Annotated in this window: 95 protein-coding genes, 1 rRNA gene and 2 other annotated features (1 of these 98 cut by a window edge); of the genes, 39 read left to right on the top strand and 57 right to left on the bottom strand. The window is 44.8% G+C overall.

Features of this window, described 5'->3' with window-relative positions; genetic code table 11:
- The 4 genes from FKN08_RS14600 to rluD form a co-directional block, all read right to left on the bottom strand.
- Positions 1-614, bottom strand: a 16S ribosomal RNA gene (locus tag FKN08_RS14600); the annotation flags it as partial.
- Between the two features lie 507 nt (positions 615-1,121).
- A complete protein-coding gene (gene clpB / locus FKN08_RS14595) occupies positions 1,122-3,695 on the bottom strand; it encodes an ATP-dependent chaperone ClpB (protein ID WP_005397478.1) in 2,574 nt (857 codons plus the stop codon).
- A gap of 144 nt (positions 3,696-3,839) precedes the next feature.
- Positions 3,840-4,568: a peptidoglycan editing factor PgeF gene (pgeF, locus tag FKN08_RS14590; RefSeq protein ID WP_170892380.1), complete on the bottom strand. Its 729-nt coding sequence runs from the start codon at positions 4,566-4,568 to the stop codon at positions 3,840-3,842.
- A gap of 1 nt (position 4,569) precedes the next feature.
- Positions 4,570-5,547: a 23S rRNA pseudouridine(1911/1915/1917) synthase RluD gene (gene rluD, locus FKN08_RS14585; RefSeq protein WP_005385913.1), complete on the bottom strand. Its 978-nt coding sequence runs from the start codon at positions 5,545-5,547 to the stop codon at positions 4,570-4,572.
- 136 nt (positions 5,548-5,683) lie between these two features.
- Between rluD and FKN08_RS14580 the strand changes: the two genes are divergently transcribed.
- From FKN08_RS14580 to yjjX, 5 genes are all read left to right on the top strand, one after another.
- Positions 5,684-6,412, top strand: coding sequence for an outer membrane protein assembly factor BamD (locus FKN08_RS14580; protein WP_006743118.1), 729 nt, complete (start codon positions 5,684-5,686; stop codon positions 6,410-6,412).
- Positions 6,413-6,556: 144 nt separating this feature from the next.
- Positions 6,557-8,038 carry a lytic transglycosylase F gene (locus FKN08_RS14575; RefSeq protein WP_345739917.1) on the top strand — a complete coding sequence of 494 codons (1,482 nt, stop codon included), beginning with the start codon at positions 6,557-6,559 and terminating at the stop codon, positions 8,036-8,038.
- A gap of 325 nt (positions 8,039-8,363) precedes the next feature.
- Positions 8,364-8,690 carry a ribosome-associated translation inhibitor RaiA gene (raiA, locus tag FKN08_RS14570; RefSeq protein ID WP_005397484.1) on the top strand — a complete coding sequence of 109 codons (327 nt, stop codon included), beginning with the start codon at positions 8,364-8,366 and terminating at the stop codon, positions 8,688-8,690.
- Positions 8,691-8,798: 108 nt separating this feature from the next.
- Positions 8,799-8,920: a sequence feature (Phe leader region), on the top strand.
- A gap of 12 nt (positions 8,921-8,932) precedes the next feature.
- On the top strand, positions 8,933-10,111 hold the full coding sequence (pheA, locus tag FKN08_RS14565) for a prephenate dehydratase (protein WP_005397485.1): 1,179 nt from the start codon (positions 8,933-8,935) through the stop codon (positions 10,109-10,111).
- A 24-nt stretch (positions 10,112-10,135) separates the two neighbouring features.
- Complete coding sequence (gene yjjX, locus FKN08_RS14560; RefSeq protein ID WP_170892379.1) at positions 10,136-10,669, top strand: inosine/xanthosine triphosphatase; 534 nt, start codon at positions 10,136-10,138, stop codon at positions 10,667-10,669.
- A 110-nt stretch (positions 10,670-10,779) separates the two neighbouring features.
- Here yjjX and trpR read toward each other — a convergent pair whose 3' ends face one another.
- Entirely contained in the window at positions 10,780-11,088 is a 309-nt protein-coding gene (gene trpR / locus FKN08_RS14555) for a trp operon repressor (protein ID WP_012842123.1), read from the bottom strand.
- Positions 11,089-11,101: 13 nt separating this feature from the next.
- Positions 11,102-13,039 carry a murein transglycosylase gene (gene sltY, locus FKN08_RS14550; protein WP_170892378.1) on the bottom strand — a complete coding sequence of 646 codons (1,938 nt, stop codon included), beginning with the start codon at positions 13,037-13,039 and terminating at the stop codon, positions 11,102-11,104.
- 373 nt (positions 13,040-13,412) lie between these two features.
- On the opposite strand from sltY, the gene ettA reads away from it, so the two are divergent.
- The 3 genes from ettA to FKN08_RS14535 all read left to right on the top strand — a co-directional run bounded on the left by ettA (position 13,413) and on the right by FKN08_RS14535 (position 16,710).
- Entirely contained in the window at positions 13,413-15,080 is a 1,668-nt protein-coding gene (gene ettA, locus FKN08_RS14545; RefSeq protein WP_005381894.1) for an energy-dependent translational throttle protein EttA, read from the top strand.
- Between the two features lie 231 nt (positions 15,081-15,311).
- A complete protein-coding gene (locus FKN08_RS14540) occupies positions 15,312-15,680 on the top strand; it encodes a PilZ domain-containing protein (protein ID WP_150916465.1) in 369 nt (122 codons plus the stop codon).
- Positions 15,681-15,708: 28 nt separating this feature from the next.
- Entirely contained in the window at positions 15,709-16,710 is a 1,002-nt protein-coding gene (locus FKN08_RS14535; protein ID WP_005397491.1) for a M23 family metallopeptidase, read from the top strand.
- Between the two features lie 77 nt (positions 16,711-16,787).
- On the opposite strand, the gene tyrA is transcribed toward FKN08_RS14535, so the two are convergent.
- The 3 genes from tyrA to nagZ form a co-directional block, all read right to left on the bottom strand.
- Positions 16,788-17,915, bottom strand: coding sequence for a bifunctional chorismate mutase/prephenate dehydrogenase (tyrA, locus tag FKN08_RS14530; protein ID WP_065645177.1), 1,128 nt, complete (start codon positions 17,913-17,915; stop codon positions 16,788-16,790).
- A 21-nt stretch (positions 17,916-17,936) separates the two neighbouring features.
- A complete protein-coding gene (locus tag FKN08_RS14525; protein ID WP_005397501.1) occupies positions 17,937-19,013 on the bottom strand; it encodes a 3-deoxy-7-phosphoheptulonate synthase in 1,077 nt (358 codons plus the stop codon).
- A gap of 207 nt (positions 19,014-19,220) precedes the next feature.
- Positions 19,221-20,204, bottom strand: coding sequence for a beta-N-acetylhexosaminidase (gene nagZ / locus FKN08_RS14520; RefSeq protein WP_170892377.1), 984 nt, complete (start codon positions 20,202-20,204; stop codon positions 19,221-19,223).
- Positions 20,205-20,303: 99 nt separating this feature from the next.
- On the opposite strand from nagZ, the gene FKN08_RS14515 reads away from it, so the two are divergent.
- Both FKN08_RS14515 and murQ read left to right on the top strand, forming a co-directional pair.
- Complete coding sequence (locus FKN08_RS14515) at positions 20,304-21,416, top strand: anhydro-N-acetylmuramic acid kinase (RefSeq protein WP_170892376.1); 1,113 nt, start codon at positions 20,304-20,306, stop codon at positions 21,414-21,416.
- 20 nt (positions 21,417-21,436) lie between these two features.
- Positions 21,437-22,363 (top strand): N-acetylmuramic acid 6-phosphate etherase, encoded by a 927-nt coding sequence (gene murQ, locus FKN08_RS14510; protein WP_139060882.1) that lies wholly within the window; start codon positions 21,437-21,439, stop codon positions 22,361-22,363.
- A gap of 88 nt (positions 22,364-22,451) precedes the next feature.
- Here murQ and FKN08_RS14505 read toward each other — a convergent pair whose 3' ends face one another.
- Both FKN08_RS14505 and FKN08_RS14500 read right to left on the bottom strand, forming a co-directional pair.
- On the bottom strand, positions 22,452-22,781 hold the full coding sequence (locus FKN08_RS14505) for a hypothetical protein (RefSeq protein ID WP_005440588.1): 330 nt from the start codon (positions 22,779-22,781) through the stop codon (positions 22,452-22,454).
- Between the two features lie 110 nt (positions 22,782-22,891).
- The gene (locus tag FKN08_RS14500) at positions 22,892-23,233 is read right to left on the bottom strand and encodes a DUF2799 domain-containing protein (protein ID WP_139060881.1); all 342 of its coding nucleotides are present in this window, start codon (positions 23,231-23,233) and stop codon (positions 22,892-22,894) included.
- A gap of 280 nt (positions 23,234-23,513) precedes the next feature.
- Between FKN08_RS14500 and FKN08_RS14495 the strand changes: the two genes are divergently transcribed.
- The 4 genes from FKN08_RS14495 (at position 23,514) to FKN08_RS14480 (ending at position 28,167) form a co-directional block, all read left to right on the top strand.
- Positions 23,514-24,998 carry a carbon starvation protein A gene (locus FKN08_RS14495; protein ID WP_005381914.1) on the top strand — a complete coding sequence of 495 codons (1,485 nt, stop codon included), beginning with the start codon at positions 23,514-23,516 and terminating at the stop codon, positions 24,996-24,998.
- 193 nt (positions 24,999-25,191) lie between these two features.
- Positions 25,192-26,862 carry a sensor histidine kinase gene (locus tag FKN08_RS14490; protein WP_145533497.1) on the top strand — a complete coding sequence of 557 codons (1,671 nt, stop codon included), beginning with the start codon at positions 25,192-25,194 and terminating at the stop codon, positions 26,860-26,862.
- 31 nt (positions 26,863-26,893) lie between these two features.
- Positions 26,894-27,622 (top strand): two-component system response regulator BtsR, encoded by a 729-nt coding sequence (gene btsR / locus FKN08_RS14485; RefSeq protein WP_006743107.1) that lies wholly within the window; start codon positions 26,894-26,896, stop codon positions 27,620-27,622.
- A 71-nt stretch (positions 27,623-27,693) separates the two neighbouring features.
- Entirely contained in the window at positions 27,694-28,167 is a 474-nt protein-coding gene (locus FKN08_RS14480) for a low molecular weight phosphatase family protein (RefSeq protein WP_170892375.1), read from the top strand.
- Between the two features lie 46 nt (positions 28,168-28,213).
- On the opposite strand, the gene ispH is transcribed toward FKN08_RS14480, so the two are convergent.
- The 6 genes from ispH to murJ form a co-directional block, all read right to left on the bottom strand.
- Positions 28,214-29,179: a 4-hydroxy-3-methylbut-2-enyl diphosphate reductase gene (gene ispH, locus FKN08_RS14475; protein ID WP_167713382.1), complete on the bottom strand. Its 966-nt coding sequence runs from the start codon at positions 29,177-29,179 to the stop codon at positions 28,214-28,216.
- Positions 29,180-29,202: 23 nt separating this feature from the next.
- Complete coding sequence (gene fkpB, locus FKN08_RS14470) at positions 29,203-29,634, bottom strand: FKBP-type peptidyl-prolyl cis-trans isomerase (RefSeq protein ID WP_170892374.1); 432 nt, start codon at positions 29,632-29,634, stop codon at positions 29,203-29,205.
- A 156-nt stretch (positions 29,635-29,790) separates the two neighbouring features.
- Positions 29,791-30,300, bottom strand: a complete 510-nt coding sequence (gene lspA, locus FKN08_RS14465) for a signal peptidase II (RefSeq protein ID WP_005397302.1) — start codon at positions 30,298-30,300, stop codon at positions 29,791-29,793.
- A gap of 73 nt (positions 30,301-30,373) precedes the next feature.
- Complete coding sequence (gene ileS, locus FKN08_RS14460; protein WP_170892373.1) at positions 30,374-33,202, bottom strand: isoleucine--tRNA ligase; 2,829 nt, start codon at positions 33,200-33,202, stop codon at positions 30,374-30,376.
- Positions 33,203-33,266: 64 nt separating this feature from the next.
- The gene (gene ribF, locus FKN08_RS14455) at positions 33,267-34,202 is read right to left on the bottom strand and encodes a bifunctional riboflavin kinase/FAD synthetase (protein WP_006743103.1); all 936 of its coding nucleotides are present in this window, start codon (positions 34,200-34,202) and stop codon (positions 33,267-33,269) included.
- Positions 34,203-34,272: 70 nt separating this feature from the next.
- Entirely contained in the window at positions 34,273-35,835 is a 1,563-nt protein-coding gene (gene murJ / locus FKN08_RS14450; protein ID WP_074192056.1) for a murein biosynthesis integral membrane protein MurJ, read from the bottom strand.
- 305 nt (positions 35,836-36,140) lie between these two features.
- Here murJ and rpsT point away from each other — a divergent pair, with 305 nt between their 5' ends.
- On the top strand, positions 36,141-36,401 hold the full coding sequence (gene rpsT, locus FKN08_RS14445; protein ID WP_005381938.1) for a 30S ribosomal protein S20: 261 nt from the start codon (positions 36,141-36,143) through the stop codon (positions 36,399-36,401).
- 306 nt (positions 36,402-36,707) lie between these two features.
- Here rpsT and FKN08_RS14440 read toward each other — a convergent pair whose 3' ends face one another.
- Together FKN08_RS14440 and nhaR are read right to left on the bottom strand one after the other, a co-directional pair.
- Positions 36,708-37,010 carry a metalloregulator ArsR/SmtB family transcription factor gene (locus FKN08_RS14440; RefSeq protein ID WP_005397309.1) on the bottom strand — a complete coding sequence of 101 codons (303 nt, stop codon included), beginning with the start codon at positions 37,008-37,010 and terminating at the stop codon, positions 36,708-36,710.
- 289 nt (positions 37,011-37,299) lie between these two features.
- Positions 37,300-38,190: a transcriptional activator NhaR gene (nhaR, locus tag FKN08_RS14435; protein ID WP_005381942.1), complete on the bottom strand. Its 891-nt coding sequence runs from the start codon at positions 38,188-38,190 to the stop codon at positions 37,300-37,302.
- Between the two features lie 386 nt (positions 38,191-38,576).
- Here nhaR and FKN08_RS14430 point away from each other — a divergent pair, with 386 nt between their 5' ends.
- Both FKN08_RS14430 and FKN08_RS14425 read left to right on the top strand, forming a co-directional pair.
- Complete coding sequence (locus FKN08_RS14430) at positions 38,577-39,722, top strand: Na/Pi symporter (protein ID WP_031780616.1); 1,146 nt, start codon at positions 38,577-38,579, stop codon at positions 39,720-39,722.
- Positions 39,723-39,870: 148 nt separating this feature from the next.
- Entirely contained in the window at positions 39,871-41,013 is a 1,143-nt protein-coding gene (locus tag FKN08_RS14425; protein ID WP_109168802.1) for a flavohemoglobin expression-modulating QEGLA motif protein, read from the top strand.
- A 70-nt stretch (positions 41,014-41,083) separates the two neighbouring features.
- On the opposite strand, the gene FKN08_RS14420 is transcribed toward FKN08_RS14425, so the two are convergent.
- From FKN08_RS14420 to rppH, 5 genes are all read right to left on the bottom strand, one after another.
- Entirely contained in the window at positions 41,084-41,935 is an 852-nt protein-coding gene (locus tag FKN08_RS14420) for a thymidylate synthase (RefSeq protein WP_104969081.1), read from the bottom strand.
- 9 nt (positions 41,936-41,944) lie between these two features.
- Entirely contained in the window at positions 41,945-42,766 is an 822-nt protein-coding gene (gene lgt / locus FKN08_RS14415) for a prolipoprotein diacylglyceryl transferase (protein ID WP_005381948.1), read from the bottom strand.
- 88 nt (positions 42,767-42,854) lie between these two features.
- Entirely contained in the window at positions 42,855-43,646 is a 792-nt protein-coding gene (locus FKN08_RS14410) for a sulfite exporter TauE/SafE family protein (RefSeq protein ID WP_170892372.1), read from the bottom strand.
- A gap of 6 nt (positions 43,647-43,652) precedes the next feature.
- Positions 43,653-45,899 carry a phosphoenolpyruvate--protein phosphotransferase gene (gene ptsP / locus FKN08_RS14405; RefSeq protein ID WP_047009107.1) on the bottom strand — a complete coding sequence of 749 codons (2,247 nt, stop codon included), beginning with the start codon at positions 45,897-45,899 and terminating at the stop codon, positions 43,653-43,655.
- 2 nt (positions 45,900-45,901) lie between these two features.
- Complete coding sequence (gene rppH, locus FKN08_RS14400) at positions 45,902-46,423, bottom strand: RNA pyrophosphohydrolase (RefSeq protein WP_005381953.1); 522 nt, start codon at positions 46,421-46,423, stop codon at positions 45,902-45,904.
- Positions 46,424-47,042: 619 nt separating this feature from the next.
- Here rppH and mutH point away from each other — a divergent pair.
- The gene (mutH, locus tag FKN08_RS14395; RefSeq protein WP_152814512.1) at positions 47,043-47,723 is read left to right on the top strand and encodes a DNA mismatch repair endonuclease MutH; all 681 of its coding nucleotides are present in this window, start codon (positions 47,043-47,045) and stop codon (positions 47,721-47,723) included.
- A 15-nt stretch (positions 47,724-47,738) separates the two neighbouring features.
- Here the strand turns inward: mutH and FKN08_RS14390 are convergent, their stop codons facing one another.
- Positions 47,739-48,050: a DUF6482 family protein gene (locus FKN08_RS14390; RefSeq protein ID WP_005397320.1), complete on the bottom strand. Its 312-nt coding sequence runs from the start codon at positions 48,048-48,050 to the stop codon at positions 47,739-47,741.
- A gap of 154 nt (positions 48,051-48,204) precedes the next feature.
- Between FKN08_RS14390 and FKN08_RS14385 the strand changes: the two genes are divergently transcribed.
- The gene (locus FKN08_RS14385; protein ID WP_053808599.1) at positions 48,205-49,239 is read left to right on the top strand and encodes an NADP(H)-dependent aldo-keto reductase; all 1,035 of its coding nucleotides are present in this window, start codon (positions 48,205-48,207) and stop codon (positions 49,237-49,239) included.
- A 134-nt stretch (positions 49,240-49,373) separates the two neighbouring features.
- Here the strand turns inward: FKN08_RS14385 and FKN08_RS14380 are convergent, their stop codons facing one another.
- From FKN08_RS14380 to xerD, 7 genes are all read right to left on the bottom strand, one after another.
- Complete coding sequence (locus FKN08_RS14380; protein ID WP_005397324.1) at positions 49,374-49,625, bottom strand: hypothetical protein; 252 nt, start codon at positions 49,623-49,625, stop codon at positions 49,374-49,376.
- Between the two features lie 528 nt (positions 49,626-50,153).
- Positions 50,154-51,488, bottom strand: a complete 1,335-nt coding sequence (gene vpsR / locus FKN08_RS14375; protein WP_046873964.1) for a cyclic-di-GMP-binding transcriptional regulator VpsR — start codon at positions 51,486-51,488, stop codon at positions 50,154-50,156.
- A gap of 244 nt (positions 51,489-51,732) precedes the next feature.
- Complete coding sequence (gene lysS / locus FKN08_RS14370) at positions 51,733-53,250, bottom strand: lysine--tRNA ligase (protein WP_005397328.1); 1,518 nt, start codon at positions 53,248-53,250, stop codon at positions 51,733-51,735.
- Positions 53,251-53,284: 34 nt separating this feature from the next.
- A protein-coding gene (gene prfB, locus FKN08_RS14365) for a peptide chain release factor 2 (RefSeq protein ID WP_100068604.1) occupies positions 53,285-54,383 on the bottom strand; the annotation gives its coding sequence in 2 pieces (ribosomal slippage) (positions 53,285-54,307 and positions 54,309-54,383; 1,098 coding nt in all).
- A 173-nt stretch (positions 54,384-54,556) separates the two neighbouring features.
- Positions 54,557-56,296, bottom strand: a complete 1,740-nt coding sequence (gene recJ / locus FKN08_RS14360) for a single-stranded-DNA-specific exonuclease RecJ (RefSeq protein WP_006742673.1) — start codon at positions 56,294-56,296, stop codon at positions 54,557-54,559.
- A gap of 44 nt (positions 56,297-56,340) precedes the next feature.
- Positions 56,341-57,129, bottom strand: coding sequence for a bifunctional protein-disulfide isomerase/oxidoreductase DsbC (gene dsbC / locus FKN08_RS14355; protein WP_012842135.1), 789 nt, complete (start codon positions 57,127-57,129; stop codon positions 56,341-56,343).
- Between the two features lie 59 nt (positions 57,130-57,188).
- On the bottom strand, positions 57,189-58,106 hold the full coding sequence (gene xerD / locus FKN08_RS14350) for a site-specific tyrosine recombinase XerD (RefSeq protein ID WP_005397336.1): 918 nt from the start codon (positions 58,104-58,106) through the stop codon (positions 57,189-57,191).
- Between the two features lie 158 nt (positions 58,107-58,264).
- Here xerD and fldB point away from each other — a divergent pair, with 158 nt between their 5' ends.
- Positions 58,265-58,783, top strand: a complete 519-nt coding sequence (fldB, locus tag FKN08_RS14345) for a flavodoxin FldB (protein ID WP_005397338.1) — start codon at positions 58,265-58,267, stop codon at positions 58,781-58,783.
- A 78-nt stretch (positions 58,784-58,861) separates the two neighbouring features.
- Here fldB and brnQ read toward each other — a convergent pair whose 3' ends face one another.
- Positions 58,862-60,172: a branched-chain amino acid transport system II carrier protein gene (gene brnQ / locus FKN08_RS14340; protein WP_170892371.1), complete on the bottom strand. Its 1,311-nt coding sequence runs from the start codon at positions 60,170-60,172 to the stop codon at positions 58,862-58,864.
- Between the two features lie 330 nt (positions 60,173-60,502).
- Between brnQ and FKN08_RS14335 the strand changes: the two genes are divergently transcribed.
- Both FKN08_RS14335 and srmB read left to right on the top strand, forming a co-directional pair.
- Complete coding sequence (locus FKN08_RS14335; protein WP_170892370.1) at positions 60,503-61,222, top strand: tRNA1(Val) (adenine(37)-N6)-methyltransferase; 720 nt, start codon at positions 60,503-60,505, stop codon at positions 61,220-61,222.
- Between the two features lie 107 nt (positions 61,223-61,329).
- Entirely contained in the window at positions 61,330-62,553 is a 1,224-nt protein-coding gene (gene srmB / locus FKN08_RS14330; protein WP_005396291.1) for an ATP-dependent RNA helicase SrmB, read from the top strand.
- Between the two features lie 109 nt (positions 62,554-62,662).
- Here the strand turns inward: srmB and yaaA are convergent, their stop codons facing one another.
- The gene (gene yaaA / locus FKN08_RS14325; RefSeq protein WP_005396292.1) at positions 62,663-63,439 is read right to left on the bottom strand and encodes a peroxide stress protein YaaA; all 777 of its coding nucleotides are present in this window, start codon (positions 63,437-63,439) and stop codon (positions 62,663-62,665) included.
- Between the two features lie 111 nt (positions 63,440-63,550).
- A complete protein-coding gene (locus FKN08_RS14320; protein ID WP_005396293.1) occupies positions 63,551-64,984 on the bottom strand; it encodes a sodium:alanine symporter family protein in 1,434 nt (477 codons plus the stop codon).
- Between the two features lie 721 nt (positions 64,985-65,705).
- Here FKN08_RS14320 and FKN08_RS14315 point away from each other — a divergent pair.
- The gene (locus tag FKN08_RS14315; protein WP_005396294.1) at positions 65,706-65,891 is read left to right on the top strand and encodes a DUF3545 family protein; all 186 of its coding nucleotides are present in this window, start codon (positions 65,706-65,708) and stop codon (positions 65,889-65,891) included.
- 234 nt (positions 65,892-66,125) lie between these two features.
- Here FKN08_RS14315 and FKN08_RS14310 read toward each other — a convergent pair whose 3' ends face one another.
- The 3 genes from FKN08_RS14310 to nfo form a co-directional block, all read right to left on the bottom strand.
- Positions 66,126-66,677, bottom strand: a complete 552-nt coding sequence (locus FKN08_RS14310) for a hemerythrin domain-containing protein (protein ID WP_005396296.1) — start codon at positions 66,675-66,677, stop codon at positions 66,126-66,128.
- A 112-nt stretch (positions 66,678-66,789) separates the two neighbouring features.
- Positions 66,790-67,470 (bottom strand): uracil-DNA glycosylase, encoded by a 681-nt coding sequence (ung, locus tag FKN08_RS14305; protein WP_005396298.1) that lies wholly within the window; start codon positions 67,468-67,470, stop codon positions 66,790-66,792.
- Between the two features lie 283 nt (positions 67,471-67,753).
- Positions 67,754-68,641 (bottom strand): deoxyribonuclease IV, encoded by an 888-nt coding sequence (gene nfo, locus FKN08_RS14300; RefSeq protein ID WP_104969075.1) that lies wholly within the window; start codon positions 68,639-68,641, stop codon positions 67,754-67,756.
- Between the two features lie 326 nt (positions 68,642-68,967).
- On the opposite strand from nfo, the gene grcA reads away from it, so the two are divergent.
- A complete protein-coding gene (gene grcA, locus FKN08_RS14295; RefSeq protein ID WP_005381814.1) occupies positions 68,968-69,345 on the top strand; it encodes an autonomous glycyl radical cofactor GrcA in 378 nt (125 codons plus the stop codon).
- Positions 69,346-69,437: 92 nt separating this feature from the next.
- On the opposite strand, the gene FKN08_RS14290 is transcribed toward grcA, so the two are convergent.
- The 5 genes from FKN08_RS14290 to thrL all read right to left on the bottom strand — a co-directional run bounded on the left by FKN08_RS14290 (position 69,438) and on the right by thrL (position 75,112).
- On the bottom strand, positions 69,438-70,097 hold the full coding sequence (locus FKN08_RS14290) for an NAD(P)H-dependent oxidoreductase (RefSeq protein WP_046873970.1): 660 nt from the start codon (positions 70,095-70,097) through the stop codon (positions 69,438-69,440).
- A gap of 115 nt (positions 70,098-70,212) precedes the next feature.
- Complete coding sequence (gene thrC / locus FKN08_RS14285; protein WP_170892369.1) at positions 70,213-71,493, bottom strand: threonine synthase; 1,281 nt, start codon at positions 71,491-71,493, stop codon at positions 70,213-70,215.
- Positions 71,490-72,446 (bottom strand): homoserine kinase, encoded by a 957-nt coding sequence (thrB, locus tag FKN08_RS14280; protein ID WP_053808593.1) that lies wholly within the window; start codon positions 72,444-72,446, stop codon positions 71,490-71,492. The genes thrC and thrB overlap by 4 nt, the downstream gene beginning before the upstream one ends.
- A gap of 20 nt (positions 72,447-72,466) precedes the next feature.
- A complete protein-coding gene (thrA, locus tag FKN08_RS14275; protein ID WP_074192050.1) occupies positions 72,467-74,926 on the bottom strand; it encodes a bifunctional aspartate kinase/homoserine dehydrogenase I in 2,460 nt (819 codons plus the stop codon).
- A 53-nt stretch (positions 74,927-74,979) separates the two neighbouring features.
- Positions 74,980-75,099: a sequence feature (Thr leader region), on the bottom strand.
- Positions 75,035-75,112 (bottom strand): thr operon leader peptide, encoded by a 78-nt coding sequence (thrL, locus tag FKN08_RS14270; protein WP_074192076.1) that lies wholly within the window; start codon positions 75,110-75,112, stop codon positions 75,035-75,037. (Overlaps the previous feature by 65 nt.)
- Before the next feature lie 425 nt (positions 75,113-75,537).
- Between thrL and FKN08_RS14265 the strand changes: the two genes are divergently transcribed.
- Positions 75,538-76,008, top strand: coding sequence for a ribonuclease regulator (locus tag FKN08_RS14265; protein ID WP_065645163.1), 471 nt, complete (start codon positions 75,538-75,540; stop codon positions 76,006-76,008).
- Here FKN08_RS14265 and FKN08_RS14260 read toward each other — a convergent pair.
- Together FKN08_RS14260 and FKN08_RS14255 are read right to left on the bottom strand one after the other, a co-directional pair.
- Entirely contained in the window at positions 76,005-76,487 is a 483-nt protein-coding gene (locus FKN08_RS14260) for a putative 4-hydroxy-4-methyl-2-oxoglutarate aldolase (RefSeq protein WP_005396309.1), read from the bottom strand. The two genes, FKN08_RS14265 and FKN08_RS14260, sit on opposite strands and share 4 nt — an antisense overlap.
- Before the next feature lie 55 nt (positions 76,488-76,542).
- On the bottom strand, positions 76,543-76,950 hold the full coding sequence (locus tag FKN08_RS14255; RefSeq protein WP_031780532.1) for a DUF3293 domain-containing protein: 408 nt from the start codon (positions 76,948-76,950) through the stop codon (positions 76,543-76,545).
- Positions 76,951-77,311: 361 nt separating this feature from the next.
- On the opposite strand from FKN08_RS14255, the gene arcA reads away from it, so the two are divergent.
- Positions 77,312-78,028, top strand: coding sequence for a two-component system response regulator ArcA (arcA, locus tag FKN08_RS14250; RefSeq protein ID WP_005381824.1), 717 nt, complete (start codon positions 77,312-77,314; stop codon positions 78,026-78,028).
- Positions 78,029-78,111: 83 nt separating this feature from the next.
- Here arcA and FKN08_RS14245 read toward each other — a convergent pair whose 3' ends face one another.
- From FKN08_RS14245 to FKN08_RS14230, 4 genes are all read right to left on the bottom strand, one after another.
- A complete protein-coding gene (locus FKN08_RS14245; protein WP_170892368.1) occupies positions 78,112-78,561 on the bottom strand; it encodes a hypothetical protein in 450 nt (149 codons plus the stop codon).
- A 1-nt stretch (position 78,562) separates the two neighbouring features.
- Positions 78,563-80,917 carry an aerobic respiration two-component sensor histidine kinase ArcB gene (gene arcB, locus FKN08_RS14240; protein WP_005396314.1) on the bottom strand — a complete coding sequence of 785 codons (2,355 nt, stop codon included), beginning with the start codon at positions 80,915-80,917 and terminating at the stop codon, positions 78,563-78,565.
- 241 nt (positions 80,918-81,158) lie between these two features.
- The gene (locus tag FKN08_RS14235) at positions 81,159-82,907 is read right to left on the bottom strand and encodes a sensor domain-containing diguanylate cyclase (protein ID WP_170892367.1); all 1,749 of its coding nucleotides are present in this window, start codon (positions 82,905-82,907) and stop codon (positions 81,159-81,161) included.
- Positions 82,908-82,942: 35 nt separating this feature from the next.
- The gene (locus FKN08_RS14230; protein WP_006742689.1) at positions 82,943-83,902 is read right to left on the bottom strand and encodes a TIGR01212 family radical SAM protein; all 960 of its coding nucleotides are present in this window, start codon (positions 83,900-83,902) and stop codon (positions 82,943-82,945) included.
- 551 nt (positions 83,903-84,453) lie between these two features.
- Here FKN08_RS14230 and gltB (FKN08_RS14225) point away from each other — a divergent pair.
- From gltB (FKN08_RS14225) to FKN08_RS14180, 10 genes are all read left to right on the top strand, one after another.
- On the top strand, positions 84,454-89,004 hold the full coding sequence (gene gltB / locus FKN08_RS14225) for a glutamate synthase large subunit (RefSeq protein WP_170892366.1): 4,551 nt from the start codon (positions 84,454-84,456) through the stop codon (positions 89,002-89,004).
- Positions 89,004-90,473, top strand: coding sequence for a glutamate synthase subunit beta (locus FKN08_RS14220; protein WP_006742690.1), 1,470 nt, complete (start codon positions 89,004-89,006; stop codon positions 90,471-90,473). Before gltB (FKN08_RS14225) ends, FKN08_RS14220 begins: the two co-directional genes overlap by 1 nt.
- Before the next feature lie 451 nt (positions 90,474-90,924).
- Entirely contained in the window at positions 90,925-95,388 is a 4,464-nt protein-coding gene (gene gltB / locus FKN08_RS14215) for a glutamate synthase large subunit (protein WP_170892365.1), read from the top strand.
- Between the two features lie 20 nt (positions 95,389-95,408).
- Positions 95,409-96,821, top strand: coding sequence for an FAD-dependent oxidoreductase (locus FKN08_RS14210; protein WP_170892364.1), 1,413 nt, complete (start codon positions 95,409-95,411; stop codon positions 96,819-96,821).
- 91 nt (positions 96,822-96,912) lie between these two features.
- The gene (locus FKN08_RS14205) at positions 96,913-97,341 is read left to right on the top strand and encodes a DUF1499 domain-containing protein (RefSeq protein WP_041852996.1); all 429 of its coding nucleotides are present in this window, start codon (positions 96,913-96,915) and stop codon (positions 97,339-97,341) included.
- A 63-nt stretch (positions 97,342-97,404) separates the two neighbouring features.
- On the top strand, positions 97,405-98,100 hold the full coding sequence (gene mtnN / locus FKN08_RS14200; protein ID WP_005396324.1) for a 5'-methylthioadenosine/S-adenosylhomocysteine nucleosidase: 696 nt from the start codon (positions 97,405-97,407) through the stop codon (positions 98,098-98,100).
- A gap of 11 nt (positions 98,101-98,111) precedes the next feature.
- Positions 98,112-99,065 carry a cobalamin biosynthesis family protein gene (locus FKN08_RS14195; RefSeq protein WP_170892363.1) on the top strand — a complete coding sequence of 318 codons (954 nt, stop codon included), beginning with the start codon at positions 98,112-98,114 and terminating at the stop codon, positions 99,063-99,065.
- Positions 99,065-99,889: a vitamin B12 ABC transporter substrate-binding protein BtuF gene (btuF, locus tag FKN08_RS14190; protein ID WP_170892362.1), complete on the top strand. Its 825-nt coding sequence runs from the start codon at positions 99,065-99,067 to the stop codon at positions 99,887-99,889. Before FKN08_RS14195 ends, btuF begins: the two co-directional genes overlap by 1 nt.
- A gap of 69 nt (positions 99,890-99,958) precedes the next feature.
- The gene (locus FKN08_RS14185; RefSeq protein ID WP_005387377.1) at positions 99,959-100,579 is read left to right on the top strand and encodes a TRIC cation channel family protein; all 621 of its coding nucleotides are present in this window, start codon (positions 99,959-99,961) and stop codon (positions 100,577-100,579) included.
- 129 nt (positions 100,580-100,708) lie between these two features.
- Positions 100,709-101,593 (top strand): LysR family transcriptional regulator, encoded by an 885-nt coding sequence (locus tag FKN08_RS14180; protein WP_104969067.1) that lies wholly within the window; start codon positions 100,709-100,711, stop codon positions 101,591-101,593.
- Between the two features lie 32 nt (positions 101,594-101,625).
- Here the strand turns inward: FKN08_RS14180 and FKN08_RS14175 are convergent, their stop codons facing one another.
- The 3 genes from FKN08_RS14175 to FKN08_RS14165 form a co-directional block, all read right to left on the bottom strand.
- On the bottom strand, positions 101,626-102,045 hold the full coding sequence (locus FKN08_RS14175; protein ID WP_104969066.1) for a hypothetical protein: 420 nt from the start codon (positions 102,043-102,045) through the stop codon (positions 101,626-101,628).
- On the bottom strand, positions 102,042-102,596 hold the full coding sequence (locus tag FKN08_RS14170; RefSeq protein ID WP_170892361.1) for a hypothetical protein: 555 nt from the start codon (positions 102,594-102,596) through the stop codon (positions 102,042-102,044). Before FKN08_RS14170 ends, FKN08_RS14175 begins: the two co-directional genes overlap by 4 nt.
- Positions 102,597-102,732: 136 nt before the next feature.
- On the bottom strand, positions 102,733-103,512 hold the full coding sequence (locus FKN08_RS14165; RefSeq protein WP_170892360.1) for a TSUP family transporter: 780 nt from the start codon (positions 103,510-103,512) through the stop codon (positions 102,733-102,735).
- Positions 103,513-103,820: 308 nt separating this feature from the next.
- Between FKN08_RS14165 and FKN08_RS14160 the strand changes: the two genes are divergently transcribed.
- On the top strand, positions 103,821-104,690 hold the full coding sequence (locus FKN08_RS14160; protein WP_104974495.1) for a hypothetical protein: 870 nt from the start codon (positions 103,821-103,823) through the stop codon (positions 104,688-104,690).
- Positions 104,687-105,112, top strand: a complete 426-nt coding sequence (locus FKN08_RS14155; protein ID WP_145473186.1) for a hypothetical protein — start codon at positions 104,687-104,689, stop codon at positions 105,110-105,112. The genes FKN08_RS14160 and FKN08_RS14155 overlap by 4 nt, the downstream gene beginning before the upstream one ends.
- Positions 105,113-105,434: 322 nt before the next feature.
- Here the strand turns inward: FKN08_RS14155 and carB are convergent, their stop codons facing one another.
- Entirely contained in the window at positions 105,435-108,668 is a 3,234-nt protein-coding gene (gene carB / locus FKN08_RS14150; RefSeq protein ID WP_005381854.1) for a carbamoyl-phosphate synthase large subunit, read from the bottom strand.
- A gap of 16 nt (positions 108,669-108,684) precedes the next feature.
- The gene (gene carA / locus FKN08_RS14145; protein ID WP_046873990.1) at positions 108,685-109,824 is read right to left on the bottom strand and encodes a glutamine-hydrolyzing carbamoyl-phosphate synthase small subunit; all 1,140 of its coding nucleotides are present in this window, start codon (positions 109,822-109,824) and stop codon (positions 108,685-108,687) included.
- 245 nt (positions 109,825-110,069) lie between these two features.
- Between carA and FKN08_RS14140 the strand changes: the two genes are divergently transcribed.
- A complete protein-coding gene (locus tag FKN08_RS14140) occupies positions 110,070-110,297 on the top strand; it encodes a hypothetical protein (protein ID WP_170892359.1) in 228 nt (75 codons plus the stop codon).
- An 8-nt stretch (positions 110,298-110,305) separates the two neighbouring features.
- On the opposite strand, the gene dapB is transcribed toward FKN08_RS14140, so the two are convergent.
- From dapB to secA, 3 genes are all read right to left on the bottom strand, one after another.
- Entirely contained in the window at positions 110,306-111,115 is an 810-nt protein-coding gene (gene dapB, locus FKN08_RS14135; protein WP_006742699.1) for a 4-hydroxy-tetrahydrodipicolinate reductase, read from the bottom strand.
- A gap of 110 nt (positions 111,116-111,225) precedes the next feature.
- Complete coding sequence (gene mutT, locus FKN08_RS14130; RefSeq protein ID WP_005396433.1) at positions 111,226-111,624, bottom strand: 8-oxo-dGTP diphosphatase MutT; 399 nt, start codon at positions 111,622-111,624, stop codon at positions 111,226-111,228.
- Positions 111,625-111,790: 166 nt separating this feature from the next.
- A protein-coding gene (gene secA / locus FKN08_RS14125) for a preprotein translocase subunit SecA (RefSeq protein ID WP_005396435.1) crosses the window boundary here: on the bottom strand, positions 111,791-113,964 show its 3' portion. 556 nt of this gene lie beyond the right edge of the window; 2,174 of the gene's 2,730 nt are visible here — the last part of the coding sequence; the start codon falls outside the window, past its right edge — the gene reads right to left on this strand; its stop codon occupies positions 111,791-111,793.

Below are 113,964 nucleotides of genomic sequence, written 5' to 3'. Positions count from 1 at the left end.
CATCTGACTTAACAAACCACCTGCATGCGCTTTACGCCCAGTAATTCCGATTAACGCTCGCACCCTCCGTATTACCGCGGCTGCTGGCACGGAGTTAGCCGGTGCTTCTTCTGTCGCTAACGTCAAATGATAGTGCTATTAACACTACCACCTTCCTCACGACTGAAAGTGCTTTACAACCCGAAGGCCTTCTTCACACACGCGGCATGGCTGCATCAGGCTTGCGCCCATTGTGCAATATTCCCCACTGCTGCCTCCCGTAGGAGTCTGGACCGTGTCTCAGTTCCAGTGTGGCTGATCATCCTCTCAGACCAGCTAGGGATCGTCGCCTTGGTGAGCCCTTACCTCACCAACTAGCTAATCCCACCTAGGCATATCCTGACGCGAGAGGCCCGAAGGTCCCCCTCTTTGGCCCGTAGGCATCATGCGGTATTAGCCATCGTTTCCAATGGTTATCCCCCACATCAGGGCAATTTCCTAGGCATTACTCACCCGTCCGCCGCTCGACGCCGTTATCGTTCCCCGAAGGTTCAGATAACTCGTTTCCGCTCGACTTGCATGTGTTAGGCCTGCCGCCAGCGTTCAATCTGAGCCATGATCAAACTCTTCAATTTAAGATTTTGTTCGGCTCAATGAATACTGAACATTACATAAAGTAATGTTTGAATTGACTGTGCTGAATCCGAAGATTCAATGGTCACTTCGTTTCATTGAAACCTAATTTGAAGCCGAAGCTTCTAATTGGATTATCATCAACGAGTGCCCACACAGATTGATAGGTCTATATTTTTAAAGAGCACACTTTGAACTTCTCTTCAAAGTGGACGGCCATTTTAGCTAGATAACTTATCGTGTCAAACACTTTTTTAAGTTATTTATCTGCGAGTTAATTCTTAACTCACTGACCTTGTTGTCTAGGCTTCGCTTAACTTGCTTTCCCTTGACAACGGAGGCGCATTATAGGGCGTTCATTAAGGAACACAAGTGCATTTTTAAAAAAAACTCACCTTTTTAGTTCATTCGTATAGAAAACAGGCAAAAGGTTCTAAAACATTATAGAAAAGGGGCCAAATGGCCCCTTGAATGTGATTTTTATCTCATTTCTTATTGTATCTGTGCAATTACTGATGGGCACGAATTTGGTCATTAGTAACGATTAGCTGCACTTTCTTGTCTGGAACAATTTCACCAGAAAGAATCGATTTGGCTAATGGGTTCTCGACATTCTGTTGAATTGCGCGTTTTAAAGGACGCGCACCATATACAGGGTCGAAACCAACTTGAGCGATCAAATCGAGTGCTTTGTCAGAAACCTCTAGTTGATATCCTTTTTCTTCTAGTCGTTTCGCCAAACGTTCTAATTGAATAGAAGCGATGGACTTGATGTGTTCTTGACCAAGTGGATGGAACACCACTATTTCGTCAACACGGTTCAAGAACTCAGGACGGAAGTGTTTGCTAACCACATCCATTACTTCACTCTTGATACCTTGATAATCTAATGTTGCGAAATTCTCTTGGATACGAGATGAACCCAAGTTCGATGTCATGATCACAACCGTATTACGGAAGTCAACAGTACGACCTTGACCATCCGTTAAACGCCCGTCATCGAGAACTTGCAGCAGAATGTTAAATACATCCGGATGCGCTTTCTCTACTTCATCTAACAAAATTACCGAATACGGCTTGCGACGAACCGCTTCCGTTAAGTAACCACCCTCTTCATATCCGACATAGCCTGGAGGCGCACCCACCAATCTTGCCACTGAGTGTTTCTCCATGAACTCAGACATGTCGATACGGACCATCGCATCTTCGCTGTCGAACATAAAGCTCGCAAGTGTCTTACAAAGCTCTGTTTTACCTACACCTGTTGGACCTAAGAATAAGAAGGAGCCAATTGGTCGGTTTGGATCAGAAAGCCCAGCTCGACTACGACGAATGGCATTCGATACAACAGAGACCGCTTCGCTTTGCCCTACCACACGATTATGCAGTACGTCTTCCATACGAAGTAGTTTCTCTTTTTCCGCTTCTAGCATCTTGGATACCGGAATACCGGTTTGCTTAGAAAGTACTTCTGCAATCTCGTTGTCGGTTACTTTATTACGCAATAGTGTCATTTCCTGCATTTCCGCTTGGGTTGCAAGATCTAACTGCTTCTCAAGTTCAGGAATACGACCATATTGCAGTTCCGACATGCGGTTTAGATCACCAGCTCGGCGAGCAAACTCCATGTCCATACGAGCTTGTTCAAGCTCAGACTTAATATGTTGAGTGCCAGAAAGTGCGGCTTTTTCTGTATTCCAAACCTCTTCTAGTTCAGCGTACTCACGTTCTTTTTCATTGAGTTCTTCATTAAGCGCTTTCAAACGTTTTTCACTAGCTTCGTCGTGCTCGTTACTAAGCGCCTGTTGCTCAATCTTAAGTTGGATAATTTTACGTTCAAGCTTATCTAATGACTCTGGCTTAGAGTCAATTTGTAAACGAATGCTTGAAGCCGCTTCGTCGATTAAGTCGATCGCTTTATCTGGCAGTTGACGGTCAGAAACATAACGATGTGACAAACTCGCCGCTGCAACAATCGCTGGGTCAGTAATTTCAACGTGATGATGAAGCTCATAACGCTCCTTCAAGCCACGTAAAATAGCCACGGTATCCTCAACGGTCGGCTCATCCACCAGAACTTTTTGGAAACGACGTTCTAACGCCGCATCTTTTTCGATGTACTGACGATATTCATCCAGTGTTGTTGCGCCAACACAGTGCAGTTCACCACGGGCTAATGCAGGTTTGAGCATGTTCCCCGCATCCATTGAACCTTCACCTTTACCCGCACCAACCATAGTATGGAGCTCGTCGATAAACAGAATGACATTACCTTCTTCTTTAGCGAGTTCATTCAATACCGACTTCAAGCGCTCTTCAAATTCACCACGGTACTTAGCACCAGCAACCAGTGCACCCATATCTAATGACAGCACGCGGCGACCACGCAAACCTTCTGGCACTTCATTGTTGACAATGCGCTGAGCTAAGCCTTCAACAATTGCGGTCTTACCTACGCCAGGTTCACCGATGATCACAGGGTTGTTTTTAGTACGGCGCTGCAATACTTGGATGGTACGGCGAATTTCATCATCACGGCCGATAACCGGATCCAGTTTGCCCTGCTCTGCTCGTTCGGTAAGATCAATGGTGAACTTTTCCAATGCTTGGCGAAGCTCTTCTGCGTTCGGGTCATTAACCTTTTGACCACCTCTGATCTTTTCGATTGCTTGGCTAACTTTTTGCTCTGTTAAACCGATCTCTTTGAGTAATTGCCCCAATGGTCCGCGATCTTCTAAAGCAGCAAGCAGGAAGATTTCAGACGAGATATAGGAGTCTTGACGCTTTTGCGCCACTTTGTCACACAGGTTAAACAACGTGCCCATCGAGCTAGAGAGCTGCACGTCTCCACCGATGCCACTGACTTTTGGTAATCGATCTAGCATTTCACTCAATTTAGAGCGTAAATGCGTTACGTCCACATCCAGCATAGTAAGCAATGGACGAATTGGACTGCCATTTTGGTCAAGCAAAGCCACCATTAGGTGAACTGGCTCGATATATTGATGATCGCGCCCTAACGCTAGTGATTGAGCATCAGAGATAGCGATTTGAAACTTACTTGTGAATCGATCAAGACGCATATCTACCTTCCTAACCTCAACTAAAGGAAATTCTTTTGACAGTTAGAAAGATGGATACTCAGAGGAGGAATTTCAAGGGAGTGAATGAATAAAGATAGCTTTGCAAAAATAGCACTATGCATCTTGGCACTTTAGTGCTTATAACTAATCTTCAATCCAAATAAAGGTGGCTTGTCGACCAGTTTTACCATCACGGCGATACGAATAAAAAGAGGCTTTATCTTGGTAAGTACAAAGTCCAGAGTCAAACACTTGTGTCACACCAGCTCGATTTAGACGTTGCGTTGCCAGCTTTGACATATCAGCCAACCATTTACCTTTAGCCTCTCGTGGCATAAAAGCTTGATGTGCCAGAGAATCGACATCAACAAAAGCTTGCAGAACATCTTCACCGACTTCAAAAGCTTCAGGCCCAATAGCAGGCCCAAGCCACGCTATCACTTCACCTGAAAACAACGCTAATGCATTTTCGACAATACCATTTGCTAAGCCGCGCCAACCTGCATGAACGGCGGCTACCTGCGTGCCTTGTGTATTAGTCAATAATACAGGTAGACAATCGGCGGTCATCGCTGAACAAACAACATGGCTTGAAGAAGTAAATACACCGTCCGCATCAAGCACTTGTGTTGTTGGTTCATTTGCTTGAGCCACAACAGTCGAATGTGTTTGGTTTAACCAGATTGGCGCATTGGGTATGTTTGCCTGCTGCGCCAACCAAGCTCGGTTCTTCTCTACTAAAGACAAATCATCCCCAACGTGAGTACCTAAATTTAGCCCTTGATAAGGGCCTGTCGAAAAACCGCCTATACGTGTTGAGGCCAAAGCTTTGACATTTTTAGGCGCACGCCAATTCGGAATGATTGTCTTCATCTTAGAACTCTTCCGGTAAACCGTGCTCTTCCGTATCTTGACGAAGCGCTTCGGTCATCGCCACCATGTCATCAGGCACAGGGGCATGGAACTCAAGTACTTCTCCCGTAATTGGATGTTCAAAGCGTAGCATTACGGCGTGCAATGCTTGGCGATCGAAGCCACGGATCATTGCCGTTAGCTCTTCAGAAGCACCTGTCGGGATGCGAGCACGTCCACCATATGCAATATCACCGAGCAGCGGATGCTGAAGGTAAGACATGTGCACACGGATCTGGTGCGTACGACCCGTTTCAAGACGCAGACGGATACGCGTGTGTTCGCGGAAACGCTCAGCGACACGGTAGTGCGTTACCGCTGGTTTACCCATTGGTGCTACCGCCATAAGCGTACGCTTGGTAGAATGACGACCAATAGGTTGGTCCACTTTACCACCCGCTGTCATACGACCAATAGCGATTGCTTCGTACTCACGAGTAATATTACGTTTTTGCAGTGCGCGAACCAGGCGAGTTTGTGCTGGCACAGTTTTCGCCACCACCATCAGACCCGTTGTGTCTTTATCCAGACGGTGCACAATGCCCGCACGAGGCACTTCTGCGATATCAGGGTAATGATGCAACAACGCATTAAGCACTGTACCATCTGGCGTACCGGCACCTGGGTGAACCACAAAGTCACGAGGCTTATTGATAACGATAATATCGTCATCTTCAAAAACGATATCTAGCGGGATATCTTGCGCTTCCCAGCGTTCTTCATCTTCTAACTCGGCTTGCAATGTAATTTCCTCGCCACCCATTACTTTGGTGCGAGGTTTGGTGACAACTTCACCATTAACTTGAACTTTCCCATCAAGCAGCCACTCTTTCAGGCGCGAGCGAGAGAAGTCCGCGAATAATTCGGCGATAGCTTGGTCTAAACGTTGACCTAACTGGCTATCTTTTACGGTATTTGTTAATACAATCTGCTGAGCCATATCGAACTTTTTTAAAAACTGTGAGACTAATGCTCACGACTGTGAAAAAATAGACTATTACGTCATTGTATCTGTTACTGGAAAGAAAGTAACGGCAGCTTAAGAAATATTTAGATTCAAGGAACAGACTCCTGATATGAAACGTCAGACTTTAACAGGCCTTTTAGCGGTATCCCTTCTGTTTGGATGTGCAAGCAAAGAAGAAATCGTTCCTGATGTGCCGCCTTCGGAACTGTATGCAGACGCACAGATTTCTCTTCAAAGTGGTAATTGGCTTTCTGCAATTGAGAAACTGGAAGCATTAGACTCACGTTACCCATTCGGTGCCTACTCAGAACAGGTGCAGCTTGACCTAATCTATGCGTACTACAAAAACGACGACCTTGCTTTGGGCTTGGCAACCATTTCTCGCTTTATGCGTTTAAACCCAACCCATGAAAAAATGGACTGGGTACTGTACATGCGCGGCCTAAGCCATATGGCGCAAGATCGTAACTTTATGCATGATCTGTTCAGCGTAGATCGAAGCGATCGCGATCCTGAGCCAGTAAAAAAAGCGTTTGATGACTTCAAAAAACTGCTTCAACGCTACCCGAACAGTCCATACGCAGAAGACTCACAAAAACGCATGGTTGCGCTGAAAAATCGCCTAGCGAACTATGATTTAGCGACGGCTGACTTCTACCTCCGCCGTGAAGCCTGGGTAGCTGCAATTAATCGCAGTCAAGAGCTACAAAAAGCATTCCCAGACACCGAAGCGGCACGTAAGTCACTGACTATCCAGCTAGAGGCCTACAAACAACTTGGGTTGGAAGACGCCGTAGCAAGAACTGAAAAGCTTATCGAGCTCAACCCTGTGAAGTAACTGAGCCGCTTCAAACTAAACCGCCACCGTTTTTACCGTGGCGGTTTTTTATTACCCGCAATAGCGTGTTCTGCCCCTGCTTGATGATCTACGGGGCTCTACATATGCTTAAAGTTCCCCTCCCCTTTATAAAAGGATGTGAACGTGACGATACCTAAGCTATGCGCAGTTATGCTGCTCTTATTGTCTGCTTCCGTTTGCGCACTGCAAATATCACCACTCAAGCAACCTCCTTACACTGGGGACCTCGATGTTATTAAAGAGAAGAATGTTTTACGTGTCCTCGTTTCTGCTGATCTAGGCTTCTATTACATTGAGGGCGGTACACCAAAAGGAATAGGTGCAGAACTGCTGGCGCATTTCGAAAAAGACCTTCGTAAGCTCAAACCGAAACTTAACGTACAAATTATTCCTCTAGCCCGTGACCAACTTCTGCCAGCCTTAGAAAATGGCTCCGGTGATCTAGTCGTCGCCAATCTGACCATTACCAACACACGTAAACAGAAAGTCGATTTTAGTTCACCCATTCTTACTGGTATTGACGAGTGGATAGTCACGAACAAAAGCACACCAGCCATGACTAACATTGAGCAACTGAGCGGCAAAGAGGTTTGGGTACGTGCCAGTTCTAGCTACTTTGAGAGTATTCAAGTACTAAATAAGAAGCTAAATAAAAAAGGCTTACAACCCGTTGTCGTACATTTTATTGAAGAAACACTGCAAGACTACGAACTGGTGGGGATGCTCAATAACGGCTACGTCAAAGCCATTGTTCTCGATAGCCATAAAGCCAAACTTTGGCTTAAAGTGATGGATGATATTCGAGCTCACCCAGAAATCCCTATTCGTGAAAATGGTAAAATCGCTTGGGCAATGCGGGAAAACAGCCCAAGTTTGAAAGCCGTCGTGAACAAGTTTATTCAGAAATCTCGTTCTGGGACACTGCTCGGTAACGTCATTTACGGAAAATACATCGATAACACAGATTGGCTAAACAAAGCCCTTAACCCCAAGAAAATTGCTCAACTAGAAAAGCTTGCTACGTTGTTTTCACGCTATGGCGAGAAGTACGATATCGACTATCTACTGATCGCAGCCGTCGCTTATAAAGAGTCCGGCTTTAATAACGACCTCGTTGGAAGTAGAGGTGCAGTCGGCATAATGCAAGTTCTACCCAGCACGGCTCGAGACCCTAATATCAATATCAAAAACGTTCGGCAGCTAGAAAACAATATTCATGCTGGCGTGAAGTATTTAGCATTTTTGCGTAAACAGTACTTCAGTGATCCTGCTATTACGGCGGAAAATAAACTCTACTTTACCTTAGCGGCTTACAATGCTGGCCCCGGGAATGTAGAACGAATTCGTAAACGTGCAGCCCAGCAAGGCTACGATCCTAATATTTGGTTCAATAACGTGGAAGTCGTTATGCGGAAAAATTTAAGCTCAACGGTTGGGTACGTCACAAGCATTAATCGCTATTACGTTATATACAAACAGCTAGAAAGTTTGGACCAGGTCAAAAGTCTAGAGCGGGTATCACTGGCACCAAAGGATCCCTTCTTCATGATACCGCTACGAAAAGTCAGTCAAACGCCAGACACAAAAAAGCCGCTTGTACAATAAGCGGCTTTGTAAATAAATTCGTCTGAGAGACTCAGTGACTATCATCACACTTTACGTATAGTTAAATTTTAACCACCTCTAATATTAGGCCGTAAAACTTCCCTAAAAACGAAGACGTTTTCAGCTGAGTACTCTATCCAATCTACGGATTTACTAACCGATAACAAGCAATTTCACGATAAATCTCAGCAGATCTTGAGTGAGATCACATTCATTTTTCATCATAAAAACCCCGAACAAAATAATGATCTAAATCACATTTTTTTATGCTTAAAGCGGTAATCTGAACTCAACCCATGAGGGATGCAACAGAGGAAAAACACTTATGACAATGAATATCACTGGCAAAAACATCGAAATCACCTCTGCAATCCGAGCTCATATTGAGAGCAAGTTTAAAAAACTGGAGAAATGGCAAGTAGACCTAATTGGTTGCCAAGCAACTTTCAGTGAGGAACCAAACAAACAGAAGAAATTCGAAGCGGTTATTAAAGTTCCTAAAGGCCAGCTCATTGCCTCAGCAACTCACGAAGATCTTTACGCAGCTATCAACGAAGTGGAGCAAAAACTAGAACGACAATTGAACAAGCTGACCCACAAACCTGAAGCTCGACGTGCAAATAAGCCTGAGCTAGTGGAAGAAGAAGAGTAAACTGACCAGATTGAGGAAATAGCGCCGAAAGGCGCTATTTTTTTGCTTGACGCTCTCCCCTGCCTTGCTTATTGTGTTTAAACACTCATAAATTAAGCACTATTTATGCATTTAACCTCACTGTTTATTTTTGACTTCTTTTTCCTCCCATAGTCGGAGGGGCGAACTCGTTTGTGAAAGAAAAGTCAAAAACAAACAGAAAGCCTCCCAAATCGGGAGGCTTTTTTATAAGGAAAGAATTGATGACTGACCAACCTATTTCCCTCGAAGAAATTCGTTTGCGCTTGAATGAGCTGGATGACCAACTTCTCAGCTTATTGTCTGAGCGCCGTAAACTCAGCATTGAAGTAGCCAAAAGTAAAGTACAAACCTCAAAACCCGTTCGTGATGCCGTTCGAGAACAACAACTATTAGTTAAGCTGATTTCTAATGGCCGAGATAAATACGAACTCGACGCGCAGTACATCACTAAACTATTCCATACCATCATTGAAGACTCAGTGCTTCTTCAGCAAAGTTACCTGCAAAACCTCGTTAACCCGCAACAAAGTCGTAAGCCACTTGCTCGCGTCGCTTTCTTAGGAGCCAAAGGCTCTTACTCGCACTTGGCAAGCCGCGAATACTTCAGCCGTAAAAATACAGAACTTATCGAGCTCAACTGCGAACACTTCAAAGAAGTGACTCAAACAGTAGAATCGGGCCATGCTGATTATGGTGTTCTGCCTATCGAAAACACCAGTTCAGGCTCTATTAATGAAGTGTACGACCTACTACAACACACGACGCTGTACATCGTTGGAGAGCTAACTCAACCAATCGAGCACTGCTTGGTTGCGAAAAAAGACATTCGTCTGGAAAACATTAAAACGCTGTATTCACATCCTCAGCCACACCAACAGTGCAGTGAGTTTTTAAGCCGTATGAAAGGTGTAAAACTGGAGTCTTGCGCCAGCACGGCAGATGCAATGCAGAAAGTTCAAGAGATGGATCGTGATGATGTTGCTGCAATTGGTAATGCATCAAGCGGTAAGCTATACGGCTTGCAAGCAATTCAAGGCAACATCGCAAACCAAACTGAGAACCATACTCGTTTTATCGTGGTTGCTCGCAAACCAGTTGAGGTTTCAACTCAGATTCCAGCAAAAACCACCTTGATCATGTCGACCTCCCAAGAGGCTGGCTCATTGGTTGAAACACTATTAGTGCTGCAACGTTACGGCATCAATATGACCAAGCTAGAATCACGTCCAATTATGGGGAACCCATGGGAAGAAATGTTCTACGTAGACTTGGAATCTCATCTTGCTTCGACAGAAATGCAACAGGCACTAGAAGAGCTAACAAAAATAACTAAACACTTGAAAGTATTAGGCTGTTACCCTAGTGAGAACGTAAAGCCTACCCAAGTAAAATTGAGTTAATAGACACCAGTGAGTAAAAAGATCATGGCAACCCAAAAAGTCGTAATCGCATCGCTAAACCCAGCTAAAATTAATGCCGTTCAAAGTGCATTTAACAGTGCATTTCCGCACAAAGAGTTCAACTTCATCGGCGTCAGTGTACCTAGTGAAGTCGCAGATCAACCTATGACTGATGAAGAGACTCATCGCGGTGCACTAAACCGCGTTAAAAACACAAAAGTAGAGATGCCAAACGCGGATTACTATGTCGGACTTGAAGCGGGAATTGAAACAAACGTGACGTTTGCGTGGATGGTGATTGAGTCAAATACTCACCGTGGTGAATCTCGCTCTGCGAGCTTAATGCTGCCGCCTAAAGTATTGGACAAACTCAAGCATGCGAATGAGCTGGGAGATGTCATGGATGAGGTGTTTGGTACCGAGAACATCAAACAGAAAGGTGGTGCCATCAGCCTGCTCACCCAAAACCAGCTGACTCGAAGTTCGGTTTACCATCAAGCCTTGATTCTGGCTCTAATTCCATTCACAAACCCTGAGCACTTCCCTTCAAATTTATAACGCTCACCCCATTCGCTAGGTACGAAAAAGGGCGGATATTTCCGCCCTTTTTAACACGTTATCTTAACCACTTGTGATACCAATACCTAAAGGCGAATTGGAATCACTGACTACTTAGATACCGCAACTTGCTCTAACAAAACCTTGAGTTTGTCTTTCTCTTCATCAGATTTAGACTTTAACTCGTTAGAACCACGAGTAATAGTGGCAATACCCACGCCAAGCATCTGGCTGATCTGACGTTGAGATAATTCTCCTTTAAGAAGCTCGTTAATAATATTAACGCGTGATATTAATGATTCTCTCTCATCACGTGACATCAGCATGGTTAACAGCATGTCATCTTGCTCACTGTCCATACTAGTTCGAATTAGCTCAATAATCTGTTGCCAGTCTTTGTACTCGGGTTCGTGCGACATCAAGTTACCTCACTCAATACTTGGTATTGATCTCATGTTGATTCAAGAACGCGCCATCGATACCCAAAAGATCACGGTAATATGTTTCAAACATCAGGATGTTTTGTACATAACCGCGTGTCTCTCTAAATGGAATTGCCTCAATAAAGGCATAAGCATCCACTTTTCCTTGGGTACGCTCTCGCCACGTTTTTACTCTGTTAGGACCTGCATTATAAGCAGCAAGAGCAAAAATACGATTATTATCGTAATCCTCTAATAAGCCTTGCAAATAATGGCTACCAATTTCGATGTTTTTTCCCACATTGTAGAGATCCTGCGTACCTTGATAACTCAACTTATATTTACGTGCCGTGTACTTTGCTGTAGCGGGCATGATCTGCATAAGACCACGAGCACCAACTGGAGAACGGGCTTCGACATCCAACGCACTTTCCTGTCGAGCCAGGGACATCATCGTCACGGGATCTATGTTGTGTTTTTTTGCATAAAAGTTAAACCACCAGCGATGCGCAATCGGGAACCTCAGTTCGATATTATCCCACATCTGCGCTTGGATACTCGCGGTCACCGTTAGGTTATGCCAACGCTTAGAAGACGCATAAGCCGCCAACATCGCCTTTTCATCTTTCCCTACGCGGCGCAATAAATGTGCCCATTCACTTTTCGCTGCTGCGATTTTATCCGTCGCGATCAACTCTTCAATACGAACTAACGAGTCTTGGTAGGGTTGAACCACTCGCTTATCAAACTTAACCGTATGCGTAGGGTATTTGATTGATTGTCCAATCGCATTGGCGGCTGCCACACTATAGAAGTTTCGCTGCCCGACCAAAGTCGCTAAACGCTGTTTCCCTGCGATGTCATCACCTAACGCAATTTCACTTCGTCCAAGCCAGTATTGCCAGCGAAGCGACGCTTGCTCTTCTTTATTGAGAACGGCAATCCACTCTTGTACGCCCTTCCAATCCGCGTTCTGAATCGCTAAGCGAATGCGAGTTTCAATGAGCGGTAAGTACTGGCTGGTTTTCGTTTTATCATCGCGCCACTTAGCTAGTGACTCAGACTCAGTACGGGTCAATCGAAATGCGATATAGTCAGCCAGGGCTTGCGCCTTTTCTGGAGAAAACTTCTGCCCTTTAATGACGGCATCATACGCACTCTGCGCTTGACTGGTATTCATGCGAGCTAGCTTTTCCAGCGCATATTCGCTTTGCGCTCGATTAAAATCATTAGCCGGTTTTTTCTTCGCGAACTCCGCAACGCTTGAAGGGTTGTCAAACAACGCCTTCATTTCTTTCGCTTGTTGCCTTGCCTGCGAGGATTTAGGCAGTTTAAGTAAGTAACTCATCAAACTGCCATTACGAGCATCAAACGCCAGTAGCATACGCTGGAGAATTAATTCATCAGTACGTTCACCTGCCTTGTCCCATGCTGCGAATAATGGATCGCACTCATCGGCAATACTTCTGCCACGCAACCACATATGCTCAGCCCCTTTAAACGCGGCGACTGTCTTACCTTGCTCTAACTGAGCCACGTAGAAAATACATTGGTAACGCTCGCCACTTGGAATGACTTTTTGAAACTCAGTAATGGTTTTCCAATCTTTTTGCTTATAAAGATGGTTGAGGTATGGAGCGCGCACACGACGAGAAAAAGGAAACGACTCGTGCTCCGAAATAAATTCGTTCACCTGCTGTGGCGATTTTTCCGGTAACTGTCTAATAAACGTTCGGTAGTCCACATAAGGCGTCAGTGGATAGTCAGAAATTTTAGGACGGATCGAAAGGTATCCGTCGATGTCATTTTTATCTAATAAATCTTGAGCTTGCTCATAAACTTCACGCTGCTTTTCCAAGCTCAGCGCAGCATTAGCACTCAAACTCATCGCACACAGCGCGGCGGCGCAGCATACGTTTTTAGCCAATTCAGATACGTTGAATCTCATTTGTGTCATTTTCCCCAGACATATACTGCCCCAAAGCCTCGTTTTGTTAGCGTTCATGTGATGTTAAGGCAATTTTCACACATGCATCTATTTACACAGAATGCAGATGTCCATGTAAAGCAACTTAGTGTATTAAAAATTGTACTCGTGAAACTTTTAAGACGATGGAGACAAGGAGTTCCTAACTTGTGCAGAAAGCACTTCGTCATTTATAACGAATAACAAAAGTGTATACCCTAACTGTGTAAGTTTCCGGTCAGCTCAAAATAAGAAATCCACTCGAAAGGGAAATTCTTGCAATGCGGTAACAAAAACAAAGCACTTGGTATAAAATGATGGGTTTGAATGACAGTTAATTTAGGAACGATCGGCAATGGCTGAATACGTATATACCATGTCGCGGGTGAGCAAGATTGTGCCACCTAAGCGTCAAATTCTTAAAGACATCTCTCTGAGCTTCTTCCCTGGTGCGAAAATCGGTGTTTTAGGTCTGAACGGTGCAGGTAAATCCACACTGCTACGTATCATGGCAGGTATCGACACGGATATCGACGGTGAAGCACGTCCACAACCTGGTCTAAACGTAGGCTACCTACCTCAGGAGCCAGTATTAGACGAATCAAAAACCGTGCGTGAAGTTGTTGAAGAAGCGGTTGCTGACGTTGCTGACGCACTGAAACGTTTGGATGCGGTCTATGCGGCTTACGCAGAACCAGATGCAGACTTCGACGCACTTGCAAAAGAGCAAGGCGAACTTGAAGCTCTGATCCAAGCGAAAGATGGTCACAACCTAGAAAACGCACTTGAGCGAGCAGCAAACGCACTTCGTTTACCTGAATGGGACCAAAAAATTGCGCATCTATCAGGTGGTGAACGCCGCCGTGTCGCTATTTGTCGCCTGCTACTTTCTAAGCCAGACATGCTGCTGCTTGATGAGCCTACCAACCACCTAGATGCAGAATCTGTCGCTTGGCTAGAGCGCTTCTTAGTGGATTACACAGGTACTGTAGTCGCTATCACCCACGACCGTTACTTCCTGGATAACGCCGCGGGTTGGATCTTAGAGCTTGACCGTGGTGAAGGTATCCCATGGGAAGGTAACTACACCTCATGGTTGGAGCAAAAAGACGCTCGTCTACAACAAGAAGCATCTCAAGAAAGTGCTCGTCAAAAAACCATCGAGAAAGAACTTGAGTGGGTACGTAAAAACCCTAAAGGTCGTCAAGCGAAATCAAAAGCACGTATGGCACGCTTTGAAGAACTGCAAAGCTCTGATCACCAAAAACGTAACGAAACCAATGAACTGTTTATCCCGCCAGGTGAGCGTCTAGGTGATAAAGTTATTGAAGTGAAGAACCTAACGAAGTCATTTGACGGCCGTGTTCTAATTGATGACCTATCATTCAGCATCCCTAAAGGTGCGATTGTTGGTATCATCGGTGCGAACGGCGCAGGTAAATCGACCCTATTCAAGATGTTAAGTGGTACTGAACAACCAGATTCAGGCACAATTGAAATGGGTGATACAGTAAAACTAGCATCGGTCGATCAGTTCCGTGACAGCATGGACGATTCTAAAACCGTATTCCAAGAGATTTCTGAAGGCGCTGATATCATTAAGATCAACAACTTCGAAATCCCAGCTCGCGCATACTGTTCACGCTTTAACTTTAAAGGCAGCGACCAACAAAAAATCATTGGTGAGCTATCAGGTGGTGAGCGTAACCGTGTCCACCTTGCGAAACTGCTTAAAGCGGGCGGTAACGTGTTACTACTCGACGAACCGACCAACGACCTTGACGTGGAAACACTGCGTGCTCTAGAAGAAGCACTACTAGAGTTCCCTGGTTGTGCAATGGTTATCTCGCACGACCGTTGGTTCCTTGACCGTATCGCGACCCACATCATTGACTACCGTGACGAAGGCCAAGTTAACTTCTACGAAGGTAACTACACCGAGTACATGGACTGGTTGAAGAAAACGTTGGGCCCTGAAGCCGCAGAACCACACCGCATCAAATACAAGCGTATTGCGAAGTAATCGCAACCCGCAAAGTTTGATTGTAATTTGTACAAAGGCCGCTATCATAGCGGCCTTTGTTTTCTTTGTTATAAAAAAGAGCTCATTAGCCCGTCTCGTTCGTTAAGAACATGACATTGCACTTACGTCACTCTGTAGCGACCTCGACACTTTTCAAACAGCAATCGAACATTTTTTGTTCACATTGATATACTATTCAATTCTGTTTGAAGACATGACGAGAAAATGCACATGGCAGAGAGACGACGCTTTTCACGCATTCTCCATCAAGCGCCAGCGAAGGTAGAACAACGTGACTTGGCAATTGAAGCTAGGATTCAAGATCTTTCCTTACATGGTTTACTCATGAAAGTGGAAGAGACTGAGGCTTTGGATCCAGCCCTTCCAGCCCATGTGACTTTTTCATTTGATCAATCCGAACAAGTGATTACGTTAAAAGCGCAAATTGTGGATATTTCTAAGTGTGAGATTAGGTTAAAGATCATCAAGATAGACATCGAGAGCATTAGCCAACTAAAACGATTTATAGAATTGAATGTAGGCAATAACGACCTTCTGAACCGAGAGTTAGAACATCTCTCTGATTTAGGAGAAAAATAAATGAACGCCTATTTAAGTAACAATAACTATGTCTAAAAAAATCATCATGCAGATCCCGACGAAAGACGGCGATCAGCAGTTCTATTTGGGCCGCAGTTCGGTCCTAGCAGTATTTGCTTCGGTATTGGCATTACCCGCCGTCGTTGGTGGCGCGTGGTATCTCAATCAACAGCAGATACACAATAAAGACGAACTAACACAAACCATCGCCAAACTAGAAAGTGAAAAGGCCGAAATCACCGCTCTTTATGAAGAGCAGCTTGATACCAACCACTCGCTTTCTCAGTCATTGACCGATAAAAACAATCAAATTCAGCTATTAGGAAAACGGGTATTCGACGTCGAATCGGTTCTAGGTCTCGCTGACGAAGAGCTGATGATCGATGAAAACAACATGGCGTTAGAAGAGCGAATTGATGCAGCAGCTATCGATTCCGCGGTTCGAGCAACCATGTTTCGTTTGATTCCAAATGATAGCCCAGTGACATACCAACGTATTTCTTCTTCCTATGGCAGTCGCATTAATCCTATTTCAGGTAAACGACACGTTCATACTGGTATCGATCTTACCTGTAAACGAGGAGAAGAAATCCTCGCACCTGCAGACGGAGTGGTGGAAACCGTTCGCCCGAGTAATCGTGGCTATGGCAACTATGTCACTATTCGTCACTCATTTGGCTTTATGAGCTCCTTTGCTCACTTACAACGCTTTAAAGTGAAAAGCGGCCAATTTGTCAGTAAAGGCGATGTGATTGCTCAATGTGGTAGTTCAGGTAATTCCACTGGCCCGCACCTGCATTACGAGGTGCGCTTTCTCGGGCGAGCACTCAACCCTCAATACTTGATGGAGTGGACACCTGAAAACTTCAATTATGTATTTGAAAAAGAGAAAAAAGTGAAATGGGGCCCTTTAGTTCAATTGATTGATAATGTCGTGCGTCTGCAAGTCAATTTAACCAACTCCCCCTATCGCGACACCAGTATCAATACAGTATCAAGTGAAGATACCAGCAATACCGCGACTAACTGATTTATCTCTCGACACAAAAAAGAGCAGCGTAAGCTGCTCTTTTCGTTTCGGGCTCCACACGGATAGATAACCAGTTATTAACCGCGATGAATATTATCATTCGCCTGTTTGAGTAAGTTTTGGCTCTCATTCATAAATTGTTGTGAATAATCACCAAACCACTCACTCACCTGCTCAAAGCTTTCGACAAATTTGGCTTTATCTTTGCTATCCAAAATCGCAAGTGCTTCACCGAAGCGTTGGTGGAATCGCTTAATCATGTCGATGTTTTCTTGCGATGAGAGAATAATGTCACCGTAGAGGTTTGGATCCTGACCAAACAGACGCCCTACCATCGCCAACTCCAGGCGGTAGATTGGTGAGCTCAACTTTAACAGTTGCTCAATGTTCGGGTTCTCTTTGCTTAGATGCATGCCGTAAGCAAATGAGGTGAAGTGACGCAGCGCTTGGATTAACGTCATGCCATGATCGTGCTCTTGCGCATCAATCTGACACAAGCTCGCGCCCCAAATACCAAACTGTTGCAGCAACCATTGGTATTGATCATTTCCACGCCCATCACAGTACACAATCACCTGCTTGGCAAGGCTCGGCACATCTGGACCAAACATTGGGTGTAAACCAACCACCGGTCCTTGGTGCACATTCAACATTGCTTGCAGTGGCTTAGATTTTATAGAAGTCAGGTCACACAGAATACAGTCTTGTGGCAGATTACCTAGCTTTTCAATCACACCTTCTGTTAAGTGAATCGGCACAGTAACCACCACCAGGCCTGCATCTTTTAGGATGTCATCCGCACGCTCCCAGTCTTTGCTACCAAGCACTTTGACTTGATAACCAGATAGCTTGAACATACGTCCAAAAAGGCCGCCTAACTGGCCATTACCACCAATAATGACCACTGAGCGTAATTCAGGGTTCAAACACTTAAAACCGGAGTCTTTTTCACTGGCATAAGACTCACGCATGGTACGACGCAGAATATCTTCAATAAGCTGTGGAGGAATTCCCATTTTCTCAGCTTCTGCTCGGCGAGAAGCCAGCATCGCCGCTTCACGATCAGGGGCATAAATAGGCAAACCATGTTCGCTTTTAACTTCCCCAACTTTCTCTACGAGCGCCAAACGCTGGGCCAATAGCTCCAACATTTGCTTGTCGACTGCATCAATCTGATCGCGCAATGCGTTAAGTTCAACTGCCATTGATGTTCCTTAAATCCTGTATTAATTAGCCTTTAGACGATTTTCTAAGAAAGGCACTAGCTCTTCATGTGCATGACGTAATAGTGCCTCAGTTGAATCCCAATTGATACATGCGTCAGTGATAGATACACCGTATTTCATTTCTTCGAGAGCTAAGTCAGAAGATTGATTTCCTTCATTGATATGGCTTTCAATCATAAGGCCGATAATGGACTTATTACCTTCACGGATTTGGTGGATCACATCCTCCGCGACTAATGGCTGGCGACGGTAATCTTTACGTGAGTTGGCGTGACTACAGTCCACCATTAGTGATGCATCAAGGCCAGATTTCGCCATTTCTTGCTCACACTCAGTAACTGACACTGAGTCGTAGTTAGTTTGCTTGCCACCACGTAAGATCACGTGTCCATTGGCATTGCCCTGAGTGGTCAACAGTGCTACTTGTCCCTCACGGTTAATTCCCATAAAACGGTGGCTAGAAGACGCAGCTTGCATCGCATTGATTGCGGTTGCCAAACTACCATCCGTGCCATTTTTAAAACCAATTGGCATAGACAGGCCACTTGCCATTTCACGGTGAGTTTGTGATTCCGTAGTACGTGCGCCGATCGCAGCCCAACTAAAAGTATCCGCCAAGTATTGTGGGCTAATTGGGTCCAGAGCTTCAGTCGCGAGCGGGATTTCCATCTCTGCCAATTCCACTAGCAGTTCGCGTCCAACATGCAGACCATGTTCAATATCGAAGCTGCCATCGAGGTGCGGATCGTTAATCAGCCCTTTCCAGCCGACCGTGGTGCGTGGTTTTTCAAAGTAAACACGCATAACAATATACAGTTGGTCACTTAGTTGTTCAGAGAGCGCTTTAAGACGTTTTGCGTAATCCTTCGCCGCTTCCACGTCGTGGATAGAACATGGACCACATACAACCAGCAGGCGATGATCCTTTTTATGAATAATATTAGCGATAGTTTGGCGAGACTCTTGAATAAAGCGGCGCGCTTTTTCACTCAAAGGAAGCTTGGTTTTTAGCTCCTCTGGGGTAATAAGAACCTGCTCTTCGCTAATATTAATATTGCTCAACTCACTTTTCTGCATAACTCTAACCTGTATATTTATTTTTACACCCAACCAAATCCTTGGTGAGACAACTAAGCTTTAACGACAAGATAACAGGCTAAAAAAGAAAAACAAGCGTACACAATAAAAAACATTTGGTGTAAATTATTATTTACAGACAAATAAAAAGCCAAAGTATAATTAACTTTGGCTTCTAATCGGTGTTTTGAATCGTTTACAAGAGGTTTAGCTGGTCAAGCGTTTCATCGCTTCACTCGCCGCTTTCCACTCTTGAGATAACTTGAGATCGCTTAGAGAAAACGACTGTTTTTTCAGTAACGCATCCGCCAGTGGCACTGTTGATACTGGCAAGTTATCCAACACCTCAATGTGTGCTTCACGCTTATTACACATCAATAGCATATCGCAACCGGCTTTCAAGGCTTGAGCCCCACGCTCGGCAGGACTACCCATGATTGCAGCGCCTTCCATCGTCAGATCATCGGAGAAAACCAAGCCTTTAAAACCGAGTTGCTGTCGCAAAACTTGTCTCAACCAGTATTCTGAACCACTCGCTGGCTGAGAGTCGTAGTTCGGAAAAATCACGTGAGCAGGCATCATGGCATCTAAAATACCGACATCAATTTGCGCTTTAAAGATAGCCATGTCTTGTTCAAAAATGTCGCTGCGCTCGTCGTATGGCGTTTCTAAGTGTGAGTCAGCAATCACACCACCGTGACCCGGGAAGTGTTTGCCTGTTGTTGCCATTCCAACGCTCTTCATACCCTGCATGTAAGCGGTGCTAAATCGAAGAATGGTATCGGCATCTTCGCCAAATGCTCGGTTACCGATCGCTTTACATTGATGACCTTTATCGAGCACGGGTGCAAAGCTTAAATCAATGTCGTGTGCTATCAACTCCGCTGCCATTAGCCAACCGCCCATACATGCTAACTCTTCACCATTTTGATGTTTGGCGTATTCTTCGGCTGCAGGGATCAACGAGAAACCTTCACGGAAGCGTTGTACTCGCCCCCCTTCTTGATCCACACCGATCAAAATCGGGCGCTTGGCTGCCTTGCGGATTGATTGAGTAAGTGCTTGAAGCTGTTCACTATCATGATAGTTACGAGCAAACAGAATTAAGCCACCAACCGTAGGATGTTCCAGAATTTCTTTGTCTTCAGCGGTCAGTTCATAACCCGCGACGTCAACCCATAACGGTCCCATGTTTTCTCCTCAAAATCGGCTGAATATCTCGTATTCGATGAGGTTATTCGCTTCAGATTTGCTTTACAATAAGTGAATGAAGAATTGACGAGATCGGCTATGAAATTTAACGAACTGTACATTGGTGTGATGTCTGGAACGAGTATGGACGGCGTTGATACCGCTCTGGTTGAAATAAGTGATGAGCACGTTCGTCTGGTTGCGCACGACGATTACCCAATGCCCACAGCACTGAAAGAAATGCTGTTATCTGTTTGTACCGGTCAAGCCACAAATTTAAAAGCCATAGGTGAATTGGATCACCAACTTGGCCACCTCTTCGCTGACGCCGTTTTACAACTGCTCAATAAGTCTGGCTACGTCGCGGAACAAATTCGTGCGATTGGTAATCACGGTCAAACGGTATTCCACCAACCTACTGGAGAGTTACCCTTTACCACTCAGTTGGGTGATGCCAACATCATCGCAGTGAAAACAGGGATTGATACGGTTGCAGATTTTAGACGTAAAGATACGGCGCTAGGTGGTCAAGGTGCACCGCTGGTTCCCGCTTTTCATAAAAGTATCTTTGCCATGCAAGATTCCACCACCGTCGTGCTGAACATCGGTGGCATTGCCAACATCTCTGTACTGCATCCCGAGCAACCAGTCATTGGCTATGACACAGGTCCGGGCAACATGTTGATGGACGCGTGGTGTGCACTGCACACTGGGCAAAGCTTCGACAAAGATGCACAATTTGCACTGAAAGGAACGGTAAACGCTACTTTGTTGACTCAATTACTTAAAGAAGCTTACCTCGCCATGCCAGCACCTAAAAGTACCGGGCGAGAACTGTTCAATATTGACTGGCTGCATCAGCAACTGGCTCATTACAATTTACCAACCAAAGACGTACAGCGTACACTCTGCGAATATTCTGCGATTACCATTGCCAACGAAGTCGACAAGTTTTCTCATGGCATCACGCCTCAACTATTGGTCTGTGGCGGTGGAGCAAGAAACCCACTTTTGATGCAGCGACTGGCCAAGTTATTGCCACAATGGAGCGTTGCGACAACGGCAGAAAAAGGCGTTGATGGCGACTACATGGAAGCAATGGCGTTTGCTTGGCTTGCGCAGCGCCATATTCACGGCCTCCCTAGCAACTTACCGGAAGTTACGGGGGCAAGTCGTCTCGCTTCACTGGGTGTACTCTATTCAAAAAATTAATCACGAAGGCTTAAATTACTATGACAAATGACGCGCTTATTGCGGCTCTTTCTCACCTCGTCTCTGAAGGTCGAAATCCTGAAACAATGGATATCGATCTTCTTCCTTCATTCGATATTGTGCAGCGTTTAAACCAACAAGATAAACTCGTCCCAATTGCGGTCGAGAAAGTGCTACCAGAGATCGCTCAAGCCGTTGATAAGATCACGGAAGCATTTAAGGTCGGAGGTCGGTTGTTTTACATCGGTGCAGGCACCAGTGGTCGGCTCGGTGTCTTGGACGCTTCAGAATGCCCGCCGACTTTTGGCACGGATCCAGAGATGGTCGTTGGTATTATTGCGGGTGGAAAAGAGGCAATGTTCCGCGCGAAAGAAGGGGCAGAGGACGATCCTGAACTAGGCGAGCAAGATCTTAAAGAGAATGCGCTAACACAACGCGATGTCGTCGTTGGTATTGCGGCAAGTGGACGGACACCGTACGTGATTGGTGGCTTAGAGTATGCGAACGAACTTGGTGCCACCACTGTAGCACTATCTTGTAACCCTGACTCTCCGATTGCAGATATTGCCGATATTGCGATCAGCCCCGTTGTTGGACCTGAAGCGTTAACGGGATCCACTCGCTTAAAATCAGGGACGGCGCAGAAACTGGTGCTAAACATGCTAACAACCGCAAGCATGATCCGTTTGGGTAAGAGCTACCAAAACCTGATGGTTGATGTGAAAGCAACCAACAACAAGCTCGTTGCACGCGCGGCACGAATTGTGATGCAAGCGACCGATTGCAGCAAAGAACAAGCAACCGAAGTACTTAAGCAGACGGATTATGAGGTGAAGCTGGCGATCTTAATGATCCTGACCGATCTTGATATTGAATCTGCTCGTGCTCACCTGCACCACCAAGACGGCTTCTTACGCAAAGCAGTGGAAAACCACCAGCCGAAATAAATCTTGAGTCCGCCAGCTCAAATCTATCGATAGAAGACAAACAAAAAGGAGACCTCGTGGTCTCCTTTTTTGTTTTAGATATCAAGATTTAGTCTTCATACAACCATTCATCAAACTCTTGGTTAAGCTTGTCATTTGCTTTACGTTTGATGTGATCAGGATTCGTTATGTTCTTAACGTTCTCTACTTTATTGGTGTACTTGCGAGTGGTTTGGTTTACTTCTCGCTTCACTTGGTTCTCGACATAAGTACCGTCAGTGACTTCTTTAATATTACGCTTGGTATTGTTGATGGTATTGGTAATACGATGCTTATCGTGATCGTATTTACGCTTCATCTTAATCGACTCTTTCAACACGTTGGTCGCACCGACCGTTAAGGGCAACAATGCTAATGCGACCAAAAAATACTTCTTCATGTTTTCATTTCACTTCTGATTGAATCTCAAGCCATAAGTACAGCAAAGCAATAAAATTCAAATGTCAGAAGATCAACAAGCAAAACCACAGTCTTGATTATGAAACAGATCTAGTTGCTGTATTCATTCCAACCACGTTGCCATTCCATGCGGAATTTTTGCGCTTGCTCAGTACCTTCACAAACCCCTTCGTAATACTGACCAGATAACCCCATTTGATACGCAAAAGCAGGATTACAGTACTCACGTAAACCTTCTAAATAACCTTGGTCGTAGTCACTTTGCTTAACGCTACCCAACTCACGCAGCTCGCTCATCGTGCGTGATGTATGTCCGGCTACACCATCTTGATATCCGATCTGATGCCAATCTCCTGACTTGGCAAGATCTTCCGTCGTTGCAGCGCATCCTGTAAGTAAAGCCAGCGCCAAACCTAACGTTGCCTTTTTCATGGTTCTTCCTTAAGCAATTGTTTTCAAAAATAAGCTTACCACTAATTATTGGCGTTTGCCGCTTAGCTTGCAGATTAAACCACTGACGCCTCGAATCAGCCGCTCACTACTGCAATCAACCATTCGCCATTTTTAAAAACCGCTCAAGCAGTATATCGACCACTCAGTGCTCTATTCGACCACTCATCTACTAACCGAATGCATTTAACACAAGTGACGCATAACATGCATCCTGAGATTAAAAAATTACCCTACCCAACTAAGACCAAGGACAATTGCTATGATGTGGTTTCTAACCTGTGTCGCAGCCCTAATCGGCGGATACTTCATCTACGGCGCTTTCGTCGAGAAGATTTTCGGCATCAATGAAAAACGCCAAACGCCTGCTCACACCAAATCGGACGGTGTTGACTTCGTTCCAATGTCAACAAAGAAAGTTTATCTAGTTCAGCTACTTAACATCGCTGGTGTTGGTCCAATTTTCGGCCCAATCATGGGTGCACTATACGGTCCAGCGGCAATGCTTTGGATTGTTGTCGGTTGTATTTTTGCTGGCGCAGTACACGATTACTTCTCAGGCATGCTTTCAGTGCGTAACGGCGGCGCATCTGTACCTACTATCACAGGTCGCTACCTAGGTAATGGCGCAAAACACTTTATGAATATTTTTGCCATTGTCCTACTGCTTCTTGTTGGCGTAGTGTTCGTTTCTGCTCCTGCAGGCATGATTACTAACCTCATCAATGATCAAACAAGCTTGAGCGTAAGCATGACTACTATGGTTATCGCTATCTTCGCTTACTACATCATTGCGACGATTGTTCCTGTCGATAAAATCATTGGCCGCTTCTACCCACTGTTTGGCGCTCTACTTATCTTTATGTCTGTTGGTCTAATGACAGCCGTTGCGTTTTCTAGCGAACACACAGTAATGGGTGACTTCCAAGTTTCAGACATGTTCTCGAACCTTAACCCAAATGATATGCCACTATGGCCAGCACTGTTCATCACTATCGCATGTGGCGCGATCTCTGGCTTCCACGCGACTCAGTCTCCACTGATGGCGCGTTGTATGGAAAACGAGAAAAATGGTCGTTTCGTCTTCTACGGAGCAATGATTGGTGAAGGTGTTATCGCGCTAATCTGGTGTGCTATCGCTCTGTCTTTCTTCGGCTCTCTAGACGCACTATCAGAAGCTGTGAAAAACGGTGGTCCTGGTAACGTGGTATACAGCGCATCATTTGGTCTGCTTGGTGTGTTCGGTGGTATCCTTGCGTTCCTAGGTGTGGTTATCCTACCAATTACGTCTGGCGATACAGCATTCCGTTCAAGCCGTCTGATCCTTGCTGAATACTTCAACATGGAACAAAAGACGCTACGTAACCGTCTACTGATGGCACTTCCACTGTTCGTTATCGGTGGTATCTTAACTCAAGTAGACTTCGGCATTATCTGGCGCTACTTCGGTTTTGCTAACCAAACAACAGCAGTAATGATGCTTTGGACTGCGTCCGCTTACCTACTACGTCACAACAAGCTGCACTGGATTACCACTATCCCTGCTATCTTCATGACCACGGTATGTGTCACGTTCATCTTAAACAACAGCTCGCTAGGTTTTGGCCTGCCAATGCAACTATCAACTATCGTCGGTATTGTGTTTGCCCTAGCAGTGACTGGTTACGTTATCAAAACCTCTAAGGGTAAAGGTGAAACTGAACTGGCTGACGAAGAGAAACCACAAGCCGTATCAGAAACAGCGTAGTACTCGTCACATCCGAGTGACTAAGATAAGAGCCTGCCAATTGCAGGCTCTTTTTGTTTTATACCCAAGTCACTTTAAGATTCAGAACTCGGAGCGCAGCGCCATGTATTTAGGTGTCTTTATTTATCTGAGCCAAGCATCTTGAAGTGACTTAGGTATACAATAACAACATTGATTCTAGGTTAGGTTCACTATGGAACTGGTCGTTTCCCTTTTACAACAGATGTGTGTGTACTTAGTTTTGGCTTACATGCTAAGTAAAACGCCAATCATCTTGCCTTTGCTGAGTATTTCTTCGCGCTTAAGCCACCGCCTAATTTGTTACGTACTCTTCTCTGGCTTTTGTATTCTCGGCACCTATTTCGGTCTGCATATCAACGACGCTATTGCCAATACTCGTGCGATCGGCGCGGTCATGGGCGGGCTGTTTGGTGGACCTGTTGTAGGTTTCGCCGTCGGATTTACTGGTGGCATCCATCGATACTCTCTTGGTGGCTTTACTGACCTCGCCTGCGCAATTTCAACCACCGCCGAGGGTGTAATTGGTGGCTTGCTCCACGTTTACCTTATCAAGCGAAATAAAGGCGCATTGCTGTTTAATCCAAGCGTTGTATTCAGCGTCACGTTTGTTGCAGAAGTGGTGCAAATGATTTTGCTGCTCGCCGTCGCTAAACCCTTTGATCAAGCCTATGAGCTGGTGTCTGCCATTGCAGCACCGATGATCATCGCGAACTCATTTGGTGCGGCATTGTTCATGAGTATCCTGCAAGACAGAAAAGCGATCTTTGAAAAGTTTTCTGCGACGTTTTCGCGTCGAGCACTCACCATTGCTGATCGCTCAGTGGGAATTCTAAGCAACGGCTTCAACACCGAAAACGCAGAGAAAATCGCACGTATTATTTACGAAGAAACCAAAGTGGGCGCTGTCGCGATTACCGACCAAGAAAAAATCTTAGCGTTTGTGGGCATTGGCGATGATCACCATAAACCGAACACGCCGATTTCATCGCAAAGCACATTGGATTCCATGGAGAAAAACGACATCATTTATCTTGATGGCGCAGAGCGTCCATACCAATGTTCCATCGCAAAAGACTGCAAACTTGGCTCCGCGCTGATCATCCCACTACGTGCGGGAAAAGAGGTCATTGGTACCATTAAGCTGTATGAACCGAAGCGTAAATTGTTCTCCACGGCCAACATGTCAATGGCGGAAGGGATAGCTCAGCTTCTCTCTAGCCAAATCTTGTATGGCGACTACCAACAACAACAAGCCTTACTCGCTCAAGCAGAAATCAAACTGCTTCACGCTCAGGTGAATCCACACTTTTTGTTTAATGCACTCAATACCATTAGTGCGATTACTCGTCGTGATCCTGATAAAGCACGTGAGTTGATCCAAAATTTATCGCACTTTTTCCGTAGCAATTTAAAGCAAAACATTAATACCGTGACGCTAAAAGAAGAGCTAGCACATGTGAACTCTTACTTGAGCATCGAGAAAGCCCGCTTTACGGACCGCTTAGAGGTTGAAATCGATATTCAGCCTGAATTGCTGGACATCAAATTGCCAAGCTTTACACTCCAGCCTTTGGTTGAGAATGCCATTAAGCACGGCATTTCAAACATGCTTGAAGGTGGTAAAGTTCATATATACAGCGAAGCACACCCACAAGGTCATTTGATTACCGTCGAAGACAATGCAGGCAGTTTTGAACCGCCAAAAGAAAACCACTCCGGGCTAGGTTTAGAAATTGTCGACAAACGTCTCACTAATCAATTTGGGCGTGATGCATCGCTAAAAATTACGTGCGAGCCACATCTATTTACTAAAATGAGCTTTATCATTCCCTCAAAATCATAAAAGCACTCTGAAGCAATAAAGGTAATGTTGGATGTTAACCGCACTCGTCATTGATGATGAACAGTTTGCTCGTGAAGAGCTGACAGAGTTATTGGATGAAACAGGCCAAGTTGAAGTGGTGGGCAATGCCTCAAACGCGATCCTTGGTCTAAAAAAAATCAATGAGCTCAAACCTGATGTGGTGTTTCTCGATATCCAAATGCCTCAAGTCACTGGGATTGAACTACTTGGAATGCTTGATCCAGAAACCATGCCTTATGTGGTTTTTGTCACGGCTTACGACCAGTATGCAATTCAAGCATTTGAAGACAACGCCTTTGATTACTTGCTCAAACCTGTCGACCCATGCCGTTTAACCAAAACGGTCAAACGGCTAAATAAAGTCATTAGTCAATCCGCCCTAACTCAACAGCTGTCTGCTATTACGCCCGACACTTTAGATCAGATTCCGTGCATCGGGCACAACCGTATCGTTATCATGGCCACCGACACGGTAGAATGTGCATACAGTGACATCAGCGGCGTGCATGTACGCTCCACCAGCCAAGCCGCGAGCACTCAACTAACATTAAAAACGCTAGAAGAGAAAACCCCACTGGTACGCTGTCATCGCCAATACTTAGTCAGTATTAAGGCCATCAGCGAAATCAAATTACTCGAAAACGGATTAGCAGAAATCATCACCAAAACTGGCTTTGAGATACCAGTAAGCCGCCGCTACCTTAAAGTGCTCAAAGAGATGCTGGGCATTAGCCACTAACACAAAAAATTCACACATCACCGCTGAGTTTCCGCTAGCGTATAAATAAGACGCTCCGAAAAGACGAGGCGATGTTGTATAAAGTTTTGTTCATATGTAAGCACAATGCTGGACGAAGTGTGCTCGCTGAGTCGATCGCAACCCATATCCTGCCAGCAGAGTTTAGTGTCGCCAGCGGTGGCTATCATCCCACAGGCAAAGTTCACCCGGTGGTGCAAAAATATTTAGATGACCACCAACTTCCCATTCCACATATCCACACCCACTCATGGGAAGAGCGAACTCAGTTTCTTCCTGACATCGTGATTATTCTCTGTGACTCTTTACATCAAGAGGCAGCTCCTCAATGGCTTGCGGGGGGCGTTCGAGTAAACTGGCAAGTCGATGCCTTTCCGACTGAAGGTTCTGATGAAGAGGTGTACGCACATTGCGAAAGGGTTGCTCAGTCGCTTGAGCGAAGAATCACGAAGATGTCCGATATGATTATCGATGGTTTAGGGAAAGACCAAATTCGTGATTACCTAAATGAACTGAGAGAGATGTAAAAAAGGCGACCCACTGGTCGCCTTTTGAATATTCGATAAATGGAGATTAATCCACTTGCTTGATTTGCAGTTCTTTGGGTACTTCAAAGAACATATTCTCTTCACGACCAAGCACTTCATCGACCGCTTCGGCACCGACGAGTTCTTTGATTCGCTCTAGAATCTGATTAACGAGCTCTTCCGGAGCAGATGCCCCCGCAGTCACGCCGACCTTTGTTTTGCCTTCGAACCACTCAGGTTTGATATCTTCCGGACAGTCGGTTAAGTAGCCAGGTGTCCCTAGCTTTTCAGCTAGCTCTTTAAGACGTGTAGAGTTTGATGAGTTTCTAGAACCCACCACAACCATCACATCTACGTCACCCGCTAATTCACGTACGGCATCTTGGCGGTTTTGTGTCGCGTAACAGATATCGTCTTTACGTGGTCCTTGGATATCTGGGAAGACGCGGCGTAGCTCTTCGATAACATCGGCAGTTTCATCTACAGAAAGTGTCGTTTGGCTTACGTAATGAAGATCTGATGGATCTTTCACAATCGACTTCAGTTTCTCAACGTCGGCAGGGGTTTCAACCAAGTACATACCACCCGTTTCACTCGCGTACTGCCCCATTGTGCCTTCCACTTCAGGGTGACCTGCGTGACCAATCAGAACCACTTCCATATTGCGGCGGCTTGCTCGCGCTACTTCCATATGCACTTTGGTTACCAAAGGACACGTTGCGTCAAATACCGTCAAATCTCGCTGCTTAGCTTCCTGACGAACCGCCTGCGATACACCATGAGCAGAAAAAATCACAATGTTGTTGTCTGGCACTTCATGCAGCTCTTCAACGAAGACAGCGCCACGTTGCTTTAGCCCTTCAACCACAAAACGGTTATGCACCACCTCATGACGAACATAAATCGGTGGCTGATACATCTCTAGCGCACGCTCTACGATGCTAATCGCACGGTCTACACCAGCACAAAAGCCGCGTGGGTTAGCTAATAGGATTTTCATTTCATTGCTCATGGAAATTATCTTTATTGGGTTCGCTATTCTACTGACAAAATTTCAACTTCGAAAGTCACGTCTTGTCCCGCTAGAGGATGGTTGAAGTCCACAGTGACTGAATCGCCAGCAATCTCTGTAATAATGCCCGGGATTTCCATACCATCAGGACCACTGAACGCCATGATTGTACCCACTTCTACTTCTGCATCACCTACAAACTTAGTGCGATCCATATGGTGTACATGGTCTGGATTTGGCATGCCAAACGCGTCTTCTGCTTTTAGCTCAATCGCTTTTTGTGCGCCTGTTTCGAGGCCTATCAAGCACTGCTCAAAGTTTTCACTCAAGCTGCCATCACCCATAACAAATTTCGCTGGTTTACCCATGTTATGAGTACTATCCGCAACCGATCCGTCTTTCATTTTAATCGTAAAGTGAAGGGTTACTACAGATTCATTGATTATTGTTGTCACGTTACTGCTTCCTTGTTCTTGGGTTATTACGCTGTCAGCTTGGTCTTTTTATACATTGATATGCTGATTGGCGCTCCAACATAATAAAAAGCGTCGCTCGAATCAACGGGCGACGCTTAGGGTTATTCAACTTTTCGCAATATACACTGCCACTACTTAGGCTTTCGCCTCGTCTTTCTTTCGAAAGCCGTCAAGAATAATCATCGCGGCACCAATACAGATCGCCATGTCTGCAAGGTTGAACGCTGGCCAGTGATAATTACCCCAGAAAAAGTCCAAATAATCCACGACAAACCCATGTATTACTCGGTCGAATACGTTGCCTACTGCGCCACCAATAATCATGGCATAAGCAATATTATTCCATTTCTCTTTCGCTGGTAGTTTGCTCATCCAGTAAGTCAAAAGACCTGTAACGATAAAAGCAATACCTGTAAATAACCAACGTTGCCAGCCCGCTTGATCACTCAAAAAGCTAAAAGCAGCACCATAGTTATGCACGTACAAAAGATTAAAGAATGGCAAAATTTCTATGCGGTTTGCCCAGCCATATCCCATGTTGTTCATTACAACATACTTAATGCCAATATCAGCTAAAAAGATAACCACCGCTAACCATAACCAGCGAATACCAGATTGCTTTAAAGACAGTGCTTTTTCACTCATTACTTTACCTACAAACAGCCCCAGTAAATACTGGGGCTGTTAATTTTAAAAAAAGTTCAGTCGTTCTAGGCAATTACGCGAATTTACGTACTTCACCTTCGCCTTCTACGTTAGATACACAACGACCACAGATTTTCTCGTGACCTTCAATTGTGCCTACGTCTGGCGTGTGGTGCCAACAACGATCACACTTCTCGCCTTCAGCTGCTGCTACTTCAACAAACAAGCCTTCGATATCCGTGGCTTGTGCTGCATCAGTCTTCTCACCTAGAGGCTTAACTTTCGCCGCAGAGGTTAGTAGAACAAAGCGCAGTTCATCTTCAAGTTTGTTGATCTTCGCCGCTAAAGCGTCATCAGCAAATAGAGTCACTTCAGCTTGTAGTGCACCACCGATGGTTTTCTCTTTACGCGCATCTTCTAGAAGTTTGTTTACTGCACCACGAACCGCTTGGATCTCAGCCCAGAATTCATTGTTCAGCTCTTCACCTTCAGCAAGGCCGAATAGACCGTCGAACCACTCACCAGTGAATACGAACTTGTCGCGCTCGCCTGGCATTTCGTTCCAGATTTCATCTGCAGTGAACGACATGATTGGCGCCATCCAACGAACTAGCGCTTCAACAATGTAGTAAAGCGCAGTCTGACAGCTACGTTGAGCGTTGCCGCCACGTTTTGCTGTGTACTGACGGTCTTTAATCACGTCTAGGTAGAAAGAGCCCATTTCGATCGAACAGAATTGCATTAGACGCTGAGTCACACCGTGTGTGTTGTACTCTTCGTATGCTTTAACAATCTCTTCTTGTGCTGCTAGCGCACGACCAACTGCCCAGCGATCTAGCGCAACCATCTCTTCAACAGGAACGATGTCTGTTTCAGGGTTGAAGCCGCTTAGGTTAGCAAGGAAGAAACGCGCTGTGTTACGGATACGACGGTAAGCATCTGCGCTACGTTTTAGGATTTCATCCGAAACCGCAACTTCACCGGTGTAGTCTGTTGAAGCAACCCATAGACGAAGAATGTCAGCACCTAGCTTGTTAGTTACGTCTTTTGGCGCAACCACGTTACCGATAGATTTAGACATCTTACGACCCTGACCATCAACCACGAAACCGTGTGTCAGTACTTGTTTGTAAGGCGCTTCGTCTTTCATCGCGATAGATGAAATTAGAGAAGACTGGAACCAACCACGGTGTTGGTCAGAACCTTCTAGGTATAGGTCTGCACTGTTGCCGTTGTACTCTTCACGAGCATCAACAACGGAGAAGTGAGTGACACCTGAATCGAACCATACGTCTAGCGTATCGAGTACTTTTTCGTATTGGTCAGCGTCAGCACCTAGTAGTTCAGCGGCATCTACATCCCACCATGCTTGGATGCCTTTCTCTTCAACCAGCTTAGCGACTTTCTCGATCAGCTCTAGCGTGTTTGGATGAAGTTCTGCTGTTTCTTTATGAACAAACAGAGCAATTGGCACACCCCAAGTACGTTGACGAGAGATACACCACTCAGGGCGACCTTCGATCATACCTTCGATGCGGCTTTGACCCCACTCAGGCATCCACTCTACGTTCTTGATTGACTCTAATGCTTTAGCACGTAGGCCAGCTTGGTCCATAGAAACGAACCATTGAGGTGTAGCACGGAAGATGATTGGAGTCTTATGACGCCAACAGTGTGGGTAGCTGTGCTCGTAAGCGTGGTGGTGTAGTAGTGCACCTTTTTCTTTCAGTACTTCTACTACTGCATCGTTCGCTTTAAATACGTGCTGACCAGCAAATAGCTCAGTATCTGGTAGATAAACACCGTTTGAACCAACTGGGTTCGCTACTTCTAGGTTGTACTTGTTACCAACCGCGAAGTCTTCTTGACCGTGACCAGGTGCAGTGTGAACAACACCAGTACCTGAATCAGTCGTAACGTGATCACCCAGGATCGCCGGTACAGTGAAATCGTAGAATGGGTGTTGGAACTGAGAAAGCTCTAGATCCGCACCTTTCGCAAAACCAAGGTTATGGAAATGCTCGATACCAGCACGGTCCATTACGTCTTTCGCCAGCTCAGCAGCAACGATGATACGTTCAGGTTGCTCGCCTTCAACTTGGATAAGTACATACTCAAGGTCATCACGTAGACACACAGCACGGTTCGCAGGAAGCGTCCAAGGAGTTGTCGTCCAGATGACAATAGAGATATCGCCTTTACCTTCATGGCCTTCAGTCAGCTCAAACTTAGACAACAGTGCCGCTTCGTCAGCCGCTTTAAAACGAACGTCGATAGATGGCGATACTTTATCTTTGTATTCTACTTCCGCTTCAGCAAGAGCAGAACCACAGTCTGTACACCAGTGAACAGGTTTGAAACCTTTTAGCAGGTGACCTTTGCTTGCGATCTTACCAAGTGCACGGATGATGTTCGCTTCAGTTGCAAAGTCCATAGTGCGGTATGGCTTGTCCCACTCACCCATGATGCCAAGACGCTTGAAGCTCTCTTTTTGACCTTCAACTTGACCTGCAGCGTACTCGCGACATTTCTCGCGGAACTCAGCTGCCGTCACTTTTTGGCCTGGCTTGCCTACTTTCTTCTCTACCATCAATTCGATAGGTAGACCGTGGCAGTCCCAGCCTGGGATGTAAGGTGCGTCAAAACCTGAAAGTGTTTTGGATTTAATAATAATGTCTTTAAGAATCTTGTTTAGTGCGTGACCAATATGAATGTCACCATTTGCGTAAGGAGGGCCATCGTGCAATACGAATGACTTTTTGCCTTTCTTAGCTTTACGGATTTCACCGTAAAGATCTTCTTTGTACCAACGCTTAAGCATTTCTGGCTCACGATTGGCCAGATTGCCGCGCATTGGAAACCCTGTTTCAGGTAAGTTCAGGGTATCTTTATACTCACTCATCGATTCTTAATTCCGTTATATTGGGCGAAAATTAGACATTATGTTGAACGGTGGAATAAACCGCTCAACGCTTAAGCTGACGCAGCCACACCCTTGCTGCTTCAGCATCCAATTCGATTTGTTGTTTAAGTGCTTCAAACGACTCAAACTTTTGCTCATCTCGAAGTTTATGCAAAAGTTCCACTTCTAGTTGCTTGCCATATAAATTGGCATGAAAGTCGAATAAGTGTACTTCTAACTGCTGGCGAACGCCATTGACAGTCGGTCTTTGACCAATATTAGCAACACCACCAACTGGCTTATTTCCTAAGCCAAGCGCTTGAACAACATAGACTCCGGAAACCGGAGAAACACAGCGTTTCAAAGGAATATTCGCAGTAGGAAAACCTATCGTTCTGCCCAGCTTTCTTCCGTGAGAAACACGACCGCTGATGCTGTAGTTTCTTCCCAGCATCTGTTGCGCGGAATGCAAATCGTCACGCGCCAGCGCTTGACGGATAGCCGTACTGCTGACACGTAATTGTTGTAAACAAAAGCTCTGGGTACTCACGACATCAAAACCGTACTTTTCCCCTGCTTCCTGCAGCATTGCAAAGTTACCTGTACGGCCTTTGCCAAAGCAAAAATCATCACCAACGACAAGAAACTTAACACCCAAACGCTCGACCAACAAGTCACGGATAAATTCTTCCGCGGTTAAACTTGCAAAATGACGATTGAAATTGACGCAGAGCAAGCGATCAATATCGAGCTTACTCAATTGCACGAACTTATCGCGTAATCGCGTCAACCGTGCAGGTGCCTTATCTTTGGCAAACAGCTCCATCGGCTGAGGTTCAAAGGTCATCACAACAGAAGGCAATGATAGCCTGTCCGCTTGCTCAGACACTTGCTGCAATACTTGTTGATGGCCTTTATGGACACCATCGAAATTGCCAATAGTCAGCACGCAACCATGATGTCGCGGGGTGATATTGTGAATGCCTCTAATCAGTTCCATTGGATACTGCTTTCTGCCTCTGTTTTTACTTTACACTGTGTGAAACTGACGGATTATATACTAATCACCCTTAGTCTGTCCCAGCTTTTAGGTCTTTTAAGCGTGCACCAGTTAAAAATAGAACCACTAGGTAAACCACGGCTCCTAGAGCGATCAACATTCCTAGTACACCGCTGCGGTGAGCAAAGCTCCAATCGAGCCACACTGACATGTCTTCCAATTGCCATAAGATCGCAGCCACCATCGCTGCACCTGCAATAACCAAACGTATAATAAAGAAGACGGTTCGTTTGGTGATTTGGTATACCCCTGCGATATGTAGACCACGATACAGCAATGCCATATTTACGAACGCCGAAAGTGCCGTCGCGATAGCCAAACCAACGTAGCCATAAAAGTACGCAAAAATTGCGTTAAACACCATGTTGGTCACCATCGCAATGATGCCGTACTTTACTGGCGTTTTAGTATCTTGACGCGAGTAATAACCTGGTGCGAGCACCTTGATCAACATGAAGTTCAACAAACCTGAAGCGTAGGCAAAGAGCGACAATGATGCTTGATGTACGTCTTGAGGAGAAAATTCACCTCTCATAAACAGAACCATGAGCATAGGTTTTGCCAGTACCATCAGACCAAGCATTGCAGGAAGGCCAAGCAAGATCACCATACGCACCCCCCAATCCATGGTTTGCGCGAAGCCTTCACTTTGTGCGTCAACGTGTTTACGTGAAAGCGCGGGTAAAATCACAGTCGCAATCGCAATACCAAACAGGCCTAAAGGAAATTCCAATAAGCGGTCTGAGTAATACAGCCAGCTGATCGAACCGGTTTGCAAAAAACTGGCGATGAACGTATCAAACAACAGGTTAATCTGACTGACCGATACACCAAATAAAGCGGGGATCATCAAAGTACGGATTTTCACTACACCCGGATCGCGCCAGCCCCATTTTGGCTTAACCATGACGCCTGCTTTAATAAGAAAGGGAATTTGGAATAAGAACTGGACCAAACCACCTAAGAAAACACCAATGGAAAGCCCTATTTCTGGCATTTCCATTTGCGGCGAGATAAACCACGCCGCCAAAATAATCATCACATTGAGGAAAACAGGGGTAAAGGAGGAGACCGCAAATTTACCTAATGTATTGAGGATAGCGCCCGATAGAGCGACAAAGGTAATGAACCATAAATAGGGAAAGGTGATTTTGAGCATCACGCTAGCTAGCTCAAACTTTGCTGCAGCCGGGCCACCATGCATCCAGTCAAGGAACCAACCAAAACCAAACACAGCAGTGACCACGCCGGAGCCTAGGACACCTAAAATGGTAACAATCGAGACTATCACCCCTAACGTACCCGCCGCACGAGCAATGAGCTCCCGAGTTTTATCCATGTCGCCTTGAGCATGGCTTTCCGTTAAAACAGGTACAAACGCTTGGGAAAAAGCACCTTCAGCAAACAAACGTCTTAAAAAATTAGGAATTTTATTGGCGAAGAAAAAGACGTCTGCGCTTGCTCCTGCCCCCATTAAATTTGCCACTACAACATCACGAACTAGGCCAAGAACGCGGGAAATAAATGTCATAGCACTGACGATCATGCCAGACTTGAGTAGTCGTTTACTCACTGTAACCTCGGAATATCACCATAAGACAGCTAACCCTATACTGTTTCTCTGACAGGTGCTGTAAATAGACGTCAAAAATCTATCCGCGGCTTGTAAGGAATAAGTGTGCCTTTAGCGGATAATTATTAGCATTGGTATAAAAATGCTGTTAGAATCCCCGCCATCTTAACCGCGATAACCTCTCTTACCAAAATTTGTTTTGGCTTAGATCGGTTTTTGCACAAATCATTTGACATTTAAGCGCAAATGAGGGATATTCCTCGCCCTTAAATTGTCACAGAACTAAGTTTTTGGGAGTTAGACCCTTGGCAAATAGTAAATCTGCTAAGAAGCGCGCTATCCAAGCTGAGAAACGTCGTCAGCACAATGCTAGCCGTCGCTCAATGATGCGTACTTACATGAAGAAAACTGTTGCTGCTATCGAAGCAGGCGACAAAGAAGCTGCAACTGCTGCATTCGCTGTAGTTACACCTATCCTAGACCGCATGGCAACTAAAGGCCTTATTCACAAGAATAAAGCAGCTCGCCATAAGTCTCGTTTCGCTGCACAAATCAAAGCTCTTTAATAGAGTCCTGATTTTACAGTGAAGAAAAAACCGACCTTGTGTCGGTTTTTTTATATCTACAAAATTTTCTTAATAAAAAAGCTGGCAATGCCAGCTTTTCTTTTTTCTGCACGCCTATTCAAAGGCATCAGCTTATTTACCTTATAAAGCTCAAACTGGAAAGCACCAATAAAACACTTGAGAACAAAGCAAATTGGTCGATGCGCAGCAACTCTACCATCAAAAGTTTAACGCCACTCTCAAATATTCCAACGAGTTAGATTCACAGCCTAAAATGAACGATATATTAGGTATATGTAATTAACGCTAAGCGCTTTCAGCACAATAAAGACTATGCAGTGTTTTTATTAACGCTTTCACTTCATCACTCTTTAATGTGTAGTACACGGTTTGTGCTTCTTTCCTTGTCGTGACTAGCTCATCACGGCGAAGCCAAGCAAGATGCTGAGATAATGCCGACTGGCTTAGCTCTAACTTTGCACACAGCTCTCCCACGGACAGCTCTTGGTTATGCAGCATACAAAGGATTTGTAGGCGTCTCTCGTTTGCCATCGCTTTGAGCAACACGACGGCTTTTGCGGAGTTCTGCTCCATTTCTTGTAGATTCATGTGTTGGACCTCTAGCTACAACTTACTTATTCCAACCCTGGCCAGCTTGTTGTGTTGCACTGATTTATATATCTAAGAAAATCAAGATACACTTCCAGAGTCTTCATTATTAGAACCTCTAATTTAGTTGTTAGTGATACACCAATATTATCCACCAAAGTGAAGAATTGATGCGCCATCAATAATTAATAGTTTTGCTCACTAAAACAAGTATCTTGAGTTACTTAGGTATTATTTAGAATTATATTTTTATTGATAGTAATCTATTTATTTGCGCAACGATACGGGTTTACTCAAACATTTGACTGAAATCAGCATCACAAACATTTTTTACCGCTGGGTGTTGGATCATTCGTTCCGCAAAAATCACGTAGTACTCTTCTTTTAACCCATCGACATGACCAATTAGCTGTAGATTTCGGTCGTCCTCAATCTCCGACATGTATACGGTCGGCGCTAAGAAAATCACATCATCGTGGTACCTTGCGAAAGCCTTCATCAACGCGACATCATCAAATTCTCCCAACACATTAGGCTGAAGACCTTGACGATCAAACCACTGAATAACCTTACGCCCCATTGCTGTTCGGCTTGCAGGAATCAAAAGTTTTTTCTGTTCCAGAATCTCAGGAAAACGCACATTTTCAATTTCAGAAGAGGCGAAAAAGCTCATGCTGCTCTCACCTAGCTTTTTGCTATAAAGGCCAGGGCTTTGAGTTGAGTCAACGGGACAATCCGAGAGGATCATATCTAGCTTGTGCTGAGACAGTCGTTCAAGTAGCAATTCGTGGGTTGACTCATAACAGCGTAAATGAATACTGTTATCTTCAGGGACAGTCGTCATTAGTACTTTACTGACCAAGCGTTTAGATAACGCATCGGCTACGCCAACTTCAAACAGAATGTTCGAGTGCTGACTGTAATTGACGATATCTAACATCTCATAACTCAAACCAAACATTCGGTCGGCGTACTTAAAAACAAGTTGCCCTAACTCAGTTGGCTCAACTGTACGACCATTTCGTTTGGTTAACTTTCCTTTCATGCGTTCTTCAAGCGCTTTAATCTGCCCTGTCACGGTTTGCGGTGTCAGGAAAAGCGCATCGGCCGCTTTAGTTACAGAGCCCTGTTTGCACACCATCCAGAAATAATATAGATGGTTGTAATTTAGATGTGACATGATCAAGTCCCGAAAAGAAAGTGATGCTTTTTATACCAAATGTGACAGAGACAAACAATAAACTCGACAAAACCATACAATACATTACAAAAACATAAGTTTTACCGAATATATAAAATTAATACTGTCATAAAAGTTGAACTGAGGCGCATTTTCTTTCTAAAGAAAACGCAAAAACCACACAAAACGAAATTCAAATTTATTCATTAAATTCAAATAGTTAAAAACCATCAATTTTCCCTACTCACACCACTACCAAAAAGAACAATAAAAATTACTCACAGCAAGAAATCTGTAATATTACTGAAATATTTGTTCTCTAACATCGCCCGCAGTTTCAACTACAGACCGAAAAATGAACTGAAAGGTCAACGGAGAAAATTATGATGAACCAAGCTACTTCAACAGTGGCGCCAATTTCGAGCACTGCTCGTTGGTTACGCTGGGCTAACTTGGCATTCATGTTGTATCTGCTTCTTCTAGCAGTATCTATGGTTGGTAGTGGCTTCAAATGGGCAACTGGCGATCAAGCTAAGGTGCTATTTGAGTTTGCCGCTCACCCTGTTGCAGGTCTAATGATCGGCTTGGTGGCAACAGCCTTAATTCAGTCCTCAAGTACTGTTACGTCTATTATTGTAGGTTTGGTTGCAGGTGGCTTACCAGTAGAAACCGCGATTCCAATGGTGATGGGTGCCAATATTGGTACCACAGTGACTAATACGCTTGTTTCTCTTGGTCACGTACGTTGTAAAGAAGAGTTCAAACGTGCATTTGCAAGCGCAACTATTCACGACTTCTTCAACTTACTTGCTGTTGCTATTTTCCTTCCGTTGGAAATGATGTTCGGCATTTTAGAGAAAGTTTCTCATTGGCTTGTTTCTCCACTACTTGCTACTGGCGATATGAGCATTAAAGGCTTCAACTTCATTAAGCCAATAACAAAACCAGTTGTGGGTGCAATTAAAGAGCCACTTTCAACATTCGGTGATACTGTTGGTGGCATCATGCTTATCGTTTTGGGTATTGCGACAATCTTCGTTGCAATTACGGTAATGGGTAAGCTAATGAAGAGCCTAATGGTTGGCCGCGCACGTGAAATTTTGAAAAACGCGATTGGTCGTGGCCCTATTCACGGTATTGTATCGGGTTCAATCGTGACTGTGTTGGTACAATCTTCATCAACAACAACTAGCTTGATGGTTCCACTTGTGGGTACAGGCGTTCTTAAAGTTCGTGATATTTACCCATTCACGCTAGGTGCAAACATTGGTACTTGTATTACGGCGCTACTAGCAGCAACAGCCGTATCGGGTGAGTTTGCGGTATTCGCGCTTCAAATCGCTCTGGTACACCTAGTATTTAATATCATGGCAACTCTGTTTATCTTTGGTATTCCGTTCCTACGTGAAATTCCAGTGAAAGGCGCTGAGATGATTTCTGAAATGGCTATCAAGAACAAAGCTGTTGTCGGTGGCTACCTAATGTCTGTATTCGTTATTTTACCAGGCGCGATCTTAGCCCTAACGACATAACAATAACTTACATACCATCGCTTATTGTTTAGGCTCCACATTGTGGGGCCTTTTTTGCGTTAATGACGCTGTTCAAATTCGTTGTCTGGTGATAATTTGAGCCATACCAGCATACTTATGCTGGGCTACCTCATTTGGAGTCGACAACATGACGCAGCTTAATGGCACTATTTCTGATCAGCTACTCGCAATAGACGAAAACCTAACTCAACTGGTTGCTGATATTGATATCCTCAGTAGCGTGAATCCTCTCAATTATGCTCAGGAAAGAGAGCGCTTTATTAAGAACAAATACTCTCAAGAGCCTAACTTCCAATACTCAACTACCAATCTAGATACTCACAGCGCAAAGCGACGTCTGTATGAACTGCCTTTAGAAAATATTCAAGACACCCAATTACAAAAGCTGTACGCGGATGTGATTCAGTCTTACGCAGATAAATTGGATCAAGTGAATACTATCGGTACACAAGAGTTTCTTTATAACTCCTTGCGCTATTACGGAGAGCCGAGCGCCAAAGATATTGCCAACGCCCATTTCATTTTACACCTTCCCACGGAAGAAGAGAGCAAACCTCAGCATGATAGCCGTGCGATAGCACACTTCATGCAAAACTTTGCTCAACGTAATGGATATGAATGTGAAATACAGGTGTTGGATGGGATGTTAGCAAACGCACTCGTTTCGGGGTCTCGAGTCAAAATTAACCACGCAGCATACATCACGACCGATGAGTTAGAGGCTCTCGCACATCATGAAATGGGTGTACACCTTCTTACTACGCTTAACGGTCGTCAACAACCGCTAAAGGTCCTGAGCTTAGGGTGCCCAGCTAATACAAACACCCAAGAAGGGCTGGCTATATTGTGTGAATATCTGTCAGGACATTTCAGTATCAAACGCCTAAGAACCTTAGCCTTACGAGTCCTGGCGGTAGAGTCGATGATCAAGGATCGCGATTTCCGCCATACGTTCATGCTATTAAAAGAACAGTATAAAACGTCTGACCTTCAAGCATTTACAACGACTGCTCGTGTGTATCGAGGAGGCGGTTTAACGAAGGATTACTTGTATCTAAGGGGGTTCCGAGAGGTGCTCAATGCCTACGATAAACTGGGCGATGACTTTTCATTGTTGCTATGTGGAAAAACAGAACTGAAGTATTTTGAGCTTATCCGCTCATTAGTGAGCAAGCAAATATTCACCCAACCCAAGTTTATTAGCCCGGCACTGTCTGCACCGATGCAGACCAACCCTATTCACCGCTATATTGTCAGTGCACTCAAGTAATACCTTCAAAGTACAAAAAGCAAAAAAGCTCCATTTGGAGCTTTTTTCATATCTTGAAGAACAATACTGGTTACACTGAGAATGGGTAACGAATAGGGTCGTGATGCTCATACCCTTCAACCCAAAAGTCATCCAGTGTGACCCATGTTTCCAGATCTTCTAGAGATTTAATCTCTGGATTGATGTGGAACGTCGGCGCTTTTAATGGTTCACGTTTCAACTGAACATCACGCATCAGTTCAAGCTGATCTTCATAAATGTGCGCATTCACAATCTTATGAAATGCCTGACCAGGTTTCTTGCCCGTGATTTGCGCCATGATCGCCAAGAATACGTAAACTTGAACCATATTGAAGTTTAAGCCAAGCGGTACATCACACGAACGCTGAGTACTGTTCAGGTAAAGCGTATCATCCAGCAATGAAAAATGGTGGCTATACATGCAAGGACGCAAGCACCCCATGTGGAATTCACCCGGGTTGTAGAAGTTCAAGATTTCACCGCGATCATCAACACTACGCGTTAAGTCATCCACTATCTTGCGTAATTGGTCAACATGCCCGCCATCAGGCTTCGCCCATGCGCGCCCTTGGACACCGTAGACACGGCCCATGTCGTCTTCGCCCTTACGATATGGATTATTTAACCAAGCATCATTTAGGTTGGCATTGGCATCCCAGGTTTTCGTGCCCAGCTTACGAAAATCTTCCGCATTATCGTAACCACGAATATACCCTAGTAGCTCTGCAACGGCCGCTTTCCAAAAACTTTTACGTGTGGTGACCAACGGAAATTGATTGTTCGCAACATCGTAGGTTAAATCCGCGTTGATTACGGTCAGGCAGCGCTTGCCTGTACGCTCATTTTCAACCCAAACACCTTGGTCAACGATGCGTTGACACAAATCTAAATACTGTTTCACACCAATACCTTACTTCGTCTTTTGTGGTAATTCGTCTTTGTAATGACCACGTTTGTATGCCCAAACCATCATGAGGACACCGATAACCACCATTGGCAGGGATAAAATCTGTCCCATGGAAATAAAGCCACCGAATAACCCCAAATGAGCGTCTGGTTCGCGCACGTATTCTACTAGGAAACGGAAGGTTCCGTAACCCGCAAGAAAGAGTCCTGAAACAGAACCTAGAGGACGAGGTTTCTTGATGAACCAATTCAAGATGAAGAAAAGTACGATACCTTCAAGCGCCATTTCATAAAGCTGCGATGGATGACGTGGCAGTGGACCGCCATTTGGGAAAACGATCGCCCAAGGTACATCTGTTACTCGGCCCCACAATTCGCTGTTCATGAAGTTACCTAAACGCCCCATACCCAAACCAAATGGCACAAGCGGCGCGATAAAGTCGGCAACACCGAAGAAAGTTCGCCCGTTTTTGTGTGCATACCAGAACATCGCGGTAATCACACCCAGTAAGCCCCCGTGGAAAGACATACCACCGGTCCACACTTTAAACAGATACAAAGGATCAGCCAGGAAGAGCTCAAAATTGTAGAAAAGCACGTAGCCAACACGGCCACCAATCACCACGCCAAGGAAGCCTGCGAACAACAAATCAGAAACCTGTTCTCGTGTCCAACCACTTCCCGGCTTATCCGCACGTCGGTTCGCCAACCATAGGGCGAACATAAAGCCCACAAGGTACATCAAACCGTACCAACGAACCGAAACAGGACCAATAGAGATTAAAACCGGATCAATATTGGGAAATTCAATATATCCCTGAGACATAAATCATTCTCTTCTTATCACAAACAAAATAAATATACCCAAGTAACCTCTAGATGCTTGGTTCAGCGAGAATGACTTGGGTACAAACTTAGAGCAGCATGGTCGCTGCTACAAACATTAAGAACACCGCGAATATCTTTTTTAATACCGCAGTTGGAAGGTTAGTTGCCAGCTTCGCACCCACTTTTGTTGTGAGCATCGAGGCCATGGCAATCGCTAATAAAGCGGGAAGATAAACATAGCCAATACTGTATGAAGGTAAGCCTTCCACTTTATAGCCATGTAAGATGAAACCGATCATACCAGAAATAGCAATCACGCAACCACAAACGGAAGATGAACCTACCGCTTTACGCATTTCTATCCCGTGTTTATTTAAAAATGGGACCGACAGTGAACCACCACCAATACCAGCAAGGCTTGATACAACGCCAATCCCCGTGCCATACGCAACGGTCACCGGGCTGCTCGGCATAGGTTTACTGCTCGTAACTTTAATGGAACGGAACATTTGTACTGACAGGCAAAGAACAATGACACCAAATACTTTCGGCAAGTAGTGCGTAGGGATCCACTCAGCAATATTGGCACCGACAAAACCACCTATAACCACACCTGGCATCAACCATTTTACGACGAACATATCGACATTGCCGAGCTTAAGGTGATTCATCGCCGATGAGCCTGACGTGACAATAATACTCGCTAACGAAGTGGCTAGGGCCATGTGCATACTCATTTCTGGAGAGATTCCACCAAGAGGAAGCAAATACAACAAGGCAGGAACAACAATCAAACCACCACCGATACCGAGTAACCCCGCCATCACACCCACAAAAGCGCCTAGCGCCAACAATAACAAAAATAAAGAGACGGTCACGATTTCCTACTTTTTACCTGCACGGATAAAGCCCGCAAAACCCTGTTGGATGAAGAAGTCATGCATCATTTGATGAATGTCCTCCCCGTAGGACTTTGTCATTGCTTGCTCCGCTAATTTTTCTAATTCTTCTTGTTGGCTATGACGAATCAAATATTTCACCTTAGCCACGTTGGAGGTGTTCATACTCAAACTGGTATACCCTAACCCAAGTAAGAGAAGAGCGCCAAATGGGTCGCCAGCTAACTCACCACAAATACACACTGGCACCTGATACTTATCGCACACGTCATGGATTTGCTTAAGCGCTAACAGTACCGCAGGATGCATAGATTCATAGACATCCGCGACGCGCGAATTGTTCCTATCAACTGCTAATAAATACTGGGTTAAATCGTTTGTCCCGACAGAAACAAAATCAACACGGTGAGCAATCGTTGGCAATAAATACACCATTGATGGCACTTCGATCATGACCCCAACTTGTGGGAACTGAATTCTATCATCAAGCAACACGGCTTCGCTGTGGGCTTGATTAATCAAGCTAATGGCATCGTCTAGCTCTTTTACCCCAGACACCATTGGCAACAAAATACTTAAGTTACCGCTTTCTGCACTCGCCCTTAACATTGCACGCAGCTGGATCAAGAAAATATCTGGGTGATCTAATGTAAAACGAATGCCACGCCAGCCTAGAAACGGATTATCTTCTTCGATCGGCAAATATGGCAAAGGTTTGTCACCACCAATATCCAAAGTGCGCATCACCACTCGTTGATTCGGATAACTGTTGAGTATCGCTTGGTATTGATGATACTGCTCATCTTCTGACGGAAAGTGATGCTGAAGTAAAAATGCAATCTCAGTTCGGTACAACCCAACTCCATCAACACCTGTATTGATGGCAATATTACTGTCTGCACTGAGCCCCGCATTGAGCATAATTTCGATGTGGTGATTGTCTTGCGTAACCGCAGGGAGTGCGAGGTCCTTGTTTACCATGGCAAACAATTCAGACTCTTCACTTACTAAGCTGCGATACTCTCGCAACAACTGGCGGTTTGGCTCTAAGAAGATCTCACCCGTATAGCCGTCGACTATCCCGAGTTTGCCATTCACCACATCCGGGTTAATGTTGGCGCCCATGACAGCGGGAACTCCAAGTGCGCGAGACAAAATAGCCGCATGAGAGTTCGCGCCACCTTCTAATGACACGACGGCTAACAAAAATTCTTTAGGTACAGACGCGAGCAAGGTGGCAGTGAGTTCATTCGCCACCAAAATAATGGGGCGATCAATTGCAGAATTTTCTTGCTCACTGTTATGCAGAAAATAGAGCAGCCTTTGCCCTAACTCTCGGATGTCTTGCGCTCTCTCGCGCATGTAGACATCCGACATTCTGGCAAATCGATTCGAGTATGACTCTACCACTTGGCGTAACGCCCAATCTGCCCTGTCTCCTTTTTCAATTTGCTTCTTCAAATCACCACGAAGCATCGGGTCATTGAGTAAGTGCGTAAACAGATCGAAGATCGCCAGCGCATCTTTGTTGATTTCACTGTCCAGCTTTTTCCGCATACGGCGAAAATCATTTAACGCTCGCTCTATCGCCACCAGCAATGTCTCGTGCTCACGTTCCTTATCTAACGTGGACGATGGGAAAACATCCGATAAACTCGGTTGGGTATTGTCGAACCAAAACTCTCCAATCGCGACACCAGTAGATGCAGGCAAACCTTTTAATACCGTGGGTTTAGATGCCAACTGCCAATGCCCAAGATTCTGCGCATGCGCAATAAGCACTGCTAGCTGAGCGGACAACGTGACAAGAAACGACTCTTCCATTTCACTGAACAAGCGCGGTGTTTTTTGCTGGATCACCAACACACCTAAAACTTGTTTTCGATGAATGATTGGAGTGGCTAAAAAAGAGTGGTAAATCTGTTCGCCGAGTTGAGGGAAGAATTTAAACTCGGGATGTTTTGATGCTTCGGCAAGGTTGAGTGGCTCTGCGCTTCGTTTAACCAACCCAACCAAGCCTTCATTGAAGTTGATATGAATACTATCACCTTCAAAAATAAGGCCTTGAGTTGCCATTAACTCAAGGCGCTGCATTTCTTCATTAGCAAGATAGATAGTACAGCATTCAGTGCGAAGGGCAGCACAAGTCTCTTTCACCAATATATCGAGTGCCAGATGCACATCATCGACCCTGGAGACTTTCTCAACTATTTCCCTTAGCTGACTGAGCATGATTATCCTCTACGTTGCTTTTTTCTTTTCCCTTTCGCTTTTCTCTCTCGAAAAGGCATGGCTAAGGATGCAAACTCTTTCATCGCTCGTCGATAAACATCTCGCTTGAAAGAAACAACTTGCCTAACTGGATACCAGTAACTCACCCAGCGCCAACCATCAAATTCAGGGGATTTTCCGCGTTGCATATTAATACGAGATTCATCGCATTCTAATCTCAGCAGAAACCATTTCTGTTTTTGGCCGATACAAACAGGCTTGGAGTCCCAACGCACCAATCGTTTTGGTAGCTTATATCTTAACCAATGACGACTTGTTGCAATGATCTTAACGTCTTTTTTCGTTAAACCGACTTCTTCATATAACTCCCTGAACATGGCTTGTTCTGGAGTTTCACCTTCGTCAATTCCACCTTGTGGAAATTGCCATGAGTGTTGCCCGTATCGTTTAGCCCAGAAGACCTGACCATGGTTATTACATATCACAATACCAACATTAAGTCGGTAACCATCGCCATCTATCACTGGCTAACCTCTATGAATAAATTTTTTATTACCGTGATTTTTCCACATATCCCCATTACTAGCAAACTTACTGATGTGATATGAGCAAGATTTATTACCTTTTCACCATATTTGGATATCTTTTAATCAAATCATACCTTATCAACACAAGAGTGAGACATTGCCCACATTTATTCACCTTTTCTGTGAATAACTTTGTGAAGAATTCAATTCAAATGAGTAATTCTGTTCAACCCCATCACAAGCAAAACAAATAAAGAAACAGAAAAATAAACATAAAACATTGATAAAAAAGTCTTTATTTTAAAAAATAGCGATAAATCGATCTTCAGTTTCTTGATGATCTTTTCACCAAACTCAGATCGGTCAAAGATCCACCAATAGGCTATTTATCCACACTCACCTGCTATTCGTTTAGATGATTACAACAAAATCAACCCCAAAAATGCATTTTAACCCCTGTTTATTCATACAGACCCCGCAAAGATCTCGTCAACACCTTCCTCACCTGTGGATAAGTTATGAATTGATCGTTCTTACACCGCCTCGGTGAAATCTTAAACAGTAGATTTGGCCGGAGTTTGATAAACTATATGTTTTGTAATACCACCTTGTGACTATGAAACCAGAACCACAAACAGAAGCAGAGCTATTGGAACGCGCTCATGATATGGCAGGACTTAGCTTTGCAGAGCTGGCCGCCGAGGCGAATATGATTGTTCCTGAAAACTTAAAACGTGATAAAGGTTGGGTGGGTCAATTACTCGAATGGCACTTGGGCGCTCCGGCTGGCAGTAAACCTCAACAAGATTTCGCAAAACTAGGGATCGAGTTGAAAAGTATTCCGATCAGTTACTCTGGCAAACCTTTAGAAACAACCTTTGTTTCTGTGGCTCCCCTCACTGGTGTTCATGGTCTTACATGGGAAACAAGCCATGTTCGAAACAAGCTATCTCGTGTGCTTTGGGTACCAGTGGAAGGGGAACGAGAAATTCCACTTGCAGAAAGACGTGTTGGTAGCCCACTGATTTGGTCACCAGACGACGACGAAGAGCGTATTTTACGAAACGACTGGGAAGAGCTAATGGAGATGATCGTCTTGGGGAAGTTTGATCAAATTTCCGCCAGACACGGAGAAGCGCTGCATCTTCGCCCTAAAGCCGCGAATGCAAAAGCGCTCACCGAAGCATATAGCTCAAATGGCAAGCCGATAAAAACTCTGCCCCGAGGTTTTTACCTCAGAACTCAGTTTACTGAACAGATCTTACTCAAGCACTACATCAACACGCAATCTGAGTAATGTTGTTTCCGCCATTTAGTGCGTCACGAGCGATAACTCGATATCACAGTACGAGGCTGCCTCTTCAGTGCCACATTCGTCATACGCATTGTGCAGCCTTAAGTACGCTTTATCTACCCCTAACCTCAGCAGCTCTTCTTTCACCAAATCTAGCGAACCGAAATGTATCGGATCTTCACCGTCTTTAATTGGCTCAAGTTGATGCTTGTACTCCACTGCTAGCAAATAGTCAGAGACATCAGAACACCCAATCACAAATACTTTGGGAGTTTTATAAGTATCTTTATGGGGACCGTGTAACCACATGTCCAATTGATGCTTCTGCATAACGTACCTCCTTCACACGATCATTTAAGTGTAGTTAGGCTATGTATAGCTTTCGAGTTTGGTCTTCCTTTATACGTAAATCATTTGCGATAGCGGTTAAAAATCCCCTATATTGGAATCACTTATTTAGTCGGTAACTCTTCAAGGACGTGATATGCAATACACAAAACTACCGCACTCATCACTTGAGATCAGTAAAATCTGCCTCGGAACCATGACGTTTGGCGAGCAAAATACAGAAAAGGACGCCTTTGAACAGCTCGACTTTGCCCTTGATCATGGGGTGAATTTCATTGATACCGCAGAGATGTACCCTGTACCTCCCAAAGCGGAAACGCAAGGACTCACCGAGCAATACATCGGTAATTGGTTAGCAAAGAGCGGCAAACGTGAAAAAGTTGTGCTGGCAACAAAAGTGGCTGGCCCTCGCGGCGTCCCTCACATCCGAGACAACATGAGCCTTAATCGTCGCCACATCCATACAGCAATTGATGACAGCCTTAACCGCCTACAAACGGATTATGTCGATTTATACCAGTTACATTGGCCTCAACGTCAAACTAACTGCTTTGGTCAACTCAACTACCCATACCCTGACAAACAAGAAGAAGTCACGTTAATTGAAACGTTGGAAGCGCTTACAGAATTAGTGAATGCAGGTAAAGTGCGCTATATCGGCGTATCAAACGAGACGCCGTGGGGTGTGATGTCATTACTGCGTTTAGCTGAAAAGCATGATTTGCCACGCATTGTCTCCATTCAAAACCCATATAACTTATTGAACCGCAGCTTCGAAGTTGGCTTGTCTGAAATCAGCCACTATGAAGGTGTCCAGCTACTGGCCTACTCTCCTTTGGCATTTGGCTGCCTGAGTGGTAAATACCTAAACGGGGCAAAACCTGAAGGCGCTCGATGCACGAAGTGGGAGCGTTTTGCGCGCTACTTCACTCCACAAGGTGTTAAAGCGACCGAAGCTTACGTCAATTTAGCTCAAGAGCATGGTTTGGATCCTGCACAAATGGCACTCGCATTTGTCAATCAGCGCCCATTTGTAGCATCTAATATTATCGGCGCGACCAACCTCAACCAATTAAAAGCCAACATCGACAGTATCGATCTAAAACTAAGCGATGAGCTCCTTACTGAGATTCAAGCAATTGGTACAACCTACTCGAATCCTTGCCCTTAAAAGTAAAGCTCCCCTCAAACGAAAACAGCTGACCTTCAAGGTCAGCTGTTTATCAAATGAAGTATGACTTCATATCGCACGTTAAGCGTGTTGAATGACTTGATAGCAACTCAGTCAGTCCAACACGCTAACGATTACGTCATTATTCGCGACGTTAAAACTCGACGAAGGTGACGAACTCGACGTTCAACTTTTACTGCATCCGGAACATTGGCGCGTGTGGAACGACCATCGCTATCTAAACCAATATCTCTCAATAAATGAACATTCGTCCATGGAACATCATGAGCAGTGCGACGTATGGTTCGCTGCCATTGCTTTTCTTCGCGTTTAAGGTCTGCTTTCAATAGCAAAGTGGCCAGTTGTAGGTAAATAGAGTGACGCATAATATTTTCTCCGATTATCGATGTATTCGACTGGGAAAAATAGTGCGTAAAATGAACAGAGGCGCTCTGTTGATACTAAGCCGCTACTTTTCCGCAGCCTAGTAATAAATAAGATAGGTTACGGATTAATTTTTATCTTGTGAGCCAGTGGTATTGGTATCATCCGACTTAAGAGTCATCGGAGCGATAGGCATACGATCAGCGCAAGCAGTGGTGTTAACAACGTAATGTTTCATCTTGCGCCTCCTAGCTAAAAATTAATCCGTTTATGAAAGGTATAACTCATTGAGTTACGGTTAAATTGTAAGCTTTGATGAATATATATCAAACATTTTTTGTCTTTTTGATTAAAAACAAATCAATACACCGCAATTCAGTTTCATATACTTTTCTATATAACATATTCACCTAGGGAATATATGAAATTACGGATTTTATAAATCAAACTGAATACAAAACAAAAAGAGCGGCTTTGTAGCCGCTCTTTCACTGATATTCATTCACCAATTTAACTTCAGAAAGAACAAATCACATGGCTTGATCAGAAATCAAATTATGTTTGTTCAGTAGTCGATACATCGTCGCGCGTGAAACACCAAGCTCCTTCGCCGCATTCGAAACTTGACCAGAATGAGATTCCAAAACAACCAGTAACGCGTCACGCTCACTCTTCTCACGAATCGATTTCAAACTACGCTTTGAGTCATTACGCTGAGGCAAATCTAGGTGATGCTCTTCAATCATTACGCTGTCAGACATCAGAACCGCTCGTTTCACTTGGTTCATCAACTCACGTACGTTACCTGGCCAGAAATAACGTGTCAGTGCCTTGAGTGCATCCTCAGAAAAGCTTTTTGCTTGCGAGTTATACTCTTTAGAAAACTCTTGTAAGTAGTAGCGCGCTAACAAAGAAATATCGCTCGCGCGCTCTTTTAAGCTCGGGACATTAATGCGTAATACGTTAATGTAGTGATAAAGCTCTTCATTAAAATCTCCGTCAATCAAGGCTTTTTCTACATCTGACGAGTTAGCCGCAAGGATGCGCACATTGACAGCTTTTACACCATCTTTGGTATCAATGGTGCCTTCTTGCAAGAATCTCAGCAGATTCATTTGTTGCTCTTTTGAGATGGTAAGAATGTCATTAAACAACACCGTACCGCCATCCGCTTGTTCGAGCATGCATGCTTCCATATCTTCATCGGCGTTAATACCAAATACTTCCGCCTGGAAACGTTGCTCATTGAGCGCGCGACAGTTAATTGCCATAAACGGTTTATGGGAGCGTGAAGAGACTTTGTGGATAGCGCGAGCAACCGCTTCTTTACCTGTACCACTTTCCCCAGAAATCAGAATACTGACGTCCGTCGGACCGATTCGCTTTACTTGATCGCGTAAACGCTTCATCGGGATAGATTCACCGATCAGCCCCATGTCTAAGCTGCTACCAAAACTAGGCCAAACTTTTTTCTCCAACTTGAGCATACCAAGCTGGTGACCAATCGTGCTTAAAAGTTGGGCATCCGGGATTGGCGCAGTGAAAAAGTCGATACAAAAGTTAACAATGAACTGGCATATGGTGTCGGTGCCAAGCTGAGATTCACGAATAAACGCTAACCAACGCACGTGTTTGTGAGAACTGACTAAGTTCGCCAAACCGTTCAAGCTGAATTCGTCATGGCTGAGATCGACAATACCGATACATGGACCAATATCCTCTAACAACGTATTAGCTTTGCGTAAGTCACCCACTTGGTGACACTTCCAGCCCACTTGCTCAAGTACTGATAACCAAGGCTCATAAGTACCGCCAACTACCACAAGCGATCCCGGGATGGAATCCATCTTAAACTGCCCAGCCATTCTCTAACCCTTTTTCATTGTTAATAGAAATTTTGCGCCACAAACCTATCTTTGCGAGCGGGTAACATTATCGAGACTCCGCGCCCCCACGTCTGTCTCAGTATTAAGACTATGCAATAGATTGAGATTTGGCGAATGTTTATTTGCATATCCTATTAAAAAGCAAATGCAACAACTTGAACTTATTTAACTAAAAGGCATAAAAAAACCACCCGAAGGTGGTTTTTTTGATCATCCTGCCAAATTACGCTTGTGGGCGCATTGCTGGGAATAGGATCACGTCACGGATAGTGTGCGTGTTAGTCAGTAGCATAACCAGACGGTCGATACCGATACCTTGGCCTGCCGTTGGTGGTAGGCCGTGCTCTAGTGCAGTGATGTAATCTGCATCGTAGAACATAGCTTCGTCATCACCAGACTCTTTAGCTTCAACCTGTGCTTTAAAGCGCGCGTCTTGATCTTCTGCATCGTTAAGCTCTGAGAAGCCATTCGCTACTTCACGACCGCCGATGAAAAATTCAAAGCGGTCTGTAAAGAACGGGTTGTCATCGCTACGGCGAGCCAGTGGAGAGATGTCCGCTGGGTAGCCAGTGATGAACGTTGGCTGCATTAGCTTAGGTTCTGCTGTTTCACCGAAGATTTCTTCTAGAAGCTGACCACATGTCCAGAAGTCTTCTACTTCAACATGTACTGATTTCGCGATAGAAACCATCAGTTCACGGTTTTGTAGATCTTCTTCGGTTAGCGCTTGGATTTGCGCGTGATCTGGGTTGTACTGCTTGATTGCTTCAAACATGCTCATACGAGTGTAAGTGCCACCAAATTCAACCGTTTCATCACCGTAAGGCATTGATGTTGAACCTAGAACTTCTTGCGCTACCGAGCTTAGTAGTTCTTCAGTAAAGTCCATCAGATCTTTGTAATCCGCGTACGCCATGTAGAATTCCATCATAGTGAATTCTGGGTTATGACGTGGAGAAAGACCTTCGTTACGGAAGTTACGGTTAATTTCGAATACGCGATCGAAGCCACCAACCACTAGACGCTTCAGGTACAACTCAGGTGCAATACGTAGGTACATTGGCATGTCTAGCGCGTTGTGATGCGTGATGAATGGGCGTGCACTTGCACCACCAGGGATCACGTGCATCATCGGCGTTTCTACTTCCATGAACTGTTTTGAGATCATGAAGTTACGAATTGCAGACATTACTTTAGAACGTACAATAAATGCTTTACGTGAATCTTCGTTCACAATCAGATCAACGTAACGCTGACGGTAACGCATTTCTTGGTCAGTAAGACCGTGGAACTTCTCAGGAAGTGGACGAAGTGCTTTAGTTAGCAACTCGTATTCTTCCATGTTCACGTATAGGTCACCCTTACCAGATTTGTGCAGCGCACCTTTAACACCGATGATGTCACCGATATCAAGACCTTGGTATTTCTCTTTTAGCTCTTTTTGTACGTCTTTAGCAGCGTAAGCTTGGATACGGCCAGATGTTTCTTGAATTACTAGGAATGGACCACGCTTAGCCATAATACGGCCAGCAATTGCAACCACGTGGTTAAGCTCTTCTAGCTCTTCCTTCGTCTTTTCACCGAACTCTTTTTGAAGGTCGCCCGCTAGTGCGTCACGACGGAAGTCGTTTGGGTGGCCGTTTGCTTTGCAGCTCTTTCGGATTTCATCCAGTTTAGCGCGGCGTTCAGCAATCAGCTTATTTTCTTCTAGTACAGTTTCGTTTTGAACAGCATCAGTCATTTTCGATGTATCCTGTTTTTGTCGGTGAAAAGCTTTATAGGCCTGATTTCAGGCTAGCTTCAATAAATTTGTCCAGATCGCCATCAAGAACCGCTTGAGTATTACGGTTTTCAATGCCCGTACGGAGGTCCTTAATACGTGAGTCATCCAATACGTAAGAACGGATCTGGCTACCCCAGCCAATGTCAGACTTAGCGTCTTCATTAGCTTGTTTTTCCGCGTTTTGCTTTTGCAATTCAAGCTCAAATAGCTTCGCTCGAAGCTGTTTCATTGCCTGATCTTTGTTCTTATGTTGAGAACGGTCATTCTGACACTGAACCACGGTGTTCGTTGGTACGTGCGTAATACGTACTGCAGATTCTGTGGTGTTGACGTGCTGACCACCCGCGCCTGACGCACGGTAAACGTCGATGCGTAGGTCAGAAGGATTAATGTCGATGTCGATGTTTTCATCAATCTCTGGATAGATGAACGCAGACGCAAATGACGTATGGCGACGGCCGCCTGAATCGAACGGAGATTTACGAACAAGACGATGAACGCCCGTTTCAGTGCGCAACCAACCGTACGCATACTCACCAGAGATGCGAACTGTTGCCGACTTAAGACCCGCGACTTCACCTTCAGAGACTTCAATCACTTCAGCTTTGAAGCCCTTCGCCTCTGCCCAGCGTAGGTACATACGCAGCAGCATGTTGGTCCAGTCTTGTGCTTCCGTACCACCAGAGCCAGCTTGCAAATCGATGTAGCAATCTGAACTATCATGGTCACCCGAGAACATACGACGGAATTCAAGCTTTTCTAGCTTCTCTTCCAACTCAGCAAGTTCTGGTTCGATTTCATCAAATGTTTCTTGATCTTCTTCTTCTACAGCCAGCTCAAGAAGACCTTCTACGTCTTCTACACCTTGCTCTAGTTGATCAATAGTTTCAACAACCGCTTCTAGCGATGCACGCTCTTTACCCAGTGCTTGTGCACGTTCAGGTTCGTTCCATACATCAGGTTGTTCAAGCTCTGCGTTGACTTCTTCTAGACGCTCTTTCTTCGCGTCATAGTCAAAGATACCCCCTCAGGACATTTGTGCGCTGAGACACGTCCTGCAGACGGTTTTTAATTGGATTGATTTCAAACATGTTTACTCAACATTTTAGAATAGAATTTAACCGAGAAATTCTACTGAAAAATGTGACCGAGATACAGGAAAATTTCGGATGAGAAATCAGATTGCGGTTAGAGAGAGCACGGTCATAAAATTTTACACCCTCTTAAGGGCAACCGTACTCTATAAGAAAGGTTAATCTAGATATTACTTAGCTTCGATATGATCGATCATCAATTGCAGTGATTGATTACCACGAAATTCATTCACATCCAATTTGTAAGCTAAACGTACCGTTTTAACTGATGCATCCGGCCAGCGACGCAAATCGACATTAAATGCAATGCCATCGATCATCACATTGGTAGGATGACCTTTGTAAAGCGGCTCTAACATCAATTTAAGATGCTTCTCACCCACCAGCTTTTGATGCAACACTTTAAACTCACCATCAAAGATTGGTTCAGGGAAGGCTTGTCCAAAAGGGCCACCAGACCGTAGCTGTTCAGCGACATGCATAGAGAATTCTTCAGGCTTAAGTTCACCATCTGACATGATCACGCCTTTTAGCGCCGCTTCATCGAGTTCTTTTTTTACCACTTCATCAAATAAACGGCTGAAACGTTCAAAATCCTGCTCTTTAATTGTTAAGCCTGCCGCCATCGCGTGACCACCAAATTTGATGATCAAACCTGGGTTTTGCGTGTCGATGAAATCCAACGCATCGCGCATGTGTAACCCCGGAATAGAACGACACGAGCCCTTAATTGTCCCTTCTCCGCCATCAGCAAATGCGATGACTGGACGGTGAAACTTCTCTTTGATGCGCGAGGCCAAAATACCAATCACACCTTGGTGCCAATCACGTTGGAACAAGGCTAATCCGTAAGGAAGCTCACTGCCTTCACCAAACTGAAGACGCTCGCAGAAAGCCATCGCTTCTTGCTTCATGCCTTCTTCAATCTCTTTACGAGTTTGGTTCAAACCATCCAGTTCACTTGCCATACGACGAGCGGCGTGAATGTTGTTACACATCAACAGTTCAACACCAAATGACATGTCATCAAGGCGACCAGCAGCATTGATACGAGGACCTAAAGCAAAACCAAAATCGGACGCCACTAAACGACGCGCATCACGCTTCGCGACCTCAATCAATGCTTGAATGCCAGGGCGCGCTTTGCCCGCACGAATACGTTGCAAGCCTTGGTGTACAAGAATGCGGTTGTTTTCATCCAATGGAACGACGTCGGCGACGGTACCCAGTGCAACAAGGTCAATCAGTTCCATCAACTTAGGCTCTTGCATCCCCTGTTCTGCAAACCAATTGTGTTTTCGCATATGAACGCATAGTGCCATCATGAGATAAAACGCGACCCCGACACCAGCGAGCGCTTTAGACGGAAAATGACAGCTCTCAAGGTTTGGGTTCACCATTGCATCCACATCAGGCAACACTTGTCCCGGTAAGTGGTGATCGGTAACGAGCACGGTAATGCCGTTTTCTTTTGCGTAACGCACGCCTTCGATTGATGACACCCCGTTATCTACCGTCATGATCATCTCAGCGCCAAGCTCTAATGCTTGGTCAACGACTTCTGGGCTTAACCCATAACCGTCTTCAAAACGATTCGGTACTAGGTAGTCCACATTGTGACTACCAAGCATACGCAGCGCGAGCACCGACAATGCAGAGCTCGTCGCACCATCAGCGTCAAAATCACCGACAACGATGATGCGTTTTTGTTCTTTTATTGCCTGAAACAAAAGCTCGACAGCTTGCTCAATCCCCCCGAGTTTTTGGTAAGAATGCAAACCACGAGCTGACGTTTCTAGTTGCGCAGGATCCGTAATCCCACGGTTGATGTAGATACGTTTGAGAATCGGAGGAATGGAATCAGGAAGAAGGGAAAGATCAGGTTCAGGACGTCGTTGAATTTCTATCATGCTTGAAAAGAGCCGGCGACTTTGCCGGCTCTGCTCCTAAAGGATTATTGTTGCTTTAAACGTTTCAATAGCTCTGCAGGTGGTAGGTAACCGCCAACCATTTCGCCATTCGGTAAGAAGATCGCTGGCGTACCAGAAATTCCCAATTGGCGACCTAGATTGTAATGTGATTGGATGGTTTCTTTACACTGTTTTAAGTCTTTCGCAGGGTTATCAAACGTACGATTCACTTTCGCGTTGTGCATTGCCGACTTTGGATCTTCAGCACACCAAATCGTCGCCATTTGCTCTGCCACTGGGCCAGTAGCACCTTGGCGAGGGTAAGCCATGTAACGCACTGTAATGCCTAGATCGTTATAGCCTTGCATTTGGCTGTGCAGACGCACACAGTAACCACAAGTGATATCAGTAAATACCGTCACAGCATATTTTTCATCGTCGGCTTTGTATTCAATCATGCTATCGGAGAACTGCGCGATTTTCTCCGCATTAAGCGGCGCTTGGCGCTCTGCAATGACATCTTTGTAACTACCATCGTCATTGATAGCATAAAGCGTACCGGCGATAAAATGGCTACCATCATTTGAAGCAAACAAGATCCCGCCATTAGTTTGGATTTCCAATAAACCAGCAACTTCTGATGGCTGAATATCAACGATAGATAAACCAAGCTTTGAGAACTTAGTTTTTAATGCTGCTTCATCAAAACTGCTTTGCGCAGCTGGTGCCACTTGCTGTGCAGGAGTGTCCGTTTTAGCCTGACTTTCTTCTGCACCACACGCGGTAACAAAAAATGGTAAAGTCAGCAGAGTTAGTCGGCGTAATACGCTCATGAAATTCACCTTAATATAAAATCGTTTTTCCAAGAAGACATGGATGAATCTAACCATTGTTATGCTCTTGGGTGGTGTTGACTGTGGATCTGCTTCAATCGTTCAGTCGCCACGTGAGTATAAATTTGCGTGGTCGATAAGTCACTATGTCCTAATAGCATCTGTACGACCCTGAGATCTGCGCCATAGTTCAATAAATGCGTGGCAAAGGCATGACGCAGTACGTGCGGCGACAGCTGTTCAGTGTCAATCCCTGCTATCAAAGCATAGTACTTAATACGGTGCCAAAACGTCTGACGAGTCATTTGCCTTGCACGTTTACTAGGAAAAACAATATCAGATGATGTATCACCAAGTAACGCAGGGCGCCCTTGTTGAATAAACGTCTCGATCCAATCTACCGCGTTCTCCCCCATTGGCACTAAGCGCTCTTTACCGCCTTTACCTGTGACACGTACAACTCCTTGACGCAAGCTAATGTTTTCCATAGTTAAACTGACCAATTCCGTCACACGCAAACCAGTCGCATACAGTAGTTCCAGCATCGCTTTATCCCGCAATTCCACAGGATCATTCGGGTCTGGCGCTTCGAGCAAGGCGTCCACTTGCTCTTCACTAATATCTTTGGGCAAGCGTTGTGGCAGTTTAGGACTGACCAAGAGCGCACTCGGATCATCAGCACGTACTTTCTCACGATGCAGATATTGGAATAAACGGCGAATTGCCGACAACATACGCGCACGGGACGTCTGCTTGTAATCCAAGTCTACAAGGTAGCTTTGGTATTCTTGCAAGCCAGACAAACTAATGAAATCAAGACGGTAGCGATGTTTCTCCATCCACGTGAGCAGCTTCATCAAATCATTTCGATAGGAAGCCAGCGTGTTCTCTGATAGCCCACGCTCCATCCACATCGCATCTAAGAATTGCTCAACAAGCGAAAAATCTTGTTGATTGACAGGCTGTTGTGCCGTCATGAGCGCTTCCTTATCTGTTTATATTTACAGTACTTAGATTAAGGCACCTACCGATCCAATACCATAAAAAAATCATCCCGCTTAGGATATTCGCTGCAATCTTCCTCAATTTATGGTTAGAATCTTCCACAACAGCAACACAAATAACGATGAATATAATGAAAATCGGACTCTTTTACGGCTCAACGACCTGCTACACCGAAATGGCAGCAGAGAAAATTCGTACCATTATTGGTGAAGACCTTGTCGACATTCACAATGTGAAAGAGACACCGTTATCACTAATGGCAGACTACGACTTACTACTCCTTGGCATCTCAACTTGGGACTTTGGTGAAATTCAAGAAGATTGGAACGCGATTTGGCAAGACATCGCAACAACACCATTAAAAGGTAAAGTTGTCGCGCTGTTTGGTCTGGGTGACCAAGAAGGCTACGGTGAGTGGTATTTGGACGCGATGGGCTTACTTCACGATGAATTACAAGCGACCGGCGCAACCTTTATCGGTTACTGGCCAAATGAAGGCTACGAATTTGAAGCATCGAAAGCACTGATTGAAGATGGCAGCAAGTTTGTTGGACTAGCGTTAGATGAAGACTCGCAGTACGAACTGAGTGATGAGCGCATCGAAAAATGGTGTGAACAAGTTCTTGTGGAGTTCCACGACACACTTTAATAGTGTGAACGCTTCAAAGATAAAAAGCCCGATGAAGTAATTCATCGGGCTTTTTAATATCTTGATCGTGCGAAGTTATTACGCCGTTTCTTGTGATAACTCTGGACGAGGTTTCGCGATGAAGAACATGCACACGATAGCCGCAAATGTTGGAAGCACCCAACCCATGCCCACTTCGAATAGTGGCAACATGTTAAACGCAGAAACATCAACACCCGATACTTTTGCCGCATCAACCAACGCAAACAGCAGAGATACAAGTAGTACCGCGCGGTAAGCAAAACGTGGATTTGGCAGTTTGCTGCGTACAAATGTTAGTGCAACCAACGCAATCGCCACAGGGTACAGCGCAAACAATACTGGCACTGACAGAGAAATCAGTTGTGCAAGGCCGACATTCGCAACCAACGCACAAACAGAACCGTTAATAAGTACCCATTGCTTGTATGACAGTGGCGTTTTCGAGCTGAAGAAGTCTGAACACGCAGAAATCAAGCCAATAGCCGTTGTCAAACACGCTAGTAATACAATGACAGACAGAACGATTTGACCGTATGGACCAAACAGCGCTTGAACGTATTGGCTAAGTACCAAACCACCGTTATCTGCACCAGCAGCAACAGTTGCACTTGTCGCGCCCAAGTAGAATAGTGAGATGTAAACAAACGCAAGACCGGCAGCGGCAATACAACCTGCATAGATCAGATATTTAGTCGTTGCAGAACGCTCAGTAATGCCTTTACCGCGCAGTGCATCAACCATCAGCATGCCAAACATCAGTGACGCGAACGTATCCATTGTGTTGTAGCCTTCTAGGAAGCCTTTGGTCAGTGGTTGCGTTAAGTACTCACCGTGCGCGCCCAGCATGTCACCTTGAGGATCAATAAATACCGCGACAGCAAGAATGATCAAACCCACGAACAATGCCGGCGTTAGTACTTTACCGATAAGATCAATCAAACGGCCTTGGAACCATGAGAACATCATCGCCGCAATAAAGAAGATCACTGAAAATGCAGTGAGATGCGTTTGTGACGCTTCGAGGAAGAAAGGTTTCACCGCCATCTCGTAAGCCACTAGGCCAGTACGAGGCGCAGCAAACGCAGGACCGATGATGATGAAGATCAACGCAGCCATAATAACCGCTGCTTTTTTCGGAAGGTCTTGCGTTAAGTGATCCCAAGAACCACCAGCAACAGCAATAGCAACGATAGTAATAAGAGGTAGACCTACCGCTGTTAGCAAGAAACCAAACATCGCTGGCATTAAGTTTTCACCGGCTAGCTGACCCGCTAGAGGTGGAAAGATGATATTGCCCGCACCTAAAAAGAACGCAAATAGCATAAAGCCTACTGCGATAATATCTGTTAGTTTTAACGTCTGCTTCACAGATAACCCTTGTCTTTTAATTAATGAATGTTGTGTATGCTTAGACCACTTTTTGTATACCTAAAGTCAATAAGTACACGTGGTTCAATCTATAAAATTTTCGCCGCATAATGACGAAAGACTCATCATTTGGCAACCTTTAAGAAAAAAACACCATATTAATTTAGTTTTCAAACTTAAAAGCAGTGAATATAACCAGATCTAAATAACAGACCAGTTCTTTATCTCGATCAATTAACAATACAATTTAATAACCAACAAAACAACAATCTATACAATTAAGAAACAATAGAGAAATTCACTTAATTATTGAGCAAACATAAAACAATCATGAAGAGCAAAAAACTGAAAACTAAAGGCTTCAATTTTAAGCAATTTTGTATTGAGGGCGGCGAGAGTGGTATGCCCGTCAGCACTGATGGGGTCATGCTTGGTGCTTGGATTCAAAGCCCGAACAACGCTCAAATTCTCGATATTGGCACTGGCACTGGGTTGCTTGCCCTGATGTGTGCCCAACGCTTTACAGAAGCTCAAATAACCGCGGTCGATATTGAATTAACAGCCATTGAAGCTGCGCAAAAAAATGTGGTTCAGTCGCCTTGGTCAGATCGTGTGAGTGTGTATCATTCCGACATACTAGACTTTACGCCGACGCATCTATTCCAACGCATCATTTGTAATCCGCCCTACTTCAACAGCGGCGAGCAATCGAAACACAGTCAACGTGCAACCGCGAGGCACACTGATACGCTACGCCACAACGCATTGCTACAACGTTGCTATCAGTTGCTTGATGAACAAGGGAAAGCTAATTTTGTGTTACCAATCACCGAAGGCGAACGGTTTATTGAACTAGCATTACACCAAGGTTGGCATCTATCGCGAGTCTGTCGTGTACAGCCATCAGAAAAGAAACTGGTACATCGACTGTTATTTGAACTGGCGAAGCAGCCTTGCGATACTCAAGAATCACATTTAATAATTCATTCGCATGACGGTTACAGTGACGATTTCGTCCAATTAACCCGCGAGTTTTATCTTAAGATGTGAAATAACATGTGATCCTTATCACCAATCACTTTATAATGTGCGACCTTTTTGTATTCTATGCTGTTGTGGCGAACCATTAACCAAGCTTTGCTTGTGGAGAACTCATTGTGATCAGAACCTTTGCTGAACTTGATCTAGACCAAAACCTACTTGAAGCCATTGAAGAGATGGGTTACGAACGCCCAACAAAAATTCAGGCAGAAGCGATTCCACAAGCGTTGGATGGTCGTGACATTCTAGCGTCAGCGCCAACAGGTACTGGTAAAACGGCAGCCTTCGTCCTGCCTGCATTGCAATACTTGCAAGACTTCCCTCGTCGCAAGCCTGGACCTGCGCGTATTTTGATCCTAACGCCGACGCGCGAATTGGCGATGCAAATTGCCGATCAAGCACGAGCTTTGGCAAAAAACACTAAACTGAACATTTTCACCATCACAGGTGGTGTTCAATACCAAGAGCACGCCGATATCCTTGCGACAACACAAGACATTGTGGTTGCAACGCCTGGCCGTTTAAAAGAATACATTGATGCAGAGCGTTTTGATTGCCGTGCAATCGAATGGTTAATTCTTGATGAAGCAGACCGTATGCTAGACATGGGTTTTGCTCCTACTGTCGATCGTTTATCTAACGAGTGCCGCTGGCGTAAACAAACCCTTCTGTTCTCAGCAACTTTAGAAGGTAAAGGCGTAGAGGGCTTTACCGCTGATCTGTTGAATGACCCAGCAGAGATCGATGCAAAATCGCCACTGCGTGAGCGTAAGAAGATTGCTCAGTGGTACCACCGTGCTGATGATGCTGAACACAAACTTGAATTACTAAAACACATTATTACTCAACAAGCAGAACGCACCATCGTCTTCTTGAAGACCCGTGAGCGTTTGGCAGAGCTACGAGCGCAGCTTGAGAGCGCACAGATTCCATGTTCTTGGATTCAAGGTGAAATGCCTCAAGATCGTCGTAACAATGCGATTTCTCGCTTCCGCGATGGTACTGTAAACGTGCTGCTCGCAACGGACGTTGCTGCGCGTGGTATCGACCTTCCGGATGTGTCACACGTTATTAACTACGACATGCCACGCACGGCTGATGTCTACCTTCACCGTATTGGCCGTACGGCTCGTGCGGGTAAGAAAGGTAATGCTATCTCAATCGTAGAAGCACACGACCAACCAATGATGGATCGCGTTGCACGTTACGTGAAAGAAGACATCAAAGAGCGTTTCGTAAAAGAGATGCGTCCGAAACACAAAAAACCTGTGTTTAAGAAGAAAAAGAAAAAAGAAGACAAGAAGAAGCCAGCGAAAAAGAAAACCGCTAAGAAGAAGTAATCTTGTTGGGGCGAAATAGCCTAAGCTAAAACATAACAAAGGGTTGGCACTGCCAACCCTTTTTCGTTTGTACTGATAGAGATTAACGTAGACTACGTCTCAATCAGTTTTAGTTTTGCTCTTCGCGTTTAAATACTAACTCTGTTGGTGTCGATTCATCTTCAACAAAGTAGTAACCCGCCGTATCAAACTTAGTCAGGTCTGCCACACTCTCAATACGGTTTTCGATGATGTAACGCGCCATCATGCCGCGCGCTTTCTTCGCGTAGAAGCTGATGACCTTGTATTGGCCATTCTTACAATCTTTGAATACTGGCGTGATCACTTGCGCATCTAAATTCTTTGGCTTCACCGCTTTAAAGTATTCATTTGATGCAAGGTTGATAAGGACGTTATCACCTTGAGCAGAAATCGCTTCGTTAAGCTTGTCCGTAATAACATTGCCCCAAAACTGGTACAAGTTCGTACCTTTGTCGTTTGCAAGCTTGGTACCCATTTCAAGACGGTATGGCTGCATCAAATCAAGTGGTTTTAGTAAACCATAAAGACCCGATAGCATACGCAGATGATCTTGAGCATATTCGAAGTCCGCTTCAGATAAACTTTCGGCGTCTAGCCCTGTGTAAACGTCACCTTTAAATGCAAGAATGGCTTGTCGTGAGTTTTCTGTGGTAAACGTTTCACTCCACTCTTGAAATCGCCCAACATTCAAATCGGCAATCTTGTCGCTCACTTTCATTAAAGAGGCAACATCAGCAGGAGTCAGTTTGCGGCAAACATCGATAAGCTCTTTTGAGTATTCGACCAACTCAGGTTGAGTAAATTTTTCTGTCGCTAACGGAGACTCGTAATCAAGAGTCTTCGCTGGAGAAACTACGATAAGCATGACTTTCCCTTCTCTAATTTTGTTTTTTAATAGGGTACAAAAAAAGCCATGCATTGTCTGCATGGCTTTTTACATCATACTAATAGCTTTCAACTATGAGTGATAGCTCACTTAGTCTTTTTTATCGTTGTACCAAATGCCTTCTTCAAGCTGAGATTTCAGCTCAGGGAAGTCATTCGCATCAAACGTTGGTACTTTACCTTCACCAAGTTGGCGGTTGTAATCTTTTGCTAGCTTAATCACGATGCCAGATAGCAAGATGATTGCCACCAAGTTGACTATCGCCATCAGCCCCATCGAAACATCAGCAAGTGACCATACGACTGGGAGCGAAGCAAGTGCACCAAACATCACCATACCAAGAACAACAACGCGGAAAATGCTTAGGCCCGCCTTGTGGTTGTGCTCTAGGAAGATTAGGTTCGTTTCTGCGTACGAGTAGTTCGCGATGATTGATGTAAATGCAAAGAAGAAGATTGCCACGGCAACAAAGATGCCACCCCAATCACCAACTTGCGAGCTCAATGCACGCTGAGTTAGCTCGATACCCGTCACTTCTGTTGCTTGACCAACATACTCACCTGACATCAGGATGATAGCCACTGTCGCTGAACAGATAACGATCGTATCCATAAATACACCTAGCATCTGAACATAACCTTGAGATGCAGGGTGTGGTGGGTAAGGCGTTGCTGAAGCCGCCGCGTTTGGCGCAGAACCCATACCCGCTTCGTTCGAGAATAGACCGCGTTTAATACCGTTAATCATTGCCTGTGCAATCGCGTAGCCAAGACCACCAGCCGCCGCTTCTTGCAGACCAAATGCACTCTTAAAGATAAGCATTAATACATCAGGTAGCTTCTCTAGATTAGAGAACATGATGAACAGTGCTAGAGCCAAGTAAAGCAGCGCCATGATCGGAACGATCATCTCTGCGACTTTTGCGATACGCTTGATACCACCGAAAATTACAATCGCAGACAGTACTACAACCGCGATACCAACGTACAGGTCACTCCAACCAAATGCGGTGCTCATTGCATTTGCAATTGAGTTAGCTTGTACGGCGTTGAATACCAAACCAAAAGCGATGATTAGGAAAACTGAGAACAATACGCCCATCCAACGCATGCCCAGGCCTTTTTCCATGTAGTAGGCAGGACCACCACGGTAGTTGCCATCATCATCTTTGGTTTTGTATAGCTGCGCCAGAGTACTCTCTGCAAACGACGTTGCCATACCAAGCATTGCGATCAGCCACATCCAGAAGATCGCGCCAGGACCACCTGCAGTCAATGCAACTGCAACGCCCGCCATGTTACCTGTACCAACACGTGCAGCAAGACTAGTACAAAGCGCTTGGAAAGAAGAAATACCAGCTTTGTCTGCTTTACGACTGTTCTTAAGAACAGAGAACATGTGGCCGAAATGGCGGAACTGAATGAACCCTAATCGAACGGTGAAGTAAATACCAACACCAACAAGAAGATAAACCAGAATCGAACCCCAAAGGAGATCGTTCATCAAATTGATTAAGTCTGTCATGTGTACCTCAAAGTGAGTTGCGCCGGTCTATGCGTCCAAGCCATCCACCAAATTGCCTGCTAAGTGTCAAAGTGTGCTTAGCTTTTTAAGTAATGTTTATGGGCAATCTAGAATCGTAAACGTCGCTTCATGCATCCATTTTACGTACCAGCGTATTTTTTGACGGGCGGATAATGCAACCTAGGAGCGCAAAAATCAATATGCAATTATGATAATAACATTGTTATTTTTCACTATAAAGTCACCAAAAAATAACATAAATGGAAGACTTAACACCCATAAACTGCAACATTTCAATTACCAAATGCCAACATAAATAATTATCGCCCACCAAACAGAACGGAGCCCCATATAATTAAGGCCAAGCTAGTATTCACAAGGTGTTACATAAATTTGCTCTAGTGCCTTACCATCTAATTGAACACTATTTCATCAAACTGGTTTTATGCAACTTTGACCTTTGCACTGTCCCCCCACTCGCCAAATCGAATTAACATTGAAAATCTCTCTATTTAATCGTTTTCTTGAGATCGTTTGTGCATTTTTTAGCCATCACATTGCAATGAAAAGTGTGATTTTGAGAATATTTTTGCACGAAAATGTCATGCTACCGACACAAATGCGAAATATATCATGGTTATTCTCACGGCTATTGTGGTACTTAAAAAACTCCACAAGGACTGGTTACAACAGTTTAGCTTAAGAAAGGTAAAGGTGGCTTATGGAAGGCTTTCAACTAGATGACATTTTTAATCTGGATACTACCTCAACAACCAAATCTCGTGCCAAACCAGTAAAGCGAAAGTGGCGTGAAATAGAAGAGATGAACGACAGGCGCAATTTGCTTAAAGAGCTACGCGAACTTGATGCCTGTACCGACTACAACTTGGAAGACATTAAACTCTAATTCAAACAAAAGGCACCTTAAGGGTGCCTTTTGTTTTTGTTTACAGTAACGGTAAACGACTTGAGTTTAAGCGCCAGGATTTGAGTATGAGTACCGTTATTACTCAATAGGAATTTTCCCGTCTTTTGGTCGAGAAGCGCAAACGATAAATTTACGTCCAATTCTCAATAAATAAGAAATGCAGCTAACAAACCCGAGTGATACTTTCGTTCGCTCAGGTTTTATCGCACACACTTAAACATACTCAGCATCACTTTGACGCACACGTTCAGCTAACTGTTTATAACGATCGGCAATAGTGTCACCAAAAACTGGGTCATCTTCACTGACGCTCCATAAGCTTTCAACATGCTGCCAATCTTCGGTAGTGAATAACTCCTCAATGAGAGGCAGGATTTTTCGCTCCTCTAACTCCAAGTGGCGTCTTTGTGATTCAATGAAGTCCTCTAGGTGGGCCACAAACATGTCTTGAGGCACAACTGCATCCTGCAGGATCATCTCTATCAAGGAAGCAAACTCTTTGGTTTTACTTGCTAACTCTTGATGTTCTTTCTCTAAGTTTTCCATGGTCTGTTGCTTACCATAGTGCTCAAGAAAGTGGTGATAGAGAATATCTTCTTTCGGATGGTGAACTTTTTCTGAATGATTAGAGAGGTAATCAACTATCTCGCTTACTAATGCGTAGTTGATCGCACGTTCTTCTTTTATCTCATTAAGTTTATGGCGCAGTATCGCCAACAGACGAACCATATAGCCGTGTTCGCGTCGAATTCTTTCGATCATCATAGCGTCTCTCCTTAACACCTACTTTTAATAAGTGTACATGAGAAATTTGCCATCAGCCTCGAGCGTGCTCAAAAAAACAGCGATAATGGCAGCATTATCGCTGTCTCTTCTTTTATACAGTTAATGGCAAATGCCAGTTGATTGGTGCTTTTCCTTGCGAGGCAAGTAACTGGTTTGCTTGAGAGAAATGCTTACAACCAAAAAAACCTCGGTGTGCTGAGAGTGGTGATGGATGTGGTGCGGCTAACACATGATGTTTATTACGATCAATAAAGCGCCCTTTCTTCTGAGCGTGAGAGCCCCACAATAAAAACACCACGCCTTCCTGATGCTGGTTTATCGCTTCAATCACTCGGTCAGTGAACGTTTCCCACCCCGTTTTTGAATGTGAATGCGCTTTACCTTGCTCAACAGTCAATACCGTATTGAGCAACAATACACCTTGCTCTGCCCAGCTTTGTAAGAATCCATGCTGAGGGATTTGGAACCCTTCAATATCTTGAGCCAGCTCTTTATACATATTAACGAGTGACGGTGGCGTTTTGATTCCAGGAAGCACGGAAAAGCACAAACCATGCGCCTGATTTGGACCATGGTATGGGTCTTGTCCCAGAATCACTACTTTAACATCGTTAAACTCGGTAAATCGAAACGCGTTAAAGACATCTTTCGCTGGCGGGAAAATCGCTTTGCCTGCGGCGCGTTCTGCTTCTACAAAATTCAAAGTGTCTACAAAGTAGCTCTGTTTTTTCTCTTCGCCGATCACATCGTGCCAAGTGGGTGACTGATTCATGGAAAGTTCCTGTCCTAAATTTTGCTTCTATTCTAACGAGCGAAACCCAAACAAACAAAAACTTACCACGAACTTGAGAATAGTAATAAAAGACTAATGCTTCTGTGGCGTTCGAAAATGCCCCTGTCCTGTAATGTGACGATTAGGCATCGGCAAACGAAGCACGCGGCGGCTATATGCGTAAGAAGCAAAAGAGAGTGGTCGAGACATAGTGGCATCCTTCTTTCTTAATTCAAATTGACTTAAGTGGCTAAGAAAGAAAGGTGCCAACTCTGTGATCACATCATTGGTTATCTATCGCCGCTAGATGAAACTGACGCAGTGCGTTGATTTCTTGCTGCCAGATGTCCGGATCAATTGTTTCTAAAATCAGAGGGATACTATCAAATCGAGGGTCTTTCGCGATGTACTCAAAGCAATCCCACCCGATCTCTCCTTTGCCTAATGAGTGGTGGCGATCCACTTTGCTGGCAAACTCAACTTTTGAATCATTTAGATGCATTGCTCTTAAATAGTGCATCCCAACAATACGGTCGAATTCAGCAAAGGTATGCTCACAATCCTCTTTAGTACGCAGATCGTAACCGGCGGTAAACGTGTGGCAAGTATCGAGACATACACCAACACGTTCTTTGTCTTCCACTTGATCGATGATTTCAGCAAGATGCTCAAACTTCCAACCTAGGTTTGTACCCTGACCAGCCGTATTCTCGATTACCGCGATCACATTCGGCACCGCTTTGTGCGCAAGATTGATCGACTCTGCGATCGTCGCTAAGCACTCCTGTTCCGAGACTTTCTTTAAGTGGCTCCCAGGGTGAAAGTTCAGCAACGTTAAACCCAATTGATTACAACGCTCCATCTCATCGATGAATGCAGCGCGTGACTTATCCAACTTATCCGCTTCTGGTGCACCTAAGTTAATTAGATAAGAGTCATGGGGAAGAATATGTTCTGCGCCGAAACCCAGCATTTTACAGTTCGCTTTAAACGCACTGATGGTTTTTGCTTCTAAAGGCTTCGCCACCCACTGGCGTTGGTTTTTTGTAAATAGTGCGAACGCATTCGCGCCAATTTCGCGAGCTCTCAACGGCGCTTGGTCGACCCCACCAGCAGCAGAGACATGTGCACCAATGAGTTTATTCCCAAGCTTGTTTTTCATGTTTGTCATTTAATCACTTTAGACTTTCAGTATTGCTACCTAAATACAGATAGTTGCGTTAATCAGTTTAAACTTTAAGCTCAATTTGTAGTAAATTTACAACAAAATGAGTTATTAAATATTTTTTATATTATCAAATAAATTGTAATTAGTTTGTTTTCAAAGGTTTTATTGATTTAACTCAACAAAATCACCTTAATAAAAATAATGTTTTTGGTTGTTTTTTGACTTAAATCAATATTAAAATAGTGGATATTAGCTATATAATACTCAGCTCAACGAAAATTCGAAAATTAACACCAATAATCACCACGTAAGTGGTCTAGGAGATAGTGATGATCCAAGGTATCCAAATTACAAAAGCGGCAAACGACGACCTACTAAACTCTATCTGGCTATTAGATAGCGAAAAAAATGAAGCTCGTTGTGTTGCTGCAACTGCTGGCTACGAAGCAGACCAAGTTATCGCAATCAGCGATCTAGGTGAATACGAAAGCCGTGAAGTAGCAATCGAAACAGCTCCTCGCATCGAAGGCGGTCAACACCTAAACGTGAACGTGCTTAAACGCGAAACACTAGAAGATGCAGTTGCACACCCAGAGAAATACCCACAGCTAACAATCCGTGTTTCTGGTTACGCAGTACGTTTCAACTCGCTAACTCCAGAGCAACAACGTGATGTCATCGCTCGTACTTTTACTGAGACGCTATAATCTCAATAAAATCGACTTACTCACATTTAAAAAGCTTGGTCTCAATGGCCAAGCTTTTTTTGTTTTTCCATGCATCTAACCGTTCTGTTCCTTTACGGAGCATTTCTCTGTGACGGATCCTTCTTAAACACTTCAGCCAGTGAGGTTGGGTCAAGCCTTTCTCTTTGTTGTGAAGCGCCTTCTGCCCACCAAATCAATTGATGTATGGTGCGATTCATATAGCTGTCCCACTGCGTCTGCTGCAATTCATCCGCAACGACCCCCTGTTCGTCAAACACTTCTTGCGCTTTAGGAATGTGAATCATCGCCGAGACAGGTAGACATCCAAGTTCAGATAAGAAGGTACGCATCGACACTGCAGCTCGAACACCACCCCATTGCCCAGCAGAGTAGGTCACGATAGCACTTGGCTTATAGGAAAACAGCGAACTGCCAAAATGGTTGAGCATGTTTGCCAAAGCAGGGCTCATCGAATGGTTATATTCCGGGCTGACCATCACGTACCCATCGGCACTTTTAATTTTGTCTGCCAGTTCTCTCAAGTGGGCTGGCACTTTAGCGCGATGGTAAGCAAACTCAGGCTTAAACACGTCGTCAAAGTCGTAGTTCAATGGGTCAATGATTTCGACGGTATGTTGGGAATACTGATTCTTAAACAACGTTTCACATGCTCTACTCACTCGCATGCCCAAGCGGGCTGGTCGTGGCGGTGTGCTGTCTCTTACCGAGCCAAGAAAAATCAAAAAATGCATGCTTCTATTTCCATCTTTAAGTTCGTTTCTCAATCATAAAGAGAGTCGAGACTTACTGACAATAAAAAAGGCGAATGATTGCTCATTCACCTTTCGTCGTTCATCATTTTAATAATTACTGTACACGGCGCAGTACTTGTTTCAATGCATCAAAGTCTGCGTCTAGCTCTTCCGATAGCAGTTCCATCGCCGCGTGCTTCGCTAGCGGTGCAGGAAGCTCGATGTCAGATTGCAAAATGTCATCCACCACTTCTTTGAACTTCGCTGGGTGCGCAGTACATAGGAACAGACCGGTTTCACCTTCTTGCAGTTGCTCTTCAAGAACGCGGTAAGCAATCGCACCGTGCGGTTCACATAGGTAGCCCAATGAGTACAAGTCTTTCACAGATTGTGCGCTTTGCTCATCTGAAACCGCGCCTTTACCTAGTGTCTCTAGGCCCCACTCTTTCACTCGGCAGAGCTCTTCAATACGCGGCCAGTTGTTCGGTTGACTTACATCCATTGCGTTCGATGTCGTTGCAACCGTTGGTTTTGGCTCCCACTTACCTGTTTCTAAGTAGCGTGGCACGGTGTCATTGGCGTTGGTTGCAGCAATGAAGCGTTTGATCGGCAGACCCAGCGCTTTTGCCAGTAGACCTGCCGTCAGGTTACCGAAGTTACCACTTGGTACAGACACTACTAGGTTTTCACGCTCTTCCTTACTCATTTGCGCGGCTGCTTCAAAGTAGTAACAGATTTGCGCCATCAAACGGCTGATGTTGATTGAGTTTGCAGAGTTCAGGCCGATCTCTTCACGCAGTGCGGAATCATCGAAAGCTTGCTTAACCAGTGCCTGGCACGCATCGAAGTCGCCATCGATCGCGACAGTGTGAATGTTCTTGCCTAGCGTACAGAATAGCTTCTCTTGCAGTGGGCTAATCTTGCCTTTCGGGTAAAGAATCACAACGTTGATGTCTTCCATACCATAGAAAGCGTGCGCAACGGCTGCGCCAGTATCGCCAGAAGTCGCAGTCAGAATGGTGATCTTGCCACCGTCCGATACCGCCGCAAGAGATTGCGCCATAAAGCGACCGCCAAAATCTTTAAATGCCAGCGTTGGACCATGGAAAAGCTCTAACGCGTAAACACCGTCTTTGACTTGATTGATTGGCGCCGGGAATTGGAACGCTGCGTCCACAAGCGCGTTGACTTGCTCTTCCGCCAGCTCATCACCGATAAACGCTGATAAAATCTTAGTGCTACGAGAAACAAAGTCTTCTGCCAGTAGCGCATCAACGTCTTCAAACTTTGGTAATTCCGATGGGAAAAATAGACCTTGGTTACGGCCTAACCCTTGGCGAACGGCTTGGCCAAAGGAAACTTGTTCATCATTTTCTTTTATATTGTAAAGCTTCATAGCTCACTTCCTGTTACTTTCGAACCCTGCTTATCTAGACGACAAACGTGGACGAATCCTTCTTCGTTTTGTACGTAGTTCTGTTCTAACCAGCGAGCAACTCGCTCAGCGACATCTTTCTCTTTGCAAATACTGAACAGTGTTGGACCACTGCCAGAAATACCGGTTGCTAACGCACCTGCTGATGCAGCGTATTGACGTGCATTCGCAAAGCCCGGAAGCAGTTTCTCACGATACGGTTCTGCGATCACGTCTTTGATCATTTTTGCAGCTAGCTCTGGCTGACCAGAATGACACGCATGAATAAAGCCCGCAAGGTGACGACCATGAGCGATGATATCTTGTCGGCGGTATTGAGATGGTAGGATCTCACGCGCTTCTGCTGTTGATACTTTGATTCCCGGATACGCCATGACCCAGTACCAATCATCAAAACAAGGCACTTCTTGACTGATGATACCAAGCTCTTCAAGCATCAACTGGACACCACCAAGGTAACACGGCGCGACGTTATCGTAGTGAATACCACCAGAGATTTTGCCTTCCATTTCCCCCATCAGTGCTAGCAGCTCAGTCTCATTCAGCGGTTGACCATGGAATCGGTTTAAGGCATCCAGCGCCGCCACGATAGAACATGCACTTGAGCCTAAACCTGAGCCTATTGGCATGTTCTTTTCTAGCGTCATTTCAAGTGGTTTTAGCTCAACACCTTTTTTATCTAGCTCGCGAGAAAACACCAGCCAACAATCGTAAACGATGTTTTCTTTTGGCTCTGTAGGCAACTTAGAGACAAAATTACCCGCAGTTTTCAGACTGAACGGCTCAGTCCCTGCCTTAACTTGCACTCTGTCACCTAGCAAGGCCCCATCCACTGGGGACACCGCCGCCCCCAATACATCAAAACCAACACTTACATTACCAATTGATGCTGGGGCATAAACCACTACATCCATATCACTTGAACTCATTCTTGTTATACCCCTAGTTTCCAACCTAAAGTACGCATCACGTCAGAGAAGACACCCGCAGCCGTTACCTCAGTACCTGCGCCATAGCCACGCAACACAAGTGGGATTGGCTGGTAGTAACGGCTGTAAAATGCCAGTGCGTTTTCACCGTCTTTGATTTTATACATCGGATCGTTTTCATCCACCGCAGCAATACTTACTGTGCACTTGCCCTCGTTAATTTCACCAACGTAACGCAGTACTTTGCCTTCTTCTGCTGCTTTAGCCGATAACTCTTTGAAGTAAGCGTCCGCTTCTGGGAGACGCGCCATAAACTCATCAACACTGCCTGAATCATCAAAGCCTGGCGGTAGCGCTTGGTCAACAACAACGTCTTCAAGCTCTAGTGACATGCCCGCTTCACGAGCTAGGATCAACAACTTACGCGCGACATCCATACCAGACAGATCATCACGAGGATCTGGTTCAGTAAAGCCATTTTCTTTTGCGATATTCGTCGCTTCACTTAAGCTCATTCCTTCATCTAACTTACCGAAAATATAAGAAAGAGAACCGGAAAGAATACCGCTGAAGCGCTCCAGTTCATCACCTGCAGAAATCAGGTTTTGCAAGTTTTCAATAACCGGTAGGCCTGCACCTACGGTTGTTTCATACATCAATTTACGACGGGAGCTACGAGCCACATCGCGAAGCTGATGGTAGTACGCCATGCTTGCTGTGTTTGCTTTTTTGTTTGGTGTTACAACATGAAAACCTGCCGCTAGGAAGTCGGCGTATTGTTTAGCAATGTCTTCACTGGAGGTACAATCAACCAATACTGGGTTGATAATATGATTGCGTTGTACCAAAGAAATCAGACGCGCTAGGCTGAATTCTTCTGTGGCTGCTGACATACGATCACGCCAGTGCTCGAGCGGTAAGCCTTCGCTATCAAGCAAAAGACCTTTGCTGTTTGCTAAGCCACAAACTCGAATCACAATGCCTTTCTCAGCAAGTTTGACTTGTTGGCGTTCGATCTGATCCACCAGTTCGCCACCCACACCACCGACACCAACAACGAACACATCGAGGAAGTGTTTCGAGTTGAATAGGTTTTCGTGACACGCTTTGATCGCCTCAGAAATTTTGTCTTCTGGAATAACGGCAGAAATCGCACGTTCTGATGAGCCTTGTGCTATCGCCACGATGTTCACGTTCACTTCAGCAAGAGAAGAGAAGAAGCGAGAAGCCACACCGCGCGATGTGCGCATACCATCACCAACAAGCGTAATGATTGAAACATTATCAATAAACTCAACCGGTTCTAGTAAGCCATCTTTGAGTTCTAGCTCGAACGCATCTGCCAGCACTTGCTGCGCTTTCGCTTTATCTTCAGCCTCAATACAGAAGCTGATGCTGTATTCAGAAGAAGACTGAGTGATCAGAACAATAGATACACCAGCAGACGACATCGCACCGAATACACGGCTCGCCATGCCTACCATGCCTTTCATACCAGGGCCTGATACGTTAACCATGGTTAGGTCGTTAAGTGTTGTAATACCTTTGATCGCAAGATTATCTTCACCAGTATCTTGGCCGATAAGAGTACCTGCACCTTGAGGGTTAAAGCTGTTTTTGATCAGACATGGAATGTGGAATTGAGCAATAGGGGCGATGGTTTTCGGGTGCAGAACGGAAGCACCAAAATAAGAAAGCTCCATCGCTTCTTGGTAGCTTAGTGATTTAAGTAGGCGAGCATCTTCGACTAAACGTGGGTCACAGTTGTATACACCATCAACGTCGGTCCAGATTTCACAGCAGTCTGCGCGTAAACAAGCTGCAAGAACCGCTGCCGAGTAGTCAGAGCCATTACGACCCAGCGTGACAAGCTCTCCTTTTTCGTTGCCAGCTGTAAAGCCCGGCATAATGTTCACGTGGCCCTGAGGAAGGGGGTTTTGACGGAAGTTTTGCGTTGAAATATCCACATCAACCATAGCTTCAAGATGATCACCTTGGGCATACAGATACTCGACAGGATCGATCAAGCTCGCTTGTTGTCCCTTCGCCTCCAAGACGGCTTTCATCAACTGAATGGAAACACGCTCACCTTTACTGATAATGCGTGCATTTACGTTGTTTGGGCACATACCTAATAGATTGATGCCGTGAACAAATTGACGTAATTGAGATAGCGAGGTTTTCACTTGGTTATCGAAAGCTGAACCATCAATATTGGGTAGTACTGCTTGGATTTGAGTGAATAGCGTTTTAAACGATTCATCCAACTCTTTGATTTGCAGCTCTGCTTCACCATTGCGCAACGCGCCTTCAATGACCGCAACCAACTTATTTGTTGTTTTACCTGGGGCTGAAAGAACAACCGCCACTTCTTCTTGTTGAGCGTTATTGGCAATGATGTCTGCCGCTCTTAAAAAGCGATCTGCATCAGCTAGTGATGAACCGCCAAACTTCAATACTCGCATCCCTTCCTCCGGTATATCTTCTCAAACTTGTCTAAATTCTGGATAAAAAAGCATAAAAAAAGGCCTGTATCTTGTTGGATACAGGCCTTTTTTGTGAATTTCTTTCGCTCAGCAGCCTGCCCCAACATGTGTCGTGTCGGTAATAATAATGGTCGTGGTCATTACTACTAGGCTGTTAGATGGCATAAATAAATATTCAACGTTAATTGTGTTTGCTTAACTCTACGTTTACCGAGTTTCCGATTCATAGTCAACAAAAAATTGTTTGTTTTTCAGTCTTACAGCGATTTCTGCTAAGCAATCTTATTGATATTTAAAGCTAATTGGATGTTATAGCTCGTTAGGAAATCTGTCGCTTATTTTTGTAGGGGGCTCATCCCATCGTCATCAGTCTCACTTTTTACTCCATAACTAGTCTGATCTTCGTCATAAAGCGTAAGATCAAATTATGAAAGGGAGTTGTTGACACTTAACAACAACTTAACTGTGACCTATGTTCACAGGATCGAATTATTTAGAAAATAGATGAGCTAGCTTTCATATTCTATGCTTTAATAGTGAGAAGCTTTGGGCACATACTAATAAAAAAGTTGACACAAGGAGTGGTGAGCATGAAAAGAGGGCTTTTTCTGTTGCTGTTTTTTGTGCCTGGCGTTTGTCTAGCAAACGAGCTTCCGCCTCTTCCAGGCAAAACATCCCCTTCTCCTCATAAACTATTTATTTCCAGCGACAGCTATCAATCTGACAGTTTCGATGTTTGGAATATAGACACGGGTTATGCGTACGAACTCTTTGACTCCGTAGACGTTTACGTCGGTGCACGAGTCAACAACTCTCCAACCCAAAACCAAAGCGGTTTTTTGAGTGGGATCAGCTATCACTTCAATGATCGTGTCACACTAAAAAGTACTGTCCGCTCTTACAAGAATGAGACTGCGGAAGGTATTCGCCAAGAAGACAGCAGCCTCGCAGCTGAAGTCTCAAGTCGCGTAAAAATCACCGATAAACTGGATCTTCACGCGACTCTTGATTACCAAGATTGGCAACAAGGTATTGAGGTAGGTTTAGGCTTTCGTTTTTAGAAATCTAATTTTTGCTTTGAAATCAACACACCATTCCAATCAGCGTACACATAATGCTTCGGCTGCACGATTTGGTTTTGCATCGTTAAGGTCACATTGACCTCTCCCATACCTCGCTTCTCTGTCTTAAACGGATTAGTACCAAGTGCTTGCACGCCAATGTCCATCTGAGATATTTGTGCTACGTCGCGTATTGCACCATAGACAATAATGCCTTCCCACCCATTTTCTATTCCGAGTATTGCTAATTGATCGCCAAGCAATGCTTTCTGACACGAACCATGTCCGTCAACAATCAATACTTTCCCCGTTCCATCTTCGCCCAGTACTTCACGTACTTTTGAGTTGTCGTGATAGCAACGCACTGTGACAATTTCTCCGTAAAAAGCGGTGCGTTGACCAAAGTTCTGCAGTGGCAAAGTAAGCAGGGTAACTTGGTCTTCAAATTGGTCACAAATATCGGGTGTAATGTCTCTCATATTTCCTCCGTGAATTTTCTCACCCAAGCAGTGCTTCGGTGAGTAGTATCCTTTCCTATACGAGTCGAGGCTTAAGGGAGCCTAACTTATGCAACACTTTCGGCTGTGAGCACGCAATAAGGTAAAGTTGATCATCAATGACGTAGTAAATCGCGTTTTGTTGAAAGTCATTCGCCAATGCGACCGCCGCCTCTGGTGATAACTCGACGGCAAAGCTTTCCTCATACCATGTAAAAGAGCTGTCACCTACTGTGATAGGCGCGTAATTAACGTGCTGTAGCAGTGTTTCTAATGCTTGATTGCTTATGCAGTTCTCTTCTTTGGACCGCAAATTACTGTATGGGTTCCAAGCGGTTATCACAGCGTAGTTTGAAACGCACCACTCGGCCTCGAATCTGAAAAAAGATTCTGAATAAGCATTCCATAACGATGCGTCTATGTTCGTATTACTTTTTTCTATCATAAGTCTTAAACGATTAATAACAGTTACATTTCATCAATTGATATAAATCAACAAACTGAATGGAATTAACATTTGAGCATTGTTAGCATGCTGTTAACAATATAAAATCCGCTCCATATCTTAGGGTGTTTACGTTTCAGGCCCCACAGAAAGCAGGAAATGAAAGGTAAACAAGCCCTTTAGAATAAACGTCGCCATTGGATACTGGTGAGTTGGCAAAATTCCATGGAGGGCGGATAACTGAAAGAAGTGTTTTTTTGATCAACTTGATTTATTATCAAAATCACATTACCTGTATGTTATATTTTTGCCTAGAATTTATTCTATTAGCACAATTTTGTCACAAATTTAGGTACCGCCAATGCAAACCCCGCAGATTCTTATCGTTGAAGATGAGCAAGTAACTCGTAACACTCTTAAGAGTATTTTTGAAGCAGAGGGATACGCTGTTTTTGAAGCCAGTGACGGTGAAGAGATGCACCAAGTGTTGTCTGACAACTCAGTCAACTTGGTTATTATGGACATTAATCTTCCAGGCAAGAATGGCCTTCTGTTAGCGCGTGAACTACGCGAACAAGCGAACATTGCTTTAATGTTCCTGACAGGCCGTGACAATGAAGTGGACAAGATCCTAGGTCTTGAGATTGGTGCAGATGACTACATCACTAAACCATTCAACCCACGTGAACTGACTATTCGTGCTCGCAACCTACTTAGCCGCTCAATGAGCTCTAACGCGGTGCAAGAAGAGAAACGCTCAGTAGAAAAGTATGAATTCAATGGTTGGGTACTGGACATCAACAGTCGCTCTCTAGTAAGCCCTGCTGGTGATAGCTACAAGCTCCCTCGCTCTGAGTTCCGAGCTCTACTGCACTTCTGTGAGAACCCAGGTAAGATTCAAACTCGTGCCGATCTTCTTAAGAAGATGACTGGCCGTGAACTTAAGCCGCATGACCGTACTGTAGACGTAACGATTCGTCGTATTCGTAAACACTTTGAGTCTGTTTCAGGTACTCCTGAAATCATCGCGACTATCCACGGCGAAGGTTACCGCTTCTGTGGCGATCTAGAAGACTAATTGAATCGCTAATACGCAAAGGGCTTGCTCATTGAGCAAGCCCTTTTATTTTGGGTTTAGCAATTAGCGGATAATCACTGAATCTAATAAACCTTGTTAATCTTCACGTACTTTTCCACTAACCAGCGCTGTTTACCTGCGTCGTCTAAAAGTACCGCGATATCAACCGATTTTTCTGTGTCCGCGTCTACCTGAGACGTGAAAGCTACTTCCCATTGGCTCTCACTATGAGTTCGAGTTTCTAAAGAGTCTTCATCCACCCACCACTCTTTTTCCCCTTGCTTGATGATAAGCGCTTCGGCAGTCAGGTTGGCTGGGAGTAACTGGTCTCCTTCAAGGTAAAGTGATCCTTGAATGCTTTGCTCTTGCACTTCCCCAACGGTCGGCATCAGGTTCACCCATAAGTTACTTTTGAGCTCGACATTCACCTGGTTAATCGTAATCTGACTGTTTTGTTGCCAGTTCACACTTGGAACGGAACTGCAGCCTGCCATCAATGCTATAATCAACGCCAACGGTGCGATTTTTTTCATGTTATTTCCTTTGTTCCAACCAACTTTTGAGGACTTGAATATCGTTTTGGTATTCATTTTTGATCTCTTCAACCCAGTCTGAAATGTTTTCCCACCATGCTGGCATATCGGGAGATTGCGCTTTCTGCGCCACACTTTGGATACGTTTGAGGCCAATCGAACCTGCAGCGCCTTTAATTTTATGCGCTTCAGAAACAATCCCATCTTGATCTTTTGCCGTCATGTTTGAGTCTAAGACATCAATATAGTCTGGCATCATGTCTTCAAACATTTTTATGCTGTCGTAGACCGGCTTGGCACCAACAATGTCGACGTAAGACTCTAACATATCCATATCGAGCAAGTGTGTCTCAATCACAGGAGAAGGAGTCGGCTCTTCCACTGTTTCTGGAATGCTCTCAGGTTGCTCTTGCGGCTCTACCTGATGCGCGAAGAACTTATCAATTACAGACTGAATGGCATTCACAGCAAGCGGTTTGCTGATGGCATCATCCATACCGTTATCTAAATATTCACGACGATCTTTCATCACATTAGCTGTTAGGGCGACCAATGGAGGCAGATTGTTATAATGCTCGCGATAATAATTTGCGACATCAAAGCCCGTCATATCAGGCAGCTGAATATCCAACAACGCCAAGTCATATTTTTCTGGCACAAAGTTCACGAGCGCTTCTTGTCCCGTCATCGCCACGGTAACGGAGTGCCCTAAGCTCTCAAGCAACGATTTGGCCACGGTGACGTTAAGCTCAATGTCTTCGACCATAAAAATGTTGAGATGCACATTATCGCGTTTTGCATCAATGACAGGTTCTTCGAGTTCCACAATAGGAACGTGAATCGATACGGTAAAAGTACTACCAAAACCCTCTTCACTAGCGACAGTAATGTCACCATCCATCATATTGATCAGCTGTTTTGACACCGCCAGGCCTATACCAGTCCCGACAGCATGTAGGTTGTCTTTACCTGATTTCACTTGGTAATACATGGCGAAGATTTTATCGAGCTCATCTTCCGGTATACCAATACCTGTGTCTTCCACTTCCATAATAATGGTGGCAAAATCGTCTTCTACATCCGCGCTCACCGTCATCACAACGCCACCTTCTTTGGTAAACTTCATTGCGTTGCTGACCAAGTTCCAAATTACCTGACGCAAACGGGTCGCATCCACTTCAATTGCTTTTGGTAAATCACTCAAACGTTCTAAGTCAAAGCGCAGCCCTTTTTGCTCCGCCATCAAAGCAGAGATGCTTTCAATCTCAGCGACGAAGTCTTCGAAGTTAAGTGGCGCAGGTAATAGTTCTAGCTTGCGGCGATCAAACTTATCCATATCGATAATATCGTTGAAGATGTTCCCTAGCGTAATCGCACTCACATTGATGGTCTGCATGTGTTTGCGCTGCTCTTCTGTCAACGGACTATCGAGAAGCATGCGACTTAAACCCACAATGCCATTTAGTGGCGTTCGCAGTTCATGACTGATGGTTGAGATGAAAGTGGTTTTATCACGGCTTGCTTTCTCTAACGACTCTTCATGACGTTTACGTTCAGTGATATCACGGCCAAAGCCCACCAAGCCAAGGTGACGACCATCTTTGCTGTAAAACGGCACTTTACGCAGTTCAAAGTAGTGTTTGCGTCCATCAGGATACTCAAGCCACTGCTCGTAAGTGATGGCTTGATTATCGGCAAAGACCTTTTGGTCAGTATCAACGATGTGCTCAGCGATTTCTTTACTATACACATCCCAAGGGCTTAATCCGACTAACTGGTGCTCTTTCTTGCCCGTTAGCTCTTCCATTGCCCGGTTACAACCGGAGAACACACCATCGGCATTGCGGTAGTAAATTAAGTCTGGCGAGGCATCAATAAATGAACGCAGTAGTGCAGTGCGTTCCGCAAGCTCTAACTGAGTACGCTCTCGTTGGAACACCTCGTTTTCGAGATCTTGCATCGCCTCTTCACGAGCTTCTTCTGCTTTAATGCGCTCTTCAATTTCTTGGTTGAGCTTTTCGATGTTTTGTTGCAGTTGATAATTCAGTTCTTGGTCTCGCGAGCGCATGTCTTTCAGTTTGGACACCAACTTGGTTAAACGCTGGCGAGACTCTTCTAACTGATCAACAACAACAGAAAGAAAATAAACCGCCCAAGGTGTAATCAAGAGACCAAAAAACACCGAACGGACAATGTCGATATCGTCGACTCGCCCCTTGAGAGCTAAAGTAATCCCCACCTGCACCACAACGGCTAATGCCACCAGCGCAAGGGCCAGCAAAATCGAGAAACGAACAATCCCCAGTTTGACTAGCAAGTCGACATAATACTGGGCGAGATTTTTCATGGGTTTCATTAACTACTCCATGGTGCTGGCTAGATGTTGCCCTTCAATGATAAAAAACGAGCAGACATATTCGGCCTAACGCAATTTAGGTCTGTGTGATTAGTGAAAAATACGTAGTGCGAACTGCGCTTGCTAAACAAGATAAAAAGATAAGTTAACCAACGAACGCACAGGCTTCGGTAAGTTTAACGTGTTTAATACGGCGATTTAAACAATCAGCTATCAACTTAGAGCAAGCGGTCACAAAGCGTTAGCAAGAACTGGGATGAATACAGGTGCGATTACGTCCATCAGCTTTGGCTTGGTATAGCGCACTGTCAGCCATGGCAATACCCATTTCCGGTTCATCACCATGTTGAGGAATATAAGAGACAAGACCGATACTGACCGTGAGACGTTCCGATGCTTCTGAGCTGTCGTGCTCCATATCGAGTTGTCGAATTTGTTCATGAATACGCTGCGCTACATTGCTCGCGCCTTCCGTTGTGGTATTCGGCAGGATAAATCCAAACTCCTCACCACCATAACGCGCAACACAATCCGAGGAGCGATTGATGACTTTTGTGAATACGGTAGCAACACTGACCAATGCTTCATCACCTTGCTGATGGCCGTAACAGTCGTTGTAATCTTTGAAAAAGTCGATGTCACACAACATGATAGTGAGCGGCAGCTTTTCGCGGGCATGGTGGTACCATAGTACCTGCAGTTGTTCATCGAAGCGGCGTCGGTTCGATACCTGAGTTAGGCTGTCCATAAAGCTCAACTTTTCTAACTCTAAATTGGCTCTCTCCAACTTTTGTTCGGCAAGGTAACGTTCAGAAATATCACGCGCCATTATCAGCACACCATTCGTTCCTGAAGCTTTATCTTTAAAGGGCGATTTCACCACATCAAACCACGTACTTTTGCCATCACTGCTAACGACTTTATCTATGTATCGGACAGGTTCTGACTGACGCAATGCATCCAAATCACTAGCGGCTAAGCGAGCGTACATCTCTTCAGGAATGACATCTTGAAGGCGCTTACCGATCAAATCAGACACGTCTGAAATACCTAATGCATTAACGAACGGTTTATTACACGCTTGATAGACCATATTCTCATTGAAGATACCGATAGAGTCAGGGCTAGCGTCAAGAATAGTTTGTAAGATGGTATCCCTTTGCGCCAACGCAACTTCTGTATCTTTACGGCGCTCCATTTCATCTCTCAGGTTTTGCTGCATTTTGTGCCACTCGGTCACATCATGACTAATGGATAATGTACCGATCAGCTCACCACTCGGTGACACAAGGGAATTTTGATTCACTTCCAATAAGCAACTGCGACCTTGTGGATCCGTCGTCCACTTGCGCTCACTCTTTCTGCTAGCCTCACCCATGGAAGCCTTTGATGCGCAGGCTTCTTCCCTTCGCCCTTCCCAAAATTGATCAAATGCTCGGTTCGTCGTTAATAAATTCCCTTGGCGATCTTGGGTACAAATTAACTCAGAGAGTGAGTCTAGTGCCGAACGGGCAATCGTTAATTGCGCAAGCTCTTGTTGCTGCTCTTGATGAGTGGCTTGATATAGCTGCGCGTAGATGATCCAAACACGGTGATTGCGCAGCAAACTCTTTCTTCCTGACAACTCCACCTTGATAGATTCGCTTTCAGATAAGCGCCAATCAAATACCTGCTGGCTAAAATGACGACTAGAGACACTGTCGAGAAACGACTCAAGCTCACGAATATCGAATAAAGCGGGATACAAATATCCCGTGCCTAGAGAGCGAATACCTAATAACTGCATCGCAGCTTGGTTAGATAACAAGATCTGAGCATGGCCAGTATCCAGCACTATGACTGGATAGGGTGAATCCGTTACGAGTTGCTTAAGTGATGTTTGAAAGTGCAAATAGATCAGTGCTAACGCGCACACGCTAGCAATTAATAACAAGACGACATAGCCATAACCGCCTTGACCATCCCAAAGCCAATTGAGTAACTGATCCATCGTTTAAACCTTTAAAGAAAACTGGTTAAAATATATCAGTTATTTATTGAGCGATCTGCTATTAATTCCGGTTTAGTATAGATAAAAGCGTTTCCCGTTAGACTTCCTTGAGCACCATGTTCACTGAGGGAGCGACCAATTTCAGTCATCGCCAGCCAGCGGTTTTCACACCACAGTGGCGATAATAAGGTAGGTCTACGAGCTGCTGATGAAACCCGATGGTAAATCACGTCCGGTGGCGTCATACGAATCATCTCACTGGCAATTGCGACATACTCTTCTAGCTCTGGCGCCTCTAATCGTCCTGCACGCCACGCTTTCGCCATGGTGCTGCCTTCCACTATATGAAGACCATGTAACTTGATGCCATCCGTTCCCACGGCTAACACTTTTTGCAGCGTCTCAATGTTATCGTCGCGGCTTTCTTTCGGTAATCCAACAATTAAATGAGTACAGACTTTAATACCTAGCGCACGCGCACGCTTGGTGATCTCGGCATAACATTCGAAATCATGGCCGCGATTGATGCGCTTAAGGGTGTCGTTATTAGCGGTTTGAAGCCCTAACTCTAGCCAAATTTCATAACCTTGCTGTACATAGTCAGACAGTAAATCCAATACGGCATCAGGCACGCAATCTGGACGAGTCCCGACACACAATCCCACAATATCAGCCGCTTTTAGTGCTTCTTCATACATATTTTTCAGCACTTGCACTTCCGCATAAGTACTGGTGTAAGCCTGAAAATAAGCGAGATACTTCTTCGCTCGATGAATTTCGCCCGCACGATCTTTCAACTGATCGTGAATACTTTTTATCTGTACTTCTTCATCCGCAAACGAAGCTACATTACAAAAAGTACATCCTCCCCGACCAATCGTGCCATCTCGGTTAGGGCAACTAAATCCACCGTGCAACGTTAGTTTATGGACTTTTTCACCGTATCGACGCTGAAGATCTTGGCCGATTGTATTGACCAACTCATGTAACTGCATAAATTCTCACCAACAATGAACCGTAATCAATCTCACTACGATCTATGTAAATAAATTACATCCCTGCAAGAAAAAACACACAATACTAGTCAATTCAAACAAACATCATACGGCTCAAAATCAATAAACCTGCATAAATACAGATAAAAAACGTTCATGTTGCGTAAATGTTAAACTAAAAATGCATAATTAAACGAAAAATTGGGTCGCAACGTCGACTTTTTCATTGCATTCTGAAGTGACAAAATTGTAGGATACTTACACAACCCCGTTATTTTTGTGACTTTTATTACAAAGTACACTGCGGGATTTGTCGGTGTTATCCCACTCCTACCTATATAAATCACTAAATAGTGGCAATAAATAAAGGGATACCACCAAGGATTGTTTTTCTCGCAAAACTTTTCCTGCGAGATACGGAAAGGAATCAAGATCGGTCAACCTAGATCGGTGGCGATAATAAATATAAAGGACAAGACGTAATCAATGGTCTAGGTGGCATTTGCCTACCTAGAGCTTTTACGTCGACATTGAACTGGAAGGATGTATCTATGGTAGATAGAGAGCAAAATCCACAGGGTCTATATACTCCTGAATTGGAGCATGACGCGTGTGGTATCGGTTTTGTTGCTCACCTTAAAAACCGTAAATCTCATGAAGTAGTGACTCAAGCATTGGATATGCTAGCTCGCATGGAGCACCGTGGTGGTCAAGGTTGTGATCCATGCAGCGGTGATGGTGCGGGTATCTTGCTACAAAAACCTCATGAATTCCTATTAGAAGAGGCCGTTAAGCTCGGCATTAAACTACCTTCATTTGAAAAGTATGGTGTGGGTGTCGTACTTTTCCCGAAAGACGAATACAAACGCGAGCAATGCCGTGACATTCTAGAACGCAACGCTCAGCGTCTAGACCTTGAAGTTATTGGCTACCGCGTTTTGCCAACCGATAACTCGATGATCGGTGCCGACCCGCTAAGCACAGAACCTCAGTTTGAGCATGTGTTTATCTCTGGTGGTCCAGGTATCACACCTGAAGAGCTAGAGCGCAAACTGTACGTACTTCGTAACTACACTGTACGTGTTTGCCTAGAGAGCGTTTCGAACATTGGTGATGACTTCTACATTAACTCAATGTCTTACAAGACATTGGTGTACAAAGGTCAGTTAACGACCGAGCAAGTCCCTCAGTACTTCCTTGATCTGCAAAACCCGACCATGGTGACCGCACTGGCACTGGTACACTCTCGCTTCTCTACCAACACCTTCCCGAAATGGCGTCTTGCACAACCTTTCCGTTACATTGCCCACAACGGCGAAATCAACACCGTTCGCGGTAACTTGAACTGGATGAAAGCCCGTGAGGCGATCATTGAATCCGATTTATTTACCCAAGCTGAAATCGACATGCTGCTTCCTATTTGTCAGGAAGGCAGTTCGGATTCATCTAACTTTGACATGGCACTTGAGCTCCTAGTTCTTTCTGGTCGTAGCCTGCCGCACGCATTGATGATGATGATCCCGGAAGCATGGCAAGAAAACAAAAACATGGATCCTAAGCGTCGCGCGTTCTATCAGTACCACGCGAACATCATGGAACCATGGGATGGTCCGGCTTCAGTATGTTTTACTGATGGTGTTCAAGTTGGTGCGACACTCGACCGTAACGGTCTGCGCCCTTCTCGCTACACAGTGACCAAAGATAACTTCCTAGTAATGGCATCAGAATCTGGTGTTGTGGATATTGAGCCAGAGAACGTTGAGTTCCGCGGTCGTCTACAACCAGGTCGCATCTTCGTTGCAGACCTAGAGCAAGGTCGCATCATCTCTGATGAAGAAGTGAAAGACACCATCGCAACGGCACAGCCTTACGAAAAGTGGGTAGAAGAAAACCTACTAAGCTTGAAGAAGCTGCCAGATGCGAGCAACCAATTCAGCCAACCTAAGCCAGAACATCTTCTACACCGCCAACAAGCGTTTGGCGTAAGTACTGAAGAAGTGAACGAAATCATCGTTCCAATGGCAAATGAAGGTAAAGAGCCATTATCAGCAATGGGTGCCGACTGGCCTCTTGCAGTGCTATCTCATCAGTCGCAACATCTTTCAAACTACTTCAAGCAGCTGTTTGCACAGGTAACTAACCCACCGATCGATCCGATCCGTGAGCGTATGGTGATGTCGCTGAACACTTACTTGGGTAAAGACCAAAACCTTCTGACTGAAACACCACTTCACTGTCAGAAAGTAGAATTGGAATCGCCTGTTCTGGCGAACTCTGAGCTTGAGAAACTGCGTGCTATTGACAACGAGCATCTTCAGGCGAAGACACTAGATATCGTATTCCAAGCTAGTGAAGACCAAGGCAAGCTTGAGCGCGCACTAAAACGTATCTGCCAATACGCAGAAGACGCGGTTATTGATGGTTACTCAATCATCCTACTAACTGACCGCGCAGTGAACTCAAACCACGCCGCTATCCCAGCCATGCTGGCAGTTGGTGCAGTGCATCACCACTTGATCCGCAAAGGTCTACGTGCGAAGTGTGACATTGTGGTTGAAACCGGTGACGCGCGTGAAACGCACCACTTTGCAACGCTAATTGGTTACGGTGCCAACGCCGTTAACCCATACCTAGTGATTGAAACCATCATTGAGCTTCAGCGTACGAAGAAGCTGGACCCAGAAGCGAACCCTCGCGATCTGTTCAACAACTACCGTAAAGCGATCAATGGCGGTCTTCTGAAGATCTTCTCGAAGATGGGTATCTCAACCCTGCAGTCGTACCACGGTGCGCAAATCTTCGAAGCCTTAGGTATTCATAAGTCAGTGGTAGACAAGTACTTCACAGGTACAGTTTCTCGTATCCAAGGTCTCACCCTTGACGATATTGCTAAAGAAGTGCTCGTTCGTCACCGCATCGGTTACCCACAACGCGAAATCCCAATTCAAATGCTGGATGTGGGTGGTGTTTACCAATGGAAACAGCGTGGTGAGAAGCACCTATTCAACCCAGAAACCATTTCTCTACTGCAAGAGTCTACGCGCAACAAGAACTACGATCAGTTCAAGCAGTACGCGACAGCAGTCGATAAACAAGGTGACAACGCGGTAACTCTGCGTAGCCAGCTAGAATTCATTAAGAACCCAGCCGGTTCTATCTCTATCGACGAAGTCGAACCAATTGAAAGCATCGTGAAACGCTTCGCGACGGGTGCTATGTCATTCGGTTCTATTTCTTACGAAGCACACTCCACACTAGCTGTTGCGATGAACCGTCTTGGCGCGAAATCGAACTCTGGTGAAGGTGGTGAAGACCCAATGCGTTTCGAGCGCAAAGAGAACGGCGATTGGGAACGCTCTGCAATCAAGCAGGTAGCTTCGGGTCGTTTCGGCGTAACCTCTTACTACCTAACCAACGCTGATGAGTTACAAATCAAGATGGCTCAAGGTGCGAAACCAGGTGAAGGTGGTCAGCTACCAGGCGATAAAGTAGATGACTGGATCGGTGCTACACGTCACTCAACTCCGGGCGTCGGTCTTATCTCGCCGCCACCACACCACGATATCTACTCAATCGAAGATTTGGCTCAGCTTATCTACGATTTGAAGAACGCGAACCGCGCGGGTCGTGTAAACGTGAAGCTGGTATCGGAAGCTGGCGTAGGTACGATCGCTTCTGGTGTTGCTAAAGCGAAAGCGGACGTTGTACTTATCGCAGGTTTCGACGGCGGAACTGGTGCATCACCAATGTCTTCAATCCGTCATACTGGTCTTCCTTGGGAACTTGGCTTGGCAGAAACGCACCAAACGCTACTGAAGAACGGTCTACGTAACCGTATCGTGGTTCAAGCAGATGGTCAGATGAAGACACCTCGCGACCTTGCAGTGGCAACACTACTCGGTGCAGAAGAATGGGGCGTAGCAACCGCAGCATTAGTGGTTGAAGGTTGTATCATGATGCGTAAGTGTCATAAGAACACCTGTCCTGTTGGTATCGCGACTCAGAACAAGACGCTTCGCGAGCGCTTTGATGGCCGCGTAGAAGACGTCGTAACCTTCTTCCAATACATGGCACAAGGTCTACGTGAAATCATGGCTGAACTTGGCTTCCGCACTATCGATGAGATGGTCGGCCAAGGTCAGAAGCTGAAGATTCGCCAAGACGTTTCTCACTGGAAATACAAGAACCTAGATCTGTCTCCTGTTCTACACGTTGAACAGCCACGTGAGTCAGACGGTATCCATAACCAAACGCAACAGAACCACAATCTTGAATCGGTACTAGACCGTAAGCTGATTCAAGCAGCGATTCCTGCACTCGAGAAAGGCGAAGCGGTGAATGCCGAGTTCCCTATCGTCAACACTGACCGTTCTGCGGGCACCATGCTGTCGAACGAAATCTCGAAAGTGTACAAAGATGCCGGTCTACCTCAGCCAATGAACGTGAAATTCAAAGGTTCTGCGGGTCAGTCATTCGGCGCATTCCTAGCTAAGGGCGTGAAGTTCGAAGTAGAAGGCGACGCGAACGACTACTGGGGTAAAGGCTTATCTGGCGGTACGTTAGTACTTTACCCAGATGCGAAATCAAGCATTGTCGCAGAAGACAACATCGTGGTTGGTAACGTGTGTTTCTACGGTGCAACTTCGGGTGAGTCTTTCATTCGCGGTATGGCTGGTGAACGTTTCTGTGTTCGTAACTCAGGTGCGAAAGTAGTAGTAGAAGGCGTCGGTGACCACGGTTGTGAATACATGACTGGCGGTGCAGCAATTATCCTTGGTTCAACAGGTCGTAACTTTGCCGCAGGTATGAGTGGCGGCGTGGCTTACGTATGGGATAAATCAGGCGACTTTGAGTCAAAACTGAACCCAGAGCTAGTAGACCTAGATCCAATCGAGAAAGAAGACAGAGATCTATTACTCGACATGCTAACTAAGCATGTTCAATTCACAGGAAGTGAAGTCGCTCAGTCTTTCCTAGACAACTTTGAAGCAAGCCTAGCCTCTATGGTTAAGGTAATGCCGCGTGACTATAAAGCGGTGCTTCAAAAGCGTAAAGCTGAAGCACAGTCTCAAGGAAACGAAACTCAAGTGGAGGCCGTATAATGGGTAAGCCTACTGGATTTTTAGAGCACGGTCGTGAACTACCACAGAAGATCGACCCAGCTGAACGCATCAAGAACAACAAAGAGTTCGTTCTGAACGAGGAGTTTGGTGACAAGATCAATACTCAAGCGTCTCGTTGTATGGATTGTGGTGTGCCGTTTTGTCATAACGGCTGCCCTATCGGTAACATCATCCCAGAGTTTAACGATGCGGTTTATCGTGATAGCTGGGAAGAAGCATGGAACATTCTAAGCTCAACCAATAACTTCCCAGAGTTTACTGGTCGTGTTTGCCCTGCTCCATGTGAAAGTGCTTGTGTACTTGGCATCAACCAAGACCCAATCACCATCTGTAACATCGAGAAAACCATCGTAGAAACGGCGTATCGTGAAGGGTACGCCAAGCCAAAAACGCCACGTTCTCGCACTGGTAAAACGATAGCGATCATTGGATCTGGACCTGCTGGTCTTGCGGCTGCTGAGCAGCTAAACAGCGCTGGTCATACTGTGACAGTATTCGAGCGAGACGAGAAGGTTGGTGGTCTGCTGCGTTTCGGTATTCCAGATTTTAAACTGAGCATGGAAGTCATTGATCGTAAGATCAATCTAATGGCAGAAGCTGGCGTTGAGTTTAAAGTAAACCAACACGTCGGTGTTGATGTAAATGCTCAGCAACTGCGTCAAGAGTTCGATGTGGTTCTACTGACGGGTGGCTCAACGGTTCCACGTGATTTGCCAGTTCCGGGTCGTGAGCTCAAAGGCGTTCACTTCGCAATGGAATTCCTAGGTCAAAACAACCGACGTGCAAATAACATGGACCTGAAAACGGAAGAGATTCACGCAAAAGGTAAACATGTGGTTGTTATTGGTGGTGGTGATACCGGTTCAGACTGTGTAGGTACGTCAAACCGTCACGGCGCAGCAAGCGTAACTCAAGTGGAAATCATGCCGATTCCACCAGAAAAGCGTCCTGCTAATATGCCTTGGCCTCAATACCCAATGATCCTACGTACTTCGACCTCTCATGAAGAAGGTGTCGATCGTCACTGGAACATCCTGACCAAAGAGTTCATCGGCAATGACAAAGGTGAAGTCACAGGCCTTCGTCTTGCTGATATCGTTTGGCAAGATGCAAAACCAGGCGAGCGCCCAAGTTTCAAAGAAGTAGAAGGCAGCGAGCGAGTGATCCCATGTGATATGGCATTCCTAGCAATGGGCTTCTTACACCCAGAACCTACAGGCGTGCTTGCTCAACTGGATATCGCGCTAGATGATCGCGGTAACGTAGCAACTCAAGGTTTTGCTACTAACCAAGAAGGCGTATTTGCTGCTGGTGATATGCGAACAGGCCAATCTTTGGTGGTTCGTTGTATCAACGAAGGTCGCGAATGTGCTCGTGCTATCGATGACTACCTAATGGATGGCACAAACCTAGAAGCAAAAGCAGATTCACTGATGCTTTCTGCTTAACGGAAGTATTCACGCTTCCCTCTTTCAATGCCATAAATAGCCATCAGCGATATCGATGGCTATTAGCAAAGAAAGAAAACAATTCCTTCCAATCTTTCTATTTTGACCAGCATTTTATGCTGGTCTTTTTTATTTCCCACAGAATCAAATGTTACTTTTTTGTAACAATCAATTTTCTATCTATTTGAAATTATTAAACTATTTTAGCTTATTAAATGGTAAATCGCATATTCACGCGATGATTCACTAATAACTTGACCTTTTTTACAATAAGCTATAGCTTGTGAAGTTGGTGAAAATAAAACACACAATTTTTGTTAAGATATTTGACGAATTTTATTGAATAGATATACATAAAACTTAGAAAGTGACGCATAGTTAGTCATCATTATCAACTTGAGCAGTGTTGATATATCTGTCGGGATGACGGATAAGCAAAGGGAGAATTGCAATGGCTCTTTATGATCCAAGTCTTGAGAAAGACAACTGTGGATTTGGCTTGATCGCGCATATGGAAGGCGAACAAAGCCACAAGCTGGTTCGTACAGCAATTTCTGCACTTGACCGAATGACCCACCGTGGTGGTATTGCCGCCGATGGTAAAACCGGTGATGGTTGTGGTCTTCTATTACAAAAGCCCGATTCCTATTTACGTCTTATTGCCGAAGAAAATGGTTTCAACCTTGGCAAGCAATACGCCGTAGGGATGATTTTCTTCAACCAAGATCCGGTCAAAGCTCAACTCGCTAAAGACATCGTCAACAGAGAACTTGCGCAAGAGACGCTAACAGTGGCCGGTTGGCGTGAAGTTCCAACCAATTCAGAAGTGCTCGGTCCAATTGCGGCTAACTCGCTTCCAAATATTCAGCAAGTCTTTATCTCTGCACCGGCTGGTTGGCGAGAGCGTGACATTGAACGTCGTCTCTACATCGCACGCCGTCGCATCGAGAAACAAATCACCGAAGATCCTGATTTCTACATCTGTAGCTTGTCGACTCAAGTTTTGGTGTACAAAGGCCTGTGCATGCCTGCGGACTTACCTCGCTTCTACCTTGATCTTGCTGATCTACGCATGGAATCCGCTATCTGTCTGTTCCACCAGCGTTTTTCTACCAATACTCAACCGCGTTGGCCATTGGCTCAGCCGTTCCGCTATCTTGCTCATAACGGTGAGATCAACACCATTGAAGGTAACCGCCAATGGGCGCGCGCGCGCGCTTACAAGTTCTCGTCACCACTACTGCCCGATCTTCAAACTGCAGCACCATTTGTGAACGAGACAGGTTCAGACTCCTCTAGCTTAGATAATATGCTGGATCTCTTCTTAGCTGGTGGCATGGATATCTTCCGCGCCATGCGTATGCTTGTGCCGCCTGCATGGCAAAACCATCCAGATATGGATCCGGATCTGCGGGCGTTTTACGATTTCAACTCCAAGCACATGGAACCATGGGATGGCCCAGCAGGTATCGTACTGTCCGATGGTCGTTATGCTGCTTGTAATCTAGACCGAAATGGTCTGCGTCCTGCACGTTATGTAATTACCAAAGACAAGTTGATCACTCTGGCATCTGAGGTAGGGATTTGGAATTACGCCCCAGATGAAGTTGCCGAAAAAGGGCGTGTAGGTCCGGGTGAATTGCTCGTCATCGACACTCGTAAAGGTAAGCTTTGGCAGTCTAGCGAGATCGATAATGATCTGAAATCTCGTCACCCTTATCGCGAATGGATGGAAAACAACATTCGCAAACTCACACCATTTTCTCAGCTACCTGAGGATCAAGTAGGCGAGCGCAGCTTTGATGAAGACTTACTTAAGACTTATCAAAAGCAATTCGCGATGACGAACGAAGAAGTCGACCAAGTTCTGCGTGTACTCGGAGAAATGGGCCAAGAAGCCGTTGGTTCTATGGGTGACGATACTCCAATGGCAGTGCTCTCCTCAAAAGAGCGCTTGGTAACTGACTACTTCCGCCAGAAATTCGCTCAGGTCACCAATCCACCGATCGATCCACTGCGTGAAAAACACGTGATGTCACTGGCGACCAGTATCGGTAAGGAAATGAATGTCTTCTGTGAAACCGATGGCCACGCGCATCGCGTAACATTTGATTCGCCTGTACTGCTTTATTCAGACATGCAGCAACTGCTCGAGCTTGGTGACGATCACTACCGTAATACCATTCTAGATATCAACTACGACCCACAAGAGAAAGATCTTAAACAAGCCATTAATGATCTCTGTGAGCAAGCAGAGCAAGTCGTACGTGAAGGCACGGTTTTAGTGGTACTTTCAGATCGCGCTTTGGTCAAAGGCAAGTTACCAATTCCAGCGGCAATGGCAGTCGGCGCCGTTCAAACTCGTTTGATTGATGCGAACTTACGTTGCGATGCCAACATTGTAGTCGAAACCGCAACTGCACGTGACCCACACCAATTTGCTGTCTTGCTTGGCTTTGGTGCGACTGCAGTTTACCCATACCTTGCTTATGAAGCGTTAGGTAAACTGATTGATGATAAGGCACTAGAGAAAGACTATCGCGATGTGATGCAGAACTACCAATACGGCATCAACAAGGGCCTGTATAAAATCATGTCAAAGATGGGGATCTCAACCATCGCCTCTTACCGCTGCTCACAACTGTTTGAAGCAGTTGGCTTGAACCAAGATGTGGTCGACCAGTGTTTTAAAGGCGTCACAACTCGAATTGAAGGCGCGAATTTTGACGACTTCCAACAAGATCTTACAAACTTATCTCGCAAAGCATGGGCGAAACGTAAATCGATTGATCATGGCGGCTTGTTAAAGTATGTCCATGGAGGTGAGTATCATGCTTACAACCCGGATGTTGTCGGCACGCTGCAACAGGCCGTTAAATCTGGCGAAAGTAACGACTATCAGAGCTTTGCTAAGCAGGTAAACCAACGCCCTGTTGCTATGTTGCGTGACTTAATGTCGCTGAAAAAATCAGACTCACCGCTGCCACTTGAGCAAATAGAACCGAAAACCGAACTGTTTAAACGCTTCGACTCTGCGGCCATGTCCATTGGCGCACTTAGCCCTGAAGCGCATGAAGCCCTCGCGACTGCGATGAACCGTCTTGGTGGCTATTCAAACTCCGGTGAAGGTGGTGAAGATCCTCGCCGTTTCGGCACTGAACGTAACTCGCGCATCAAGCAAATTGCTTCTGGCCGATTTGGTGTCACGCCTCATTACCTTACTAATGCGGATGTACTACAAATCAAGGTAGCGCAAGGAGCTAAACCAGGTGAAGGTGGACAGCTACCGGGACACAAAGTCACCGCAGAAATCGCCAAGCTACGTTACTCCGTGCAAGGGGTGACGTTAATCTCCCCTCCTCCACATCACGATATTTATTCAATTGAAGATTTGGCCCAGCTGATCTTCGACCTTAAACAAGTCAACCCGAATGCGCTGGTTTCGGTAAAACTCGTCTCCGAGCCAGGTGTCGGCACCATCGCAACGGGCGTAGCCAAGGCTTACGCTGATCTCATTACCATCTCGGGTTACGACGGCGGTACGGCAGCAAGCCCACTGACTTCGGTAAAATACGCAGGTAGTCCATGGGAATTAGGTCTAGCAGAGACACAACAAGCACTGGTTGCTAATGGTCTGCGTCATAAGATCCGCCTACAGGTAGATGGTGGTCTAAAGACTGGTTTAGACGTAGTTAAAGCCGCAATTTTAGGTGCAGAAAGCTTCGGTTTTGGTACTGCACCAATGGTCGCTATGGGTTGTAAGTTCCTACGAATTTGTCACCTCAACAACTGTGCAACTGGGGTTGCGACTCAAGACGAGACACTGCGTAAAGAATACTTCAAAGGTCTACCAGAAATGGTGATGAATTACTTCACCGGACTGGCAGAAGAAGTGCGCGAGCTGCTTTCTGAGCTAGGCGTTGAAAAACTGACGGACTTGATTGGTCGTACCGATTTACTTGAAGCAGTAGAAGGCTTTACCGCGAAGCAAACCAAATTGGATCTATCCAACATTCTAGAAGCTCCCGTCTCGCCTGAAGGTCATCCGCTGTTTTGGACAGAGCCAAACAAACCGTTTGATAAAGCTGAGCTCAATCAAAAGATCATTGATGATGCCATGCATGCGGTAGAAAACAGCCAATCAGCAAGTTTCTTCTACAATGTCATCAACACTGATCGTTCTGTGGGTGCTCGCTTATCTGGCGAAATAGCGAAGCGCTATGGCAACCAAGGATTGGCGGCTTCCCCTATCAAAATCTATCTTGACGGCACTGCCGGCCAGTCGTTTGGCGTTTGGAATGCGGGAGGCGTAGAGCTTTACCTCACAGGTGATGCGAATGACTACGTAGGGAAAGGGATGGCAGGCGGCAAGATCGCCATTAAACCTCACTTAGGTACAGCGTTCAAGTGTCATGAAGCCACCATTATTGGTAACACGTGTTTGTACGGCGCAACGGGCGGTAAACTGTTCGCGGCAGGTAAAGCGGGTGAGCGTTTTGGGGTACGTAACTCAGGTACGATTGCCGTCATTGAAGGTGCGGGAGATAACGCTTGTGAGTACATGACAGGCGGTATTGTTGCCATTCTAGGTGCAACAGGCGTGAACTTTGGTGCAGGTATGACCGGAGGCTTTGCCTATGTTCTGGATGAAAACCAAAGCTTTGAAGGTCGAGTCAATACTGAATCTGTCGAAGCCATTTCATTGTCCGATCTATACATCCACCAAGAGCATTTGCGCGGCCTGATTGCGGAACACCTTGAAGAAACAGGGTCGAGCCACGCAGAAAATATTTTGGCGAACTTTGATGAATGGATTCCAAAGTTCTATTTGGTGAAACCACAAGCGGCAGATCTTCGCACGCTACTTGGTCACCAGAGCCGCAGTGCCGCTGAGCTGCGCGTTCAAGCCCAGTAATCATGGAGGATGTTTGAATCATGAGTCAGAACGTTTATCAATTTATCGATGTTCAACGCGTAGATCCTGCGAAGAAGCCTATCAAAGTTCGTAAGATCGAGTTCGTTGAAATCTATGAACCGTTTACCAAACAACAAGCGACTGCGCAGGCGGATCGCTGCTTAGATTGCGGTAACCCATACTGTGAATGGAAGTGCCCAGTACACAACTACATCCCTCAATGGCTAAAACTGGCAAATGAGGGACGTATTCTTGAAGCTGTTGAGCTATCGCATCAAACCAATAGTTTACCTGAAGTATGTGGACGCGTTTGTCCTCAAGACCGCCTATGTGAAGGTTCATGCACGCTTAATGATGACTTTGGTGCCGTCACCATCGGTAATATAGAAAAGTACATTACCGACAAAGCCTTTGAAATGGGCTGGAAGCCAGATATGTCCAAGGTGGAGTGGACCGATAAAAAGGTCGCAATCATTGGAGCTGGCCCAGCAGGCTTGGCAGCCGCTGATATCCTAGTGCGCAATGGCGTTAAGCCAGTCGTGTTTGACCGCTACCCAGAAATCGGCGGACTACTGACTTTCGGTATCCCTTCGTTCAAGCTTGAAAAAGGGGTAATGGAAAATCGTCGCCGTGTGTTCACTGAAATGGGCGTCGAGTTCCGCATGAACGTGGAAGTCGGTAAAGATGTACAAATGCAAGATCTAATCGATGAGTACGATGCCATTTTCTTAGGCGTTGGCACCTATAAATACATGCGTGCAGGACTAGAAAATGAGGATGCGCCGGGTGTGTATGACGCGCTGCCATTTTTAATTTCGAATACCTACAAAGTCATGGAGCTTGAGAACAGCCAACCTTTTATCGACATGGCAGGAAAGAAAGTGGTCGTGCTTGGTGGTGGCGATACCGCAATGGACTGTGTACGAACCTCTATTCGCCAAGGAGCCTCCAATGTGATTTGTGCTTATCGTCGTGACGAAGCCAACATGCCAGGTTCACGTCGAGAAGTGAAAAACGCTAAAGAGGAAGGCGTGAAGTTTATGTTTAACCTGCAACCACTCGGTGTGGAGGTCGACGCCTCAGGTAACGTATCGGGCGTTAAAGTGGTAAAAACCGCTTTAGGTGAGCCCGATGATGCAGGTCGTCGCAGACCAGAACCAGTGGAAGGCAGCGAACATGTATTGCCTGCGGATGCCGTGATCATGGCATTTGGTTTCCAGCCACACAAAATGGACTGGTTAGAACCGTATGGTGTCGATTTAGACCTATGGGGACGTATCAAGGCACCTGTTGAGCAAGCGTTCATGTACCAAACCAGCAATGCGAAAATCTTCGCTGGCGGTGATGCGGTCCGTGGCTCAGACCTCGTCGTAACCGCCATTGATGAAGGGCGAAAAGCGGCAGAAGGCATTCTTGATTACCTAGAAGTCTAATCACAGCTAACATCACAAAAAGGATCCTATTATTGGATCCTTTTTCTTTTGTATCCATATAATTAGAAGCAAAACTATAAGAGTAAATACAATGAAAAAAGCCGCTCTCCTTTCCATCACTTTACTCAGCCTTACAGCCTGCAGCCAAGGGGTCACCAGTATGCCAGATCGTTCTCAATCACCTTGTGGTGACAAACCAAATTGCGTTTCAACTCAGGACTCTAGAGACAAGTTTCAATTAGCACCTTTTTTGCTCACTGAATCCGCAACGTTAGATGCCATTGAGCAAGCTGCGCTTCAACTTCCTGGCGCCAAAACCGCGGTAAAAGAGGGCGATTACCTTCGGATAGAATGCACATCTAAAATCATGCGCTTCGTGGATGACCTCGAATTAAAAGTAGCAGGAGACAAACTGATTGTTCGCTCAGAGTCACGTGTGGGCTATTCTGACTTTGGCGTAAACAGAAAGCGCGCCGAACAATTACGAGAAAAGCTCACTCAAGCTAAGCTCATCAAATAGAAAACTGCTCACGGGGAGTGCTATACTCTCGGCCAACTAAAATATTTACCGAAAGAGAGTGTTATGAAAGTTGGTATCATCGGTGCGATGGAACAAGAAGTGACCATCCTGAAAGAAGCAATCACAAACTGCAAAACCGTAAATAAAGCAGGTTGTACGTTTTTCTCTGGTCAAATTAATGATGTAGAAGTAGTCGTACTACAATCAGGTATCGGTAAAGTTGCAGCTGCAGTAGGCACTACCATTCTTCTTGATGAATACCAGCCAGATGTTGTGATTAACACAGGCTCTGCTGGTGGCTTCGATTCAAGCCTAAATCTAGGTGATGTTGTTATCTCAACAGAAGTTCGTCATCACGATGCAGACGTGACCGCTTTTGGTTATGAAATTGGCCAAATGGCTGGCCAGCCTGCTGCATTCAAAGCGGATGAAAAGCTAATGGATTTAGCAGAAAAGGCACTAGCGCAAATGGAAAACACTCATGCAGTTCGCGGCCTGATCTGTACTGGTGATGCATTTGTTTGCACCGCTGAACGCCAAGAGTTTATTCGTAAGCACTTCCCATCCGTTATCGCGGTAGAAATGGAAGCATCTGCTATCGCTCAAACTTGTCACCAATTCAACACGCCGTTTGTTGTTGTGCGTGCAATCTCTGATGTCGCTGATAAAGAGTCACCAATGAGCTTTGATGAGTTCCTACCGCTAGCAGCAAAAAGCTCTTCTGAAATGGTATTCAAAATGCTGGAACTCATTAAGTAAACGACTCATTCATGGAAGAAGTTTTTCAGTCATTTTATGCCAACGGTGCGCTCCTTATTATGTGGGGCGCACTGCTCTTTCACCTTCTTTTACCAATCCCCCGTTCATCGCATCCCATCACTTTATGGCGAAAGTTAGCTGAGCAGCTCGCCAACAAAGTGAACAATAATCACAGTTACTCACAGAGCCTGACCTCCGGCAGTCTTGCATTGGGCTTGATGCTATTGCCTTGCTTGATCTTGCTGATTGCCGTGGAGCCATTCGTTTGGCAAGTGCCTTTATACGAACTAGTGCTATTGATCATTGCTTTGGACTGGCGCAACAGTGAAGCCTTAACAAAACAACTCGTCACAAGTATGTCGAGAGAAGACAAAGCCCAGTGCCGACAATTACTGAGACCATATCTTAATCGCGATACTGACAGCCTCTCGATCATCGGCATAGGTAAAGCAAGCTCAGAAGCTGTGATTATGGGATACAGCCGCAACGTAATCGGTGTGTTATTTTGGTACGCACTAGCAGGTGGTATTGGTGCGTTAATGTATCGACTAACCACAGAGTTAGCTCGAGTTTGGTCCCCTAGCCGACGCCAATATTTGCCCTTTGGTAAACCTGCCGTTCAGCTGGTTGCCGCTCTGGATATTATTCCACTTCGTCTCTTTGCCATACTTTTAGCTGTAGGAAAGAACGTAAGCAATGTGCTTTCTGGTGTACAGCAACAAGCGAAGTCTTGGCCACTGCCCGGGCCCGCCTGGGTGTTGTGTACCATCGGACACAAACTACAACTCTCTTTATGCGGCCCTGCTATCTATCAAGGTATACGTGCGGAACGCGCAAAAATCGGTGGACGAATCGCCCCATCGGCTATTCACCTTTCACAAATACATACGCTGCTCGTTTGGCGAGTCTTCGTTTGGATAGCTATCCAAAGTCTGCTTTTAGGAATGATTTATCAAGGATTATGATGAATAAACTATGCTTCGCATTAACGCTGTTTGTTTCGACAGCGACCTTCGCCCAAACACCAGTGCAACGCATTGTAAGTTTAGCTCCGCATGCCACTGAAATTGCCTTTGCGGCAGGGCTAGGAGACAAGCTTGTTGCTGTCAGCGAAATGAGTGATTATCCAGAGCAGGCAAAGCAGCTGGAAAGAGTCTCTAATTACCAAGGAATTAAATTAGAGCGCATTATTGCTCTTCAACCGGATTTAGTCATTGCTTGGCCGGCAGGAAACCCGGCAAAAGAGCTGGAGAAAATTAAACAGTTCGGCATTCCTATCTATTATTCCACTACAGGCTCACTGGAAGATATCGCCAATAATATCGAGCAGCTAAGCCAATACAGCGAAACCCCGCAAATAGGACAAAAGGCCGCTGAAGATTTTAGAACGCAACTGAATACACTAAAAGAGAAGTACAACACGCACGAGAAAGTTCGTTACTTTTATCAGTTGAGTGAAAAGCCTATCATCACTGTCGCCGGGAAGAACTGGCCAAGTGAAGTCTTTACTTTTTGCGGTGGTGAAAACATTTTCGCAGCATCCAGCGCGCCTTATCCTCAGGTCAGCATCGAGCAGGTCATCACTCGCCAACCAGAGGTTATTTTTACTTCTCGTCACGCAATGAGTAATGATGGTATGTGGGCAGAGTGGAGCAATGAGCTTCCCGCACTTAGAAATAAACACATCTGGTCTCTAAACTCAGATTGGATTAACCGCCCAACCCCACGCACACTAAATGCGATCACAGAAGTGTGTGAGCACTTTAAAAGCGTTCGTCAAAAACGCTAACGATTTCGTGGCAAATACCGTACAATTTCCGCCCATTTTTTCTCACACTATATAAAGGTACTAAGTAACATGGACTCCATGCTGCTTTATATGATCGATTTGTTCGGTACCGCTGTTTTCGCTATCTCTGGCGTGTTACTGGCGGGCCGTTTAAAAATGGATCCATTCGGCGTTATCGTTCTCGGCAGTGTGACTGCTATTGGTGGCGGAACAATCCGAGACATGGCGCTAGGTGCCACTCCTGTATTTTGGATAACAGATACTACGTACTTATGGGTGATATTTGTTACGTGTCTACTAACCATGCTTGTTATTCGAAGACCCAAGCGACTCTCATGGTGGGTATTACCCGTTTGTGATGCGATCGGCCTTGCAGTATTTGTAGGAATAGGTGTAGAGAAAGCCCTCGCTTACAACGCGTCAGGGATGGTCGCAGTGATCATGGGAGTCATTACTGGTTGTGGAGGTGGCATTATACGAGACGTGCTGGCTCGCGAAGTTCCTATGGTATTAAGAAGTGAAGTCTACGCTACGGCATGTATTATTGGCGGCATCTTCCATACGATGGCGGTAAACATGGGTTATGACCACTCAACGGCTTTACTCGCTGGTGTAATCTCAACGCTCATTATACGTCTCGGTGCTATTCGTTGGCATCTATCCCTGCCAACTTTCGCAATTAATCGTTAAACACAAATTACATGATTCGGTCATGGAGTCGACTGAGTGTCGGCTCCTCTCATTTATACTCATTTGATTCGCCAATTCTTGTACAATTCGCTAAATTATTTCAACCATTCCTAACTTTCATTAATTATTATGTTGCTTGAAGGTATTGAGACGTTACTTGTCCTCAGTAAAGAAAAAACCATGAGCCGCACGGGCAGCCAACTCTATATTAGTCAATCTGCGGTGAGTAAGCGCATTTCGAATCTAGAGAAGAAGTTAGGAAAAAAATTGATTGAGCCAAGTGGTCGGCACATAAAGCTGACCTCCGATGGCCTTGCGCTCATCAACACGATCGAGCCAACGTTCAATGAGTTAAGAGGTCAGATCTATGATCAGCAAGAAATAGAAGATACTTCTTTGATCAAGATAGACTGCTCTGAAACCTTAGTCGCTGGATACCTTAGTGTGATCATGGCAGAACGCTTTGCCCATGACCAGTACATACGAATATCGACCAATCATACACCACGCATTATTGAGAACGTCAAATCAGGTAAAGCGACACTGGGATTCTGTGCCGGTTATTTACCGCCTCATCATGGATTAATGAGCCTTCACCTCGCTGATGAACCTTTTTCAATCGTCAGTAGATACCCACTTTCGCAACTACCCAAAGCCATTTTGACCAATGACTTAACCAATCCTGCCAACACTTACCAACAAGCTATTTTGTCAAAATACGGAATTGAGCCTTTGATGGAAATGGATTCATACACTGCGGCAGCACAACTGGCTTTGGGCGGAATGGCTCCCGCTTTAATTCCTAAATCTATCCTGAAGACACTTAATATCACACCCAAATTCTGCTATGACTTTGAAGAACTAGGACAGTTAATTCGACCAATACATATCTGCTTGCGCCACAGCGCATATCGCAGCAAACGAGTTAAAGCACTGACAAAATCCATTGCTGATGTTGTTGCCAAAGAAGTTTCGTTGCCATTAGCATCGACATCACAACAACTAGACAATTGAAGTAGAGTATAATGTAAAAGTGTATTTCATAGTCATTTTACAAAAACATAGTACTCACTTAAAAACCATCGAGAACTAAGTTCCTCAGAATAATGGTATCCATGACTTTCAGCATAAGACAGCAGCCACTCATTAAACATATAAGAAAACAAAAAGCTAGAAACTAATAAAACAAAACATAATTTAAAAAGATTTTTAAGTTTTTCTTTATTTGGCTTTCTCTTAGTAGAAACAGTATAAATAGAAACATAAGAAAGCAAAGCAAATAAAAAACCGGATGAAAATAACTGAATATTCTGACCACCTAAGGATAAACTTTCCTGATCGGATGAAATTGCTCCAAAAAAATCCAACAAATCAGATACCGGAAGATAAATCATAAAATATGTACATATAGGAAATAGAATTGAACCTATAATAAATGTGCTATAATCTATTTCTTCATTTTTCATAATGAAAAACCACTATTTTTAAAGCTGGCAACAACACCTACAGAAACCATCGTATTTAATGTTATACTAGCAACTAAAGCAGCTAAACCCACTTTAATAATGTCACTTGCTATAACTCCGAATAATTTAGCCAACACTCTTTTATTTGACTCTTTAAATAAATACTCAGCTATTATATAAGATGTGACAAAAATAACAGTAATAACTGCACCTTGCTTAACCGTCTGTAATACCTTTTCTTTTCCTATAGCAAAACTTACGGCCATCGGTGGCGAAATCTTACCAGACAAAGCCATAACTTTTCTTTGTAAACTAGGTGTTCCTTTAATTACAATATGATTAAAACCACCATACTTCTCAACTGCAATAGGAGCTGCGCTACCTAACAAGGCTACAGCAACTCTACCTAAATACGCCAAATCATCTACAGTTGCATAGTAGTTTGCAATAAATTCTAACTTACCCTTTAAACTATTCCATCGAAGCTGTTCATGCTTAGGGATAAATTTAATAACATATTTATCAAATTCATTGATAGAAATGCATAGCATTCTAACTTTATTAAATGAAAATTGTTTATTACTTTTTCATTTTAAGTACGATATCACGCTATAATGAAATCATAGATATATCAGTATTTCTTTACATATGATTCATGAATAAGCGTAGTTGAACGTAGAGAACGAGTTATAACACTGACAAAATCCATTGCTGATGTTGTTGCCAAAGAAGTTTCGTTGCCATGAGCATCGACATCACTATAACTAGAGGACGAATCCATTTTTGCCCTTTACTTACCACGACCTTCGCCCCTAACTGAGCACCAAGAAAACCGCCAACAGCCATAATTAAGCCAAGCTTCCACACTGGCAACCCAGCTAAGATAAAAAAGAGTAGTGCCGCAATGTTTGACGTGAAATTGAGGATTTTGGTTCTAGCAGTGGCTTCGACCAAAGAAAAGTGACCTAGTGCAACAAAACAAACAGTAAAAATAGATCCAGTCCCAGGGCCAAAAAAGCCATCATAGAAACCGATCCCGCCACCAATGCATAGCGCAAACATCGCTTCAGATAACTTTGGTTCTCCATCGATTTTTCGCGTACTTGCCGCGAGTAAAAAATAGAGGGAAATGGCTATCAAAAGAACAGGGATCAAACTGGTGAGTACGCTAGCATCAATAAACTGCACAGCCTCGGCACCGATTGCTGCGCCTATAAAAGTGCAGAGTATCGCGAAACGCATTTCCTTTAGGCTGACAATACCGTTACGCACGAAATACCAGCTAGCAGAGAAACTGCCAAACGAACTTTGTAACTTGTTGGTTGCTAGAGCTTGAGTCGGACTCAACCCCGCAGCCAAAAGCGCAGGGAGCGTAATGAGCCCTCCCCCACCAGCCATCGCATCAATAAAGCCTGCGGCAGTCGCAACAAAAAATAGGGCCAACAAAATCTCAACCGTGATTTCCACTACACATCCTTTTTTATTTAAAGAGGCATCAAAGAGGAAAAACGGTAGCACTTATTCACAAAACCACCAATGGAAAGTCAAGACACCAATCTATTCCTAATTTTCATAGAATTAATGCATAAACTTGATTCCAAACTTTTATATAAAATTTAGTTGTTAGGAAGAATTGAATCACTGTCACAAATCGATTCCTAATAATGAGATCAAACGCTTACCTTTAAATATAAAACTAGACGAATATAAAAAATCTGTTCAGCATGTAGAGTTTACATTGTCAGCGTTCGAAGTCCGATATCTGAGGAAAATACATGACTAGCAACTACCCTTTATCACGACATCAATCCTCAAAAAGTACTGGTAGTATAAGCACCTACCCACTTTATAAATCAAATAATCAACATCGAGATAAAGAAACCATTATCTTATCTATCGAGAGTTTTGATATCGTTGTCAAGAACAAAGTAAAAGACAAAGCGAAAATAGAACGTTGGAAAAACATAAAGGGAATGTTTGAAAATTCAGCAAACTATTATGCTACAGGACAGGACTTAGTTTTTATAACCAACTTATCAAACTATTTGTACGGAAATAATAGCTCTGTTATCGTCAAAAATTATTCTGGAGCTCCACATATCATACTCACAGGCTCCCCTGCTATGCACTCAAAGCTTTCTGGATTAGGAAAGTTTCTTCCCACACCAACTGTGGCAAAGTTCGCTGTTGGACCAGAAGGGGCATTACAATCCATTAGAAGTGGGGGCATAATAACAATTATCTTAATATCCACATACAGAGTGATTGACTTTTTCCTCAATGACCGTCAAACCTTAGCCAAACTATTTGGTACTTTAGCTAGTGATATAATCACTATCGGGTTATCGTCAGCTGCAGCAGCTATATTTGTAAACTTTGCCGCAGCAGTGGGTGGCAGTGTTGTAACTTTAAGCGCTGGCCCATTATTAGGGGCTATTTTGATAAGCTCGGCTGTAGGTCTTTTATTGAATAGAGAAAATGATAAACGAGGTTTAACACAGAAGTTAATAACCTCTATAGATATTTACTTAAAGCAAAGAGATATAGAAGCAAAGAAAAGAGCAAAAGAAGAATATAATGAGATTCAACGTAAGACTCAAAGTATGATCTTCTCTCAAGAAATACAGCGAGGTTTGTTACGGTGAAAAAAGAGAGTTACGACCGAACGCAAGTATTTTTTTATTTAATAGTTTTATTAGTATCCGCAATATCACTGTTAATATGTGGTTTTGATGGATTGTCAGATTTTTATATTAAAATCTATAATAATGAAAGTTATTCATCTTTTGATCAGGCTGATATTTTGATCATAGGCTCTAGTTTGATCTTATTTGAATGCTCTAGAATGTCTGTAAAAACATTAAAATCAAATAAATTCCTAACTAAAAGTGAGTTTAAAAATTCTAGTAAGGTATTTCTAATCATATCGGTAACTAGTTTTTTTCTTCTTTATCCTTCACTAATAGCGGCAGATATTTTTGCAAAAAGTAACGGATACTCTCTTGATACTGAAGAATCAACTTATAACTTAGTCTTAGAAAAAAGAATATACCGAATAGCTCCATAGTTAGTAGTTTTTAAGCTCAACACTGCTTATTTTAACTTTTGCTAATTACCTATCTGTTTAAAGAATTATGATCGGCTTAATCCCTCAGGCCTACAGCGTCAACTTTGTTGTAGCAAGTGGTAGTACTATTTCTTCATCTTTGGGAATATTGCTTGCCATAATTAGCTTGATGATCTTCAAAAGCAAAGCATACCAATCGTTCCTAGCACACTTTAATGCTCTTCATTTTAGAAAAACCTCAATATAAAAAAGCCCGCTCAAATGAGCGGGCAATGAGGTTGTCATGTAAGCCCTGATTAACGAGCTTACTGATTTTTATCTGTTACGCGTCTAGACTCGCTTTCACTTTAGCGTGTAACTCTTGAACCGAAGTTACTGACGCTTTTGCGTCTGCAGTGTGAGACATACATGTAGCGAACGCTGCGTTCAGTGTCGTTGTGTAGTTCACTTTCTCTGCCAGTGCGCCGCGACGTAGAACTTTCGAATCTTCAATCGCTTGACGACCAGCTGCCGTGTTTACAATGTAGGTGTATTCGTTGTTCTTGATGCGGTCAAGAATGTGTGGACGACCTTCGTGTACTTTGTTTACCAAACGTGGGTTAATACCCGCTTCGCCCAGAATTACAGCAGTACCGTGTGTCGCATCCAACTGGTAACCCAGTTTCACTAGCTTAGAAGCTAGGTCAACAACACGCTCTTTATCGCCTTCACGTACAGACAGTAGCGCACGACCACCTTCAGGGTAAACTGCACCACAACCTAGCTCTGCTTTCGCGTAAGCTTCTGCGAACGTTGCACCAACACCCATTACTTCACCTGTTGAGCGCATTTCAGGGCCCAATAGAGGGTCAACACCAGGGAATTTGTTGAACGGCAGAACCACTTCTTTCACTGAGTAGTAAGGAGGGATAATCTCTTTAGTAAATCCTTGTGACTCTAGAGATTGACCCGCCATTACACGTGCAGCGATTTTCGCTAGAGGTGCACCTGTCGCTTTCGATACGAATGGTACCGTACGAGCAGCACGAGGGTTCACTTCGATTAGGTAAACGTCGTTGTCTTTCACAGCAAACTGCGTGTTCATCAAACCGCGTACACCGAGTTCGAACGCCAGCTTCTCAACTTGCTCACGCATCTTGTCTTGAATTTCCTGACTTAGCGTGTACGCAGGCAGTGAACATGCAGAGTCACCAGAGTGAACACCGGCTTGTTCGATGTGTTCCATGATACCGCCGATAACGACGCGTTCACCGTCACAGATAGCATCAATATCAACTTCGGTTGCATCATCCAAGAAACGGTCTAGTAGAACTGGAGACTCGTTCGATACGCTTACTGCTTCATTGAAGTAGCGACGCAGGTCTTGCTCATCGTAAACAATTTCCATCGCACGACCACCGAGTACATAAGACGGGCGAACAACTAATGGGAAGCCAATTTCTTTCGACTTCTCAACCGCTTGCTCCATCGTTGTTACTGTCGCGTTTTCTGGCTGAAGTAGACCTAAACGGTCAACAGCGGCTTGGAAGCGTTCACGGTCTTCCGCACGGTCTATAGCATCTGGGCTCGTACCAATGATTGGAACACCAGCCGCTTCTAGAGCACGAGCCAGTTTAAGTGGCGTTTGACCACCGTACTGAACAATTACACCTTTTGGTTTTTCAACGCGAGCGATAGACAGTACATCTTCCAGAGTTACTGGTTCGAAGTACAGGCGATCAGACGTATCGTAGTCAGTAGATACCGTTTCTGGGTTACAGTTAACCATAATGGTTTCGTAACCGTCTTCACGCAGCGCAAGTGATGCGTGTACACAACAGTAATCGAATTCAATACCTTGGCCGATACGGTTTGGACCGCCACCAAGAACCATGATCTTGTCTTTGTCTGTTGGGTTTGCTTCACACTCTTCATCGTAAGATGAGTACATGTAAGCCGTGTCAGAAGAAAACTCAGCGGCACACGTATCTACACGTTTGTAAACCGGGTGAATATCAAACTGCTCACGAGCACGGCGAATTTCACTTTCAGCGACACCAAGAAGTTTAGACAAGCGCGCATCAGAGAAGCCTTTACGTTTCATCTGGCGAAGCACTTCTTTGGTCAAACCTGCGTAGCCGCCCGCCTTAACTTGCTCTTCGAGTTTTACGATTTCTTCAATTTGAACCAGGAACCAACGGTCAATTTGAGTCAAGTTGAACACGCCGTCAACTGACATGCCAGCTCGGAATGCATCGGCGATGTACCAGATACGCTCAGCGCCTGCTTCTTTAAGTTCGTGACGAATCTTAGTCAGTGCATCTGGTGCTTCTAAATCGACCATCTCGTCAAAACCAGTTGCGCCAACTTCTAGGCCCCGAAGTGCTTTGTGAAGAGATTCTTGTTGGTTACGACCAATTGCCATTACCTCACCAACCGATTTCATCTGAGTAGTCAGACGGTCGTTTGCGCCAGCAAATTTCTCGAAGTTAAAGCGAGGAATCTTAGTTACGACGTAGTCGATAGTTGGCTCGAATGATGCTGGTGTTGCACCGCCCGTGATGTCGTTTTGTAGTTCGTCCAGAGTAAAGCCAACAGCAAGCTTCGCGGCAATCTTAGCGATTGGGAAACCTGTTGCTTTTGACGCTAACGCAGAAGAGCGAGATACACGTGGGTTCATCTCGATGATAACCATACGGCCATCTTTCGGGTTGATACCAAACTGTACGTTTGAACCACCTGTTTCAACACCAATTTCACGTAGAACGGCTAGCGATGCATTACGCATTAGCTGGTATTCTTTGTCAGTCAGTGTCTGTGCTGGTGCTACTGTGATTGAGTCACCCGTGTGGATACCCATTGGATCAAAGTTTTCGATTGAACATACGATGATACAGTTGTCCGCTTTGTCACGAACGACTTCCATTTCGTACTCTTTCCAACCGATTAGTGACTCATCGATAAGAAGTTCGTTGGTCGGAGATAAGTCCAGACCGCGACGACAGATTTCTTCGAACTCTTCTTTGTTGTACGCGATACCACCACCAGTGCCACCCATGGTGAACGATGGACGAATGATACAAGGGAAGCCAACCATATCTAAAACTTTGTAAGCTTCTTCCATGCTCTTCGCTGTATCTGCGCGAGGACACTCAAGGCCGATAGACTTCATCGCTTTATCAAAACGAGAACGGTCTTCCGCTTTGTCGATTGCATCAGCCGTTGCACCAATCATCTCTACGCCAAACTCTGCGAGAACGCCGTGCTTCTCTAAATCTAACGCACAGTTAAGTGCAGTCTGGCCACCCATGGTTGGCAAAACTGCATCTGGACGTTCTTTCTCGATGATCTTACGTACTACTTCCCATTGAATTGGCTCGATGTAAGTTGCATCAGCCATCTCTGGGTCAGTCATGATAGTTGCTGGGTTAGAGTTAACTAGGATAACTCGGTAGCCTTCTTCTCGAAGAGCTTTACACGCTTGTGCGCCAGAGTAGTCAAACTCACATGCCTGACCGATAACAATCGGACCAGCACCAAGAATTAGAATACTTTGAATGTCAGTACGTTTTGGCATTATCTACTACTCCGAATTAAGCGCTGTGTTTTTTGATTAGTTCGATAAAGTGGTCAAATAGCGGTGCCGCGTCATGTGGACCTGGGCTCGCTTCTGGGTGACCTTGGAAGCTAAATGCTGGCTTGTCTGTGCGGTGAATACCTTGCAAAGAGCCATCAAATAACGATACGTGAGTAGCACGTAAGTTTTCCGGTAACGTTGCTTCATCTGCCGCAAAGCCGTGGTTTTGCGAAGTGATCATAACAACGTTACGCTCTAAATCTTTTACTGGGTGGTTTGCACCATGGTGACCAAACTTCATTTTCACGGTTTGCGCACCTGACGCTAACGCAAGGATTTGGTGACCTAAACAAATACCGAAGATAGGTAAGCCTTTTTCTAGGAACACTTTTGTCGCTTCAATCGCGTAAGTACATGGTTCTGGATCACCAGGGCCATTTGATAGGAAAACCCCGTCCGGGTTCATCGCAAGCACTTCTTCCGCTGACGTTTCAGCAGGAACAACCGTTAAGCGGCAACCGCGGTCAACCAACATTCGCAGGATGTTGCGTTTTGCGCCGAAGTCGTAAGCAACGACGTGGTATGGCAGCTCGCTGTCATCTTTCGCCTCTGGAAGTCCACCTTCAAGCGTCCACGAACCTTGTTTCCATTGATACGCTTCTTTCGTTGTAACTTCTTTCGCAAGGTCCATTCCTTTTAAGCCTGGGAATTCTTTTGCTTTCGCTAGAGCCAAAGCTTCATCTAGGTTATTACCCGCAACAATACAACCGTTTTGAGCACCTTTTTCACGCAAGATACGAGTGAGCTTTCGCGTATCAATATCAGCGATGCCAACAATATTTTGAGACTTAAGGTAATCAGAGAGGGATTGTTCATTACGGAAGTTAGAAGCGATAAGAGGAAGATCGCGAATCACAAGGCCTTGTGCATGAATGGAAGAGGATTCTTCATCTTCGGAAGTGGTTCCGGTATTGCCAATGTGAGGATAAGTAAGGGTGACGATTTGCTGAGAATAGGAAGGATCAGTGAGGATTTCTTGATACCCCGTCATCGAGGTATTAAAAACGACTTCACCAACGGAAATACCATCTGCCCCTATGGACACTCCGTGGAACACTGTCCCATCTTCTAGGACTAACAGTGCTAATTTACCCAAGACAACCTCCAGAATAAAAATGCAAAAAAAATAAATCAAACTGCAAACATGCCTTCCTTTACCTATAAAATCTACATAAATAGGTATTTCAGACAAATTGGCGGTATTCTAAAGTTGGACTGGAAACCTGTCAACCTACAATCAAAAATAAATTATCAATTTCTAGCGAGTAAGGTCATTTCGAATCAGTAAGGCTCAAAAAGACAACTTTTGAATGCTATTACATAGGGAGGGATAGAGGTTTAATGAATTTTACAAATTTGAACTTTTTAGGGATCACAAAAAATTATGAGTTTTTAACGCAAACGTTCACCAAGACAAAAACAGGAACACTTTTAACGGTTACACCCAAAAACAAAGCCAAAACAGACAAAAACATAACAAAAGTAAGTGCTAAAATCTTCTCTATCAGAATCATTTTATTTACAAATAATTCTATAGATATAAAAAAGCCGGCTAGCGCCGGCGAATAATTATGTATTTAGAGTTCATTCAATCCCAAAACATCTGTCATGGTATAAAAGCCCGCAGGTTTAGCACTCAACCAAACGGCAGCCTTTACGGCCCCATTAGCAAACGTCATGCGATCAGTCGCTTTGTGCGTTATTTCCACTCGCTCCCCGATATCAGCAAACATAGCCGTATGCTCACCGACGATATCGCCAGCGCGAATCGTAGCAAAGCCGATCTCATCTTTTGTTCTTTCACCAGTAATGCCTTCTCGGGCATAGACAGCTACATCATTCAGCTTATTACCCATCGCACCAGCAATAGCTTCTCCCATTCCGATAGCGGTACCAGAGGGGGCATCAACTTTATGGCGATGGTGTGCTTCAACAATCTCGATATCACAGTAATCCCCCATCACTTTGGCCGCTTTCTCAAGAAGCTTAAAGACAAGGTTTACGCCTACAGAATAATTTGGCGCCATCACAACAGGCACTTGCTTGGCTGCTTCATCGATAAGATCACGCTCTGCATCGCTGAAGCCAGTCGTCCCAATCACAATGCTCTTACCGTATTTCTTACACAACTCGAGATTCGCTAATGTGCTTACTGGAGCGGTGAAATCGATGATTACATCAAAATTATCGACGTCTTTAGCAAGATCATCCGTTAAGAGCACATCGAATTTACCTTCACCACAAAGCTCACCGATATCGACGCCGACAAGTGAAGACTCAGGTCGTTCTGATCCCGCGCTCACTGTCGCTTCAGGATTAAGGTGTGAAGCTTTAACCAAATTGCGGCCCATTCGGCCAGCTGCTCCTGCGATTGCAATACGAACCATTGCGCTTTCTCTCCTTCTCTGGATAACGAGGTTTGCTCTCGTTCTCTCGTTTCGCTTAATCTGTTTAAACTAACAACATACCGTGGTTACCACAAGCAAGTTCATCGAGCTTAAGCAAACTCTTTTACAACACGCTCCAAGATAGGTACGTTCGCTTCAGGAAAGGTGTAGTCGCCCAATTCGCTGATTTCAACCCAGCATCCTTCTTGACCTTCTCGACCGTAAGGCTCATTACTGAATTGAGATACTGTAATAAAATCAAACTTGAGTGATTTGTCTGGATAGTCGTATTCCAAATGTTCAAAAGGGGCTTGCTCAATAACTTCAATTCCTACTTCTTCTTCGAGTTCTCTTGTAATAGCAAGCTCAATGCTTTCTCCCGGCTCGACTTTGCCACCCGGAAACTCCCAAAACCCGCCTTTGTGCTTATCATCAGGACGCTTTGTAATAAAGATCTTTGATTTGTCTTGGTTAAAAATAATTGCCGCGACTATGTGAATTCTTTTCATGGGGATTCCTAACTCTCAAGACCGTTGTACTTTACTATTGTGACAACGAGCTTCTACATCTCAAAAACTTTCTGACCTATCAAACTTATGGAATTTGATAGCCAAAGAATTTATTTAAAAAAAGAGTCGCCTAAGCGACTCTTTGATAAATAATCCGACTAACAGATTAGTCGATTTTGCCGTGGCACTGTTTGTACTTCTTGCCACTGCCACAAGGGCAAGGTTCATTACGACCTACTTTACGTTCATCACGTACCATTGGTTGATTTGAACCTTCTTCAGATTCTTCGCCTTCAGAAAGCGGATTTTGTGCTGCAGCGTGTTGCGCTTGCGCACGACGAGCGGCTTCTTCAGCTTGCGCACGACGCTGTTCTTCCATACGTTCAACTTCTTCTTGTTGCTGAACGCGAACACGAGATAGAACAGTAATAACGTCTGTTTTCAGCGCTTCTAGTAGACCCTCAAACAGTTCAAACGACTCACGTTTGTATTCTTGTTTTGGGTTCTTCTGTGCGTAACCGCGTAAATGGATACCTTGACGCAAGTGATCCATCGCAGCCAAATGCTCTTTCCAAAGCGTATCCAGAGTCTGAAGCATGACCGATTTTTCGAAGTTGCGAAGCACTTGTGCACCCACCACTTCCTCTTTCTCTTTGTACACTTCAACGGCTAGGTTGATGATCTTTTCACGTAATGCTTCTTCGTAAAGCTTGTCGTCTTCTTCAAGCCATTGCTTCACTGGCGCATCAAGATCGAAGTCCGCTTTCAAGCGCTCTTGTAGACCTTCAACATCCCACATATCTTCTAGTGACTGTGGTGGAATGTACTCATCAATAACCGCTGTTAGCACATCTTCACGGTTTTGCTCGATCATGCCGCTGATGTCTTCAACGTTCATTAACTCGTCACGCAGTTCGTAGACAACCTTACGTTGATCGTTCGCTACATCATCGTATTCAAGCAGCTGCTTACGGATATCAAAGTTCCGACCTTCCACTTTGCGCTGTGCTTTTTCAATTGAGCGAGAAAGCATTTTCGATTCAATAGCTTCACCTTCTTCCATACCACTTTGAATAAGGCTCGCCATACGATCAGAAGTGAAAATACGTAGCAAAGAGTCTTCCATAGATAGGTAGAAGCGCGATGAACCCGCATCACCTTGACGACCGGAACGACCACGTAGCTGGTTATCAATACGGCGAGATTCGTGGCGCTCAGTACCGATGATATGTAGACCACCAGCTTCTAGCACTTGGTCATGCACCACTTTCCACTCTGCTTTAATCGCATCGATTTGCTCTTGAGTTGGGTTCTCTAAAGCTTCAACTTTTGATTGCCAGCTACCGCCAAGCACAATGTCCGTACCACGACCGGCCATGTTGGTCGCGATAGTTACCGCACCAGGCATGCCCGCTTCAGCAACAATTTCCGCTTCTTTCTCATGGAATTTCGCGTTCAATACGTTGTGTTTGATCTTAGCCTTCTTCAATGCGTTAGAAAGAAGTTCTGACTTTTCAATCGACACAGTACCAACAAGCGTTGGCTGCCCTTTGGCAACACGCTCTTTAATATCTTCAATGATTGCCGCAAACTTCTCTGCTTCAGTACGGTAAACCACATCTGGCATATCGTTACGAATCATCGGCTTGTTGGTTGGGATAACCACCGTTTCCAAACCATAGATAGACTGGAATTCGAACGCTTCAGTATCCGCTGTACCTGTCATACCTGACAGTTTTTCGTATAAACGGAAGTAGTTCTGGAAGGTAATAGAAGCCAAAGTTTGGTTTTCGTTTTGGATCTTAACGCCTTCTTTCGCTTCTACTGCTTGGTGAAGACCTTCAGACCAACGACGACCTGGCATTGTACGACCAGTGTGTTCATCAACGATGACCACTTCACCTTCATCAGTAACAATGTAATCAACGTTACGCTCGAATAACACATGAGCACGCAAAGCAGCATTCACGTGATGCAACATGCTGATGTTAGCCGGAGAGTAAAGTGTATCACCTTCCTCCATCAGACCGTTTTTCACCAACAGTTCTTCAACGTATTCTTGACCTGTTTCTGTTAGGTATACTTGCTTTGATTTTTCATCAACAGTGTAGTGACCATCACCACGGTATTCTTCAGAGTCTTCTTTATCTTGCTTTTTCAGATGCGGGATCAAAAGGTTGATTCGAGTGTATAGCTCAGAGCTATCTTCAGCAGGACCAGAAATGATCAAAGGAGTACGAGCTTCATCAATTAGGATTGAGTCCACCTCATCGACAACAGCAAAGAAGCGATCACGCTGTACACGGTCTTCGCTACGGAAAGCCATATTGTCACGAAGGT

Source organism: Vibrio sp. 1-2 (7-a), from assembly GCF_013048515.1.
Lineage (GTDB): Bacteria > Pseudomonadota > Gammaproteobacteria > Enterobacterales > Vibrionaceae > Vibrio > Vibrio diabolicus.
Note: the sequence above shows the minus strand (reverse complement) of the source record. Positions and strands in the feature narration are given on the sequence as shown.

Bases quoted from the DNA above. Each gene is read 5' to 3' on its own strand.
- clpB (WP_005397478.1), bottom strand. From the start codon at position 3,695: ATGCGTCTTGATCGATTCACAAGTAAGTTTCAAATCGCTATCTCTGAT.
- pgeF (WP_170892380.1), bottom strand. From the start codon at position 4,568: ATGAAGACAATCATTCCGAATTGGCGTGCGCCTAAAAATGTCAAAGCT.
- rluD (WP_005385913.1), bottom strand. From the start codon at position 5,547: ATGGCTCAGCAGATTGTATTAACAAATACCGTAAAAGATAGCCAGTTA.
- FKN08_RS14580 (WP_006743118.1), top strand. From the start codon at position 5,684: ATGAAACGTCAGACTTTAACAGGCCTTTTAGCGGTATCCCTTCTGTTT.
- raiA (WP_005397484.1), top strand. From the start codon at position 8,364: ATGACAATGAATATCACTGGCAAAAACATCGAAATCACCTCTGCAATC.
- pheA (WP_005397485.1), top strand. From the start codon at position 8,933: ATGACTGACCAACCTATTTCCCTCGAAGAAATTCGTTTGCGCTTGAAT.
- yjjX (WP_170892379.1), top strand. From the start codon at position 10,136: ATGGCAACCCAAAAAGTCGTAATCGCATCGCTAAACCCAGCTAAAATT.
- trpR (WP_012842123.1), bottom strand. From the start codon at position 11,088: ATGTCGCACGAACCCGAGTACAAAGACTGGCAACAGATTATTGAGCTA.
- sltY (WP_170892378.1), bottom strand. From the start codon at position 13,039: ATGAGATTCAACGTATCTGAATTGGCTAAAAACGTATGCTGCGCCGCC.
- ettA (WP_005381894.1), top strand. From the start codon at position 13,413: ATGGCTGAATACGTATATACCATGTCGCGGGTGAGCAAGATTGTGCCA.
- FKN08_RS14540 (WP_150916465.1), top strand. From the start codon at position 15,312: ATGGCAGAGAGACGACGCTTTTCACGCATTCTCCATCAAGCGCCAGCG.
- FKN08_RS14535 (WP_005397491.1), top strand. From the start codon at position 15,709: ATGTCTAAAAAAATCATCATGCAGATCCCGACGAAAGACGGCGATCAG.
- tyrA (WP_065645177.1), bottom strand. From the start codon at position 17,915: ATGGCAGTTGAACTTAACGCATTGCGCGATCAGATTGATGCAGTCGAC.
- FKN08_RS14525 (WP_005397501.1), bottom strand. From the start codon at position 19,013: ATGCAGAAAAGTGAGTTGAGCAATATTAATATTAGCGAAGAGCAGGTT.
- nagZ (WP_170892377.1), bottom strand. From the start codon at position 20,204: ATGGGACCGTTATGGGTTGACGTCGCGGGTTATGAACTGACCGCTGAA.
- FKN08_RS14515 (WP_170892376.1), top strand. From the start codon at position 20,304: ATGAAATTTAACGAACTGTACATTGGTGTGATGTCTGGAACGAGTATG.
- murQ (WP_139060882.1), top strand. From the start codon at position 21,437: ATGACAAATGACGCGCTTATTGCGGCTCTTTCTCACCTCGTCTCTGAA.
- FKN08_RS14505 (WP_005440588.1), bottom strand. From the start codon at position 22,781: ATGAAGAAGTATTTTTTGGTCGCATTAGCATTGTTGCCCTTAACGGTC.
- FKN08_RS14500 (WP_139060881.1), bottom strand. From the start codon at position 23,233: ATGAAAAAGGCAACGTTAGGTTTGGCGCTGGCTTTACTTACAGGATGC.
- FKN08_RS14495 (WP_005381914.1), top strand. From the start codon at position 23,514: ATGATGTGGTTTCTAACCTGTGTCGCAGCCCTAATCGGCGGATACTTC.
- FKN08_RS14490 (WP_145533497.1), top strand. From the start codon at position 25,192: ATGGAACTGGTCGTTTCCCTTTTACAACAGATGTGTGTGTACTTAGTT.
- btsR (WP_006743107.1), top strand. From the start codon at position 26,894: ATGTTAACCGCACTCGTCATTGATGATGAACAGTTTGCTCGTGAAGAG.
- FKN08_RS14480 (WP_170892375.1), top strand. From the start codon at position 27,694: ATGTTGTATAAAGTTTTGTTCATATGTAAGCACAATGCTGGACGAAGT.
- ispH (WP_167713382.1), bottom strand. From the start codon at position 29,179: ATGAGCAATGAAATGAAAATCCTATTAGCTAACCCACGCGGCTTTTGT.
- lspA (WP_005397302.1), bottom strand. From the start codon at position 30,300: ATGAGTGAAAAAGCACTGTCTTTAAAGCAATCTGGTATTCGCTGGTTA.
- ileS (WP_170892373.1), bottom strand. From the start codon at position 33,202: ATGAGTGAGTATAAAGATACCCTGAACTTACCTGAAACAGGGTTTCCA.
- ribF (WP_006743103.1), bottom strand. From the start codon at position 34,202: ATGGAACTGATTAGAGGCATTCACAATATCACCCCGCGACATCATGGT.
- FKN08_RS14440 (WP_005397309.1), bottom strand. From the start codon at position 37,010: ATGAATCTACAAGAAATGGAGCAGAACTCCGCAAAAGCCGTCGTGTTG.
- nhaR (WP_005381942.1), bottom strand. From the start codon at position 38,190: ATGTCACATCTAAATTACAACCATCTATATTATTTCTGGATGGTGTGC.
- FKN08_RS14430 (WP_031780616.1), top strand. From the start codon at position 38,577: ATGAACCAAGCTACTTCAACAGTGGCGCCAATTTCGAGCACTGCTCGT.
- FKN08_RS14425 (WP_109168802.1), top strand. From the start codon at position 39,871: ATGACGCAGCTTAATGGCACTATTTCTGATCAGCTACTCGCAATAGAC.
- lgt (WP_005381948.1), bottom strand. From the start codon at position 42,766: ATGTCTCAGGGATATATTGAATTTCCCAATATTGATCCGGTTTTAATC.
- ptsP (WP_047009107.1), bottom strand. From the start codon at position 45,899: ATGCTCAGTCAGCTAAGGGAAATAGTTGAGAAAGTCTCCAGGGTCGAT.
- mutH (WP_152814512.1), top strand. From the start codon at position 47,043: ATGAAACCAGAACCACAAACAGAAGCAGAGCTATTGGAACGCGCTCAT.
- FKN08_RS14390 (WP_005397320.1), bottom strand. From the start codon at position 48,050: ATGCAGAAGCATCAATTGGACATGTGGTTACACGGTCCCCATAAAGAT.
- FKN08_RS14385 (WP_053808599.1), top strand. From the start codon at position 48,205: ATGCAATACACAAAACTACCGCACTCATCACTTGAGATCAGTAAAATC.
- FKN08_RS14380 (WP_005397324.1), bottom strand. From the start codon at position 49,625: ATGCGTCACTCTATTTACCTACAACTGGCCACTTTGCTATTGAAAGCA.
- vpsR (WP_046873964.1), bottom strand. From the start codon at position 51,488: ATGGCTGGGCAGTTTAAGATGGATTCCATCCCGGGATCGCTTGTGGTA.
- lysS (WP_005397328.1), bottom strand. From the start codon at position 53,250: ATGACTGATGCTGTTCAAAACGAAACTGTACTAGAAGAAAATAAGCTG.
- recJ (WP_006742673.1), bottom strand. From the start codon at position 56,296: ATGATAGAAATTCAACGACGTCCTGAACCTGATCTTTCCCTTCTTCCT.
- dsbC (WP_012842135.1), bottom strand. From the start codon at position 57,129: ATGAGCGTATTACGCCGACTAACTCTGCTGACTTTACCATTTTTTGTT.
- xerD (WP_005397336.1), bottom strand. From the start codon at position 58,106: ATGACGGCACAACAGCCTGTCAATCAACAAGATTTTTCGCTTGTTGAG.
- fldB (WP_005397338.1), top strand. From the start codon at position 58,265: ATGAAAATCGGACTCTTTTACGGCTCAACGACCTGCTACACCGAAATG.
- FKN08_RS14335 (WP_170892370.1), top strand. From the start codon at position 60,503: ATGAAGAGCAAAAAACTGAAAACTAAAGGCTTCAATTTTAAGCAATTT.
- yaaA (WP_005396292.1), bottom strand. From the start codon at position 63,439: ATGCTTATCGTAGTTTCTCCAGCGAAGACTCTTGATTACGAGTCTCCG.
- FKN08_RS14320 (WP_005396293.1), bottom strand. From the start codon at position 64,984: ATGACAGACTTAATCAATTTGATGAACGATCTCCTTTGGGGTTCGATT.
- FKN08_RS14315 (WP_005396294.1), top strand. From the start codon at position 65,706: ATGGAAGGCTTTCAACTAGATGACATTTTTAATCTGGATACTACCTCA.
- FKN08_RS14310 (WP_005396296.1), bottom strand. From the start codon at position 66,677: ATGATGATCGAAAGAATTCGACGCGAACACGGCTATATGGTTCGTCTG.
- ung (WP_005396298.1), bottom strand. From the start codon at position 67,470: ATGAATCAGTCACCCACTTGGCACGATGTGATCGGCGAAGAGAAAAAA.
- nfo (WP_104969075.1), bottom strand. From the start codon at position 68,641: ATGACAAACATGAAAAACAAGCTTGGGAATAAACTCATTGGTGCACAT.
- grcA (WP_005381814.1), top strand. From the start codon at position 68,968: ATGATCCAAGGTATCCAAATTACAAAAGCGGCAAACGACGACCTACTA.
- FKN08_RS14290 (WP_046873970.1), bottom strand. From the start codon at position 70,097: ATGCATTTTTTGATTTTTCTTGGCTCGGTAAGAGACAGCACACCGCCA.
- thrC (WP_170892369.1), bottom strand. From the start codon at position 71,493: ATGAAGCTTTACAATATAAAAGAAAATGATGAACAAGTTTCCTTTGGC.
- thrB (WP_053808593.1), bottom strand. From the start codon at position 72,446: ATGGATGTAGTGGTTTATGCCCCAGCATCAATTGGTAATGTAAGTGTT.
- thrA (WP_074192050.1), bottom strand. From the start codon at position 74,926: ATGCGAGTATTGAAGTTTGGCGGTTCATCACTAGCTGATGCAGATCGC.
- thrL (WP_074192076.1), bottom strand. From the start codon at position 75,112: ATGCCATCTAACAGCCTAGTAGTAATGACCACGACCATTATTATTACC.
- FKN08_RS14265 (WP_065645163.1), top strand. From the start codon at position 75,538: ATGAAAAGAGGGCTTTTTCTGTTGCTGTTTTTTGTGCCTGGCGTTTGT.
- FKN08_RS14260 (WP_005396309.1), bottom strand. From the start codon at position 76,487: ATGAGAGACATTACACCCGATATTTGTGACCAATTTGAAGACCAAGTT.
- FKN08_RS14255 (WP_031780532.1), bottom strand. From the start codon at position 76,950: ATGATAGAAAAAAGTAATACGAACATAGACGCATCGTTATGGAATGCT.
- arcA (WP_005381824.1), top strand. From the start codon at position 77,312: ATGCAAACCCCGCAGATTCTTATCGTTGAAGATGAGCAAGTAACTCGT.
- FKN08_RS14245 (WP_170892368.1), bottom strand. From the start codon at position 78,561: ATGAAAAAAATCGCACCGTTGGCGTTGATTATAGCATTGATGGCAGGC.
- arcB (WP_005396314.1), bottom strand. From the start codon at position 80,917: ATGAAACCCATGAAAAATCTCGCCCAGTATTATGTCGACTTGCTAGTC.
- FKN08_RS14235 (WP_170892367.1), bottom strand. From the start codon at position 82,907: ATGGATCAGTTACTCAATTGGCTTTGGGATGGTCAAGGCGGTTATGGC.
- FKN08_RS14230 (WP_006742689.1), bottom strand. From the start codon at position 83,902: ATGCAGTTACATGAGTTGGTCAATACAATCGGCCAAGATCTTCAGCGT.
- gltB (WP_170892366.1), top strand. From the start codon at position 84,454: ATGGTAGATAGAGAGCAAAATCCACAGGGTCTATATACTCCTGAATTG.
- FKN08_RS14220 (WP_006742690.1), top strand. From the start codon at position 89,004: ATGGGTAAGCCTACTGGATTTTTAGAGCACGGTCGTGAACTACCACAG.
- gltB (WP_170892365.1), top strand. From the start codon at position 90,925: ATGGCTCTTTATGATCCAAGTCTTGAGAAAGACAACTGTGGATTTGGC.
- FKN08_RS14210 (WP_170892364.1), top strand. From the start codon at position 95,409: ATGAGTCAGAACGTTTATCAATTTATCGATGTTCAACGCGTAGATCCT.
- FKN08_RS14205 (WP_041852996.1), top strand. From the start codon at position 96,913: ATGAAAAAAGCCGCTCTCCTTTCCATCACTTTACTCAGCCTTACAGCC.
- mtnN (WP_005396324.1), top strand. From the start codon at position 97,405: ATGAAAGTTGGTATCATCGGTGCGATGGAACAAGAAGTGACCATCCTG.
- FKN08_RS14195 (WP_170892363.1), top strand. From the start codon at position 98,112: ATGGAAGAAGTTTTTCAGTCATTTTATGCCAACGGTGCGCTCCTTATT.
- btuF (WP_170892362.1), top strand. From the start codon at position 99,065: ATGAATAAACTATGCTTCGCATTAACGCTGTTTGTTTCGACAGCGACC.
- FKN08_RS14185 (WP_005387377.1), top strand. From the start codon at position 99,959: ATGGACTCCATGCTGCTTTATATGATCGATTTGTTCGGTACCGCTGTT.
- FKN08_RS14180 (WP_104969067.1), top strand. From the start codon at position 100,709: ATGTTGCTTGAAGGTATTGAGACGTTACTTGTCCTCAGTAAAGAAAAA.
- FKN08_RS14175 (WP_104969066.1), bottom strand. From the start codon at position 102,045: ATGAAAAATGAAGAAATAGATTATAGCACATTTATTATAGGTTCAATT.
- FKN08_RS14170 (WP_170892361.1), bottom strand. From the start codon at position 102,596: ATGCTATGCATTTCTATCAATGAATTTGATAAATATGTTATTAAATTT.
- FKN08_RS14160 (WP_104974495.1), top strand. From the start codon at position 103,821: ATGACTAGCAACTACCCTTTATCACGACATCAATCCTCAAAAAGTACT.
- carB (WP_005381854.1), bottom strand. From the start codon at position 108,668: ATGCCAAAACGTACTGACATTCAAAGTATTCTAATTCTTGGTGCTGGT.
- FKN08_RS14140 (WP_170892359.1), top strand. From the start codon at position 110,070: ATGAATTTTACAAATTTGAACTTTTTAGGGATCACAAAAAATTATGAG.
- dapB (WP_006742699.1), bottom strand. From the start codon at position 111,115: ATGGTTCGTATTGCAATCGCAGGAGCAGCTGGCCGAATGGGCCGCAAT.
- mutT (WP_005396433.1), bottom strand. From the start codon at position 111,624: ATGAAAAGAATTCACATAGTCGCGGCAATTATTTTTAACCAAGACAAA.